Consider the following 85504-nt stretch of genomic DNA (forward strand, 5'->3'; position numbering starts at 1 on the left):
GCCCGTCCAGTGGTCCGGCGAGATGCACGACGAAGAACTCGCCCTGGTCTATTACAACTACCGCTATTACAACCCCAAAGACGGCAGGTGGATCAACCGTGACCCCATCGCTGAAGAAGGGGGGTGGAATTTATATGCGTTCCTCGGTAACAGCCCTCAAGATAAGTTTGATGCTTTGGGGTTAATAGGAATATTTGGATTATTAGGAGGAGCTTTAATAGATTATGGATTTCAAGTTACTGCAAACTATATTCAAGGCAAAGAAGATCCTTGGACAGATATAGATTGGGGTTCAGTTACAACTTCTGCAGCTTTAGGGGCTGCAGGAATACCTGGAAATGTAAAAATAGGAAAAAATATATATAAAAATGTTAAGGAGGCTGTTAAGATGCGCAAACGTATTAAAAACAGTCAGAAAATTCACATATGTAAAGAAAAATTACCAACAGCTCATCAAAAAAAACTTTTGAAAAGAAAACAGAAAAGAGAAAATATTTATTCTGAATATAAAAATGAAATAAAGAATAATTTTTTAATTGGAATTATTCGAGGATTAGCTAAAAATATAGGTTCTGAGGTTTATGAAAATTACAAAAATACGTTAGGAAACAAGTACGAAAAATGCTGTCAAGACATCATCATAATAATTATAGTAGAAATAGAAGTAGAAATAAAAATAGATTCTTTTCAACAATATGAGAACAATAACATTCTTGAGGAAAATCCAAATTATATACCACCTACAAGACCATTTTATCCTTTAAGATAAATATAAAATAATGAATTACTTATATATATTTTCTTTTGTATTAGCTATTGGCTTATCTTTTTATGTGTATGGATTAAAAAAAGGAGCATGGTATTTTTTTATAACATTTTTTATTATCTTATTAGGGATCATAGCTGACGATTTATTATTCCCTTATACAACTATAATTGCAATATTAATATTATCAATTTCATTCTATTTTTATAGAAAATTCTTTCATTTAAGAAAAGAAATAAAAAATAATAAAATCAATAAAAAAAATATTAATCCTAAAAAAGTGAAAAGAAAAAAACGGTTTCGAAATAAACAAAAAAACTACTAAACATAAATAACGACGATAGAATTTCGTATATTTAATATATCGGACTGTGTTCCGAATATTGTTGTAGGATCTTCTGGAACCGAGGGCCACCCGCCCCCTGGCCCTCGTGCAGGGTGCTTCCCTTCACTGCTACGGCATGGACTTCAACAAGAATGTGACGGAGGTCTTCGACGCACAGGGAACGATCGCGGCGGCTTACGATTACTCCCCCTATGGAACAGCCACCCGCACCGGAAGACTCGTCCAGCCCGTCCAGTGGTCCCCAGAGACGGAAGGTGGATCAACCGTGACCCCATCGCTGAAGAAGGGGGGGTGGAATCTTTATGCGTTCGTAGGGAATAGTTTGAATATTGAAATAGATTTATTAGGGACAGCTTGGTCGTCACTGCAAACAGAGGCGGGGGCCGCATTGGCTGCACGGCAAGCGGCAGAAGCTGCGGCAAAGGCAGCAGCCAGAGCAGCAGGAACAGCAATCGCTGCTGAAAGAAGTAAAAGGAATAAAAGATGTGCAGAATTATATCGCGAAAAATCCGAGGCAAAAAAAGAGGCTAGAGGTAGTTCCTGTAGGGATATGATAATTCCTGAATGTCCTACTCAAAGCGAGTGTAATGCTTTTAATGATCGATACGAAAAAATGAAAAGGTTTGCCGAGGCTCGTAAAGCTTATGATGACGAATGTCATCAAGGAGGTGACAAAGGACATCAGGAACAAAGTAAAGGTTGGAATGAAGGAGCACAGAATTGCAAAAATAAGTATGATGAATGTATTACTAAACTAAATAAATTAATTTAATTGTAAATATGCAAGCAAATTTTTATAAAGAAAAGATTGAAGAATTATACGATTTATTTCCTATTTCTTCTCCACCCTTTCCCAGCAATAATCCGCATGATCTACTTATTAATTATGTTGATTCTGAAGAAGAAATGCATGATTATGCTCGATCTTTATTGGGACTCACTTGGACAGAGATCGATTGTAAATTTTGGTATGATTGTGGAGACTATTTATTTTTTGCGACACCCAAGGGATTTTCTTATTTTCTTCCTTCTTTAATAAAATGTCGTTATGAATGGTTTTTAGACCATGAAATTACTGTTGGAACAGCCATAGATTTTGTCTTTTATTGCATAGTAGGTAATTTTGACAATGACGCAGAGTTTGAATATGCATTAACTCAAGACGACAAAGGATATTTGCTAAACAGAATCTATGAGGTTTTTTTGTCCTATAATATTGATCAAATTCTTGCAGTGAAACAATGGATCACACAGGAAGAAGCATCCGATATGAGATTAAGTAAAGGTGCATTTAATGCGACTACATATCGCCGTATTTATTATCTAATTAATAATGTGTTGAAAGTAAGATGACCAGTTCTCCGAAAATAGATTCACAAAGAAAGTTAGGTTTATTAACCTAACAAAAAACAATGAAAAAATACAGTATGGAGAAAATCCTAAAAATTCTCAGTGAAAAAACAGACGGACAAACGATACGAGAGGATCTGCCGGGAACTCAACATCACGGAGTAAACCTACTACCGATAGCGTAGCAAATACGAAAGAATGGAGTTGAAGAAAGCCTTGATAATGAAACAGCCTGAAGAAGAAAACTAATGTTTGAAGTAAAGCATAACCAACAACCCTGGATATCTCAATACTGAAAGAAGTGAACTCAAAAAATGGTAAGCCCCTCCCGGTGTCTGCCCCTGAAGTAGAACGCCTCTCTTTACTACTACGGCGTGGACTTCAACAAGAATGTGACGGAGGTCTTCGACGCACAGGGAACGATCGCGGCGGCTTACGATTACTCCCCTATGGACAGGTGGCTTCCACGGGCAGCCTCGTCCAGCCCGTCCAGTGGTCCGGCGAGATGCACGACGAAGAACCCGCCCTGGCCTATTACAATTACCGCTTTTACAACCCCAAAGACGGCAGGCGGATCAACCGCGACCCCATCGCTGAACAGGGAGGATGGAATTCGTATTCGTTCGTAGGGAATAACCCTATTGATAGTTTTGATATTAATGGTCAAAATGCTATGGCAAGAGCTGTTCCTTTTGCCGCAGGAGCTGCAGCCGTAGATGGGCTTCTTCCAATTGGTGATGTAATAGGAGCAATTGTAATAGTTTCTGCAGGTGCTTATGATTTATCACAGCCAGGTCCAGGAACTGGAAATTGTACCCGTTTATTTCATGGGATGTTACAAAGTGCTGTTAATGCAGCCAAAATAGAGACAGCATTACTGGGTAAATGTAAGGACACAGATTGTTGTTGGCTGTTGAAAATCAAGGCTGCAACTTGGCTAAAAAATGCAATTGCTCGAGATACTATTAACTCCAAATGTTACCAAGGAGGAGATTCAGGACACCGGAAAGCATCTGAACAAGCTTGGACAAACGTAATCAATTGTCAAAGAAAAATAAAAATAAAGTGTAATGGATGATTTTTTTAAAGAAGTAAAAGCCGCATTTCCTATATACCCTATTCCTTCCTTTGATTTGGTATATGGTTATAAAATATCTAGCGAAGAATCATATGAAGAACTTATTCTGTTGGAAGGTAAGGAATGGACGTTAATAGAATCGAATTATCTACAAAATCATTACACATTTCCTTTCTGGCTTTCCATATCCGGATTACATTATTATCTACCGGCTATCATGATTTTTTCCTGGAATGAATATATGAATAAAAAAGATATTGTTTTAGTTGCTGATTCGGCTGCATTGGCTCTAGAAAAATTTAATGATTATAGCATATATACAAACCCACAGCTGAATATACTAATAAAATGGGCCGGCACTTTAAATTTTGAAATTTAATTGCAAAAAAAAACACAAAAAATCAAGAATTTTATTTAGCTATTTTATTAAAATAAATTTATAAAATTGCCGTGTTAGTAATAAAATTTGTATTAGGTTTCTTTGAGATGAGGAGAAAATGATACTAATACCTAATCTCTGAATTTATTGAATCTTATTTTACCAACACTTTCTTTTGAAAAATAATCGGTATTATTTACTTTAGTCTTGTTTCGTTGATTTTTTCGATTTTTTATCGAAGCAATTTGCTAAATATCAATATTTAAAATATTCTGAAAATCTTGCGACAAGACTATTCTGCATAATTCCGAAAAAAATTAAACAATAACGTAGATTGATTTGCATCAAGAAGAATTTGTATATGATGAAATTGCTTCTCCGCGAGAAATCATGCTGGCCTCCCGCAACGTAAGCTATGATGACCAGAATTGCCGTCCCTCCTACGGTTACAGCTACGACAATATCGGTAACCGCAAGACGGCGCAGGAACCGGCCCAAGAACTCGCCTACTCGCCCTATGGACAGGCGGCTTCCACGGGAGACCTCGTCCAGCCCGTCCAGTGGTCCGCCGAGATGCACGACGATGATCTCGCCCAGGTTTATTATAATTACCGCTATTACAACCCCAAAGACGGCAGGTGGATCAATCGCGACCCCATTGCTGAACAGGGAGGATGGAATTTGTACGGGTTTGTTAGAAATTCTCCATATATTTTTAATGACTTAAATGGAAATGACAGATACATTTCGCAGATTTTACCTGACCAATTATCTGACATGACATTTACCTTGCATATAGGTGTAGCTGTTGATCTTTGGGAGAAGAACAAAGACGGGAAATGGTGTAAAGTAGGAGTTAAGACGTTTGATTATGGTTTGAATCCAGCAGACAGGGAAACAGCGAAATTAGCCGTGGAGTGGTCAAAAACAGGAAATGAACTAATTCTTCTTTTATTAGTTGGATTATATATAGTCAATACAATACGTGGAACAATTATTCTTGGTAGAGGTTATATAGAATTTTCAGATGGCCTCAATTTAACTAATCCAGAAACCATACCCTCTTCCCCTATTGAAGATATAAATATGCTTAGAGGAATTCAACAAGATATAAAATCACCGCCTCCATATAATATATTAAAAAACAATTGTGCAGATTGGTCTTATAGAGCTATTTGGTATGGAAGAGATAAAACAGTACATTAATTTACAAATGAGAAAAATGTTAGAAATTTTTGAAAAAATAATAAAATTTGATATATTTTTTCAAGAAAAAGAATTCAAAAAAAGCAAATCGATATTCAGTTATATTGTTTTTATATTCCTGAGTGTGGGATCTTATATATCCATTTTTCCAGAAAGATTAGTTATAAATACAAATTTATTATCAAATCCAAAGACAATATTATTTATACTACTAATTTATATTTCATATATTACATCGTTTTTCAATTGGTTTTACTGCATCAAAAAATCAATATCATTATTCATCATAATCTATTTTATACCGACATATGTGATATTTTTTATATATTGGTATATTTATCAAAAATCCATCCACAATTTGGCCACAAGCATGATGTTTCCATAATAATTATGATGTAAAATACGAAAACAAATCGGCATTATTTACTTTAGTCTTGTTTCGTTGATCTTTCCGATTTTTTATCGGAGAAATTTGCTAAATATCAATATCTAAGATATTCTGAAAATCTTGCGCCAAGACTATTCTACATAATTCCGAAAATAATTAACATTAAACAAATGACATCATGAATTATATGCTATATTTCTTAATTAGTATTATATGTATAAATTATTCTTTAGGAAATATTCAAGAAATAAAAAATATTCCTGAAGTCCAAGTAAAATATAGCGATCTAAAATTTTATCAAAATACATCAGAAATTACAATAGATATTACAGATTCAGAAAAGAGTCGAAAAATGTTTAGTCTTGGAAAAGAAATCATACTTTTCAACCACCAAGAGCAAGTTCCATGTAATGCTATTGGTTCATTTTCTTTTCTATTTTCTGAAGATGGCAGTATAGGTCGAGTGAAGTTATTTTTTAAAACAGAATTGGAAAAAGCATTAAATGGAACTTTAACTGTATTAACATCACAAAAAACAGTTCCATTAAAAGAAAAAATAATAAAAATTAAAAAAGATGAAGAATTTAATTTAGATGGAACTTTAGTAAAAATAACATCAGTAAAAAAATCAAAAGATGGCTACAACATTTCTTTTTCTTTTAAAGATTCAATTGGAATTGCTAAATTTGAATTTAAATCACTAGATGGCGTGCAACTCAAATCAGAACAAGAACGTTTGATAAGTTTTGGGTTAGATGGAACACAAGTATCTTCATATTATGTATTTACTACAAAAGAAAGCAAACAATTAGAATTAATTATTACGCCTTATAAATGGATTGAAATAAAATGCCTCCATATTCCTTTATTCATTAATCTACCCATTTTAAATAAATAAAAGATACTGTTGTGGGATCCTCTGGAACCGGTGGCCACCCGCCCCCTGGCCCTCGTGCAGGGCGCTTCCCTGTACTGCTACGGCGTGGACTTCAACAAGAATGTGCTTACGATTACTCCCCCTATGGGGCCGTGACCGGTACGGGCAGCCTCGGCCAGCCCGTCCAGTGGTCCGGCGAGATGCACGACGAAGAACCCGTCCTGGCCTATTACAATTACCGCTTTTACAACCCCAAAGACGGCAGATGGATCAACCGCGACCCCATCGCTGAACAGGGGGGGTTAAATTTATACTGCTTTTTAATCAATTATCCTCCATCAATAGATTATTTGGGAAAAATTGCAATCGTTCTCGTTATTCCTTTAACAATCACTGCTGCGGAAGCTACAGCGTATGCTGCAATTGCAGCAGCTGCAATTTGTTTATCAAACAGTTACTGTAGCAAACTTGCAACAGCAGCTTTTGTTGCTCCTATTCTTGCTGCTGTCGCTGCAGCTAAAGCCATTTCTTCTACAATATGTAGTATAAGATGTCGATTTGGAAATCATGGAGCTCATCATAGTTTTCGAGCCAATAGGATAGGCATACCTTCATCAATAAGATGTTGGAAGCGTCATTTGCAATCAAATTGTTGGATTTCAGGTGCATCAGGATCAAATTTCGGAACTATTAGAATACCTTATGGAGATTGTTATAAAAATAGAAATGGCAATCCTCCGGGAAGATGGTCTAGAGTTATAATAACGTACCCTTTTTGATCAATGAATATTAATTATAAATTTAAAAAGCATTATATATATATTAAGAGAATATAAAAGAAAAACATATAATGAATTATTAAAACATGAATACCCAATAACTGATCTCGTAACTATTGAAAAAGATACATTAAGTATAGAAATAATTCTTCTTGAAAAATATAGAGATCATCTCCTATTAGGGTTAGACGTTACTTTGCTTGGATCGAAAAAAATATGTTGTAAAAATTCAATTAGAAGAACTTTTACTGTATATAATAAATAGGTCCAATACAATTTAAAAAGGAAATTTCTGAAGAAAAAAAAATAATAAATAGCATTGTTCAAGAGCCAGGAACTGGTTAATAAAGGTAGTCTGCTTCTGTACCTCCTTCATATTTTGGTCTCTTGCTTGCAGTGTGTAAGAGGCTCTTCAAAATTACCCTATTTACCCTGTGCGATATCATTCAACTCACACAAATTCAATGTATTGAATGACACAAAGTAAAAAATGCGCACCCTGTCTTGCCCTGTATCCCACCACGTAGCGGTCCATTTTATCACCACAAAATAAACTGATTAAGAATATTTCCGCACTCTGTTCTACCCTGTCACGGAATGGGCAATGGTGTACACGTTCCTCCGTCCGCCTCCTTCCTTTCGTACCTGCACGCGATCCGGACACATCTCTGCCAGTTTGGATAACTTTCCGCCCAGTTTAGCCGCGTTCCTGGCCAGAAGATTGAATGCTCTCATTTTGTCAGCAGGAAGATTAGCTCTTACACGGTCATAAATACCCGTGGAAGTGGCGTCCTTCCTGTAGATCTGTTTGGCATCTTCCGGAGTTCCGCAGCGTGCGGCCTGGTCAATCAGTTCCAGTAACTGCATTTCCGGGCTGATGCCCAGAACAGCCGTGGCTAGTGTCTTGTTCATGTATGCTCTGCATCGGTGACGTCCCGTAGGTTCCTGCAAATGCTCCGGCGCCCGGTAATGGTCAATGAACCACGCCAGAGCGGGCAACTCCCTTGCCAGGGCCTCATCCACGGCATCCTTTTCATCTTCCGTCCCATTCGGAGGCGCCTCATGATAACCGCTCAGCCAGAAAGCCGCATATTTTATCTGTATCGCCTCCCTCCATCGGAAAAGCCGTCAGGCTCTCTCCGGATCCGTGTTGAGCAACTGCACCACCGCCCAGGACAACGCCATCGGGAAGGCATCCTTCCCTTTGCCTTAAATGGAGACCACTCCGGCATACAGGATATTCTTGCTCCGGCTCATGACGTTCCACCGCTCCGCCTCCTTCACGTTCTTCATGATATCATCCAGAAGAATCACCGGGTAATGTTCCATGCCGCCGTTAAACCCTTCACTTCCCGGTTTTGTGAAATACTTTTCCCCGGCCATGACCAGATGATGAACCCTGGTGCGGGCCGTGCGCCTTTTCAGGCACGCCTGAATACGCTGTCTTGCCCCCTGCATCCAAGCTATAAAGGAAGGAAATTGGTCAAGGTCCTCCGGGTCATCCAGCAAACCACGCAAGAAGGCCAGGGCTGTCGAGCAATCCCCTTCCTTTCCCTCTACCCACGGCCCGGACGGCTCGGAAATCGCCGTCTGAAATAACGGGGAAGCCCGCTTTAATAATATCCACGCCCAGCGTTTCCAGCTGCATGGCCACCTGTATTTTCTGCTCCACGTTCATCGCCGCGCCGGGGCACTGTTCCCCGTCTCTCAGCGTCGTATCAAAAATATGTATTTGTTCTTTCATTTACAGTAAAAATGTTAAGAGGTCGTTCCTTCGGGAACTGCGCACGGAAAACGTTCCTGTTACGGAATCATTCCTTTGGTGCAAATCAAGACAGCCGTTTACTTCCCTCGCGCCGGAACGGCTCACCGGCGCATATCAAGATATCTTCACGGACTTACCGTCCGAGAAGCAGCAATAGACGACCTTGCAGAAACAGGGTATTCATCTTGCTTGTTTTTACTATAAATCCACCCTGAATGGGGAACGGGACAGACAATGCTCTTTAAAACCTGCTCTGTCAAGACACCTCAAATACATATGACATTGTTAGAGTTGTCTCATCCATTGAAATTTTGAAAGAGAGTGCCTTCCTTCACAAAAAAACTGCCTGTTAAACAAGGTTATAATGTACGAATAAACATAGAATTCCAATAACTGGAACTCATTCCTGAAATCAGTTCCAGATGAGAAAATTATGTAACCCCAAACTGGATAATACGCCTAATAACAATCTATTAAGATTACCATAGGATAAGGTTTGACACATTATTCACAACTCAACGGCCTATTGCTATTCACAGCAATAGGCCGTTTTCTACATTTCCCGGTGGGAACGTATTTCCTGAATGGAAATGGACAGGGAGGCGCGGCCGCGGTACACGTTGCGGTCAATCGTAAAAGCGATATCCCAAGGGGGATTGGGAAGTTCCCGTTGCGCTCCGTTAAAGAAAATAGCGTCGCGCTCCACGATGCCCTGACGCATGAAAAGCTTCAGATGATTGGTTCCCACGCGCTTGGGCGGTTCCGTGGGAAAAACGTCGGAACTCATGAATAGAGGCTGGGGATTGGAGTTGCCGAAGGGTTCCAGTTTTTCATAGCTGTCCAGCAAATCCAGCGTCAGAGCCTGGAAGGACACTTCCATGTCAATGTTGAGTACGGGGCAGCGCTGTTCCTCCGTCGTGGTTTCGGACACATAACGGTTGAAAGCCCGGCGGAAGTCGTCCATGCGGGATTCTTCAATCACCAGCCCCGCCGCCATATCATGGCCGCCGCCGGAAACCAGCGTATCCGCGCAGTGGTGGATGGCCTGCACCAGGGACACGCCGGGAATGGAACGGCCGGAGCCCTTCCCCACGCCGCTTTCATCAAAGGCGATGACGAAAGTCGGCTTGTGGTACCGCCTCATCAGCTGGGAGGCCACAATGCCCACCACGCCGGGATGCCACGCGCGGGAACCCAGCACAATAACGTTGTCCCTCTCCGGGTCAAAGGAGTTGTGAAGCATTTCCACCGCATCCGTCCGGATGGCCTCCTCTTCCTCCTGCCGCTTGCGGTTGTGGGAATCCAGCATTTGGGCAAGCTGCACGGCCCTCCTGGCGTCCATGGTCAGCAGGAGTTCCAACGCATCCATAGGGGAATCCATGCGCCCGGCGGCATTAATGCGCGGGCCTATCCTGAACCCCACGTGGGCGGCGTTCAGGAAGCCCGCGTGGTTAACGGAGTCGGAAGGGCGGATGCCCGCTATTTCCGTCAGGGTTTTGAGCCCCGTATGGCGGCTGTGAGCCAGCCTTCCCAGGCCGTGGCGAACCAGAATCCTGTTTTCCGCCACCAGGGGAACAATGTCCGCCACGGTTGCCACGGCCACCAGGTCCAGATAAAGTTTCAGGTCAAAGGTTTTCAGTTTCCTCTCCTTCAGGAGGGCATGCGCCAGCTTGAAGACTACGCCCGCGCTGCACAGGTAAGTATATGGGCTGTTTTCCTCAATTTTGGCATTGACCACCGCCGCTGCATCCGGACGCCCCAAAGGGCCCGCCTCATGGTGGTCCAGAATGATGACGTCTATCCCCAGGCTGTTAAGCATGTCCACCTCCTTCACGGAGGAAGTGCCGCAGTCCACCGTAATAAGCAGACTGGGAGGGTCCGCACATTCGCAAAGGCAGCGCTTGATGCCGGCCTCGCTGAGTCCGTAGCCTTCCCGGGAACGGACGGGAATAAAATACTGGGGATCCAGGTCATAAGCCATCAAAATGGCCCGGAGAAGCGCCACGGAGGTGACACCGTCCACATCATAGTCCCCATAAATACACACGGTTTCCCCTTCATCCACGGCCCGGAAAATGCGGTCCACGGCAGCCCTCATTTCCCCCATCAGGAAAGGGTCGCTCAGGTGGGAAAGCCTGGGGTCCAGAAAGAGTTCCGTTTCCATTCCCCCGGTGAAGCCGCGCTGCAGCAGGAGCTGCTTGACCAGCAGGGGCAGTTCCGCAGGAAACGCTTTCAAGACCGGATCATCCTCCTTCACGGAAGGGCGTAGAGTCCAATGAAAACCCGGCGTCATGGCAGTATTTTAGCCCCGCATCCAACAGGGTCAAGGTTGTTTCCGCAACAGACGGCCAAAGCGGAGAAAAGAAGCGTCCGCTTCCGTTTCCGGAAACAGTCCGCACGCCGCGCGCCCGGCCCTTTCAAAAAAAACTCCGCCCGGTTCGTTCCGGACGGAGTTCGGCGTAAGGCGCCAGCGCCTGAGACGGTTATTTCCGGGAGGAAAAAATGACTTCATTAATGATCGCCTCCGGCTGGGGAGCCTTATAGGTCAGGCGCACGGCAGAAGTTCCGGCAGGGATGGCAAATTCAGAGACACCGGGGCCGGCGTTCCGTTTGCCGACCGGCGTCCAAGCGCCTTCTCCGCGGCGGGCCTGGATGGCGAAGGCGGCGGATCCCACCACGATTACTTTGGTAGCCTTGGGATTGTCCAGATTGGGAACGACTATGTCCAGCGGCTTGTCGGCACGGTAAACCGTTTTCAGGTTTCTGTCGCTCAGGGAAACCAGGCTGGTGCCGGGGTCCGCGGGAGGAACGTCAAATTTGAACATGTTCAGAACAATATCCTGCTCCCTGCCGCTTTTATTAACCAGCTTCATCCCCTTGATTCCCTTGGGAAGCTGGTTGCCCCTGGCAATGAAGTTTTTGCCCTGTTTGTCCAGCTTCTGGACTACGGGCTTGGAAGAACCTTCCACGTCCAGCACCACTTCCGCCCAGGAGTTGACGTCATCCCGTTCCAGGTTGACTTCCAGCCAGGTAGCGTCCGTGGGGCCATCCAGCTGCAGGGAAATAAATTCCCCGGGTTTCATCTTATGCGTTTCCATCACGCGGTTGATCCGCACGATTTTGTCGGATTTCTGCACGGAAACGCCCTCCAGCCCCGACACATTGGAGGAAGCCATAGCGGAAGGAGGCGTGTTGACGGCTATTTCCCGCACGGCAGTCCAGACAGACCGGCCGTTGCCTGTTTTTTTCGGTTCAATGACGCGGTAGCGTACGGCACGGAGCAAAACCGGCTTGGGAGCCTTCCAGACCACCTGCATGCCGGAAGTTTCCGGCCCCAGCGGTTTCCAGGTTTCGAGGTCGCGGGAGCCTTCCAGCTGCCCTTTTTCTACATAGTCGCCGTCCTTGTCATTGCGGCCCATCAGCACTTCCACGCTCCGCACGGGGATGGGCATTCCGTAGTCCACGCCATACCAGTCGCCCGGTTGGCCGTAGGCGCCGGAGTGCCAGAAGGAGCCGCGATCCCCGTCACAGAAGAGTTCCGCCTTATCCATGCTGCCCCCCTTGACCAGGGGCTTGGGAGAAAGGGCCGGCGCGCCGGCAATGGCCGGAAAAACTTTTTTGGAGACAATATCCGCCAGTTCATTCACGGCGGGGGCCATCACACGGGAACCGGTCTTTACCGCAGAACGGTACAACTGTCCTTCCTGGTTGTGGCGGCGGGAAATTCCATCCATGGCCGCCAGAGCCTGCGTAGCCTGCACCAGCCGGGTCGCGGCTTCTCTGGCGTTGTTTTCCTCCAGCGCCGCTACAGCGTGCTGACCGGCATGCCCCAGTTGCTCAAAGGCATCCACCCACGCGCCTATTTCCTTCATCAGCCGCGGATTGTTCGCCCTGGCACGGATGACGGGCGCAGCGGCGGCCATACGGGCAAATTCCTTTTTGAGCAGGGCCGTATCCTTCTTCTCAATCTTGCCTTCCCGGGCGGCTTCCAGCACGCGCTTGACTACGGGCTCTATTTCCACGGATTCCTCACGCCGGTAGCCGTGACCGTTAGGGCCCTGGTCGGAGTTGTGGTTCACAAAAACCTGCATGGCTTCCGCCGCTTTCGGGAACAGGCGCCTGACTCCTTCCTTCCAGGCCTCATCAGACTTGAACCCGTTGATGTTCCAGGAGTAGTCCGCAAGGCCGAAGAGGGAGACCTTGGAGGCCTCCGGCTTATCCATGGGGTTGGAGACGAAACCGCCCATGGATTCCTTCGCTCCCGGTTCCGAGGCAAGGCCATACACGCGGCCCATGCAGAGGTTGGAACGGCAGTAGTCCGTGACGGGGAAGTTCCACCAGACGTAGGAAGGGCGCTTGATTCTCCTGTTCACCCATTGCTGGCCTTCCAGCGTAATGTCATGGCAAACGGAGTTCCCCGTCCACATGACGTGGATGGAGGGGTCCAGACGGTCCCCCAGAATGTCCAGATAGGTTCCCGGCTTGGGATCGGCCCAGCCGCGGTTGTACTCCGTGGGGCACATGACCAGGGGGGTGACGTCTTTCTTCACCTTGACAAATTCGTCATTGATTTTGTTCAGCAGAAGGGCCTGCATGTCCCCCCGCTTGCCCTCTCCGAAGATGTCGTCAAAAAACACGGCAAAGGAACGGACGCCCAGCTTGTACATCATCTCAAACTTTTTGATGACGTTGTTCATGTCTTCTTCCGTCCACTTAATGTCTTTGCCGGGGTGGATGGCCCAGACAAAGTCCACATGGTTTTCCTTCGCCACCTTCACCAGTTCCCTGATCTGGGCGGCCTGGTCCGCGGGATAGGGATCCCGCCAGTGGGGGGAGGAATGGTAGGGATCGTCCTTCGGCCCGTAGATGTATGTGTTCATTTTGTTCTGCCCGTAAAAGCGCAGCTGGCTCAGACGGGCTTCATGGCTCCAGGGAGTGCCGTAAAAACCTTCCACCGTTCCGCGGAATTCAATGTCCGGCCAATCCGTAATTTCCCCAACGGGCAAGATCACGCCTTCTCCGCCGGTCTTCGTTCCCAGCTGCCGCAGCGTCTGCATGGCGTAAAATGCCCCACGTTCGTCATGGGCTCCTATGCCCACCTTTCCCTGCGGAGAAATCACCAGCTTGTAGGCTCCGGATTTTTCCGGAACCCCGTCCAGCAGCTTGCTCCCGCCCGCCTTGGCGGAACGTATTGTCACGGAAGGCTTCCCGGAGAAAGCAACCGTCTGGGAGGTGAATTTGGACTGCTGGGGGGACGGATATACGGCAGGAGTCGCCGCCAGAGCGGAACCGGCCAGAAAGGCCGCCACGCTCAAGCCACATTGGAGAAGTTGAAAACCATTCATGATGATGCGCGATAATGGAACCAGAAAAAACTTTCCACCTCAAGAAAAAACCGTTCTCCTCCATCAGGCTGTCGCCACCAGGGGAAAAACACGGGAAAAGACTTCAAAAAGAAACTTCCCCGCCTTCTCTTCCCTCTTCAGGAAGATCTCCCCGCTCCTCATGGAATATTCGGGAACTGTCATCACTCCATCACCCGGCTCATCCGGAGACCGCCCGGCGCAGCCGCCCCCCTGCAGGAAGCGGCATGTTGATGGAATTTCCTGTGAAGGGCAATCGTCCCGCACGGAAATCCTGGCGGGGCTGGATGCCAGGGGCGCCGCCTTCTCCCTTCTTGACCAAAAATTCACCGTAACGCTGAAAAACAAAAAAGGGCCGTGCAGAATCCCTGAAAAGTCAGCGTCATCCCATTTCAGAAGACAAATTTGACCATTGCATCACTTGAAGGGAAGGTTCATCATGCGTAACATGCTCCGGCGCATTTTGATTCCTTTTCTGTGTCTTCTGGGCCTGTTCTGCTCTCTTCAGGCCCAGGATGCCCCAGTATTGAAAATCGCGGCTCTGCACCCCGTCCTGGGAGACATGGCCCGCGCCATCGGCGGCAGCCGCGTGCAGGTGGCGGACCTGCTGCGCCCCAACGGCAACCTGCACAGCTTTGAACCCTCGCCGCAGGACATTGCCGCCGCAGGACGGGCGCGCCTGGTGCTGGCCTCCGGCAAAAACCTGGAGCCGTACCTTCCCAAATTAAAGGACGCCCTGGGAGGCAGCGCGCAAATTCTGGATCTCGGAGCCTCCGTCCCGGATGTTCCCGTGGAGGAAGACACCGCAGACCATGACCACGAACACGACGGAGACTGCTGCGCCCACGGTCCCAACGACCCCCACTGGTGGCACACCCCGGCCAATATGAAACGCGCCGCCCGCACCCTGGCCGCAACGCTCACGCGGCTGGACCCGGCCCATGAACAGGACTATAAAGCCGGCCTGTCCCGGTGGAACAGAAAGATGGACCAGCTTTCCTCCTGGGCCAGAAAGGAACTTGCGGACATTCCGGAAACGGACCGCGTCCTGGTTACGGGGCATGCGGCCATGAACCATTTCTGCAGGGAATTCGGCTTCCGCAGCATCAGCATCCAGGGGATAAGCCGTGAAGATGAAGGCAACTCCTCCCAGCTGGCCTCCACGCTGAAAAAGCTGAGGTCAGCCGGGGTAAAAGCCCTATTCCCGGAATATTCCTCCAACCCCAAGAGCCTTACGGAAATCGCCAAATCCCTGAACATCCCCGTTGCCAGACCAATCAATACCGACGGGCTGGCACCTGAGGGCCACACGTTCGAATCCATGTTCAGACAAAACACAGGCATCATCAAGGAAGCCCTTTCCCCGTCCCCCAGGCCATGACCAGCACACCCCTGCGGCAGTTTTTTCCCACTCTGGGAGTCGTCATCCTGCTGGGATTCTTCCTCTACAACATGACGGCACCCACCACCGGATCACAGGAAGCGGAGCATTCCGCCCCCACGGCGCAAACCGCGGATGTTCCCACGGTCATCACGGTCAGATGCGCCCACCGTCCGGAAGCCCTTTCCATCTCCTGCGGCGGCCGTCTTCTCTGGCAGCCCGAAACGCCCGGGCTGCATGAAGAAACGGAATGCGGCCTGCCGTTGAAAAACGGTTCCGTAACGCTTACCGTTTCCGCCCGCTGGCCGGAAAACACGCCGGACACCCCCGTCATGCTGGAACTGGAACCGGAGGGGAAAACCACCGTCTCCGCCACCCGCTGGTCCTTCGGCCCCTCCCTGAACGACAGCTACTCCTTCTCATGGAAATGAACAGCCCAGCCCCTCCCTGCACCCAGGACCACATCTGCTGGGGCGCGCACGCCAGCCACCCGGACCGCCACCGACTGGAAGTGGACAGCCTCAGCGTTTATTATGGAAGCCTTCTCGCGCTCAACGGCATCAGCTTTTCCATCACCTGCGGCCACACGCTGGCTCTGATGGGTCCCAACGGTGCAGGAAAATCCACGCTGATCAAGGCTCTGGCCGGGCTGATCCGCCCCGATTCCGGAAAAATCCTGTGGAACGGATGCCCCCTGCACGACACGCCGGGAGAAATAGCCTACCTGCCCCAGCGTTCCGACGTGGACTGGTCTTTCCCCATCACCGTCCACGCGCTGGTGGAAATGGGCCGTTATCCGTCCCTGGGCCTGTGGAAAAAATTCGGGAGGCATGACCGGGATATTGTGGAAAAATCCCTTCACGTTCTTGGTATGGAATCCCTGGCGGACCGCCAGATTTCAGAACTCTCCGGCGGCCAGCAGCAGCGGGCCTTTCTGGCTCGGGCCCTGGCGCAGGAGGCCCATGTCCTCCTGCTGGACGAACCCTTCACGGGCCTGGACGCTCCTGCCAGCCAATCCCTGGGGAAGCTTCTGGATTCCCTGGCGGCGGAAGGACGGCTGGTCATCGCCTCCCACCACGATTTGAACACGGCGGCGGACATCTTCGACACCATCCTGCTGATGAACAGGGAGCTGGCCGCCTTCGGCCCCCCGAAGGAAGTGCTTACCCCCGCACGCATCCGGGAGACATACGGAATGGAACCTCAACCGGAACCCCAAGCTTCATGATGGACGATTTTCTCCAATTCCTCCGCGAACCCATCGCGCAGCGGTCCCTGCTGGCCTGCGTCATGATCGGCTTCGCCAACGGCTTCGTCAGCGGGCTGGTAATCCTGAAAAAATCCGCCCTCCAAATCGGTACGCTTTCCTGCGCCCTGCTGCCGGGCATTGCGGTGGCGGTGCTCCTCTTCGGCCTTACCCGCTGGAGCCTGCTGACGGGGGCTGTGGTGGCCGCCCTGCTGGTGGGTCTGGGTTCCCTCTTCGTTTCCCGAACATCCCGGCTGAACCAGGACACCGCCCTCTCCATCCTGCATACCACGGCTTTCGCTGCGGGCTTCATCGTGCTGGTCAGGCTGGGCCTGCAACAGAAAATTGACGACTGGCTGTTTGGCTCCATCATGAGCCTGTCCGACTCCGACCTGTGGATCGCCTTCGCCATCAGCTCCGTCAGCGTCCTGATCCTGCTGCTCTTCCGCCGCCCCATCCTGATCTGTCTCTTTGACCCGGACATCGCCACCACGCTGGGAATCCCCTCCCGCCTCATCAGCTACGGCATCTTCACCCTGATCATTCTGGTGCTCGTTTCCTCCCTGCAGGCCGTGGGAGCGTTCCTGACACTGGGGCTGCTTGTCGGCCCCGCCGCCACGGTGTACCTGCTTACCAACAAGCCGGCCCATCTCTTCTGGGGGGGAGGAATCATCGGAGGGCTGGGTTCCCTGCTGGCTTTTTACCTGTCCTTCCCTCTGGGCTGGCATCTGGGCGCCACCATCATTCTGGTGCTGGGCGTCATTTTTTGCACAGCCTATTTGTATTCATCACGGTGCGGGCTTTTGAAACAACGCGGAAAGAATTCTTCTTAAGTACAATAACAAGGCCCGTTTTCATGACAATCCATGACACGCAGACTACTAGTCCGCCACAGGGAGCGCCATTATAATGCGGGTTGTGAAAAAATGTGAGATATGCTCTGCACCGGCAACGGTGTTCCTGACACAGATCATCAACGGGAAGTCCACCAAATTCTGCCTTTGCGCCAAATGCGCCCAGGAGCGGGGTCTGCTGGATCCGGATGCCTTTGATCTGGCGGAGAAACTGTTCCCGAACCTTCAGGGCCAATTCGGCAAGGAAGGAGCAGCGGGTTCTGCCGCTCCCATTCCGGCCTTGCAATCCCTGCCCCTCACAAGCTGTCCGATCTGCTCCTTCACCCTTCAGGATTACAAAAACGTAGGACGCCTGGGCTGCAGTGAATGCTACAACGTCTTTGAAGAAGAAATCCTCCCGCTTCTTACCCAGATCCAGCCTGATTCCCACCATCACGGAAAAACGCCGGAACGGGCCGAAAAACGCGAAACGGAAACCCATACCATCAGCGATCTGGAACAACAGCTTTCCCTGGCAGTGGCAAGAGAGGATTATGAACGCGCCGCCAAACTCCGCGATCAAATCAAACAATTGCGCACGCCGACCAATTAACATACATGCTCTTTGACGACTTACTCAACAACCCCGCCAAATGGATGGTGGAATCAAGGGATGAGCACGACATCGTCCTCACCTCCCGCATCCGCCTGGCGCGCAACCTGACCGCCACCCCCTTTCCCGGCTGGGCCACACGCCAGCAGAGGGAAGAAACGCTGAAGCTCACTTCCGGAGAAGCGCGCCAAATCCCCGTCATGAAGGGAGGCTATTATGCGGAGCTCTCCGGTCTTACCCAGCAACAGAAACAGTTGCTGGTGGAACGCCACCTCATTTCCCGGGAACTGGCGGCGCGTTCGGAAGGCTGCGCCGTCCTCATCTCCCGCAGCCAGAATGCCAGCATCCTCTTTAATGAGGAGGACCATCTGCGCCTGCAGTATATCCTGCCCGGCATCCAGCTTAAAAAAGCATGGGGGGCTATCTCCAAAATAGACTCTGAACTGGAAGCCAGGCTTCCGTACGCCTACAATACGCGGCTGGGCTACATTACCGCCTGTCCCACCAACCTGGGCACGGGCATGAGGGCCTCCGTGATGATGCATCTGCCGGGCCTCGTCATCTCTGAACAGATGCAGCAGGTCGTTCAGGCGGCCGCACAGCTTAACATTACCGTCCGCGGCCTTTACGGGGAAGGGACGGAAGCCACCGGCAACCTTTTCCAGATATCCAACCAGTCCACGCTGGGGGACAGTGAAGACCGGATTGTGGAACGCATGACCCGCTTCACCTCCGACCTGGCCCATCAGGAATGGAACGCGCGCAGGCGGCTGCTCCAGTCATCTTCCCTGCAGGTGAAGGACCGCGTTTCCCGCGCCTACGGCCTTCTGACCAACGCCACTCTGCTTTCCACGCAGGAGGCGCTGGCGCTGCTCTCCTTCCTCCGGATGGGAGCGTCTCTGGACATCTTTTCCCACCAGGCATTAAAAAACGTCAATAAAACCATCATGAACATCCAGCCGGCCCATCTGGCCCGCCTGTCCACCACGGACCAAACCACTTCGGAACACAGGGACCAGATCCGCGCTGATATGATCCGGAAGGAACTTTCCGGCAACTAATGCAACCATACCAATTTTTTGACCATCCATGAATAATTTTACGCCTAGGGCGCAACAAGTGCTGGCGCATGCGCGCCGGGAAGCGGACCGCTTCAATCATCATTACATAGGAACCGAACACCTTCTGCTCGGCCTGCTCAAGCTGGGCAAGGGCGTGGCCGTCACCATCCTGGAAAATCTGGGCGTGGAGCTTACCGCCGTGCGCAAACAGGTGGAGGAACAAATAGGCCGGGGCACGGAACCCCAGGCGGAGGGCAACATCCCGTACACCCCCAGGGTGCGCAAAGTCCTGGCAATGGCAAACAGGGAAGCCCAGGAACTCAACCACACGTATGTGGGCACGGAACACCTGCTCCTGGGCCTCATCCGTGACGGAGACGGCGTGGCCGGACAGATTCTGCGCCACTTCGGCGTGGATTTGGAACAGGCGCGGCGCGAACTGCTGGACGTGCTGACCCCCAAATACCAGATGGATGCGGATGAAGACAACATCATCCCGGACGACGATGACGACGAGGAGGAAAATGAATCCTCCGCCATCCCGACGGACGAGCCTTCCTCCCCCTCCTACTCCAGGCAACAGAAATCCAAGACCCCAGCACTCCAGGCCTTCGGCCGGGACATGACCCAGCTGGCCCGGGACGGCAAGCTGGATCCCGTCATCGGCCGCGCCTCGGAAATTGAGCGCGTCATCCAGATTCTGTGCCGGAGGAACAAGAACAACCCCGTCCTGCTCGGTGAAGCAGGGGTGGGCAAAACCGCCATCGTGGAAGGGCTGGCCCAGGAAATAGCCCAGGGCCATGTTCCGGAGCTCCTGCGCAGCAAGAGGGTCATCTCCCTGGATCTGGCGCTGATGGTGGCCGGCACCAAATACCGCGGCCAGTTTGAAGAACGGCTCAAGGCCGTGATGGATGAAATACGCCGGGAAGGCAACGTCATCCTTTTCATTGACGAACTGCACACCATCGTGGGCGCCGGCTCCGCGGAAGGCTCCATGGACGCCTCCAACATCATCAAGCCCGCCCTCTCCCGGGGTGAGCTCCAGGCCATAGGCGCCACCACGCTCAACGAATACAGGAAACACATTGAGAAGGATGCCGCCCTGGAACGCCGCTTCCAGCAGGTGCAGGTAGGGGAACCCTCCGTGGAGGACACCATTCAGATTCTTGCCGGCATCCAGCCCAAGTATGAGGAACATCACAAGGTGCATTATACGAAGGAAGCCGTTGAAGCCGCAGCCAGGCTCTCCCACCGCTATCTGACGGGCCGGTTCCTGCCGGACAAGGCCATCGACATCCTGGATGAAGCAGGGGCGCGCAAGCGCGTCTCCCAGATGACCCGCCCGGACCACATCAGCGACATGGAAACCCGCATTGCGGAAATCAAGGAACGCAAGGACAAGGCTGTGGAAACCCAGCTTTTTGAGGAAGCAGCCTGCCTGCGCGACGAGGAAAAACAAGCCAGGGCGGAACTTCAGAACATGCTGGAAACCTGGCGCAATTCCTATGAGACCAATTACGTTCCCGTGACGGATGAAGACGTGATGAGCGTGCTCGCCAAATGGACGGGCATCCCGCTGGCCCGGATGGAGGAAAAGGAAACCGCCAAACTTCTGCGGATGGAAGAAGAGTTAAAAAGCAAAGTCATCGGCCAGGACGAGGCGGCCTCCGCCATCGCCCGCGCCCTGCGGCGCAGCCGCGCGGACATCAAGGACCCTCGCCGCCCGATCGGCTCATTCCTCTTCCTGGGCCCCACCGGCGTGGGTAAAACCTATCTGGCCCGCAATCTGGCGGAAATCATGTTCGGCACCGCGGACGCCCTGATTCAGGTGGACATGAGCGAGTACATGGAAAAACACACCACGTCCCGTCTCATCGGTTCTCCTCCCGGCTACGTAGGCCATGACGAAGGCGGCCAGCTCACGGAAGCCGTCCGGCGCAGGCCCTACTCCGTCATCCTCTTTGATGAAGTGGAAAAGGCCCATCCGGACGTCATGAACCTGCTTCTCCAGATTCTGGAAGAAGGAAGCGTGACGGACTCCCTGGGACGCAAGATCAACTTCCGCAACACCATCATCATCCTGACCTCCAACGTGGGGGCCGCCTCCGCCAAGCGGCAGAGCGCCATGGGCTTCGGGGCCATGGCCGCCGACAACGCGGACTACGCCGCCATGAAGGGAAAGATTCTGGAAGAAGCGCGCAGGCAATTCCGCCCGGAATTCCTGAACCGCTTTGATGACATTTCCGTCTTCCGCATGCTGGAACGGGATGACCTGGAACGCATCGTGCATCTGGAAGCGGACAAGCTCATCTCCCGTCTCAAGACCAAGAATATCACGCTGGCCCTGAGCCCGGAAGCCCTGAGCCTGATCATCAAGAACGGCTACGACCCGCAGTACGGCGCACGCCCGATGCGCCGCACCATCGAACGCCTGCTGGAAGACCCGCTGGCGGAATCCCTGCTGAGGGGAGACGTGAAACCCGGCGATAAAATTGAAGCCGTGGAAACGGACGGAACGGAGACGCTCACCTTCCTGCACATCAAGGATAAAACCCCGGCAAAGCCCAAAACGCCGCGCAAAAGGGCTCCACGGAAGCCCAAGGCGGAATAAAAGCTTTCCGGTTTTTCAACCGAGGCCCCTGCATGCTGGCATGCAGGGGCTTTTTCTTTGACGGATTACGCAAATATCCGTTTTTCGCTGAAAGAACCATTTACCAGTCTGTGATATATTATAAATATGACCTTTTACTTCTCAAAAATTCTATTCCTTTTCATGCTGACAAATCTGTTTGTCTTCGCAGAAGATATACAGAAAAACAGGGAGCGGGAAGCAGCGCGTTCAGTAATCATGCGGACCGTTCCGTCCCTGGCTAAAGCCCCGGAAAAACTGCAACTGGAAATTATTGAAAAAGAAGACGGGCACGATGTTTTTGAAACGAAAGCTTCCGGCGGAATACTGAATATCCGGGGAAGCAGCGGCACAGCCCTCTGCCGGGGATTCTATGATTTTCTGAAGACAAACCGTCTGGGAATGGTCTCCTGGGATAATAAAGATATCCGCTGGCCGGCGCAACTGCCGGATGCCGCGCCGCGCCGCATCGTTTCCCCTTTCCGCAACCACTATTACTTCAATGTGGTCACCTATGGCTATACGATGCCTTACTGGACCTGGGAACGCTGGGAAAAAGAAATAGATTGGATGGCTCTGCACGGCATAGATATGCCTCTGGCCCTGGTTGCCACGGAGGGAATCGCCGTCCGGGTATGGAAACAGCTGGGACTGACGGAGAAAGAAATAGAAGAATTTTATACGGGACCGGCACACCTTCCCTGGCAGCGGATGGGGAACATCGTCAATCATGACGGCCCCCTGCCCGCCAGCTGGCACAAGGACCAAATCGCCCTGCAGCACCGCATCCTGCACAGGATGAAATCCCTGGGCATGACCCCCATTTGTCCCGCTTTTTCCGGTTTCGTTCCCCGGGGAATCCTCCGCCTTTATCCGGAAGCGAAGCTTCACCGGCTGGGGTGGGGAGGTTGGCCTCAAAAAAACCACGCCCATTTTCTTTCTCCGGAAGAGCCCCTTTTCCTTAAAATAGGACGCCTGTACATGCAGGAATGGCAGAAGGAATTCGGGAAAAACACCCATTTTCTTGCGGACTCTTTCAATGAAATGGAACTTCCCGAAAACAAAGGAGGCGCCGAAGCCCGCAACAATATGCTCAGCTCCCTCGGAGAACAAATCTACCGCTCCATTTCCTCCACCAACCCGAATGCGGTATGGGTCATGCAGGGATGGATGTTCGGATACCAGCGCAATATCTGGAACGCAGATACTCTGAAGGCTTTGCTCAGCAAGGTTCCGGACGATAAGATGCTCCTTCTGGACCTGGCGGCGGATTACAACAAGACTTTCTGGCGCAACGGCATGAACTGGGACGTCTTCAAGGGTTTTTTCAATAAACCGTGGGTTTACAGCGTGGTTCCCAACATGGGCGGCAAATGCGCCATGACTGGGGTAATGGATTTTTACGCCAACGGCCATCTGGAAGCCTTGAACTCTTCATCCAGGGGGCGCCTCTCCGGAATGGGCATGGCCCCGGAAGGGATAGAAAACAATGACGTTATCTACGAACTGGTTACGGACGCCGCATGGAGGGACCGCCAGGAGGACGTGGAACAATATCTGGAAAATTATTGCCGTGCCCGATACGGAAATTATCCGGACAGCATGAAGGAAGCCTGGAATCTGTTCCGCCGCACAGCCTATTCCAACTTAAAGGACCATCCCCGTTTCAACTGGCAAATGAAACCCGGCACCCGCGGCTGTTCCGTAAACACAAGCGAAGATTTTCTGAAAGGCCTCTCCCTGTTCGTCAACACTCGCGGCATGGAACAGTCCCCCCTGTTCCGCCAGGATGCCGTTGAGATGACCGCCCATTACCTTGGCATACGCATGAATGAAGCCATCCTGGCCGCTCTGGAAGCCCTGGATGAACAAGACATGGAGAATACGAAAAAATGCATGGAATATTTCCGCAAATACGCCCTTCGGGCGGATTCCCTTCTGGAAGGACACCCCACCTGGAGGCTGTCGCGCTGGTTATCATTTGCCCGGTCTCACGGAACTTCTCCGGAGGGAAAAAACAAGTATGAACAAAACGCCAGAAGGCTGGTGACCAGATGGGGGCCTCCCGTAGACGACTACGCCGCCAAAATATGGAGCGGCCTTATCAGGGACTACTATCTGCCGCGCTGGGAACACTTTATTCAGAGCCGTCTTTCCGATAAAAATCCGGATATGGGAGCATGGGAGGAAAAATGGGTCCGTTCCACTGGCGTAAGCGCGGCGCACGCGCCCGGAGATCTGGTCAACGCCTGCCGCCAGGCTATCCGGGAGGCGCCCCCCCTGCCTTCTTCCCTGAAAAGAAAAGCAGCCGGATCAATTATAGGAAACTGGACCTCCGCGACGGTATCCACGGAATGGAGTTATCTGGACTGGCCCGTTTCTTCCGCTGATCTTGAAAAACTCCGGGGGGTGCGCTTCGTCTTCACTTCCGGCAGCCATGCCCTGGAAATAGACGGCGTCGAACTCCTGGAAAACGGCAAAGTAATCGCCCGCGACCAGCACGCCGGATTGGCAGGCAAGCCTTCCCGCGGGAATTTCTACAAACTTTCCCTTCCCAAGGGAATCCATGCCAACAACGGATGCTCCCTCAGAGCCAGGGTCCGCTCCGTAGGCGGAAAATCCTCCAATGGGAAACTGGAATTGATTAAAGAATGAACGGCTTGAATTTCATTCGCTTTCCGGAAGGAGCCTCATGAATCCGTACCCGTGCCGTTTCCTGACCGAACCAGGAAACGGCACGCCCGGCGTCCCTCGGAAGCCCCGCACAGAACAATCGGACGGAAAGTTACATTTCGAACCGGTGCAGGTTTTCCACATGGGAATATCCCATCTTCCTGAGCGTTTCCAGCGCCTTGTCCGCCCTCTTGCCCGTACGGCAATACAGCAGAATCACGGCGTTTTTATCCGGAAGAAGCTGCGGAGCCCGTTGTTCCACCTCATCTGCCGGAATATTCAAGGCTCCCTCCTTATGTCCCGTGCGGTACTCATCCGGAGTTCGGACATCCACCAGCACAATAGGGCGCGCCATGCCGCTTTCCGGAGACACCACCATGGCGGCGGGAACAGGGGCGCGTTCCGCATTCCTGCCTTTCAGCCAGACGAAGAGGGCTGTCAGCCCGGTCACCATGACCACGTACAAAACCACGTTTTTCACGCGGCCACTTCACTAAACCGCGGCGAAGTAATCAAGAGAAAATACCGCCCAGCCCCCGCACGCAGGCGTCATCTGCCCTCCGGCCCGCTCCGGCGGCCCCGTTCCACGGGAAACCAACGCTCCGGATACAGAAACAATACGCAGAAGCGGTAAGAGAAAAAACTTTCCCTTACCCTCCATATTCAGAAGAGCCGGAGAATTGTCCCCCTACCCCTCATCATCAATCACCACAGCCTGGGAAGCGAATCCAAAAGCGGGGCTTCCCCATTCCACTACATCCCCGGGTTTCAAATATACCGGAGGCTTCATCCCCATCCCCACGCCTCCCGGAGTTCCGGTGGAAACCACATCTCCGGGCCATAAGGTCATGAACCGGGAAACATAGGCAATCAGGCGCGGAACAGGCCAGATCAAGCCGTCCGTATTGCCGCTTTGGCGCACTTCCCCGTTCACCTTCAATTCCAGGGGAATGCCGGCTCCGTCCCCAAGTTCATCAGCGGAAATGAACGTGGGGCCCATTGGGGCAAAGCTGTCATAACTCTTTCCCTTGGTCCACTGTCCGCCATGTTCCAGCTGGTTGGCCCTTTCCGAATAGTCGCACATCAGCGTATAGCCGCTGATAGCCCGCGCGGCCTCCTCCGGGGAAGCGTTTTTCAGCACCTCCTTAATCACTACGGCCAATTCAATCTCATAATCCAGCTTGTCGCAGCCGGGCGGATACAAAACGACATCGCTGCAGGAAGTAATGGCGGAAGGCGATTTCAGGAAAACAGCCGGCTCCTGTACGGAATCCCCGTCAAACTCCTTCGCATGGTCTGCATAGCTCTTTCCCAGGCACACCAGCTTGGAAGGGGAACAGGGCAGCGCGGTATCAATCGTCCATTCAGGGTCAACAGCTTTGGCGGCGGTATTATCCAGAAACGCGGCAATGCGCTTTATTTCCTCCCCGCAGGATCCCGTTTCCCCGCAAATGCAGGCATCCACCTCGGCAAGCACGGAGTCCGCCGCCAGGTATTCTCCGCGGCTTTCGCTCCACAGAGCCATGACGCGCTCCGCCCGGTCATTCAGGTAAAATCTGATCTTCACCCTTCCATCCTACAAAGCTCCTCCTTTTAGGCAAAGGGAGGTTCCGTCATTCTTTGCTCCGGCGGTTCTCTTCCGCCGCCCGGACGCTCTGTGAAAGCATGCAGCGCGTAGGGCTTGCGTTACCGGAGCAAAACATTATCATGCCACCGCTTAACATCATTAACCTATGTCCGATCAAATCTATTTTTTTGACACTACCCTGCGCGATGGAGAACAATGCCCCGGAGCATCCATGAACCTACGCGAAAAGCTGGAAGTGGCGCGGCAAATGGAACGGCTGGGCATGGACGTGATTGAAGCCGGCTTTCCCTGCATCTCCGATGGCGACTTTGAAGCCGTGCACACCATCGCCCGCGAAATCAAAAAATGCCGCATCGCAGGGCTGGCCCGCTGCGTGAAGGCGGATATTGAAGCGGCGGCCAGGGCCCTGGAACCCGCCGGGGAACGCGCCCGCATCCACATCTTCCTGGCAACCAGCAAGCTGCACATGCAGTTCAAATTGAAAAAAGCGGAATCCGAAATTCTGCGCATGGCGGCGGAAGGCGTATCCTATGCCAAGCAATTCGTGCAGGATGTGGAATTTTCCCCGGAGGACGCTTCCCGCACAGACCTGGATTTTCTGACCAAAGTCGTGGAAACAGTCATCGACGCCGGCGCCACGACCGTCAACATTCCGGATACTGTGGGCTACACTACTCCGGACGAATTCTACCGCATCATCCGCCACCTGAAAGAAAATGTGCCGAACATCGGCAAAGCCGTCATCTCCGTGCATTGCCACAATGACCTTGGGCTGGCCGTAGCCAACTCCCTGGCAGCCGTCCGCGCCGGAGCCCGCCAGGTGGAAGGAACCATTAACGGCATCGGCGAACGCGCCGGAAACGTGGCTCTGGAAGAAGTCATCATGGCCCTGCGCACCCGCGCCGGGCAATTCGGAGACGTCACGGACAACATCAACACGAAGGAAATCGTCCGCACTTCCCGCATCGTGGCCCGCATGAGCGGCATGCAGGTGCAGCGGTCCAAAGCCATCGTGGGGGAAAACGCTTTCGCCCACTCTTCAGGCATCCACCAGCACGGCATCCTCAACTGCCGGGAAACCTATGAAGTCATGGACCCGCAGGCGGTCGGCTGGGGCGCCACGGAACTCCCGCTCACCAAGCATTCCGGGCGCGCTGCCGTCAAATCCAGGCTGGAACAGCTGGGCCATGTCCTCACGGAAGAGGAAGTCAACACCGTCTTTGAACGCTTCAAGAAAGTGGGCGACTCCAAAAAATTCGTTTATGATGATGATCTTTCCGCCATTGTGGACGACTCCCTGCATGCCTCCACCGGCCTATGGGAACTGGACTTCCTGCAATTCGTGGCGGGCAGCCACGCGCGTCCCACGGCTACGGTGGGACTGCTCAAGGAAGGCAAGAAATTTGAAGACAGCTCTACAGGCAACGGCGCCGTGGATGCCGTCATCAAGGCTATTGAACGCATCACTAAGCGCAAAGGCACGCTGAAAGGCTACAGCGTCAACGCCGCTTCCGAAGGGAAGGACGCTCTGGGAGAAGTCACGGTTCATGTGGACTTCGGGCAGCCCAAGCCCATTGTGGGCAAGGGAGCCTCCACAGACGTCATTGAGGCCTCCGCCCGCGCCTACCTGAACGCGGTCAACCGCTCTATCCGCATGGAAAACATGCCCCGGCCCAACAATCTGGATTCTGGAACCATCTAACACGGAAAGCGCCCCGTTCGCCCGAACGGGGCGCGACTCTGCCCGGCAGCCTATCATCCTCTACAGGGCTTGCATTTCCATTGCTCCCATGTCATAAGGATCAAGACTCTTATACCGCACCACCCCATGAAAGCGACACCACTCCTTCTCTGCCTGGCGTGCAGCGCGCTGGCCGCACCGCCGGCAAAAAAACAGCCGGAACCCGCCGAACCGCTGCCCGCCCTGGAAAAAAACACCATTGCCATTGACGGACATCCGGAAAGCGTGGCGGCGGATGCCGAGGGCAATATCTATTTCACCTGCATCGGCTCCAGGCTCACGCCTACGGAAAAAGACAAGGACGGCTATCTGGGCGTCATTCCGCACGGTTCCACAGAGCCGAAAAAAATCACGGACGTAGATACCCTGGACGCGCCGAAGGGGTTACTGTATCAGGACGGCTTTCTTTACTGCACAGACGTGGACATGGTCTTCAAGATAAACGCCAAGACCGGCGCTATTGAAGGATACGTGGACTTGTCCCCGTCCCGCATGAAATTCCTCAATGACCTGGCGTTCATCAATGGCAGGCTCATGGTTTCCTCCACGGATACCAACCAGATTTTCTATGTGGACACGAATACCAGCTCTTATGGAGAACTGGTGACCAAACAGCCCATCTACAAGCCGAACGGCCTGGCCTGGGATCCGGAAAGAAAGGTCATTTACCTCTGCGAATACGCAACGGATGAAAAGGGCAAACCCAGCGGACGCCTGCTCTCCATCAACCCCGTTTCCCGGGAGGTCACGGAACTTTCCAAGGAACGGGGACAGTACGATGGGCTGGTGTACCGTGACAACGCCCTATACTACAGCGACTGGTCCAAAGATAAAAAACCGGAAGCTGTCCGCAGGCTGGATCTGAAGACGGGGCGTTCCGCCCCGGTAGCTACCGGCCCAGTTGAAGGAGCGGCGGACTTTATCCTGTATGACTCCATGATGGTGGTTCCGGGCATGACGGAAAAGAAAATCCACATCATGCCCATTGGCGGAAAAAAATAAACCCGGCTGTTCCGCTTTTATTCCCCTTATCCGGGCCGCCGCGGTATTTCCTGCGCTGGCGGTCTTTTTCAATTTACGGCTTGAAGTACATCTGGAGATGCGCTTAGTTAATGGAAATATGAACAAGATTTCCGACCAAATCATGGAGGGGATGAAAACCGCCATGAAAGCAAAAGACACCGTTACCCTCAATACCCTGCGCGCCCTCAAGACGGCCCTCACGAACACGGCCATCGCCAAGGGAGGTCTGGGAACCCTGCTGGAAGAAGCGGAAGAACTGGCCGTAGTCCGCAAGCAAATCAAGCAGCGTGAGGACTCTGCGGAGCAATTCCGCTCCGCCGGACGCCCGGAACTGGCGGAAAAGGAAGAAGCTGAAATCGCCGTCCTCAAACAGTTCATGCCCGCGGAACTCACAGCAGAAGAAACGGCAGCCATTCTGGAAACCGTGATGAAGGAAACGGGAGCCTCTACCAAAAAAGACATGGGGCAGGTCATGAAACTCATGCAGGAACGCACGGCCGGCAGAGTCAACGGCAAGGAGCTGGCCCGCATGGTGTCAGCCAGACTGTCATGAAATGCTGCGCCGCCATCATCGTTGCGGCCGGGTCCTCCCGGCGCGCCGGATTTGACAAGCTGCTGGCCCCCCTGCACGGAGTCAAGGTGCTGGAACGCAGCATCCGCGCCTTTGCCAGCTGCCGGGAAATCACGGAAATCGTAGTCGTCTGCCCGGAAGAACGTTTTCATGCCATTAACGGCGCAGACCTGGAAACGGAAATACCCGTTACCCGTGTGGACGGAGGGGCGGAACGACATGAATCCGTGCAGAACGGACTGGCAGCCCTGCTTTATACCCCGGAATTCGTGGCCGTGCACGATGGAGCCCGCCCGCTCATTACGGTGGAGCAAATTTCCCGTTGCATTCAAACCGCCAGGGAATATGGGGCGGCCGCTTCCGCACATCCCGTAACGGATACCCTGAAGCGTGCGGATAAAAAACGCTTTACGATTCCGGAACAGGTGGAACGGGACGGCCTGTGGTGCATGGAAACCCCGCAGGTCTTCCAATACCCTCTTCTGCTGGACGCTTATGTGGAAGTCACGGAACGGAATATCCAGGTAACGGATGAAGTCACCGCCCTGCAGCTCATCGGCCACCCTACGCGCCTGGTGCATAATCATGAGCCCAATCCCAAAATCACATGGCCGGAAGACATTTCCCGCGCTGAAATGCTAATGGAACTCAAGCACCTCCGCAATGACTCATGACCGGCCTTCTGTGTAAGAATCCCCGCATCGTTCTCATTCTGGGAACAGGGTATCTGGGAAAAGCCCTGGCGGAAAGCCTGCGGAAAGCGGGACATACGGCCCTGACGGCGGATATTGACCCGCAAAAAGCCATTTACGAAGCCGACGTTGCAGACCGGGCCTCCATGCAGGGGCTGGCCGCCCGCATCCCCTCCCCCCAGATCATCGTCATGTGCGCCAGCACGAGGGGAGGCGGAGAGGAAGCCTACCGCAACCTTTACGCCAATGGGACGCGAAACACGCTGGAAGCCTTTCCCGGAACGCCGGTCATCTTCTGTTCCAGTACCGCCGTCTATGGAATCACGGACGGACGCTGGATTACGGAGGAACACAATGTCTATCCCTCCTCCGGAAAAAACGGGCTTCTTATTCAGGCGGAACAGACGGTCCTGGCAGCGGGAGGCACGGTCGTCCGGCTGGGAGCCCTGTACGGGCCGGGCCGCTGTGTTCTCGTCTCCCAGTACGTCACGAAGGGGACGGCCCTCCCCGGAGCCATGGACAGATGGCTCAATTACATCCACCGGGACGATGCCGCAGCCGCCCTGCACCTGCTCTGCACCCTGCGGGAACCGCCTGCCGGCATTTACAACCTGACGGACCGCACCCCCATGCAAATGGGAGAAATATACTCCTACCTTTCCAATTTGCTGGGGAAACCCGCTCCGCAGCCTGAACCGCTCCCGGCGGAAGCGCGCCGGGGCTTCTCCAACCAGAGGATTTCCTGCTCCCGCCTTCTGGCCCTGGGCTGGGAACCGCTCTACCCAAGCTTTGCGGACGGTGTGCATAACGTACTGGAGGCGCTGGAAGAGTAATTTTACCCCCATCCTTTTCCACGCTGACCGGCCCTTTCCGGACATTCCATAAATAAGAAGAGGCATCCCTTCTGAACGCATCTCGTGAGGCAGGCACATGCCGGAAAAAAATCCAGCCGACGGCCCCTCCTGTCTTTGACTCTCCCCTTTCTTGACTTGCCGGGCGCGAACAGGCAAAATCCCGCGCGCAATGCGTATCATCACAGGTCTTCAACCCAGCGGCAAGCTGCATGTCGGCAACTACTTCGGAGCCATGGAACCGGCCGTCCGCATGCAGGAAAGCGGAGAATCTTTCTACTTCCTGGCGGACTACCACGCCATGAGCACCGTTCACGACGCGAACACGCTGAGGGAAAACTGCAGCAACCTCGCTACGGACTTTCTGGCCGTGGGCCTGGATCCCGAAAAATGCGTCTTTTTCCGCCAGTCCGCCGTGCCGGAAGTCAATGAACTGGCCTGGATACTCAGCACCGTCTGTCCGATGGGCCTGCTGGAACGCTGCCATTCCTACAAAGATAAAATTGCCAAGGGATTCTCCCCCAGCAACGCCCTGTTCACCTACCCCGTGCTGATGGCGGCCGACATCCTGATGTATGACTCCGACCTGGTGCCCGTAGGCAAGGACCAGAAACAGCATCTGGAAGTCACACGCGACCTGGCGGGCAAAATGAACGAACAATTCGGAGAAGGCACCTGCAAACTTCCGGATGCGCTTATTGCGGAAAGCACAGCCATTGTTCCGGGGCTGGACGGGCAGAAAATGAGTAAAAGCTATAATAACACGCTTCCTATTTTCGGAGAGGAAAAAGCTGTCCGCAAACTCATCATGAGAATCCCTACGGATTCCACCCCCGTGGAAGATCCCAAGCCGACGGAAGGTTCCGTCATCCTGCAACTTTACAAACTCTTTGCCTCCGCGCAGGGTTATGAAAACATGGTGCGCGATTTCCAGAACGGGGGATGCGGCTATGGAGACTTCAAAAAGCGCCTCTTTGACGCTTACTGGGAATACTTCCGGCCCGCTCGCGAACGCAGGGCGGAACTGGAAGCCAATCAGGACTATGTGCGCCGGACGCTGGAAGAAGGCGCCCGCAAGGCGCGCGAGACGGCCTCTGTAGTGCTGGACAGGGTGCGCCGCGCCGTGGGGCTGGCCTAAAACGGAACACCCGGGAAAGCCGGGGCAGCACACGTTTTTTTGTGGCATGGAAAAGTACGGAATGTTATACAGAAAGATATGAAGAATATTCTGGTAGCTATTGATTTCTCCAACGCCACGGACGCCGTCATCCACCAAATCGGCAAACTGGCCTGCCCCAACGACAGCATCATCCATTTGCTCCACATTGTGGAACCCAGCATTTGCTATGAAGTTTCCGGCGTTCTGCCGGATGAAGTGCCCGTTCCCGTGATGGACCAGACGGAAGAAAACGAAGTTATTTCCATCGCCAAAAACCATTTGAAACAAACGGCGGAAAAACTCTCCCGGCTGACGGACGCCACGATCATCCAGGCGGTGGAAGATGAATTTGAAATCAGCGAAGCAGTCATTAATTATGCTGAAAAACACCACATCGACATGATCGTGGTGGGCAAGCATAACCACGGCTTCCTCTCCACCGTCTTTCTGGGCAGCGTCGCAAGCTCCGTGATGCGGAAATCCCCCGTGCCCGTTCTGGTAGTGCCCGTCACCAGGGAAGAACAGTAAAAACCGCCATCTGCGCCAGCTCCGTCCCAATCATGATTACCATACTCTTTATAGGCGATGTGGTCGGCGAACCCGGACGCACCGCCGTGAAGCACATGTTGCCGGAACTCAAACGGGAACACGGGGCGGACTTCATCATCGTCAACGGGGAAAACGCGGCTGCCGGGAGAGGCATCACGCCCCGTCTGGCACAGGAACTGCTGCACGCCGGAGTGGATGTCATCACAACGGGAGACCATGTCTGGGACCAGGCGGAGCTGGCCCCGTGGATGGAATCCGAACCGCGGGTGCTGCGTCCCGTCAACTATCCGCAGGGAACACCGGGGCACGGGAGCGTAGTCGTGGAAACTCCCAAGGGGAAAATAGCCGTCATGCAGGTTCAGGGGCGCTCATTCATTCAGCCGCCGCTGGAAAACCCCTTCCTCATCTCGGAAGCGGAAGCCAAAAGACTCAGGGAAGAAAAAGGCGTGCGGGTTATCTTTGTGGACATGCACGCGGAAACGACCAGTGAAAAAATCTCCACCGGCTACAATCTGGACGGCCTGGTTTCTGCCGTCGTCGGGACACATACCCATGTGCAGACGGCGGATGAAACCATTCTGGAGCGCGGCACGGCCTACCTGACGGACGCCGGCATGTGCGGCCCCGCCGTCGGGGTGCTGGGACGGGAACGGGAACCTATTCTCCAGCGTTTCCGCACCTCCATGCCGGCCAAATTCCCCGTAGCGAACTGGCCCGTGCGCCTCTGCGGAGCCGTCGTGCAAATAGATGAAGCCACAGGCAGGGCGCTCAGCATCGCCCGCATCAGCAAAATCGTGGAAAAACCGGCCTCCTGATATGCATGCTTCAGCAGCATTCCTCTTCCCGTGCCCGGTGGCGGTGCTCTGCGGATGTTCCGGACATGGCGGAAACCCCGTGAAGCGCGGCCAGGATGCGGATTATAAGAAAAACCTGTTTCAACGGACGCCCTCCATCACACTTGCGGAAGGAAAAAGCTGCCGGCGTCCCGCCCCCCCTTCCCGGAATAACGGGAAGCTGGCTGTGGCGTCCGGAATCCAAGGATTTCCCGCGTCTCCATATTTTCAGGATGAAGCAACGGACAGAAACCCGGGCGCCCTTATTCTCCTTAATCTCCCATACTCTGGAACAGACACGTGGTCATGAACTATGAAGCCAGATTCGGCGGTATAGGCCGCCTGTACGGAAACAGCGGACTATCTCTTCTCAGAAGCGCCCGCATAGCCGTCGTCGGCATTGGGGGTGTAGGTTCCTGGGCGGCGGAAGCCCTGGCTCGGTCAGGCGTAGGCACTATCATTCTGATGGATATGGACGACCTCTGCATTACCAACACCAACCGGCAAATACATGCGTTGGCGTCCACAATCGGGCAATCCAAAACGGAAACCATGGCCACACGCATCCGGGAAATCAACCCGGAAGCGGAAGTCATTCCCATCAGCAATTTCTACACGGCCTCCAACGCGGAAAAACTGCTGTCGGCGGAACCGGACGTCATCATTGACGCCATCGACTCCCTGATACCCAAGGCCCACCTCATCGCCTCCTGTTACCGCAGCAAGCAACCGCTGGTAACCTGCGGCGGCGCGGGAGGGCGCATCAATCCCGCCCGGATAGAAATAGACGACCTCTCCCGCACCAGGGGGGATCCCCTGCTCTCCAGCTTACGCTACAGGCTGAAAAAAGATTATGCCCTTCCGCTTGGAGAAAAAGCCCGGAAACTGAAAATCCCCTGCGTTTTCTCCCAAGAAACGCCCGTATATCCTACCTGCGACGGAACAACCTCCTGCACACGTGATCCGGAATTCCAGGGGAAAATGGGTTGTGACGCCGGATTCGGCTCCGTCACCCATATCACGGGAACCTTTGGCTTCTTTGCGGCTTCCGCCGCCATTCAAATGCTCTTAAATAAGAAAAAAACACCATCGTCATCATGAACAAACTCCTGCTTTCCCTGCTGGGGGCCGCCCTCCTTCCCGCCTTGACCCAGTGCAACACCCTGGAAAAAGACATTGCCGGCATCAACGCCCGCAATGCGGAAATAGCCCGCGAACCCAGGGGAAACTACTTCGTCGGCCGCCGCTACCATGTACCGGCAACGCGCTTCTGGGGATACCTGCGCCAGCCAGGCCAGACTTGGAGAACGGCCCAACTCGTCATCATGGATGAAAGCGCCTGCCGCACCCCGGACCGCCTGCCGGAATACACCGGAAATCCGCGCTACGCCTACGACAACAACTATGAATACAGGGTATACGGCAAATACACGGGCAAATACGGTTACGAACCCAATTCCAATCTGAGGCTGCCCATCTTCAAACCGACCAGGTTTGAGGTGGCCAACACCACCCCCGGCTGGCTCTTCAAACCCTCGGAAAAATATGATACCGGAGCCGTTACTCTGCGCCCTGCTATCATGCCCTCGACAACCTCCCTCCCGGTCCGGTAAGAAAAACCTGTCCGCAAAAACGGGCCCGGAAAGATAAAAAAGAAGAAAAAGCTTGATATTTTCATTTCTCTGCGCTAAAAACTCCCCGCCTTAAGGCCTCCATGCTCAGGTGGCGGAATTGGTAGACGCGCTAGACTAAGGATCTAGTGGTGATAAACCGTAGGGGTTCGAGTCCCCTCCCGAGCACCAATTGATAAACCTCTTAATTTGAAAGAATTAAGAGGTTTTCCTTTACCCGGATTGCAAGGTCTCCAATTTATAGCCATTATCAAAATCAGGCACGAATTCGCAAAATTCGGAACACGTTTGGTAGCCATTGGTAGCCGAAATCGCTCTTCCAAAGCCACATTTACAGTCGCATGTACAACCTTGAATGTTACAGGAGCATTTTTGAGGAGACATTTTACATGACCCCCGTCATTTTTCCGTTTTTGAAGACTTCTTCCGGGAGTGACGGAATTCAAGGCATGACCCTGTCGTGGAAATGTGCTACAAAGAGGCAATGCCCAAACCTTTCGTCATACGATGCGTTCTTGATGAACAACGCAAGGCTCAAAACAGGAAAGCGGTCTACCGTGTTTCCATACCGGCGGAGTTGTCGGAAACAGGCAAGAGGCAGAATCGTTATTTTACGACACAACGGGAAGGAAACGCTTTTGCCGCTCAGTTGCGAACGAGAAGGAATGCGGAAGGAAGCAGCGTGTTCCAGGTTTCTGCGGCAGAGGCTCAGTTGTTCCGGGAGGCGCAGGACATTCTGGAGCCTTATGGCATGGATGTGTTCGGTTTTGTGAAAGGAATGGCCCCGGTGCTGGAACTGGTGCAGGAAGTTTCGGAAATCGGACGGCTTGTCCGGATGGGGCTGGAGCAGGAAAAGAGAGACAGCAAATCCATCCCTTTTTGTGACGCAGTATCAAGGCTGCTGGAAGTAAAACAAGAAGTTCAGAAGCGTCGGGAAAGTACGCTTGCACAGATCCGCTACATAACCGGACGCATCGGCAAATGCTGTCCGGATTTCGCTGTGACATTGCTCTCTCAGCTCACGACGGAAGATTGCCGGCAGATGATCTCCCAAACCTTCAAACCTGATAAGCAGAAGAATGATGCACGGAAAATCCTCAGCAGTATCTTCAATTTTGGTATCAAGAGGAAATGGTGCCGTGACAATCCGGCTCAAGCCCTTGACATTATTTCCATTCAGGAACATGAAATCCATCCCTTGATTCCGGAAGAAATACAGGCCTTATTTATGGCGTGCCGTCCACCATCGCCGGAAGAGAAGGCTCAGCCCAAAACGAGAAAGAAAACCGTAGAAGGTGCAAGATTGGATTTGGCCTGTTGCCTGGCTCCGCTCGCGATCATGACGTTTGCCGGAATTCGCCCGCAGGAAGTAACCCGGCTGACCTGGAATGACATCTTTTTGGACACTCCGTCAAAAGTCATCAAAGTACGCAGTATGGCCTCAAAAACGGGAGGGACACGTCAAGTAAGTATATGTGCGGCATTAGAGGCTTGGTTGCGCATAGCGCCTCATCAGGAGGATAACTCCATATGCCCGCCCCAGTGGCCCGTCCGATGGGCAGGGCTTCGTTATAGAGCGGGATGGGATGCCAATGGGAAACGATGGCCTAACGACGCCTTGCGCCACACCTTCGCCAGCTACCATGTCCTTACTCATCGAGACATTCCCCGGCTTCAATTGGAAATGGGACACTCCAGCTCTACCCAGATCATGCACCGTTACATGAATCTGTCTGGGGTGGATCAAGAGATGGCGGAGCGTTTTTGGAACATCGTTCCCGAAGAAGATTTCTACGCTGACCGGAATGCATAACACTTCCTACCGATTCATAAGTCCTGGGATATCTTCTTCTCTTCTCACTTATTTTTAGTTTGTTTGTGAGAGGGAAGAGAAATAGACACCATGAAAGCGTCAAATTCAGCGGCATGATACTTCTGAACTCCCCCATGGGGACGGATCATCCTGACATGATTTGAACTCACGGCTTCTGTCAGTAACTTGCAATGGTCGATTTACTCGTATCGTAACGCTTGGCAAGAGTAGCCTGGCTTGCCCAGATGACAAAACCAGATTCGGCAGCCTGCCGGGCAAGAAGAACCTCCAGACATTCCCAAATGCCCCTTAGTTCTTCAATAATGTCTCAGCAGAGACAAATGCACCTTCTATGATTTTCATGTTACTTTTAGGATAAATCTATTATGACTCGGATTTTTGTTGGACTTTGTCCAACAAACAGGTAGCTTAAGGATATTATGAGGTTATGTTGTACTGGATCGATGTTGAGTTAGGGTAAGATTTTGTTGACTATCAACGCCTTATTATACAAAAGGTGCGTCAACGCTTTTTGCCTCAAAATCTTACATTTGAGACTCTTGCTTAGTAATATCAATTACAGAATGGTGGTTCGTATTTACCCCCTTTTCCATTACATCTGCTATTTTTGAAATATATTTTTTGATTTTATATCATACATTTTTAATTTTTATCAAAAAAATATGATATAATTATGAATGTGTGGTATTTTTATTATTTTCTTCCTCTGCTCTCTCATCTCTTTTCCCCACCCACTCACGGGTAAAGATGACAAAAACCCGTCAACGCTTTGTTTTATTTTAACACAGCAATCTTGGTACTGGAAAGCCGGCGTTATTAAATGGTGTTGTCTTTCATGATAGGAGATCCACCTCTTCAGTCATTGTCGGGCTAGTATTCATTATTCCTGTTTTTCTTACGGATCTATGAAATTGCTATCTGTGACCGTATAAGATCATTTTCAGGAACATGCTGATATTCATAGATATCCCGATCTGCTCGGTTTGCAAAGCAATGCCAGACAATGGCGACGGTCATTAAAAGGATGAACAAAAGAAAGAAGGCAAGCGCCTTGCTCCTTCTCGAAAGGACGGGCTTATCATGAACATGGGGAATTGATGGGCCGCACTCCTGCTCGATGCACCTGATAAGTTCATCATGATAGTGTGCGGCAGTTTCTCCGAGACAAATGTCCGGCACTTCCTTGTTTTTATGATCCTCCTCTTTAGTAATGGATGGTCTGTTTTTCATTGTTGTTTTCCTTGTTGGTGAAATGCGTTCCCCCGGCAGGAACATACGGCATGGCGTAAAGGTTATCAGAGACAGCACCTGCCCATGAATGATGAGCTTGATCAGCCATTGCCCCCTTTTGGGGAAGGAACTTGAAAGATGGATAATGACTGTTGCTCAATTGCCACACTTGAAGAATATCCTCGCTACAGGAATACAGCATCCCCGGCCTGTTGGCAAAAACAGCGCCGGCGCATAACGAGGACACAGTATATCGGCACATGATACTAAAGGTCTATTTTATGTTCCCTGGCTTGCCTGACCTGGATTAATCCTGCATTGAGGAGTAAAAAGACCATACTCCAGCAAATGACGGCACATATCCCCCATTTTGCATAACGCAATAATTCCGACTTATCCAACAAAGGACTGTTACAAAACATGTGAAGCCCTATCGGGATAACGGCAATTCGCCAAAAAGAGGGTTGAAGAATGGAGGGAATGTTATTCTGCCGTTGTTTCTTCATCGCAAGCCAGAACGCTCCGGCCATGATTGCCGACCAGGGAACATGAGCAAAGGGAGCAAGGATTCCTCCTCTCAGTACCGCCGTGTTTAATGCGGAACCATATTCAGCATACATAATAATATAACCTGCTGTTTCAAAACCAGCGAAACCGGCGCCTACAGCGGCTCCACACAACATGCCGTTTAAAATTTGCCCATTCAGAAAGAATTTTCGGGCAAAGAAAATGGCAACAACAAGTTTTGCGGCTTCTTCAATGGGACCGGCCCAGTAAGCATCTCTGGGATTCCCGGAAAGCTCGTTCAAAATCATTGTAACAATCAAAGACAACATCCCTCCACCTAACACCAGGACGATAATCGAATACCACGAGATATTCCTTCTGACATTAAATTCCGCAAACAGGACAAGAATGGAAAAGGGCACAGCAAAACTTATGGAAAACAACCCACCTAATTTAGCGGTACCAGAAACTACAGGAGCGTTATTAAATGCCTCAAACATGAGTTCCCACCCGATGCACATCAACAGGGAAAGCGCGAGAATGCGGGTGAAGAGCCATGGCGAAGGCCAATCCGTAGATATTTCTTCCAGCGCCGGGGTAGATTTCGACCCGCCTGACGTAAAAAAATCTATCCTTTCCTGCGCCGTCCTGCGGCGGAATACCCCTTTGAATATGCTTTTCAAACTGAATCTTTCTACGGGAGAAAGGCCGGTCAGAGATGATAGCATTCCAAAAACCCCCACCCAGAAGGAGCTTTCCTCCTGATAGCCGCTGATAAATTCCCCTACTCTTACCCACTCGGCCATTCCCTCTTTCCACAGGAACGCCTCAGGAGAAAGCTGTCCGGTCGCGTACCAGTTGCTTATTTCCTTGAATGTATAGGGTCCCTTGCGGCTTTCTCCGCCCGATGAAAGAAAATAAGACGCTTCCTCCTTCCCCGGTCTGGAAGCGTCTGATATACCCGCCTGTTGTGAATGCGGTTCGTCCTTCTTTTTTTGAACTTCGCGAAGAGGAAGCCATGCCGGCATTCCTTCCGTCCATACCAGATCATCTCCGCTGATTCTTCGGGAAGCATATAGTTTATCTATCTTCTCCCATGGAAACGGCCCCATTTGAGTTCCGTCCGGCAGTTTGATCAAATAAGATTTCATCTTGCCTCTTCTTGTTGTGAATATTTCTTTTTCCTTTCTTGAGGACGTGGAAATGCCTGAATAATTCTTTCCGTGTACCAGAACACCGCGATCGGCCATGGGATCCAAAGCCAGGAAAGAAGATCAGAAAATGGTCTAAATTCAGGGAGGGCTCCAGTAATGATACTGCCTCCAAAGGTGAGTTGTGAAAACAGCACGAAGGCAAACATCGGCCATGCTTTCAGCCGGAGGCTGGTTTGCCGGGAGGCCCGGGCAAGCCAGGAGGCGTTGTCGGCTAATCCGACAAAGCAGACATACATCCAGTATAAATTAAATACGGGAACGAACAACAGCCCCACAGCCTGCCCCGCTGAGGGGACGCGACGACCATACCGGGCAATGGGCTGTATGCATTTCCACGCCCTCCATGTATTGATCAGCAATGCAATCTGAGTATACAAAAAGAATAATATTCCTATACCTATAACCGTTAGGCTAACCCGGGCATTACCTGCATAGGTTGCTGATGCCACTATAATCAGCAACGGGGACAAAAGATACAGCATGGCCATTGTCCAGAACGCTCTCATGTCATACCTCTGCCCAGAGGGAGTACCTCTTTCATCCTGCAACGGAAGATTGCCGTATGAAGCGGTTTCTTCTAATGGAGGCGATGTTTTGGGCACAGGAGGCATTTCCGGCATTAAATGAGAATTCTTGTCATCTTCGCTTGAGCAAGAAGAACGGGAGCCTTCCCTCCTTCCTCCTGTGATTTCAGGAGAAGCAGTCTGTTGAACATTTTCCCCGATTAACGTTTCAAGCGCTTCCCATGAGGATGCGCCCGTCTTGCAGCAAAGAAGGGATCCGGCCAAACGACCGTTGCGATACAGGGCTTTCATTTGTTCTTTGGTGTAAGGGCCTTCAGTGTCTCCATCCGGCAGCGCAATCAGATAGGAGGATTCATCAGCCTCCTTCCGGGGATTGCCCTCCAAAACTTTTGCCGCAATGTCTGAATATGTGCCCCATTCAGAAGACTGGGTTTCACGAATACGGGTATCAGACCGTATGGAACCCTCTTCATGGAGAACTTGAAGCACATGCTCGGAATAGGGGCCTTGCAGATTCCCGGAATCGTCGCAAATAAAATATTTTTTCATCTTTGATTTGAAAATTGAGTTCTAATATCCGTGATGCTGTTACAATTTTCTGCACAACCTGCAAAAAACTCCTAAAGGAATGACAATCAGGAGCCCCAGAAAAATCAACGGGAGAGCCATCCCGGAAAGCGGGCTACAATTCGTGTCCTCTGAAACAGGATCCGTATCTTCTGAAATGCCAAGTCTCCGATAAATATCTTCCGGGCGATCCATGGAACCACCCATAATGCGGCTTCTCGCTTCGATAATGTCCCTGGCTCGTTGCCTGCATGCCAGAGACAAATTAGGGTCATAGGTTTCTTGTGAAGTGCCTATCATTTTATCAACCTCTTCCGCCCATACCTCATCTCCCATTTCCATGACAGTAGGTAACGAAGGAAAGGCTCTGGACAAACTGGGGTGATAGGCTGTTCCCTGTCCTGTTTTATTCGAAAGAGCACGGTAGTGGGCCATGTTGGTCAGGTACTGACGCATGGCCGGGTCAATGGTTCCCTTGTCGGCGTAAGCTTTCTCGGCGGCCTTTGAGATCTCGACGGGGTCCGTGGACGTCTGAATGACGTTCCTGTTCTTCTCGTCAATTCCCTCCAAGGCTCGTGGGTCAGGAGAACCCAAGGTGCGATATATCATCCTGTTGGTGTCGGTATCGCTCATGTACTTGACGGGAGGTGTTGCAGGAGCCTCGGGCCTGTCCGGAACTGTTGGATGAGACAGTGTGGAAGGCGCTTTTACCGCATCCATGTTCTCTTCTGCTTCTTTTCGTATTTTGGGTAATGCTTTAATAGCAAGCTCATCACTTTGGGCTGCGGCTTTTTCCATCCAAAACAATGCCTGTTTTAAATCTTTTTGTGTTCCTTCTCCTTTGTAATAGAGAGAGGCTAATATAAATGAATCGCCTTGAACTCCTGCCGCCGCCGATCTTGAAAACCACTTGAAGGCTTTTTTATAGAAGACTGAATTACTTTCGGCAAGTCGATGATAAAACCAGGCTGTTCGTGATTTTAAAAAAGGATGCTCACACACGGCGCGGGATGGTTTGTATTCACGATTATCCGACATGAATTGATCCACGACGGATTTCCAAGAATTTTCATTTATTTTACCTTTACCGCGTTCATTCACCAATCTGTTTATTTCCGGATCAAATGCTTGGCGTAACCTATTGATTTCTTCCATTTTTTCATTAAACTTTCCATCTTTGACAGCCTTTAAGATAGGCAAAAAATCTTTCTTTTCCACCAGGCATCCATTCTCCAAAAGGATTTCAACTATGTCCGGCTTTTCAAACATGACGGCACATTGCAATAATGAAAGGTGATCCCTTTCCGGATATTTATAATTGATGTCTCCTTTCCCGGAATGAACAATCTTGTCAAACAAATCAACATCATCCCTCAAAATGCAATTCAGCATGAGTTCATAATAATCTCCTTTGGACAGATCTTCCACTCTAGCGGCCAGGACTTCCGCGTCCGCCGAACTGTTTTTCAACATGGCGACTAACTGTCTTTCCCGTTCTTCCTCCTGTTCACGGGCGATATGCTCTTTTCTCAGACGCTGTTCTTTTCTCGCTCTTGCTTGCTGAAATTTTTCTTCCTTGTTCTTCTCACGAGCTAACTGTTGTTCCCTTTCTTCCTGTTCACGGGCAATTTCTTCCTGCCGTCTGTCCTCTTTATCCCTGACTTCCTCAAACCGGCTTCTGAAATCTATCTCTCCATGATAGGACTCGGCTATCGCCGCAACGGCAAGAGCCAGACTCTCCGCGTCCTGAGGAATGGTCTTATACAAGGTGCAGGCCAGAGTATCGCTTTGCTTCAACGCCTGGAGAAGTTCCCTCTTTCCACTAATAAGAGCATGTTCCGCGTTCAGGATAATCTCTCTTGCCTGCTTACGGGCACGATTGGCCATATAGGAGTTAGGCTCTCCCGTCAATGGATTCGGCCTCATGTTATTCTCCGCCTGGCGTTCATATTGTTCCGCTTTGGCCTTGGCTCCAGCTTGCTGCTGCAAGGCCTTTTTGTAAGCAGACTGCGCGGTAAAAAGCCGTTTGATGGATTGAATGACCTGCTCCGCCTGATTCCGCCCTGCGGGATCCAAGGACTTTTTACTCTGCTCCAATCTTTTGACGACTGTCCTGGCCCCCTCGACACTCCCTCCGCTTATTTCCTTCAAGGAACCGTCCGCGTACGGTATCCGGGTTTTTTCTTCTCTTCCGGCAGACCTGGAATCCGTCCCAACAGTATTTTTATCTGCCTCTTTTCTCTTCTGTTCTTCTTGCAAGCATCGTTGGTTCCTCTTCTCCCTCTGTGCGGCCTGCTGTTGCTCATAGGTTAATTTTTCCATCCAGACGCCATTGACAAAACGCTTTCCGGAATCATAGTTGTCCTGGTATTCCTGCAATCGCTTCAGCCATGGATCGAGAATAGCTGAAGACTTCGGAAAGCGTTTCCGAAAAACGCCCATCTCATATTTCTGCTTGAGGAGCATCTCATATTGAACCGAATCAGAGAGTTCTGAAGGAAGGCCATTGGGAATATCAATGTACCAATAGAGATTCTCAGGCAGGTAAATATCTTTTCCCTTTACGTTGAATATCCCTTTGTTTCCACTCAGCTTTCTCCTGCTGTACGTTGCTATTTTGGCCATGGAGTCCTCATGGAAAGCTTGATCCTTCCAGGCGACGATACCGGCGCCTTCACATAATAAGGTCGAAAAAACTGATAATCCGATGATGTAAGAAAAAATGCATTTCATGATGTTGGTGGACGGAAGCTATGGAAGAAAATTCTTCATTTTTTACGTAAATTTTTCCTAAACAAAAACTCCTGTCTATTTTAGTTAGGATTACATTTTTTCTCCACACTTTGAATTTTGGAAGCCGGATGTTTTTCTAGAAGTTTATTCAATAAGTATTTTGCTTCCCCGTTTCCCAAATTGGCCGCTTTATTGTACCACTCAGCCGCCTTATCAAGGTTCTTGGCAACTCCATCACCCATTTCATAACAGTAGCCAAGATTAACTTGTGCTCTGGTAAATCCTTGCTCGGCTGCTTTCATGAGCCAGGTCACGGCGGATTTACGATCGCCGATACTTTGAAAAGTGTTCGCTATTTCAAATTGAGCTTCCGGATCTCCCAGGTTCGCAGCCCTGGCAAGATATTCCATGTATTTTTTATCGTCTGATTTGAGCCTGTAAATTGTAGCAAGGTAAAAATGCGCACGAACATGACCTTGAACCGCTGCTTTTTCGTACCACTCGGCAGCTTTGTCGTAATCTCTGGGGACGATACCGTAAGGCCTGTCAAATACGCGTTTGGGATCGGTTGAACCATCTCCTACTTCATAAAAATACCCCAAATTGACCATGGCACTGGAATTACCTTGCTCTGCCGATTTAAGCGTCCACTGAAAGGCAAGCTTCGGGTCTTTGGGAAAACCGTGAAGACCGAGCGTATAAAAATGACCGAGCGCATTTTGAGCAATGGCGTCTCCACCTTCTGCCGCTTTACGGTATAACTGAAGAAACATCTCCTCATTTCTGGGCTTATGGATGCCTTCTTCGTAAATTTGAGCCAAAATACATAGTGAGGCAGGGTTATTTTGAGAGGCTGCCTTTTCCCACCAGGAGATCGCCTTTTCCATATCCTTTTTCATGCCAAATGTTCCCTGAGCACAAAAAAGCCCCATGTAATGTTGTGCAGCCACTTCTCCTTGCTGCGCCGACAATTCAATCAATTTGATTCCTCTTTCCGGATCCTTTCCGATTCCATTTCCATCAATAAGGCATAAACCTAAACTGAATTGGGCTCTTTTCTCTCCCTGAGCGACGGCTTTTTCCCACCAGGATACGGCTTTTTTCATATTTTTTTCAACTCCCATGCCCGTGAAATACATACTACCGGCGCGTGACTGAGCTTCAGGAACCCTTTGACGAGCCGCCCGGAGTGTCCATTGTGCCCCCAGTTGCAGATCCTGGGGAATATTTCCTAACCCATATAAATATCCCATCCCGAGCAAGTTTTGGGCATACGCATCCTCTTGTTCCGCTGTTTTTGTAAGCCAGGAAATGGCAAGTTGAGGATTTTTCGGAATTCCTCCTTTCCCGTTAAGATAGTAAAGTGCCAAGGCATTCATGGCTTGGATATGACCCAATTCCGCCGCTTTCCGGTACAACTCGAAAGCCTGCCGTTCATTTTGTTCCACCATATTCCCCTGTTCATAACATTGGGCCAGAATATACAAGGCCTTGGGATGATTGAGATCGGCCGCTTTCTTCCACTGTGAAAAGGCTTTCTTCATATCATCATTCAAGGCGTAGGAATCACCCAGCCATAACAAGGCTTCCGTATCATTTTGTTCCGCCGCCTTTGAAATCCATTTCATGGCTTCATCGTGGTCTTTCCGGCATCCTTCTCCGGAAGAATAGAAGAAACCGGTCATAAACTGTGCACGAGGCAATCCCTGTTCGGCCGCTTTCAGGAACCATCCGAAGGCTTGTTCCATATTTCTTGTTCCTGAAGTTCCTTTAGCTTCCAGTAGCCCCATGTTGAATTGGGCGTTTGCAAATCCCTGCTGAGCCGATTTAAGGAACCATTTGCGAGCTTCGGCATCATCATGATCAACGCCAAGGGCTGTCGTATATGCTACTCCCAAATTGTATTGAGCCTTGGCATGCCCTTGTTCCGCCGCTTTTCGAAACCAGAGAGCAGCTTGCTTACCATTTTTGTCCGTTCCTGTACCGAAGGCATAGCATCTGCCCAATTGAAACTGGGATTCCATGTCTCCCTCTTCAGCCTGTTTCTTTAATACGTTAAAATCGGGTAACGGCTCCGTGTCGGATAACGCCGAAATGGGTAAGGTAAATGCAACAAGAATGTAGATAAAGATATGTGTCCAGTTCATTATTTTCATGTTGTGAAAGGTGAGTAACTATGATTATTATAGAGATAATGATTGCGGGGAGATTATTTACTCTTACCCCACAGCCATGCCAGAAAACCACCAATGGGTATAATACTCAAAAAACCGGGGCCTCCCGATGAGATTCCAACACACCCCCATACTAGGAGCGCTAAACATGTAACTCCTTTCCTGAAGGCTATTAAATCTCTATTTTTCCCAGCGGTTGACTCGTTCACTTGCTGATTCGAGATAAAATCTTCTTTTTTATAATAAGGTAAACATTCCTCTTCATCGTAGGTTTTTTTAATCCTTACGACTACATCAGTTCTTCCCTTGTAGAGCTTGGAAAGGACCTGTTCGCCTACGTCAGAGAGGAATACACTGTATCTTTCTCCAATCACATACAAAGGAAAGGGCTTATGATCCATTAGGTAGGAATAATGAAGGTTATGAAGGCATTCATTTGAAATTCTGTTTTCGTAGTCATGTTGCTCCTGTCCCTCGTTTTCAATTGCGGTTCTTCTCTGACTACGAGGAGAAATTAGAATCGGGTGAGATGGCTTACATCCTCTGCCCGTTTGTACGGACGATACCCTTGCCGCCGCAGTGGATGCAGGTGGTGTTGCCGAACTTGCCGCTGCCGTTGCAAGCGGGGCAAACTTTGACTCCATCTCTTTGTCGGCATGCGGTGTAGTCGTTGGCAGACGGGGAAGCATCCGGGGATGACAGACTTGCATGGGCTGCCGGAACACAGAGGAAAGCGGCTATCAAAGCCATGAGGGAGATGCAAAATGTTTTCATTGGTGGAGGGCTTTTGGGTGAGAGGTTAAATGAGGAATGAAACAGGCGGAACATGCGGTTTCTTGTTCTTTCGAGCCGGACGCAGCCTCTCTGCTTATCCCGATGACAAGCTCCAGGAGAACTTGCCGGAGAGAAAGGTTACGGGAGGCCATTCGTTTCAGAAGATACAATCTGGCTTCATCGCTTAGCTTCTCGATTAGCTCGGTGATATCGCACTGCATATTCGCCATACGGATATTTTTTATATCTATCCACCCCATTTTGTCAAATAGTATTATAGCTATTATGGAAAAATAGATATTTTTCAGAGAGCTTTGTTATCACTCATTCACCTTCTTCTAACGATGGTTTTTCCGGCATTCGCCTCTTGGGAATTGACGCGCAATAGCGGAAAAGCTAGTATCACGAATATGAGTTCAGATTCCAAACCGCAGATGGAGTTGAAAGCCGACGTCAAGCGTTGGCTCAAGGCCCGTGGGCTGGACTACAAGTGGTTGGCTGAGCAATGCTTCGTCAGTGAAGTGACCGTCTACAACTGGATGGCCAAGAAAAAGATTCCGGAGGTCAAGGAACACATCATCCGTTCCCTGATGACGGAGATGCCCGTGACTCTTCCGTCCGTGAAGGTGGAAACGGAGTCCCGCGTGATCCTTCAACTGCCGCCGGATGTCCAGGCGGCTCTGGAGTGCAAGGCCCTCGACAGCAAGATGACGCTGACCGATTTTCTGTCGACAAAAATCAATGAGATTGTTCGCGAAGGGACTCCCGCCTCTCCTTCCCTGGTCGATGAAATCGAACGCGAGGAATTTTCGAAAGACAAGGATTGATTTTTTCCGTACTGCCGGGGCATGATCGAATCATTCATCCGCCATGCATGAAGCCCCCGTTTTCCTTCCTCCCGGTCAAAAAGTTGGTCCTTACGCCATTGAGCGCGTCCTCGGCCACGGGGCGAACGGTATCGCATATCTGGCCCATGACAGAACGCTGGACAGAAAGGTCGTCCTCAAGGAACATTATCCCCAGGGGCTTTGTCGCAGAGATTCAGAGACTCACCTTCTGGTTCCGCTGAACGAAGAAGTAGCTCATACCTTTACCGATTCTGTTGACCAGTTCATCAGAGAAGCCCGCTTGATCGCTTCTCTGGAGCACCCCTCCATCATCAGGATTCATCGGGTATTCAGCCTTTCGCCCACCACCTGTTTTTATGTGATGCCTCTTCTTGAGGGCGGAACCCTGCGGGAGGTCATCCACTCAGGCAAACGCATTCCTCCACGCACCCTCCTCTCATGGCTTCAGACTCTGGTTTCGGCCCTCGATTGTCTGAATCAACATCACATCGTCCATCTGGATATCAAGCCGGGCAATATCCTCTTTACCGGGGAAGGCCAACCCGTTCTGGCCGATTTCGGCACCGCTTCTCTGCGCCCTCCTCATGGCACAGTCAATATCCTGGCTCATTCCGCATACTCGGCTCCGGAATTGTTCACGGAAGACGCCGCACCCGACATCCGGGCGGATCAATACTCCCTGGCAGCGTGCTTTTATGAACTGATGACCTCCTATCCCTGGAACACCATGTCCGGAAAGGTCTGTGAAGCACATGCGGGAGAGTTATTGGTATCACTGGCCCAAAAAGAGAAATCCCTGAGATGCGTAAGCTGTCTTCTTGTTCAAAACCTCTCCCTGAAGAGGGAGGAACGGTCTCTTTCTCCAGAAGCGTGGCTGACCGGGATGAATCATGCCCTTCGCAGTGATCGGAGGCGAAGACTCCGGAGCAGAATTGTGACAATAGCCGCCGTGATGCTCGTCACAGGGGGAACGCTTACCTGGGGACTTTATGAGACAGGCGTTTTGACGCAAGAGATCAGGAAAACTCCTGAAGATCTTCTTGTCGAAGAACTGCTTCAAAATCCGGAAATCGCGGCATTCAACCGGGAATCCCGGGAATTTCATGATTATTATAGCTGCATGTTCCTCAATCTGGCCAACAAGAAGGAAACTTCCGTCCGGAAGATGCTGGAAACCATCAACGCCGCCAGAAACGCTGAAGATCTGGAACAAATCAGACAGGTATGGCGCAAGCAGCAACAGTTTGACAACATGACCCTGCTGGCGGCGGAACGCGTGTATGCCATCAAGGGAAAAGGTCTTGCCCAGCAATATAAACATCTGACTTCACCCGCATGGTTCCGGAGCTGGAAGCAGAATCATCCCGGTTCCTGTTCCGACGATGTCCTCCCGCCGTCATCCCCTCAGCTCCTGCCAAGGATATTCCCCCATCCCCTCCACAATCCTTCCTACATCAGTGAAAGCCGCCTCCGCATCAACGCCGCTTCCAACAACGTCACTCACGCTCTGGAGAAAAAGGCACAGGAATTCGGTATTTACAAAACCTCTTATCCGGACGGAACTCCCCGCAATCCGAAAATTTCAGATAAGACGGATTTGGGATCTCCGGTTCAGAACAATGAATCTTTCAAATTAACGAGGTAAAAAGACAAAAAGCTTCCAATCTTCATTCAACGGGCATTCTGGAAAAGGCTCCATTTATTTGGTCATCCCCTCCCAAACCTCTTCGTCCAGCGGAGCCTGGTTTAAGACATCCTTCAAATGTTCCCACGTGGGCATGTGAGCTGCCAGAAGAGCCTTGAATCGGGGGGTGTGGTTCTCTTCAAAGAAATGAATCAGTTCGTGCAAAACGACGTATTCGATGCATAAAGACGGCTTTTTGATCAGGTCCATATTGAGCTGGATGCGATGAGCATCCGGAGCACAGGAACCCCACTTCGTCTTCATTTTGCGAATCGTGAATACTGGTACCGTCAATTCGAGGCGTTTGCACCATTTGGCAAGCAAGGGAGTTACCATTTCCCGCAGCTGACGACGATACCACGCATGCAGGAGTTCTTCCCGATTGCCGGCGGGTGTATCGGCATAAACGTTCATCATAAGGGATTTTCCCTTCCGCTCCATACTGTAGGGGCTCCCCGGACGGATATAAACTACTTTCAATCGATAGCGGCGGCCCAGAAAATAATGCGTTTCCCCCGATTCATACGTGCGCCGGCTCTGACGCTCCTGATCCTCGAATTCCCTGCGCCGGTCATGAATCCAGCTCAATCTCTGTACCGCAGCCAGCCGCACAGCTTCCTCATCCATGGCCAAAGGGGCGGTGATCACGACTTCACCGGCTGGCGGGCAGACCGCCAGCCTAAGGTGCTTGACCCCCTTTCTCACGATACGCATGTTGACGTTCCCTACCTTCATGGTTTGCCCTAATACTGCTTCGCCAGATTGAAAATCTTTTCAATCGCTTCGTCATTGATATCGAGACCGAATTCGTCCGCCAGCTCTTCCAGGCCTTCCTGAATCAGAAATCTGGCTTCCCGATAACGTAATGAAAGAGGGTCTTGAAATCCCGCCTGCATCTCGGCACACTTTCTGTCCATTACCAGAGCGAATTGCTCCGGGAACCGTTCCGCATGTCTGCGTGGAACAGGAGCATTGTCGTATAAGGCCTTGAGTCGTGGTGTATTGATCGATTGCGCGCGAGGTTTTTCTCCGTACTTTATCTTTTTTGCAAGATCCACCACCTTCTCCAGAAAATCCTTGTATTCGACAATTCCTTTTTTGTGGTCTTCCAACAGCCTGACCAGCAGTGTTCCCATGCTGTCGTAGAATCTGGGGTTGAGCGATCGTTTTTCCGTAATTTCCTTTTTCAGGTTATTGCTGATGCTTTCCGCTGCGTGTTTGCCCGTTTTCCGCTCGGTGTCGCGGATGATTTCTTCCGTCCGGTTGACCAGCAGTTCCACCATTCCCATATCCTCCAGCGTGGAAACACTCTCCGCATCCGATGCATGGACGTAGGTATCGATCAGATTGCGCATTTCCGCCTCATACATTTTCATATCGATGTAGTCTCCGCTTGCCAGTTTGACGGCGTCCCTGGCATTGGCAAAGAGCTCAACCTCCTTCCGGATCAGGACAATCTGCTCTTTGCTGTACCCGGCCAAATCAAGTTCATCGCAAACTTTGGCATAGGCTCGCATCAAAGCCGCTGTTCCCCTATAGAGTTCGACGCGCTGCCGCTGATGTTTCTCCAGGTTTTCACCCATACAGAAATAATCCAGATATTCATCCAGGCCCTTCGGCTCCTCGACGGGTTCGCAAAGAGCGCGCAGACGGTCGAGCCGCTGCGCCAGCAGTTTGTTGGCTTCTGTGAGCCGATCCTTGAGCAATCCCTGCACATCAGCGGATTCATAATTCTCGAAGGCTTCCCCCGTGAAGGACTTGACAGCTTTTCCCAGGCTTAAAAAGAGATCCTTGTAGTCGACGATATAACCGAACTCCTTGCTCTCGCCGTCAAGCCGATTGACACGGCAGATCGCCTGAAAGAGACCGTGATCCTGCATTTTTTTGTCGATATACAAATAAGTGGCTGGAGGAGCGTCAAACCCCGTCAGCAACTTGTCGACCACGATCAGCAGTTTCATGCGCCCCGGCTCCCTGATGAACATCTCCTTCACCTTGCTCTCAAACTTCTCGCAGGAGGCAACACTTGCCGATTGAAAGCCGAAATCCTGCAACATTCGTCGACAGGTCTCATATTTGAACATCTCCTCGGACTGCTGCGCCGCTCCCATTCCGGCTGTTCTTGCAGCTTCGTTGGAAGCGATATACGAGCTGACCACGGCACACTTGCCTCTTAACTCCGTCCATTGAAAAACCTCGTAAAACCGGAACGCTTGATTCTAATGCAAAAAAATAGAGTCAAAATAGAGATTACCTATGTAACACTATGGGAAATGCATCCTGATGCGTAAAGACGTTTGGAGGAGGAGGATGGCTGTGAGTCGAGTCATGAGAGAGCAATCAGATATGCAAATATGACGAATTCGCGATTTTTAGTTACGATCACCGTTGTGGTGTTGGACAGACAGTCGGATCACAGCTTCGAGGCGCGTCCTAGCGCCGGCGGCTAGACGTCGGATTCCAAAGGTTCTTGCAAGCTCAAGAGGAACATCCTGCACCGGGGTAGACGGCAGTGCGGCTTTAAGCTCTTCGAATGCAATTTCCTCAATCTTTCTGGTGCTTTCCTCTGATGTCGGAATTCTGAATTTGACCCAACGATCAGGCAAGCCGTCGTCGCGCCAGACGAAGGAGCCGCCGACCTGATCCGGCTTGATGTGAAAATACCGCTTTGCGATTTCAAGAACGCGCTTATGAATCACGTTTCCACTTCGTTGGAATCCATGTGCTCGTGCAATTCGATTAACCAGTAAGCTGTCGAGAATAGGACCTTCCTTCTCGACGATGTGCCCGATCAACTCCATGAGTATGGGGTCGTAGTCCGAATCATAAAATCTTAGAGGTGACATCTTTGACAAAAATGACGTGAGATCTGTCACTTCGTAGAAGGAAGATTTCGGCGCTTCAGATGGTGTAACGGTTGGTCTGTGGTCGGATGTTTCAGAGCTGATGGGATCTTCACGAACCGTTAGCGTAGAAGATGAATTTCCGGCAACAAATCTCGGCGTCTCTTCGTCGGCAAGTTCAAGTTCTCTGGCATTTTCGGCTGCTGAGATGGCAGTAAGCAGCTTTTCCATTTCCGAATTTGCGTTGTGCCACCAGTCGGTGGACCAAATCCGGTGGAGCGTCCAACCCAGCCCCTCCAAAACCGCCTGTCGCAGTTTATCTCGATCCCTTGCCGTTGCAGCGCGGTGATAGGTGGCACCATCACACTCCACACCCAGCAGATATCTACCCGGTGATTTTGAATCCACGACGGCAAGGTCGATCCGATAGCCGGAACATCCGACTTGGTGATGGACATCGTAACCCGCAGACCGAATCCTATCCGCCACCATGCGTTCAAATTCCGAATCGGCCTCGGCGTTGGTGGGGATACTGGTTGCGGCAATCAGGGCACGAGGTCCGCGTTCGGCATATTCAAGAAAGTATTTCAAATCTTTGGAACCTCGTGCACGCGTCCGGGTAAGATCGATTTGATCTCCTCGCAATCCGCTGAAAACAAACATCTCATGCTTGGCTCGGGTTACTGCCACATTTAGGCGGCGCTCGCCACCATCACGGTTTAACGGACCGAAATTCATTGAGAGTTTACCGGCTTCGTCCAAACCGTAGCAGATTGAGAAAAAGATCACGTCGCGTTCGTCGCCTTGAACGTTTTCCAGATTTTTCACAAACACCGGCTCGCCTTCCACTGGCGGTTCATCGCCAAAATGAGGCTCAATCTCAGGATACTTGCGACGCTCTTCATCCAGAAGGTTCTGAATCAACACTTGCTGAGCCTGACTGAAGGTGATGACTCCATATGAGCGGGGCGGTAGGGAAGGATTCCGGAGGCGTGAAACCAACTCCTGCACCAATGCCTCCGCCTCCTGCCGGTTCGTGCGAGATTTACCCTTGTCGTACCGGGCATTCGGAAGGTGCCGGAAATGTACGCCCTCGTTCTCGATCTCAGGAGAGGGGAACGTCAGGAGGTCATTTTCATAATATTGCCGGTTGCTAAAGGTAATGAGCCCCTCGTGCCGGCTGCGGTAGTGCCATTGCAAACGCTTATGGCGCAGTCCGTGGGTCATTAGTTCATCGAGGATGCTTTCAAGATCCTTGTGCTCCTCGGGAGTCAAATCATCCTCGTCATCCATATTGGTGGAGAAGAAGTTCGTCGGCGGGAGTTGCTTGGGATCACCAACAACAATTAGCTGCTTGCCTCGGGCAATGGCTCCGACTGCATCCCAGACTGGAATTTGTGATGCTTCGTCGAAAATCACGACATCGAAGGGCTCGTGGGATGCTTCGAGATATTGAGCCACAGAAAGCGGACTCATCAGTACACAGGGTTTCAAGCGGGGCAGCAAGGTAGGAATGTGCCCAATCAACTGCCGCACGGGGATATGGCGCATGCGTTTACCGATTTCCTTTCTCAACAAACCAATTTCCGCCTTGGGAATGTCGTCCATTCCATCCTCCCTTGGAATGCCGGCTGCAAGCCGAGCCCGGATCAAATCCTTGGAAAGATTGGCGAGATGTTCGTCCAGTTCCCGGAAACATTCGATTCGTTTGTTGTGTTCATTACCAAAAAACTCCCGGAGAGCGGATTCCTTCTCGATGATTGCGAAAAGTAGTCCGCGCCGGAAGCTCCGTTCGAATAATCCTAAGACCTCGACGTCTGTTCCTTCCGCAGATTCCAGCTTCTCAACCAAGGGCGTTAATCCGAGGCGAATCGCTTCTTGACGGACTTTTTGCCACAAACACCATTCCCGTATTTTCGGCCATCCGCTGGCAACGCGCTCAGTTAGGGCAAATGTAGCAGCCAGGTAATCGGAAGCCTGATTGAGTTCTTCCCGCCTAAGATGAAGTTCTTGACCGTATCGGTTCAAGTTCTCATTGAAGGCTGACCATTGCTCCCGGAAGCGCGCCATACGCACGCCTATGGCCGTGTCTGCCGCATAGAATGTCGGGCCTTCCGAGAAGAGGCGAGCAAGAAGCTGCCGAAAGGAATTGAGCCAGTCGAAATTCTCACCTGCAAATGCGACCATTCGGGCATGAAGGGTTTTACCCCAAACTTGTGCCTTGGTGACCGCCTGTGCATCTGGTTCCCCCTTCTTCCAAAGCACACCGAGGCACTCCTGAGCGGTGGATGCTGCCTGAGAAAACGCTGAATTAATTTCGCGAAGTCGGGGCGCAGCTTGTAGGAATGTTTGCAACATCGTGGATACTGCCGGCAAATAATCAGGTGCCTCCTCAAGCGGGACTCGATTCCATGCGCCCGCTGTCGCAAATGATTCGAATGTAATATCAAATGCTTTGAATGCATCCTGCATGGCAGTCAACAGGTTGCCGGTCGGCATTCCTGCGGCAAATGCCAAGGGGCCGGATTGGAAATGTTCAACCAGTAGGTTTTGTATTGAAGAGCTCCAGGCGGCATCGGCCCCGGTCAATTTGCTCATACGCTGATGCAAGGTTTCTCCCCATGACCGTATTCGCTCCATTTGTTCGATATCTGGCTCGCCTCCTCTCCAGCTTTTTCCTAACATCGCTTCAGCAATTGTGTAGATGGAGGCAAGTTCCTCATTGATATCGTGCAGGCGAATCGCAGAAAGAATCACATTGCCTATTTCCGATTTATCGAGTTCGATCTTGCCGGACAAGGCTTTTCTGAGATTGCTGCGGACTAAAGCGGTATTCAGCACTTTCGGGAGGAACCATGTTGACTGTGCCTTTTGCCATTTCTGTTGGAGCCGGTTTAGATCAAGAGCCAAGAGTTTTGTTTCCTCGTAACCGTCAAGTTTAGCCCGAATACCAGATCGTTCGCGCACCAGGGAAATCCAGTGGTCGAGCGAGGGCGACCAAGTCTCCCAGGAAATCTTTGCAAAGTCAGTGCCGACTTCATATGTATCCAGCAGGCTTTCGGCCCATGCGACCAGATTAATTAGTTGTTCACGCGTGATTTGCATCGCTGGGGCTTGAAGCCATCTAAGCATGTTGTCTGTCGCATTTGCCGCCGATTTCAGCAAGTCTTCAAGTTCCCGTCCCTTTTGGAAAAGCTTCTCTGCTGCCTCCTGAGTGTCTCCTTCACACTGAACTGTCACGGTTCCGGCAGGACGGGCAATATACAGTGGAGCCAAAGTTGCACGGAGTTCACTCCGTTCCTTCGCCAATGCGATCCAATAGTTCAGATCTGCCGAAAGTCGAGACCATGGGCTTGTTGCGAATGCTGGCCCCACGGGTTCGGGCGAGAGCAACGATTCCAACAGTGAATCGAGGCGGCACAGACCATCCTGCGACAGAACACAGTCAAACTGCATCCATTCCAGCAAGTCTCGGGATGCTAGGGAAACCTCTTGGCACCTTCCGGCGAACTCTGTGTTTAGATCCAATGTCCTTTCTGCCCATCCAGGCGCCCACTCTTCGCATGCAAGTGGTGCAAGAGTATGATTCGCCAGCGGCATTAGCGGACGCGAGCGATCCTGCATGAGCTTCGCCACTTCCCGGGCACGTCCAAGCATTTCGGGCGTAGTTTCGAGAATGGCCTCCCAGCCATCCATTTTCACGACAGGCTCGTCCTTGCGCACCAGCAGATAATCAAGACATTGGTGAGCACTGAGGCCACAAGGAGTGCGTCGGTGGAGGGCGCGGGTGTAAGAATTCAATGCAGTTCGCACTCGTTCGAGATCCGAGGCTTGATGCTCCCAGTCCGTGGTCTCAAGGTCTTCGGCGAATTTCAAGCTGCGGTTGAACTGGGCAAGCACGTCCGCCTTCCCGGTCTTGTTGGAATGTAACTCAAGACAGAACGGTTCGAGTCCGTCTTCGCGCAGGCGTCGATGTACCACATCGAGCGCGGCCCGCTTCTCCGCGACGAAGAGTACGCGTTTTCCGACCGCGAGGCAGTGCGCAATGATGTTGGTAATGGTCTGTGACTTGCCAGTGCCGGGTGGGCCTTCGAGTACGAAATCGTGCCCGTCCGCCGCAGCCATTACCGCTGCGAGCTGGGACGAATCCGCGCTACGGGGGCAGAACACGTCGCGTGGATGGAACCGGTCGTCCAACTCGTGGGCACGGATGTCCACCGAGGGATTCGGAATCGGCGTGCCTGCCTGGTGGATAAGGTGGTTGACTATCCTGTTCTTGGTGAGGTCTTCCAGGCGGTCGGAGAGGTCTTTCCAAAGCAGGAATTTGGTGAAGGAGAATTGGCTCAGCCAGACTTCCGGCTTCACTTCCCAGCCAGCAAGATCGCGCACGGAATCACGGAAGAGCCGAAGAACGTGATTCACATTCACTCCGCACTCATCCTCTGGCAATGGATCAAGTCCGGGAACTTCCTTTTGAAAGTTTTGCCGAAGCATCTCCATTAGCGTGACATTGATTCGTGTCTCCTCATCAATCCGGCGAAGGGTGAAGCCTTCGAGGACAGATTTGCGTTTCAGTTCCACCGGCACCAACAACAGGGGGGCTCGATGGATGCGATCACTGTGCTGTGTCTCACGCCACTCCAAGATGCCAACTGCGGCGAAAAGGGTGTTCGCCCCTTTCTCGTCCAGCGCATTCCGAGCCGAACGGAAGAGTTCCGTTAGACGCTGGGCGTGTTCGCTTTCATCCATATGCGTGTGCAAACGCCCCTGGCGAAGCTCATCCTGCAAATAATCCTTCACGGCATCGGCGCGTTGCTCCTTGGTGAAGGTTGCTGCATTGCGCGGATCCTCCTCGCTCATCACCTTCGGCTTCGGCCGCAGGGACAACTCGCGCTCCGCAGCGAGCGCGTCCTCCACATACTCAGGTTCGGAAAGAATGCGGATGGTCGATTTCGTTTCTCGGAAATTCAGAAGGCGGTTGCGTAAGCTGAGGTCTAGCAGACGGCTTTTCCAAAGGTCAATCCTATTGACGGGCTTCGCAGGGCCACCGTCAGGGATGGGGATATCGTCGGGAAATTCACGTGAACCAAGTCCGCTCGAAGCTCCACTCGTGGGTGACGCACCTGGTGTACCCGGAATGGTGAGTACCTGACCTGGCATCAGAAGCGGCAAAATCCTCGCGGACCGCGATGCATGGACATCGAGAGCAAGTCGGAATGGCTTCTCGGTTATGAGATGCGGCTTGGCGAGCCGCTCGGCATCTTCGAGTGTGCCCGGTTGGTCGTTGGTCACGGTGGTCGTCTCGAAGACAGCGATCAAGTCGTCCGCCTCGAATTTTCTGACCTGTTGCAAATCATCACCTGCAGGTTCCGGAAGACTCCGTGCCTCAAGCCAACAACCGGCATAGGCGTGACCATCGTGAATGAACACGAAAGGTCTCAATCCAGACTGCTCGCAACAGGCGGCAAAGAGCAGAGCCAGATCAAGGCAAGTGCCAAAGCGCTGGCTGACGATTTCCGATGGAAAACGAACCTTCTGCCCGCTGGTTTCAAAGCTTGCAGGAGGATTGATGTAACGGATGCCTAGCTCACCAATGGCTTTGTATATCGAGGCAACCTGTTCCCATGCTCTCTTGCGGCTCTTATCCTGATACCCATTTAGCCCGGAACGGCCCGTGGCTTCCTTTAACACATCGGATGCCCGGCTTAGAATAGTCATCACCACCGGGTCGTTTGGTAGCACGAAGGCAGCCAGAATTTCCGGCAAAGCTACCAGCCCACACCACTCATTTCGGGCAAGAAGTGTAATTGGCTCCGTGATCGACTGAACGACCTCATGGCCGTCCAGCATCTCCACCTTCAACCATCCGGCAACCTTTTCGTTCAGTTCGGCGAGGAAATCGTGACTCAATTTCAGATTCAGATTCGGCGGCGAGACCCTGAATTCACCGGCAGGTTCGATGGATTGAAGTCGAATTTCGGCGGACGGCGCGAAGGCGGGTTCGGTCGTCAACCGCAACACCAGGTTCTTCCTCGCCACGCCGTTGTTCTGCAAGCGCAACTCCTTCACCACCGGAATCGCGTTCTGTTGGAACGCGTAGTTGATCGAATGGTCGTAGATGAGAGTGAGATGGGGTTGAGGTAGGACGAGTGAAACAGTCGAGGACCACTCCGCCAACGTTTCTGCACCCTTCTTCAATTTTAGGAGAATTGTACCATCGCGTTGCTCGGGAAGCTTGAGAAAAAATTCCGTTTTCAGATCCACTACAATTTCTCCAAGCGACTGTGTGGAATGCGCCGGTAGCGATAAAATTGGCAAAGTCCTCGTTGCAAAGAATGTGGGCTCGCACGAAACATCCAACACAAGTTCCTCATGCAACTGCTCCCCTTTATTCACCACGCTCAGCGCGCCGCAGAGCCGGAAAGATGTTTGATTAATGGTAAACTCGCATATTGTGGAGAGGGGATCGTCGAATTGGAAGCTTATAGCTGGATGATTGGGCATACGTCATTAAAAAAGCAAACTGTTCTTATTGCTTGGCCTTTCGTGCTGCACTGCCCACATTCAGTGAGCAAGAGCTTCGATGGACGATCTGAAGCCAAGACATTTCCACAATCTGGAATTAAGGAGTTGACAAATAGTGTTCAATTTGATCTTTTAAATCAAGGCGAATTCGGTCTTCTTGAAAAGAAATCTTCTGACAAACACTATACATTGCTTGATGTTGCCCTCGTCGCGACTCCTGTAAGGCCTTGCGAAGAAGGAGCAGATGGCAAAGTATTGATTACTTTGCTGGTGTCCGGGGTTCTGTTTGCCATCGTCATAAGTGATTGTTTTGAGTAGCCCTGGAGTTGTAAGGGAGACCATGATTTAACGAATGTCCAGCCCATCTCCAGTGCCCCGCAACGCTTCATTTTGATAAGTCGTAGAAAGCGTATTCTCCTGTCAATGCTGGCACAGATGCAGTATAACCGTACATCGTATTGTTACTCCAAATCAAAGCATGGAAAAATTCAATCTCCCGAGTGTTGAGCCGTACGCTGCCGCTGGGAATAGAGGTGAGTACTCCCTCAAACAACACTTCAATTCATCATAAAATACTTTCAATAAATGTATTGCGTATTTTTTGTACAATACAGTTGTTATACGATTACAATTTTCCCAATAATTTCGGATATTTCTTCCGCATCTCTTCGTGATATCCTCTGTCAATGATCCTCGCAGGGAGACTTTTAATGGCTTTCTCCCTCTGCTCGTTATCGGGATTCACCTCCAGATAGCATTCCAGATCGTTGCTGAGACGACGGACATCCTGAAGGATTGTCGTATTGTAATAGGTCAGAGGTTCCGTCACTTCCTCAAAAACAAAATCAGCCTGTCCCAGAAGGTGCGTCTCTTCAAAAGGAAAAGCCGACATCAACAGTTCTGAATTATTCACTTGGAACCCCAAGGGGCCGGGTTCCTTGAAATTCTGTGTATAATGAAGAGAAGAAAGGGGAGAGTGGCTCCACCGAATATCTGCATTATTCATGAAATTGATTATTTGCTGAATACCAATGTCCCGTGGTTTTGTCACATAATGGCGTTTGACAACTTTTCCGCGCTTGTGATTTTTCTTCAAAACGGCCAACAAAGAATCTGCGTCCCGTAGGCCAATGATGCGTCCTCTGCGGTAGATAATAGAGTCTTCTTCCTTGGTTTTGAGAGCCTTATTCACTTGTGATAATGAAATCTGTCCGGATTTCTTCAGGATGGAATTGTATATGTGCTTCTGACTGGGAAAGAAATTGCAGTTCAGCAATGTCTCTGCGACCTGAATCGCCACGCCCGTATAGGGATTCTTCATGGCAACAGGTAATAGCTTGTACTGATTTCTGAATTCGTTTCTCATCATGAAAAATCCTTTCCATAAAAGAACTCCGTTTCCACAAAAGTCGACGCCACATAAATTGTGTTGCTCCAGGGTTTCCAAATTTTGTGTCGAAAGATAGGGAGTAATGAGTAGTGGAGGGGAGAAAAAAGGCATCCTCCAAACTGCTGGATGAACGACAATTCTTTTGTTTGAGCTCTTTCAGTACCTTCAGAAATTTCTTGGCTGTCAGTCGTTCTACTTCAACAATAATGAAATTGCGTGTTGTGCCAAGAGCAGAAGGATTTTTGCCGGAAAATTCGAATCTATCCTGATCGGAATCGGGATCAATCTCATTATCAAAAAGAGGGGACTGAGTTTTAAAAACCATACGTCCCTCCAAAAAGGAACGGTGTGATTGAAGAAATGTTAACTTACACTTCATGGCAGCAATTATAAAACATGCTGCAGTAAGAACAATACCTCAAATAAACGTAATTCTTTTGTAATCAATCATGAAATTTACTTTCGCAAGATTATCTTCGTGATGAAATACATCCCTTTTCTTTTCACTCGTCATCCCACCTATTTTTCCTTATTCCTCAAGGCAAAGGAATAGGATAGGCATAAGAGGTGAGCAGTACTCCCTATGGTGGAGATGGAGGCGTTGATGTGCGAGGCATTATGACGGTACATGATGTCATTCATATCAAGTTGGCGGTATAAGCCAAACGATGGAAAGCCAATGTTCAGTCTCCTGTCGTTCAACAACTTCACGGCAGTCTGGGAACAGATGAACGAGGCTTGATTGTGACGACTTCCAATTTTTCCAGAGGAGCCAGGGATGAAGCGAGGCGTACCACCTCCCATACCCCCATCGATTTGATTGACGGCGACCAATTGGTTTCTCTTCTCGTAGAATACAATCTGGGAGTCAGGAAGAATCGTTATCAGCTTCTGGAACTGACTCCTTCCTTCTTCTCTGATGAGGAAGAAATACAGATCTGACAGCTAAAAAAGAGGAGTCGATTGGACAACCTCTTGAGCGCCTTCCTCAGACGACATATCGTCCTGGAAGGCATATCTCATCGTCGGGCGATGAGAGTGTAGATGGCCTGCAGCAGCTGGGCGAGGATCATGGAATCAGCGGGGTGGATGTTGAGACCAGAGATCTTCCTCCTCTTCCTCCTCTTCCTCATCAAAGGAAGGAGGACGAGAGCCGTTCCTCTGCTTGTTCCGGATGAACTCGCCAACCTTGTCCGAAGCATAGCCCAGCAGGATGCGGGTGAGCTCGAACAGGATGATTTTAATCATGGGCATGGCGTTTGTGAGTGGGTGACGGCGTCGATGAGGATTTGCTCCAAAGCCTGGACAATGGCCTCAGCGCCTTTTTTGTACACAACGACGGCGAGCAGTTTCCCATTGTGATGGAGAACCGCCCAGTAGCGCGTGCTCTTGTATTTGACGATGTGGTACATGGTTCCGGTATCTGGATGGATGTTTCTTCAACAAAGGTAGAACCACAGAAGCAGCCCTGCCATTATCAAGCCGAAGGCCAGCACGATTCCCCATTTGAGGAGTGCGAACAGCCACGGGAACAGGAACCAGCCTGCCACAGTCACGAGAAGAAAGGTCAGCATACGGATGATGGGTGATGATGATCTTCCTGTTCGATGACTGTCCGGGAACCGGTTGATGCCCGAGTATTCCTGCCGGCCAGCCGGATGTTGCCCAGGTAGGCGGCCCACTTCAACAGGGCTATTCTCCCGTCCCAGGTGGGATGCCAGGTGCGGGGGAAGACGAAGGGATCGTCTTCCTCCGTTTGGCGGATGAGCAGTCCACGGTGTTCCAGCAGGCGAATGATTTGCCTGACCCGTCCCCGTTCTTCCGGGTGGAAGGAGGCGATCAGCTCATCGCTCGTTTGTCCGGATACGGATTGCGTGAGGATCAGGACGGCGGCTTGCGCTCCCGTCAATGAGCAGGATGGATTCATGAGATGTTTCCTTTCCTGTTATCTTTTTTATTACACTCAGGCGATCAGGCCGCAGACGGAATCGCACAGGCCGTGCAGAGCCTGGCTCCGTTTGGCAGCCACATGCGGGTTGACGGCCTTGAACTGCTCCGTGAAGGCGTTGAACAGGCTCCAGACGGTGCGGGGCCGGAATTCCTCATGAAGCGGCTCTCGCCAGTACCTGATGACTTCCGGCAGAACGGTCGGCGTGATGGCCCGGCAGTCGACCGCCCGGATCAGAAGATCATGAGTCGCCTTGTCGGTCAGTCTCTGTCTTTTGTAGGCGGCGATCCGTTCGTCTTCGCGGTGGAATTGCTCTCCCAGCCTTCCGACGGCGCGGGAGGTCATGAAGCGCAGATCCCGCACGGCGAACCTCGTATGCTTCCGGGAGAGTTTCACTTCTCCGGTGAAGGCAAGGTTGTCGCAGACGAAGACGCGCGTTCCCATGACCAGGGAGGCCGGGAAGGTCTTGTCATGGGAATTGCGTATGCCGACAATCCACGAGTAGTCGTCGGGGCCATCGTCAGGACGCAGGATTTGGAGAACTCCGAAATACCGCTTTCCTTCATGGCTGAGGGCATGGGTGGTTTCCCCGATCCCGAAGCCGTGGGCGGTGAGCTGGGATTCCACTTCCTTCAGAAGGAAGTCGTGGGGAATCGGGAACCACGATTCCGTACAGGACGGGGTTTCCACACGGGACAGAGTTCTCCTGTCGATGACTTCAGCCCCGCAATGGAGGAGAAGCCCCTTACGGAATACAGTCGGAGGAACTACTGGAGCCGTTGCCGGTTCCGGCATGATGTTTCTCCGCTGGAGGTGAGCTGCCTGTCTGGTATCTTCCAAAGGCAGGATGTGCCGGGCTGTCGCCGGACAATGAGGCAATGCGATGATAGGATACATATTGATGATGAAATATGGGTTGAAACGAAAACACCCGCTCCCCTGCGAATGGGAAACGGGTGTTGAGGGATGAAGACAGAAGCTAAATGCCTGTCTTCAAGTCTATATAACGGGCAGCCGGCAAGAATTGCTGCCTACCGCCAATCGTCTGAGTGAATGGAAAGATGTCGGGACTGTTCTCCTGAACTTGTCCGATACTTGTATTGAGCTTGTTCGGAACTTACTCGGTACGGAATTGCTTTCAAACCTTTCCCTGCAATCTGTTCTCTACAAGTTTCATTTCATGATAGGGGGCAAGGAAATGGCAGGTAAATTTCATCGAAGGGTATTGTAGCGCGTTCTGTAGGAGAGCATGTAGGCTCGTTTGGCCGGGGGAGAGAGGAATGAGCACTTCACTAGGGTCTCTACTTCTTCTCTGGATTTCATCAAATGGTCGATGACTGTCCTAATGCGTTTGTCCTGCATCCCCAGTTGCCGTCCGAACTCTTCAAACAGGTTGCGATTCGTGTGCGTCGATGCGCCTCGAAACAAGCCGCCGGACAGGGCGAAATCGCTGTCCTGAATGTGCAGGCTTGTGTTGAGCAGATCGTACGCGGGGGACAAGGTCATATCTCCCTGAGGAGTTTCCAGTACGGAAAAATTCTTCAAATGCGCGTCGCCGTTCGAAAACAGATAATTGAACAACACCAGACGGAAGAAGCGTTCCATTTCAATTTTCCACGCGGGGACGTAACGCTGGATGAGCTCTCCCATTTCCAGGTAGGAGTAATCATATTTGAAGTTGGAACCGCCCTGGGCGGATGTTTTCCCGGCCAGTGAGGCGAAGTCTTCCTTGCGTAGTTTACTGCCCTTCTGAGTAATGTCAAATCGCCGGGTGATATAGGCTGGTTCTCCGGTCTGAAAAAAGCATAGTCCGTTGGGAGCCGTTGAAATTCCGAATAGCTGAGCGGCAATTTGCATGGTCACGTGTTCGTTGGCCGGCATGTCGGAAGCCCGGGCGAGGCGTGATGAGATTGGCTTCAGAAGATGCGTTCCCTGTTCTCCCGACTTGGTCAGACGGATTGTTCCCTGGTCAACAAGAACAGAGAGTTTTTCCTGAACCCCTGAGATGGAAATATGCTCGCGGTTTTTCAGAAACTCTTCCGGCTCTCCATGAATATCGGGGGCGTCATAAGGAAGAATCGGAGACACTTTTTTACCGTCGAACAGTTTCCGCAATCCGGCCGGGCTGTAGGAGGTGAATCCGGGAACCAGCGTCGAGGGGCAACGGTCAATGTTCATCGTTGGTATAAGGCTGTACTGTTAATGCTCCAATCGTATCATCATGACCTGTTGCAAGGAGCAGCCCGAAATGATCCTTTTCATCCAGATGGAAATGACGGCACTGAATTTCCTTGTTGACGCCTTCCGAGAGCATGTTGAAGAAAACGGGAAATAGATGGGGGGAACGGTACTCTTCGGAGGTTTTAGGCATTGTCAGGCTGATGGGAGGAAGCTCTTCTCTCATCAGGTAGGAATCCAGATACCGGAATACATAGCTGGAAGGGGATTCTTCTGTCAACGTTCCGGCAGGGATATTCCGCAACAATACAAGGGCGTTTCTCATGATTCAGGCCCTTTCATCACATCGGTTCTTTTGGGGCTCAACGACATTTCCAGTCCCAGTACATCGAATAGTTCCATCAGGATTCTGAATGTCGGGTTGGCCTGCCCAAGTTCGATTTTATTGAGCGTATTGATCCCTATGCCGGAAAGTTCGGACAAATCCTTCAGGGTAATGCCCAGTATCCGGCGTCGTTCTCGAATGTATGTTCCGATATCACTCAAATTCACAATACAATGTGAAATATCATGTTTTGAATGTTCTGTCTACTCTGTTTTCTGGTAAAATCACAATATGATGTGATTTTTGGGAACCGAAGATATCTACTACTGAACAAGAACTTGCTTTGAAAAGAAGTGTTTTGGTGATTAGAGCCGGAAAACTTCCCGGCTCAGGAATTTCTGGATACGGCAGATAAAACAAGACTCCGTTGCCGGAGCCCTCCATGGAAAGGCTCCGGCAACAGGGATATGCAGATGTTTACCGCATTTCAGGTGCAGCAACCTCCTGAAGTCGAGCACAGCTTCCGAAGGAAGGAGCCTTGCGGGATGTTCCTCCTGATTTTTCTATCAGTTCGTTGATCAGGGAAGATGCCTCCAGCTTGTTCAACTGTGAGGCTCCCTTGCCAAAGCAGAGTACGGCCAGATCATGAAGTTCGGAATTGTTGATCCCGTTTTTACGTGCCAGCGATAGGATAACCTGCCTCTGTTTTTCCGAACAGCTCCACGCCGGTTCTTCGGGGTGAGATGTCTGAGGATTCGAAGACGGCGGCTCAGGCAGCCGTGAAACCTGACGCATGGCAGGAAGCGGAGCGCCGGATATGTTTCCCGATCCATAGGAGGCATCAGGGACAAATCCGACCCGCCGGATCTGGGTATCTACAGCGGACTGGAGCGAGCTGTAGAGACGTTCTGCGGCAAAATCGAGTTCTGACGTATTTCCGATCTCCGTTTCGATGGAGACTTCAAACTGATGGGAGGAATACCCCGGCAGGCCGAGGCGCTTGCTGTAGTTGGCGATGAGTTTGATAGCCATGATGAATTGATATTATTGATAGTTAATGATAAAGGCCTCTGCACGCAATGCATGTAGAGGTCGGGAAATGGCGGATACTTGTCCCGCTCATCTTCATATAACACCATCGTCACCTTAATTGAGGGAGGAAGGGGGCTGATGATTCCGATCAAATACCTCATTTATAGCAGAAGCCAGGCTTCCGATGTAATCTTGCGGGGGGCGGCTCCGCCCCCGCTCGCTGGTTCTCTTTTTTCTTTTTCGCTTTCTCTCAAAGAAAAAAGAATCCGCTCGACGACGCAAGATTTAACACGGAAGCTCCCCTTCCGCCTCACCTTGAGCACACCCGTTAAAGGCGTGCCCAAGGTGGCCCTCCCTTCAATTTAAGGGAGCATGATTTGAATTCGTTTTTACCAAGGCATGATATCTTCCGGCATGTCTTTTCACGTATCCTTTTCTCTCCATTCTTCGCATGAAATTGACCGTTTCCACACCAAGGTTTCGGATGGGCCATCCCTCCGGCATAATGAGAGCTTTCAAGGCTTCCTCCTTGATTCGGCTTGCTCTCAGCAGGAGTTCACTATCCAGAGCTTCAGACCATAATCGCAGCTTACGATCCATATTAAGGACGGAAAACCACCATAGGGCTATGGAATCGGCAGAAGGCAATGGTTTGCTTAAACTATTCACCAAGTCCTCTATTCGTCCCCGTGAATGCTTAATGACATGATCAATGAGGCGGCACAAGTCATCCAGGCTGCTACACATTCGTCTTTTGCATGCGCCTTCAGGAAAATCCGCAACAAGTGCGCCTCTATTACATCTGAGCTCAAATTTGAAGATGTCAGCTGTCTTGGCGTAGCAAACAAGTTCCATGCCATTACGCGGATATCCATGGCAGGACACGAGGCTTTCCTGATCGTCCTTTCCGCAATCAATGGCGCCTGCCCGCTCTCCGTGTATTCTAAATCGATTCTTTTTGAAATGCTTCTCAAAAAATGGCTTCATCTGATTGACGATGAATGGAGCATTCCCTGCGGAAAGATAATGGTAGCAGACTTCCATACCTGCAAGAGTAACGCTTACCCCGTTGTCCCAAATGCTGCCCACAGGATATTTTTCTTGTTGGGTTTGGAAGTAAGCTCGCTTGATGTCCTCCCATTCCATATCAATCACAGCATTCAGCATCTTTTTGAGGTTAGCAGTGCGTTGTGCAGCAGTAATGGGTTCTGCTAACCAGTTAGCAGATTTCTGATCGGCAATAGCGGGATTACTAAAATAAATTCGAGAGAACTGCTCTTGAGCCGTCTGTTGATCGGCGGTTCCATCTATCATCCAGAGATGATTTCTTAGTGTTCTCAGAAGGTTTACTGAGATATACATGGTTATGAGGATACTTTCCTCTTTCTGGCTGACGACAAGCTCCACATGGGAAAGAGGTGGGGGGACCTCCCTTAACGAAGGAAATGGCCAGAAGGGTGCGAATTGTCCAGGCAATGAACAATGGTTGACAGGAGTATTCCGAGGCCTAGGCCCTCCTTGATAAGGGGACGGTAAATAGAGGGTGAGCTTCCTGGTCGACAATTTCAGTTCATTCTCCCGGGATGTTTTTTGGTGAACGTTGTGCAACAGGCTCTTCCCCAAAGCATGATTTGAAGGATTGCCCTCCAGATGTTTGATGAACCCATGTAGATCGGTTATGCCATGCAGAGCTGTCTTGACGGTTAGAACGATTTTGTCAGGCAGGGCTTTTTCTTGAGAAGGAAGTGGACATCCCCAAAAGAAGGTATCCCAAGTGCATGGGGTGTGAGAAGGGACTGCTTGGAATGGTTGCTCAGTTTGGTATGTATTTTCTAGTTCACAGAGAGCCTTTGTCTTGGGCTTCCGGATGGATCTGCATCTCCGAACCATACCGAAGAGGGATGGATGACCTCGCTGTTTCAAACGCTGTTCCGTTGCGTGAACGTCTACAAAGCGACTTTTCCCGATACTCAGGACACATAGAAGCCCCTTTTTCTCCAAGTTGTAGACTGTTCTGCGGCACGGGATGGCAGAAGGAGGGAACAAGGAAGGAAAAAGGGACAATTTGACAAGGGTTGTTTTCCCTAATTCATATTGGAAGCCCTTCTGCAGGGCCTGCGCTTCCAAGCATGTCTTCAATGCCGACAGATGTATAACCCTTTCTTCATTTATTCTTTTGCAGGGAAGAATTCCTTCTTTGATCCATGAATAAATGAGTACCCGGGAGGGTGTAGAGCCTAATGAAAAAATCTCGTTATTATCTACGAATTCTTTGATTCGACAGCATTGAGATTCCGATATGGAGGATGCCTGTGCTGACCGCATCCTTTCGGAATCTACTCAGACTGCGGGTAATTTAATCAACTATCGGACATGGAATTTCCTCTCCTGACTTTCAGTCACAAGCAACTTACAATGAATATGCCAAATATCGAGCACGTCCCATATCCGTAGTACATGAGAAACGGATACAGAGAGGACATGGTTCCTGCATGCCGACTTTTAAAAACTCAATGGTTCATTTTCCGAAAAATGAAATCCATTTTTTACGAAGTCGGAAACCAGCCGAATCCCCAACGAGTCAAAAGCTGTGCCAACTTGGTATTGGATGAACATTTGGCTCCTCCTTCCTGCAACCCGGAAGAAATGGACAGGATTGAAAAAGAGTCTTTCTTGCAGGAGTTGGGAGGCGCAAACAATTGAAGCCATTTTTCACGTACATCCCAGCGAGTGAAATTCTTAAATCCTTTTTCCGCACACAGTGCGATGAAAACAAGTTTGAGGGCACGCCAGCTATTGACTCCATCGTGTTTTTCTGCCGGCAGGATCGTATCCATGGCAAGAATTCTGTCTGCTTCTTTGGCTATTTCGGCGGAGGTGATATCCAACGTCCAACCCAATGTGTCTCTGGCGTCCAATGGAGATTCATTTTCAAAATCTTCAACGGGCGTTTCCAGGAACTTTGCGGCCTTTTTCAAAGGCAATGCCCTTAACATGCCAGCAGCTCTACGGAGTTTCAGTATCAACTGTTCGCATTCCCGGGGTGTTTTAACGATGGATTGCGCATATACAGCTTCGCTTCTCAATACCTTCTCATCATCAAGAGAACAGTTTGAGTCGAACAGAGGGTGTGATTCGAGTCTAATACTTTCATCGAAGTACAATTCCCAAGGCAAGGAGTAGTAAAGGTTCAGATACTCTTCCGAAAAACGTCCGTATTCATCTACTACACCAGCATCCTTGATTTTTGAGGTCAGGAGCTGCCTGGGGAAAAGAGCCTGCCTGTATTGAAAGGAAGATGTGTGGATCTCCATGCGAATGGGGGCATTTGGGGAATACCTCCACGCACGCAGATATCCTCCTTTTTCTCTGAGGTCCTTTTTAATTTCTTTAAGAAGCGTTTCTTCTCTGTGATTTTTTCTCACAGATACCCCCGGATTTGTTTTTGAGTTTGCCAGGATTTCTCTCCAGCTCCTTATAAGACGATCTCTGGCGGAAGATACCCGCTTTTGTTTTCCCTGTGGCGTTTCGATAGAGACAGTCTCCGAGTACTCCCAATATTCGGATTGGAGGGAAGGTAAATGAGCTCGACCTTGAGTAGTCATGATTATAGGTGGTTTAGATTAAGATGAGGCCTTCCTCAGGCAAGAAGCAAAATGGAAGCTTAATATTTGATTATTATTTATCAACGTATTACGAATAAAATTCGATCTATTCCTCGGTAGTTCGATAGTTGTCAGGAAGTTCGGCTATATGGGTAAATTCCAGAGGGATGCATTCAAAACAAGCATCTCCCATACAAGTACCTCAATACTGCCGTATCGGTCAATTCATGACCAGCTCCGGAATTTTCTTTCCGGGCTCATCACCCTCCTGGGGAACTATCCATGCCTGGATTGAAGACAGATGCCTTCCTGTAAAACGGATAGGTAAGACGAACTACATAGATATGAAAGCTCTGTCTCAACGATTGGCACGGCAAGCCCTCGGCAACGGGTTCCGATACGTCATGGAAGAAACCGAGCTTGTCAAATTGTCTCTTTTCCCGAAAGGAACCGATTTGTTCGACAGTTCCTCCTGCCCCTGTCGCAGAACCGTCTACAACTGGGAAAAGAACGGCATGCTTTGCATCCTGTGCCTTGGAAGCAGCCGGTTTGTCGACCTCAGGGCAACGAGGGAGCGCTTGCAAAGGGAACATTCATCCTCTCATTGACATAGTTGCCGTTGCCCCCTTTTTAATCATTCACTCAAAAACTTTAGAGCTCGAATTTACTCTATAGGTAGAATTTACTGACGCAGTGAATTTTGAATATAGAGTAAATTTATGTTGTGCATACAAAGCAGATCAAGTAGAAAAGTCCTATGGAGTCAAGGCAGGAAGCATCCCTTATTTCTACAGAAAATGAATTGCGTGAGGCATTCGCAAAGCTTCACGATACATGGGACTTTCCGCGACTGTCCATTGAGCCAACCAGAGTGGTTCTTGATTTTGAGGAATATGATGATGCCGGGAGGCCGCAGGAATACATTGAACTGCCGACGGTTTACAGGCTGATGCCGCCTCGAAATCTGGATTCCTTTAGGGATCAATTACTCGTTCTTCCCTGTATTCCAGCGGGGCCGTTCGTTAAAAAAGCCTTGGAAGCTCATGTTGCCGTTGCTGATCCCAATGGAGCGTTTTATTACAAAAAAGGGAAAGTTTATTTTGGCAATACTGGAAGCCCCTTGAAACGATTTCGATTCAACAAAGGCGCCAAAGACCTGTTCTCCGGTAAAAGCGAACGCATTGTCCGGGCTCTTCTTTTCAATGTTTCCAAAAAATGGAGCCAAAAGGATTTGGCCGAATCAACAAGAACAAGTACAGCCTTGGTGAATAAAGTCATCAAGGGGCTGGAAGATAGGCAATTTATTGATCGTCATCCTTATCGGCAAGTTTCTCTTCTTCATGAACGGGAGTTGTTGGACATATGGCATGAAAAGCGCGCTCATCAGAGAGTTGTCCGGTATTCCATTGTAGGAATCGGTATTGCCGAACTGGCTGATATGTTGCTCCAGTGGGCGGAGAAGAACGGAGCCAGGGTAGGATTTACACAATGGGTTGGAGCCTGGCAACGCGCCTCTTTTACGGAACCAGTCATTTGTAGTGCCTATGTGTCTCGTATTCCGGATTTGTCTGAATTGTCTCCGGGGTTGGTGGGAAGAAGAGTGGAACAAGGGGGAAATCTGCTCTTGTTCTATTCTGAAGATCAGGATGTCCTGCGTCAACTCCAACGTTCCCGTCATGTCCCGCTGGTTTCGGATGCGCAAATTTATATCGATTTGAAGGGACAGGGGCTGAGGAGTGAAGAAGCCCTGGAGGCCCTTGAACAATGTCCGGATTTTTGCAGGAATCATGAAATTTAATCATTATACCAGCTACAGCGAAGTTATTACGAATCATGCGGGAAAGGTACTTGCCTCCCTGTGGGGAGCCTTGGAAAACTATCGTCATGGCATGGTTTTAATAGGGGGCCTGGTGCCCAGGTTCATCTGTTCCGGCAATATGAATACCACTCTCTTGAGGCCGGTGACTCTTGATGTGGATTTGGGAATCAGTGTTGCTGTAGACGGGGACATGTCACCTATCGATTGGAAATTGAGAGCATTGGGGTACCGGGAAGATCAGAAGGAAGGAGGACGTTTTATAGCAGATATAGATGGCATTCGTATCCCTATTGACTTTCTCACAGAACACGTCCACCCCACCAGTTCGATAGAAATAGCCGGAATCAGAGCCAGTAATTTGCTGGGCGTTAAACGGGCTATCGAGTCCTCCCGCAAAATCATGTTTGAAGTTCCGGATGAAGAGGGGGAAGCCATACAGGTTCCTCTGCGTGTTTGTGAAGCAGGAGCTTTCCTGATGCTTAAGTTGCGGGCGTTTCTTCATCGCCGCCAACCCAAGGATGCCTACGACCTGTACTACGTCATGCGTTACTACGATGGGAAACATCAGGATGGCTGGAATATTTTCCAACAGTTTGCATTCGAGAAGAAATCGGGCAATACGGCAACACAGGACGCACTTCAATGTCTGGAAACCTATTTTAGCAGGGAAGAAGACGAAGGTCCCTCCAAAGCCGCCGATTTTGTGGGGACACACGTTTCTTCTGAAATGGCTCTGGAAATTCGTCAAACTCTCGTGACTGCGGCAGAGGCTTTGTTGCGTTGTTAATGAAGCAATCTTCAGTAAAAGAGGTATCGGAAAGAGTTCTTGCGAGCACTGTCTGGGAATATCTGGTTTGTCAACCTCAGTACGACGAGGGAGCGATTACAAGGGGAGCATTTATCCTCTCATTGACAGAGTTACCGTTGAATATTCTTCACGTTCGTCATCAATTTTAGCGATTTTTGCACACTTGTTTCATTTTGAGCTGATTTTTCCTGCAATTCTCGCTAACTTTTCTCTATTCGATCACATGGCTTCTTTTCCGTCCAAATAGTTTGAGACTGTCCCTGTCAATACACATGCCCTTAAGTCTGCGCTTAAGGAGTACAAGGTTCCCATGGTCAAAATATCCCTCCTGCAGAGAGAAGGCGTCATTCTCAATCTTCGCCGGGAGATTTACCTGTGTCTTCCTGAAGAAGGGGAGGGCACTTATTCTCGTGAACTTGTCGCGAACCATCTTCTTCATTCCTCCTATGTTTCTTATGAAACGGTATTATCCAGGGCAGGAGTGATACCGGAACGGGTGGCTCTTCTCAAGTCCTCCTGCATGAAGCGGAGCAAGGTGTTTGACAATGCGACAGGTCGTTACGAGTACACATTCAGGCGCCCGAGGCTTATTTTCCGATTGGCCTGACCCGGCAAAAGACGGAAGAAGGGTATTTCTACCTGACAGCGACTCCCGAAAAAGCTTTGTGCGATTTGATTGTCTCTTCATCCAATCTCCACATTCAGTCGATGAAGACCATGCGGTCTTATTTGAATGAGTACCTGAGAGCTGACTGGGACATGATCACCGGGATGGATATCTCCATTATCCGGGCATGTGCCGAAAAGACGAACAAGAAAAAGAACGAATTGAATTTTCTGGAAAGGACGATGTCATGCCTTTCATCAAAGATCAGAACACGCTTAATATCTGGTCGACAGAGTACTTCCTGCAATTAGCGGACATGGTGAAGTTGTCCTAGGAAAATACTCAACCTCATTCGACCAACAAAACCCTTCTTGCATTCGCTTGATTTACTCCATATTCGGAAATTTACTAATGCAGTGAATTCTGAATATAGAGTAAATTTCCAATCTCTTAAAAAGACATAAGAGGGCAGATTTTACACCTGCGAAAAGGCATTCAAAAAGGGCTTGCTTCTGCACGTTTGGTAGCCTATTGGTAGCCGAGAGGAGTTAAAAAACATTTATTATTGATAATCAATAGTAATGCATAGGACTAAGGATCTAGTGGTGATAAACCGTAGGGGTTCGAGTCCCCTCCCGAGCACCATCCTCTTTCATACCGCAAGTTGCTGGTTTTCAGCTCTTGCGGTTTTCGTTTGCCGGCGGCGGGAAAATAAGCCGCAACACATTTTTTATCAACAGGGGAGGGCATGCGCTATAAAAAGAAAGGCATTTCCCCACTTCCGGCCCCCCCGAACTCTTACTTGCCGGAAACAATCCGGACGTAATCAGTAAAGGATTGGCCCTTACGGCATCCGTTAAAAACCCTCCGCCATCAGGGCCACGGCTTCTTCACGGCTCGGCATGGAACGGATGGCTCCCTTGCGTGTCGTCACAATGGAAGCGGCGGCATTGGCGAATAAAAGCATGTCCGCCAACTGGCCTTCCGTCAGGTTTTCCAGCCCGGTTTCCAAAATCCGGTCCAGGCAGCATCCCAAAAAGGCGTCTCCGGCTCCTGTTGTGTCAATAGTCTTGACATTCAAGTACGTAGGCTGGTGAATAAGTTTGCTTTCATAGGCAGCCCAGCTTCCTTTTCTACCCCCCGTCACCAGAATAAGGCGCAAATTGTCGAACTCCCTCTGCAAAATCCTCAATCCTTCTTCCATGGTGGCGCAGCCGGTGAGAAAGAAAAGTTCCTCCATTTCTATTTTCATGATGCCGCATGCGCCGCATCCGTAGAGCATTTGTTCCCGGGCCAGTTTCATATCAGGCCACAGGGGCGGACGGAGATTGGGGTCAAAAGAGATGAGTTCTCCTTTTTTCCGCGCATGGCTGACGGCATGCCGGGTAGCCCTCCGAACATCATCATGCGTCATGGAAATCGTCCCGAAATGGAAGACGCGCGCGTGCTCCACCAATTCAAGGTCCACTTCTCCCGCAGTCAGCTTCATATCGGCGCCGGGATTACGGTAAAAGGAAAATTCACGGTCTCCGTGTTCGTCAATCTGAACGAAAGCCAACGTCGTATTGACTTCCCGGGATGCGACGAGACCTGAATCTCCGATGCCTTCTTCCTGAAGCGTGCGGCGAAGCATTTTCCCGAACATGTCGTGGCCCACCTTGCCAATAAAGGAGGTTTTGCGCCCGAGCCTGGACAGCATGGACAGGACGTTGCAGGGCGCTCCGCCCGGATTGGCCTGATAAACGGGCAGTTCCCGGTCATTTATTCCGCAGGGAGTGAAGTCTATCAGCAATTCTCCGAGAGCTACGACGTCATACATGCTTTTGCAAATGTTGAAAGTAAACCTTCCGGCGAAATATAAACCGGGAGAGATAAAGAAGCATAGAACGCGACGGCCTTGCGGGAAAAGGAAAAAGAGATTCATTCCAGTCATGGCGGAAAAGGAATTTCCCTTTTTATCCCGCCCTGCAGAAACCTCGAAGGTTGATGGAGCATCCGAATGTGAACAAGTATGGCATATATCCCTAACGCCCTCCACTCAGGAAATGCCCCCTTACGGGCATTTATGGGCGCGACTTCTTCTGCTCCCTCCCATTCCTCCGCAACAAACACGCATTTTCAAGGCATTTCAAGCTTCTTTAAGAGAATTCAACCCTTTTCAAGCATGTGTGATGGTCACAGTATTCCGCATTTTTCTTCATGATTCCCTTCCCATCCTGTAATATGCGCCCATGCAAGAAAAAAGCAGCGGCTTTCAATGGCCCGCACAGTGGACCCCCGATATTCTCGCCACGTTAATGTTCGTGGTGCAGAAAGGAAGGATTCTCCTGATACGCAAAAAGAGGGGAATCGGCGCGGGCAAGGTGAACGGCCCCGGCGGAAAGTTTGAACCGGGGGAAACGGCCCTGCAATGCGTTTTGCGGGAAGTTCGGGAAGAGCTTCACATTGATATTGAGGATGCCCGGGAAATGGGCGTGCTGAATTTTTCCTTTGCCTGCGGCACCATTCCGGAAATCCGCTGCCATGTGTTTATGGCGACGTCTTTTACAGGCACCCCCACGGAAACCCCCGAGGCGGAGCCCTTCTGGTGTCCGGTGGACGGGATTCCCTATGACCTCATGTGGCAGGATGACCGGTTCTGGCTGCCCGCCATGCTGGACGGGAAACGGTTTGAGGCGTTTTTCACGTTCGAGGGGGACCGGATGATGGAATTTTCCCTGAAAACCGGGGATTGAACCGCCAAGAAACCCCAGGTTGCGGCCTCCTCCCTTTAAGCCGGATGGGGAACGCTGAACTTTTTTTATTCCGTCCTTCCCCACGGAGGCAACAGATTCAGAAGGAGGGGGAAACAGTACTGCCCGGCGCTCCAGAAAAGATTCCCTGAAATTCACCTGAAGGTGGGGGGCAAAGAGGGGGCATTTGCCCCTGAAGACCATTCTGAACAGCAGCTAACGTTGAAGGGCCGGCTTCCGAAAAAAATGGACCTTTCCCCTTGTACCGGGATACATCATATTCATCTCCTTCCCTCCAGGTATCCTGAAACGGATCATAGGAATTGCTCCGGACGCCAGCATCGCAGAGATTTCCCCATGGCGTCCAGAAAAAGGAAAGTTCTCCCTGCCGGAAACCGGTTCCGGCTTGAGGTTCATGCGAAGGGCTGGAATTCAGCCAAATCCGCGGCTTCGTAAGAAAACGGGGGGGATGGTTGCATAACCGGACCGGTAATGGAGGTTTAAGGGAGCAAATCAGCTCCGGCCTTTATTTTTTCCAAGCGCATCCGAATATCCACTGGTGCATCAAATCCCTTTTCCGTAAACGGGCGTGGGCTTTTCTTTTTGCCCGGTATCCGGGAAATGCTGATTTTTCCGATGTTTTGCCTTCTTTTTCAGGTAATGCGCGGATGCCTGCGCCCTTGCCGCTTTTTTACTTTGCACGGGGAAAGGACGGCTCCCGCCTCCGGGCATCAAGCCGTATTCTTTAAGCTTTTCCTCCCGCTTCCGTTGTGATAATGATGCGGGAGCAACCGTGTGATCCTTGATCGTTCACTTGCTGACTATTTCAATTCATATTCCATTATTCAACATGTATACCCCCGAATTCAAAAACATCCTCACTTCCACCCTGGACGGACTGCGTGCGGAAGGACTTTACAAGGAAGAACGCTTTATCGCCTCCCAGCAGTACTCCCAGGTGACGCTGAAGGACGGACGCTCCGTCATCAACATGTGCGCCAATAATTATCTGGGCCTTGCTAATAATCCGGAAGTGATGGAAGCCGCCAAGAAAGCCATCGACCAGTGGGGTTTCGGCATGGCGTCCGTGCGTTTTATCTGCGGCACGCAGACCCTTCACCGTCAATTGGAAGAACGTCTTACCCAATTTCTCGGCACGGAAGACACGATTCTGTTTCCCTCCTGCTTTGACGCCAACGGCGGGCTGTTTGAAGGCCTCCTGACTGCAGACGACGCTATTATTTCCGATTCCCTGAACCACGCTTCCATTATTGACGGCGTGCGCCTCTGCAAAGCCAAGCGCTTCCGTTATGCCAACAACGACATGGCAGACCTGGAAGCCAAGCTCCAGGAAGCGGACGCCGCCGGAGCGCGCGTGAAGTTGATTTCCACGGACGGCGTCTTTTCCATGGACGGCATCATTGCTCAGCTGGACAAGATTCACGAGCTGGCAGCCAAGTACAATGCCATTGTCCACTTTGACGACTGCCACGCCACGGGCTTCCTGGGCGAAAAGGGCCGCGGCACGCATGAATACCGTGGACTGTTCGGCCATATAGACATCACCACCGGTACCCTGGGCAAGGCACTGGGAGGCGCTTCCGGCGGCTACGTCTCCGGCCCGAAGGAAGTAGTGGATGTCCTGCGCCAGAAGGCGCGCCCGTACCTGTTCTCCAACAGCGTGGCCCCGGCTATCGTAGCCGCTTCCATCAAAGTGCTGGACCTGTTGGAACAGTCCACGGAAGCGCGCGACCGCGTAGAAGCCAATACCAAGTATTTCCGTGACGCCATGACGGGAGCCGGATTCACCATCGGCGGCAAGGACCACCCCATTTCCCCGGTCATGTTGGGGGATGCCGTCCTGTCCCAGAAATTCTCCGCCCAGCTTTTGGACGAAGGAGTGTACGCCGTCGGCTTCTTCTATCCCGTCGTTCCCAAGGGACAGGCCCGCATCCGCACGCAGATTTCTGCGGCCCATACCCGCGAACAGCTGGACAAGGCGATTGAGGCCTTCTGCAAGGTAGGTAAAAACCTGGGCGTTATTTCCTGATTCCCGCGCTTTCCATGGCTTCGGACGCATCACCCATGCCCGGCGGCAACCTGCCGACGCTGCCTGTCAAGCGGGTGGTGCGTCCCACTCCCTCCATTCCGGACCATGAAGTTGTGCGCCAGATAGGGAGCGGCGCGTACGGAGAAGTATGGCTGGCAAAATCCCTGACCGGGGCGTGGCGCGCCGTCAAAATCGTATGGAGGGAGGATTTTGAAGACGAGCGTTCTTTCAACCGGGAATTTGAGGGCATTCTCCAGTATGAACCCATCGCCCGCAACCATCCGGGGCTGGTCCATATCCTGCATGTAGGGAGGCATGACCAGGATTCCCCGTTTTATTATTACGTCATGGAACTGGGCGACGACGCCCGCACCGGGGTTCATATTACACCGGACGAATATATTCCGCGCACGCTCCAGACGGACAAGAAGTTTTCCGGCAACAAGCCTCTTCCCCTGGATTACTGCCTGGAGGTAGGCAGCCAGCTGGCCCACGCCCTGCTGTACCTGCACAGCAAGAACCTGACGCACCGGGACATCAAGCCGGCGAACGTCATCTTTGTCAACGGACGCCCCAAACTGGCGGACATAGGCTTGGTGGCCCATCTGGACCAGCGCAGCTTTGTAGGGACGGAGGGATTCATCCCCCCCGACGGCCCCGGCACCCGGAGGGCGGACGTTTACGCGCTGGCCAAGGTTCTGTATGAAATCAGCACGGGAAAGGACCGCATGGATTTTCCCGAACTCCCGGATGACTTGCCGGAAGGCACCGTGCGCAAGAAATGGCAGGCCTTCAACACCATCATTTGCCAGGCGGCGGAACCCCGCATTGAGGAATGCTCCATTGATTCCGCAGAGGAGCTGGCGGAAAAAATAGACGCCCTCCGGGGGTATGAAGTTCCTTCCCGTTTTCGTCTTCAGAAGAAAAAGAAACGCCGCAAACTCAGACGGGCTCTTCAGCTTCTGGCTGCAGCCGTCGCCGGAGCCCTGACTGCCTACTGGGGGGCTTTATGGCTCAACAACAGCCAGCATCCGCCGGAGGAACCTGCCTCGGATGTTCATCCGGATATCCAATCATCCGCTCCGGAAGAAGAATCCCGGACCGGATACGTGCTGGTGACCAGCTCCCCGGCGGGAGCGTCCGTGTATGATGCGGACGGCAACTATCTGGATGAAACGCCCTACGGCCCCATTGAACTGCCTTCCGGCTCCCCGGTAGCCTATACCATCAAGAAATCGGGGTTTGCGGACAAGGAAGAAGCGGGAACCGTCAAAGGAGGGTCCACGCTGGCCCTGGGCGGTGTGCTGAAGGAGTACCATCCCCCTACGGACAGCCAGCCCTGGAAGGATACGGAGGGTGTTACGTACCTGCCCGCAGAAACACGCCATGTGGCGCAAGGCCCCCTTACCGCCGCCCTGTTCAACAAATTTCTGAGGGAAGACCGCCAGAAAGGGAATTTCCAGATGAAAAGGGAACAGACGGAACCGGGGCATCCGGAGAAGGATGTGGCCCTGCTCACGCAGGACGGCATCACGGCCTACCTGGCATGGCTGAACAAGAAATGCGAACGGGAGGGGCTGCTGGGCAAGGAATTTTCCATCAATGCGGATCCGCTTCCGCAGGCTTCCGGCAGCACGGAAAATCACAATGCCTACGTCCTGAACGTCACCCGCGTGTTCCAGGTGCCCATTACCGTCACCACCAATCCGCCGGGAGCCAGCGTCTTTTTCAATAACAGGCTCATCGGGCGCACCCCCATTGAAGAATACGTCAACCAGGTTCCCTACGTCATTGAAATCAAACTGCCGGGGCACGCCACCATGCGCCGCAGGGGGCTGGATCCGCAGGATTTATACCTTTCCCTGCAGTTGGAGCCGGACAAGTCCGTCGTCTTTGGCTCGCCTTGGACTAACAGCCTGGGCATCAAATTGGTTCCTGTGGGAGGAAATGCTCTGGTCATGACCCACGAAGTGCGCGTAAAGGACTTTCAGGAATTCCTGAAAGCTACCGGAAGGAAAGCTCCGGCCCGGCCCGGCTTTCCCCAGGGAGAAGACCACCCGGTGGTGAACGTCAGCAGGCAGGATGCGCGCGCCTTCGCCAGATGGCTTACCAGCAAGGAGCGGGCACTGGGCTTGATTGATCAGCACGACTCCTACCGTCTTCCCAAGGATGAGGAATGGAGTTCCTGGGTGCGTCTGACGGATGAACAGGGAGCCTCCCCCTATGAAAAGACGCTGCCTCATGAAAACTCCCGGGAAGCCTTCCCGTGGGGGTATTCATGGCCGCCGCCTGATAAAACGGGAAATTTTGCGGATCAGTCCGCCCTGATTTACTTGCCGTCCTCCCGCGTTATCGTAGGATATAACGACGGGCAGCCATACACGGCTCCCGTAAAAACCTTTCCGCCCAACCACCTGGGCCTGTACGACCTGGAAGGAAACGTCATGGAATGGGTAGACGATTCCTATGGGGGGCCGGAATCTCTCCCCATCCGCAACTACGGCGTCGCCCGCGGAGGCAGCTACCTGTCCTTCCGCCCCAAACAGCTCACCACTTCCATCCGCACTCCCCTGCCGGAAAATACGAGGGATAACGCGCTGGGCTTCCGTCTTATCCTGTCTTCCGAACGCCCCGCCATTCCAACAGCTCCCTGACGCCGTATCTGCGGCAGCGTTTCTCCCCCGCTCTTCCCCTCCCTGAAACACACCGCCCCCCAAGGGAGAAAGCCCTGAGGCTTGAGAGAGCTTCCGGCTCTCCGGGAAAATGATTGAAAGGACCTCCCGTTATGCTACCATTTTTCCGCATCCTTTTCCTGAATGAAAATCATCGCCATCGCCAACCAGAAGGGGGGAGTGGGAAAAACCACTACGGCCATCAACATGGCTGCCGCCCTGGCTCAGCTGAAAAAGAAAATCCTTGTCATTGACCTGGACCCGCAGGCCAATGCCACCAGCGGCATGGGCATTGACGGAAAAGACATGCCCAGCCTGTATCCGGCCCTGCTCGGCCAGCTTCCGGCGGAAGAGTGCATCCTGCCTTCCGGCAGGAAACGGCTGGATATCATCCCCTCCACCATGGACCTGGCCGGCGTGGAAATAGAATTGGCCCGTTCCGGCAACCATCTGACCCGCCTCCGGGAAACGCTCGCTCCCCTGCGGGAGTCAGACACCTATGATTACTGCATCATGGACACGCCACCTTCCCTGGGCGTTTTAATGACCTCCGCCCTGGCCGCCTGCGACGAAGTGCTGACTCCCCTCCAATGCGAATGGTTCGGTTTGGAAGGGCTGGCCAAGATTCTGCACGTGACGGCGCAAATCTGCGCCAGCGGCGCCAATCCCCGCATTCGGCATGAAGGAGTACTGATGACCATGTATGACGGCCGCACCAATCTTTCCCGCCAGGTCATCGACCAGGTGGAACGGCATCTGCCCCAGATGCTGTACAAAACGGTCATCCCCCGCTCCATCCGGCTGGGGGAGGCCCCCAGTTTCGGCCACACCATTTTTGAACACGATCCTTCCGGAGCTGCGGCGGACGCCTACCTGAAAGCAGCCCGGGAATTCATCAAACGCCATAAACCCTGAACATTTGAAGAAACAAGCTTCCCGGAATGCCGCAAACCTCTGCGAGAGGAACAGGCAGAAAGGGCACCGCAGAAAACTTCCTCCTTCATTTTGCCTTCCGGGTTTGTTGCGTCCATTTAACGTCAGGAAAACATCTTCCATACCGCCCCCCCCGGAGACGGAGGAAAACAGGCATTCCCCTTGACTTGACTTCCGCGGCATATAAGAATGCTCCAGCTCCGTTTCAGGAACTTTCCCCTCATGCCAGCAGAAGAAGGCCAGCCAGACGACCAGCCCCGGGTGACAGGGCAAGTCCCGCCTCCCGCTCCGACGACAGGCCTGGAACAGATTCTGCCCGGACGTCCGCCCCTGCCCCATGCGGAAGAAAAAGGGGCCTTTTTCGTTTACCAGCGGGAGCTGGCTCCCGGCACGCGCCTGGAACAATATGAAATCATCCGCGTCCTGGGTAGCGGAGGTTTTGGCATCACATACCTGGCGAAGGATCTGTTCCTGAACCGCAACGTGGTTATCAAGGAAAACTTCCCTTCAAGATACTCCTACCGGGACCCTCTGACCGGGCATATCCGGCCCAATAATGAACACGATCTGGAAAATTACACCTGGGCTCTGAAAAGCTTTCTGAGCGAGGCTCAGACGCTGGCGGAGCTCAACAACCCCGGCATCGTCAGAATCCTTTCCGTCTTTGAAGCCAACGGCACGGCCTACTTCGCCATGGAGCATATTACCGGCCTTTCCCTGGATTATCTGGGGGAAAAACTTCACAGCACCGGGCACCGGTATACGGAAGACGAACTCAAGGGGCTGCTGACGCGCCTGCTCCGGATTCTGGACTATCTCCATTCCCGGCACATTTACCACCGGGATATCAAACCCGGCAACATCCTGCTGACGGAGGAAGGCACGCCCGTGCTGATCGACTTCGGAGCGGCACGGCATGCCCTGAAACTTCATGCCGCCACCGTCCTGACCACCCAGGGGTATTCCTCCCCGGAACAGGCGCTGGGCAAAACGAATATCGGCCCGTGGAGCGATCTCTATTCCGTAGGGGCCACTTTTTACGCCCTGCTTACAGGAAATCCTCCGGACCGCGCGGAAGCGCGCCTGGCGGAAGATGAAATGCAGCCGCTGCACAGCGATCCCGTGCTCACCCGCTATTATTCAAGGCAGTTCCTGCTTTCCCTGGACAAGGCGCTGGCCCCCCAGATCAATTGCCGTTACCAGACTGCCGGCGAATGGATTCACGACATTTGCGCCATTTCCGGGGAAGAATCCTCCGCCACTATTCAAGTCCTCCCGGCAGACCTCCGCCATGCCCATCCGGAAGGAATGCCAACTCCCGGCGCCGGGAAAAACATCGGCAGCAGAAAGGCCGCCACCGGAACGGACGGTCTTCATTCCGCCTCACGCAGGCAGTCCGCACGCGCTCTTCGCCGCAACCGCCACATGATGTCCCTGCTGGTAGGAAGCGCATGCACCATCCTGCTGGGAGCGGGAGCATTTTATCTGCTGGATTACATGAAAAAAGCCCCTATGGGCACTACCATCAATACCATCAAGGAAGCCATCCAGCAGCCCGCGGCAAGCTCCAACGTGGGAGAACCGGAACCGCCGCCACGGGATCTGGCATCCATCCGCATTCCGGAACTCAAAATAACGGAAGACGCGGCGCTGGAACCGCGGTCGCTGACGGAGTTCCGTTTGCGCCTTGACGACACCATCCTGACCCGTTCCGGGCTTCCTCCCATCCTGCCGGAAAAACTGCGCATCTCCTGCATTTATCTCCAAATCATTCCCCCGGCAGCAAACGGGGAAAAACTGTACCTCACCATCCGGGACTCCAACGGCGTCCTGGTAGACCGCTCCATCAATGCCGTCCCCTCCTTCACGGTGCCGGGGCAATCCACCTCCACCTTCTTCTTTCCCGCACTTCCGGAACTGTCCACGGACCGCACCTACACGTACTCCTTTGAAAATGCCGCCCACCAGGCCGTTCCCATGCAAATGGCATGTTTCAAAAACGAGACGAAACGCACGGAGGAAGCCTTCCCGAAAATCCGTTTCATCGCTGCTCCCCCCGTACCGGAACCGGCCCTGCTCCATGACCCGGCCTACAAAAATCTTGTGGCGGCAATCGCCGCGCCCTCCCCGGAGAACAAAAATATTCTCGACCAGGCAAATTCCATGCCGGGTATGCTGCCGGCCCTGGAGCAACTTTCCAAAGCCGGCTACCCGATAGCCCAGCAGGCACTGGGGAAAACCCTCATATCTCCGGACTGTCCCGACGGTTCCAGGCCGGAAGAAGGCGTGGAATGGCTTTACCGTTCCGCCACAGGAGGGTGCTATGAAGCCATGAAGGAGCTGGGCATTCTGCTCATGGACATCCCCTCCTACTTTCCCCGCCTTCCCCAGCAGCCTCCCCTTGCCTCCCGGGATTACGCCCAGGCAGCGCGTTTCCTGAGAATGGCGGTCCAATACCGGGACCAGGAGGCCCTGTACCTGCTTTCCCTCATGTACTCCCAGGGCTGGGGCGTACCCGCCTCCCCGGAACTTTCCAGCCTGATGATGGAACGCCTCAATGGATCCTCCTACTCCACGGACAGCCTGAATCCCAACGCGCCTATCGCGGCGTACTGGCTTCCCCTTGCCGGAGAAAAAAACACCATTCTGCGCTTCACTATTCCAGGGCCGTTCGCCCCGTCCCAGCTCAAGGGCGTTACTCTGCACAATACAAGCCTGAAGGATGCCTTCTCCATCAGTAAAATCAATATTCTCCAACATGGGCGCCTCATTCTGGACATCATTTCCCCCCAGGAAGTGCTGCCCGGTAAAAGCTCCGCTCCCATAGGCATATCCATCCCGGAAGGGCTGCTGGCGGATACGACCCTGCCTCTGGAAGTGGAAATTTTGCTGACCCCCGGAAACAGCTGCGGCGTGGTGGAAATGCCCCCTCCGGTGGAAAAGAAAAACTCCGGAATTGAAATCAATTAAGCTTCACCGCTTTTCAACGCGAAACAACAACAGGGGAAACGGAAAACACCCTTGATTCCCGCCTGGGGCATGCTACAAAGGATAAATGAATGCCCCTGTTTTCCTGCGGCGCATGCTCCCTATGCTGGCCGCGTTCCTGATGGTCTCCTGCGGTGATCCTACCGTCTCCTACTGGAAAAAGGCGGCGGACATCAATACGGAATACTCGGAAAAAAGCGACGTACTGGTGCAACGCCTCCTGAAACTGAAAAAGAACCCTACCCTTCCGGGCCTGGAAGAAAGCAGCAGGGATGCGGCTGACCTGTTGCGGGAAAGGGACGAAGAACTGGCGGACCTGAGCACGAAAAACGTGGATCCCGCCGTGACGGCCTATGTGGAAGAAGACCGCAAGCTTTTTGCCAGAGGAAGGGAATTGGCGGAACGCTACCAGCAATACTTTGAAAAATATCTTAAGGGAGGACCGGATTTTACTCCGGATCCTTCCCGGGCCGTCGCCCATATAGGCCGGGGCCGGCAGGAAATACGCAAAATTCTGGCAGAAGCCCGAAAACTGGAAGAACGGGCTGAAATGCTGAGAAAAGAAAAATCAGCTGAGCTTGAGCAAGAACTTCCTCCGCTGCACTTTCGCCTTCCGGAGTTGAAACAACTTCTATCCAGCCGTTAGAAAACGCGTACGAACCATTTGCATCAATGCGGAGTCACCGCCAGTCTGACAGCGGCCTTTACACTGCACGGGCGGACACAACCGGCTCCTGAAACTTTCCCCGTCCATGTTACGGAAATATCCCTTCCCTGGATTTACAGGAAAAACGAGTCCCCCTGCTGTCCATCGTCGTTTATTTCAGCATTCAAATTTCATTCCCTGAATACCCCTTAGCACAGGCTTCATAGTTTAAAATTCCAAAGAAGGGGTTTGCCTCCCCTCCACAAAAAAGCCCCGTTCATATTTCATGAACGGGGCTATATTAATTTTTCAAATTCACCTGGGAGTTTGATCAATGACGATAAAATCCTTTTTCCCCACATACTCCCTCCGGGCATCCGGATCTCCATATCCGTCCCGGAAACGTACTTCCAATTCGTATATTTTCCCGCTGGCCAGAGGTTGTAAACAGGTCAGCAGCAGGTATGCATCCTTGACAGGCACTTCATGTTTCTCTCCGGGGTTTAGAGTAATAAAGCGCATAAGATTCGCGACACGCTCCATTTGATAGGAGGGAAGATACCATGCCGTTGGCCTTTTTCCCTTCTTTCCGTTTCCCTGACTCCATATCTTGATGATCATATTCGGCCCGCGTTCCTTGAGAGGATAGAAGTCGTCGAAAAGACGCACAGCCTTTTCTCCCTTATTGGCAAACACCAGCTTGAAGTCCGGAAAAACGGCTCTTGGATCGAACGAAGCCTTTTCCATCACCACGGAACATTCAACCCCGTTATCGGCCATATCCCCCCATGCAGGAGCATGGAAGAACAGGCTGGCCAAAAGCCCTAAAATTTGGAAGATTTTCTCATTGCAGCGCGAGCTTTTGGGAGAAGGCGAGAATTCGCGCTTCATCGTCGAGTTCCCTTCGTACTTCCCTTCCTGGATAGGTTCCCTGTCCATCGTG

Annotated in this window: 71 protein-coding genes, 1 tRNA gene and 2 pseudogenes; 43 read left to right on the forward strand and 31 right to left on the reverse strand. The window is 51.4% G+C overall.

Annotated features, from left to right (window positions below):
• The 10 genes from BHW66_RS06045 to BHW66_RS06090 form a co-directional block, all read left to right on the forward strand.
• Positions 1-769 (forward strand): RHS repeat-associated core domain-containing protein (locus BHW66_RS06045; protein WP_286688956.1); only part of this gene is annotated, 769 nt, incomplete at its 5' end.
• A 10-nt stretch (positions 770-779) separates the two neighbouring features.
• Positions 780-1091 carry a hypothetical protein gene (locus BHW66_RS06050; RefSeq protein WP_131072314.1) on the forward strand — a complete coding sequence of 104 codons (312 nt, stop codon included), beginning with the start codon at positions 780-782 and terminating at the stop codon, positions 1089-1091.
• A gap of 343 nt (positions 1092-1434) precedes the next feature.
• Positions 1435-1884 (forward strand): hypothetical protein, encoded by a 450-nt coding sequence (locus BHW66_RS06055; RefSeq protein WP_215833565.1) that lies wholly within the window; start codon positions 1435-1437, stop codon positions 1882-1884.
• An 8-nt stretch (positions 1885-1892) separates the two neighbouring features.
• A complete protein-coding gene (locus BHW66_RS06060) occupies positions 1893-2465 on the forward strand; it encodes a hypothetical protein (protein ID WP_146020789.1) in 573 nt (190 codons plus the stop codon).
• 502 nt (positions 2466-2967) lie between these two features.
• Complete coding sequence (locus tag BHW66_RS06065) at positions 2968-3540, forward strand: RHS repeat-associated core domain-containing protein (protein WP_146023960.1); 573 nt, start codon at positions 2968-2970, stop codon at positions 3538-3540.
• On the forward strand, positions 3533-3919 hold the full coding sequence (locus tag BHW66_RS06070; RefSeq protein WP_022196925.1) for a DUF6714 family protein: 387 nt from the start codon (positions 3533-3535) through the stop codon (positions 3917-3919). Before BHW66_RS06065 ends, BHW66_RS06070 begins: the two co-directional genes overlap by 8 nt.
• A 339-nt stretch (positions 3920-4258) precedes the next feature.
• Positions 4259-5125, forward strand: coding sequence for an RHS repeat-associated core domain-containing protein (locus tag BHW66_RS06075; protein ID WP_237970293.1), 867 nt, complete (start codon positions 4259-4261; stop codon positions 5123-5125).
• Between the two features lie 566 nt (positions 5126-5691).
• A complete protein-coding gene (locus tag BHW66_RS06080; protein ID WP_046436116.1) occupies positions 5692-6411 on the forward strand; it encodes a hypothetical protein in 720 nt (239 codons plus the stop codon).
• Between the two features lie 9 nt (positions 6412-6420).
• Positions 6421-6546 carry a hypothetical protein gene (locus tag BHW66_RS06085; protein ID WP_286688957.1) on the forward strand — a complete coding sequence of 42 codons (126 nt, stop codon included), beginning with the start codon at positions 6421-6423 and terminating at the stop codon, positions 6544-6546.
• Entirely contained in the window at positions 6543-7169 is a 627-nt protein-coding gene (locus BHW66_RS06090; protein ID WP_237970304.1) for an RHS repeat-associated core domain-containing protein, read from the forward strand. The genes BHW66_RS06085 and BHW66_RS06090 overlap by 4 nt, the downstream gene beginning before the upstream one ends.
• Before the next feature lie 582 nt (positions 7170-7751).
• Here BHW66_RS06090 and BHW66_RS06095 read toward each other — a convergent pair.
• The 5 genes and pseudogenes from BHW66_RS06095 to BHW66_RS06115 all read right to left on the reverse strand — a co-directional run bounded on the left by BHW66_RS06095 (position 7752) and on the right by BHW66_RS06115 (position 14279).
• On the reverse strand, positions 7752-8081 hold the full coding sequence (locus BHW66_RS06095) for a hypothetical protein (protein WP_102741756.1): 330 nt from the start codon (positions 8079-8081) through the stop codon (positions 7752-7754).
• 297 nt (positions 8082-8378) lie between these two features.
• Positions 8379-8627 carry a hypothetical protein gene (locus BHW66_RS06100; RefSeq protein WP_128804652.1) on the reverse strand — a complete coding sequence of 83 codons (249 nt, stop codon included), beginning with the start codon at positions 8625-8627 and terminating at the stop codon, positions 8379-8381.
• Between the two features lie 97 nt (positions 8628-8724).
• Positions 8725-8913: pseudogene (locus tag BHW66_RS06105) on the reverse strand (2-isopropylmalate synthase); the annotation flags it as partial.
• A gap of 574 nt (positions 8914-9487) precedes the next feature.
• Positions 9488-11170 carry a single-stranded-DNA-specific exonuclease RecJ gene (gene recJ / locus BHW66_RS06110; protein ID WP_286688958.1) on the reverse strand — a complete coding sequence of 561 codons (1683 nt, stop codon included), beginning with the start codon at positions 11168-11170 and terminating at the stop codon, positions 9488-9490.
• A 247-nt stretch (positions 11171-11417) separates the two neighbouring features.
• A complete protein-coding gene (locus BHW66_RS06115) occupies positions 11418-14279 on the reverse strand; it encodes a beta-N-acetylglucosaminidase domain-containing protein (RefSeq protein WP_286688959.1) in 2862 nt (953 codons plus the stop codon).
• Positions 14280-14736: 457 nt separating this feature from the next.
• On the opposite strand from BHW66_RS06115, the gene BHW66_RS06120 reads away from it, so the two are divergent.
• The 8 genes from BHW66_RS06120 to BHW66_RS06155 all read left to right on the forward strand — a co-directional run bounded on the left by BHW66_RS06120 (position 14737) and on the right by BHW66_RS06155 (position 24715).
• Entirely contained in the window at positions 14737-15678 is a 942-nt protein-coding gene (locus BHW66_RS06120; RefSeq protein ID WP_146021600.1) for a metal ABC transporter substrate-binding protein, read from the forward strand.
• Complete coding sequence (locus tag BHW66_RS06125) at positions 15675-16109, forward strand: hypothetical protein (protein ID WP_046436103.1); 435 nt, start codon at positions 15675-15677, stop codon at positions 16107-16109. The genes BHW66_RS06120 and BHW66_RS06125 overlap by 4 nt, the downstream gene beginning before the upstream one ends.
• Positions 16106-16906, forward strand: a complete 801-nt coding sequence (locus BHW66_RS06130; RefSeq protein ID WP_046436190.1) for a metal ABC transporter ATP-binding protein — start codon at positions 16106-16108, stop codon at positions 16904-16906. Before BHW66_RS06125 ends, BHW66_RS06130 begins: the two co-directional genes overlap by 4 nt.
• The gene (locus tag BHW66_RS06135) at positions 16903-17757 is read left to right on the forward strand and encodes a metal ABC transporter permease (RefSeq protein ID WP_022198614.1); all 855 of its coding nucleotides are present in this window, start codon (positions 16903-16905) and stop codon (positions 17755-17757) included. Before BHW66_RS06130 ends, BHW66_RS06135 begins: the two co-directional genes overlap by 4 nt.
• 121 nt (positions 17758-17878) lie before the next feature.
• Entirely contained in the window at positions 17879-18370 is a 492-nt protein-coding gene (locus BHW66_RS06140; RefSeq protein WP_180971939.1) for a UvrB/UvrC motif-containing protein, read from the forward strand.
• Between the two features lie 5 nt (positions 18371-18375).
• Entirely contained in the window at positions 18376-19431 is a 1056-nt protein-coding gene (locus BHW66_RS06145) for a protein arginine kinase (RefSeq protein WP_046436100.1), read from the forward strand.
• A 28-nt stretch (positions 19432-19459) separates the two neighbouring features.
• Complete coding sequence (locus BHW66_RS06150; RefSeq protein WP_046436098.1) at positions 19460-22042, forward strand: ATP-dependent Clp protease ATP-binding subunit; 2583 nt, start codon at positions 19460-19462, stop codon at positions 22040-22042.
• Positions 22043-22204: 162 nt separating this feature from the next.
• Positions 22205-24715 carry an alpha-N-acetylglucosaminidase gene (locus tag BHW66_RS06155; RefSeq protein WP_046436189.1) on the forward strand — a complete coding sequence of 837 codons (2511 nt, stop codon included), beginning with the start codon at positions 22205-22207 and terminating at the stop codon, positions 24713-24715.
• Between the two features lie 130 nt (positions 24716-24845).
• Here the strand turns inward: BHW66_RS06155 and BHW66_RS06160 are convergent, their stop codons facing one another.
• Together BHW66_RS06160 and BHW66_RS06165 are read right to left on the reverse strand one after the other, a co-directional pair.
• The gene (locus BHW66_RS06160; protein ID WP_205596323.1) at positions 24846-25214 is read right to left on the reverse strand and encodes a rhodanese-like domain-containing protein; all 369 of its coding nucleotides are present in this window, start codon (positions 25212-25214) and stop codon (positions 24846-24848) included.
• 207 nt (positions 25215-25421) lie between these two features.
• On the reverse strand, positions 25422-26300 hold the full coding sequence (locus BHW66_RS06165; RefSeq protein ID WP_102728002.1) for a fumarylacetoacetate hydrolase family protein: 879 nt from the start codon (positions 26298-26300) through the stop codon (positions 25422-25424).
• A 166-nt stretch (positions 26301-26466) separates the two neighbouring features.
• Here BHW66_RS06165 and BHW66_RS06170 point away from each other — a divergent pair, with 166 nt between their 5' ends.
• The 12 genes from BHW66_RS06170 (at position 26467) to BHW66_RS06225 (ending at position 37184) form a co-directional block, all read left to right on the forward strand.
• Positions 26467-28023: a 2-isopropylmalate synthase gene (locus BHW66_RS06170; RefSeq protein ID WP_046436096.1), complete on the forward strand. Its 1557-nt coding sequence runs from the start codon at positions 26467-26469 to the stop codon at positions 28021-28023.
• 126 nt (positions 28024-28149) lie between these two features.
• On the forward strand, positions 28150-29064 hold the full coding sequence (locus BHW66_RS06175) for a hypothetical protein (protein WP_046436094.1): 915 nt from the start codon (positions 28150-28152) through the stop codon (positions 29062-29064).
• Positions 29065-29182: 118 nt separating this feature from the next.
• Positions 29183-29638 carry a GatB/YqeY domain-containing protein gene (locus BHW66_RS06180; protein ID WP_022198625.1) on the forward strand — a complete coding sequence of 152 codons (456 nt, stop codon included), beginning with the start codon at positions 29183-29185 and terminating at the stop codon, positions 29636-29638.
• Positions 29635-30330, forward strand: coding sequence for a 2-C-methyl-D-erythritol 4-phosphate cytidylyltransferase (gene ispD, locus BHW66_RS06185; RefSeq protein ID WP_046436092.1), 696 nt, complete (start codon positions 29635-29637; stop codon positions 30328-30330). The genes BHW66_RS06180 and ispD overlap by 4 nt, the downstream gene beginning before the upstream one ends.
• Positions 30327-31181 (forward strand): NAD-dependent epimerase/dehydratase family protein, encoded by an 855-nt coding sequence (locus tag BHW66_RS06190; RefSeq protein WP_102758813.1) that lies wholly within the window; start codon positions 30327-30329, stop codon positions 31179-31181. The genes ispD and BHW66_RS06190 overlap by 4 nt, the downstream gene beginning before the upstream one ends.
• A 190-nt stretch (positions 31182-31371) precedes the next feature.
• Entirely contained in the window at positions 31372-32337 is a 966-nt protein-coding gene (gene trpS, locus BHW66_RS06195; RefSeq protein WP_046436091.1) for a tryptophan--tRNA ligase, read from the forward strand.
• A 78-nt stretch (positions 32338-32415) separates the two neighbouring features.
• Positions 32416-32886: a universal stress protein gene (locus tag BHW66_RS06200; RefSeq protein ID WP_012419131.1), complete on the forward strand. Its 471-nt coding sequence runs from the start codon at positions 32416-32418 to the stop codon at positions 32884-32886.
• 32 nt (positions 32887-32918) lie between these two features.
• Positions 32919-33722: a TIGR00282 family metallophosphoesterase gene (locus BHW66_RS06205; protein WP_031929972.1), complete on the forward strand. Its 804-nt coding sequence runs from the start codon at positions 32919-32921 to the stop codon at positions 33720-33722.
• Between the two features lie 324 nt (positions 33723-34046).
• Complete coding sequence (gene tcdA / locus BHW66_RS06210; RefSeq protein ID WP_102733850.1) at positions 34047-34841, forward strand: tRNA cyclic N6-threonylcarbamoyladenosine(37) synthase TcdA; 795 nt, start codon at positions 34047-34049, stop codon at positions 34839-34841.
• On the forward strand, positions 34838-35353 hold the full coding sequence (locus BHW66_RS06215) for a hypothetical protein (RefSeq protein WP_046436086.1): 516 nt from the start codon (positions 34838-34840) through the stop codon (positions 35351-35353). Before tcdA ends, BHW66_RS06215 begins: the two co-directional genes overlap by 4 nt.
• A 103-nt stretch (positions 35354-35456) precedes the next feature.
• Positions 35457-35542, forward strand: a tRNA-Leu gene (locus BHW66_RS06220).
• A 580-nt stretch (positions 35543-36122) separates the two neighbouring features.
• On the forward strand, positions 36123-37184 hold the full coding sequence (locus tag BHW66_RS06225) for a site-specific integrase (RefSeq protein WP_164907777.1): 1062 nt from the start codon (positions 36123-36125) through the stop codon (positions 37182-37184).
• A gap of 924 nt (positions 37185-38108) precedes the next feature.
• On the opposite strand, the gene BHW66_RS06230 is transcribed toward BHW66_RS06225, so the two are convergent.
• The 6 genes from BHW66_RS06230 to BHW66_RS06255 form a co-directional block, all read right to left on the reverse strand.
• Entirely contained in the window at positions 38109-38435 is a 327-nt protein-coding gene (locus tag BHW66_RS06230; protein WP_102732786.1) for a hypothetical protein, read from the reverse strand.
• 266 nt (positions 38436-38701) lie between these two features.
• Positions 38702-40093: a GYF domain-containing protein gene (locus BHW66_RS06235; RefSeq protein WP_286688960.1), complete on the reverse strand. Its 1392-nt coding sequence runs from the start codon at positions 40091-40093 to the stop codon at positions 38702-38704.
• Positions 40090-41229 carry a GYF domain-containing protein gene (locus BHW66_RS06240; RefSeq protein ID WP_286688961.1) on the reverse strand — a complete coding sequence of 380 codons (1140 nt, stop codon included), beginning with the start codon at positions 41227-41229 and terminating at the stop codon, positions 40090-40092. The genes BHW66_RS06235 and BHW66_RS06240 overlap by 4 nt, the downstream gene beginning before the upstream one ends.
• Before the next feature lie 39 nt (positions 41230-41268).
• Positions 41269-43980, reverse strand: a complete 2712-nt coding sequence (locus BHW66_RS06245; RefSeq protein WP_237970295.1) for a hypothetical protein — start codon at positions 43978-43980, stop codon at positions 41269-41271.
• 80 nt (positions 43981-44060) lie between these two features.
• On the reverse strand, positions 44061-46127 hold the full coding sequence (locus tag BHW66_RS06250) for a tetratricopeptide repeat protein (RefSeq protein ID WP_286688962.1): 2067 nt from the start codon (positions 46125-46127) through the stop codon (positions 44061-44063).
• A gap of 62 nt (positions 46128-46189) precedes the next feature.
• Entirely contained in the window at positions 46190-46798 is a 609-nt protein-coding gene (locus tag BHW66_RS06255; protein WP_128154216.1) for a hypothetical protein, read from the reverse strand.
• Between the two features lie 540 nt (positions 46799-47338).
• Here BHW66_RS06255 and BHW66_RS06260 point away from each other — a divergent pair.
• Together BHW66_RS06260 and BHW66_RS06265 are read left to right on the forward strand one after the other, a co-directional pair.
• Complete coding sequence (locus BHW66_RS06260; RefSeq protein ID WP_102732793.1) at positions 47339-47755, forward strand: hypothetical protein; 417 nt, start codon at positions 47339-47341, stop codon at positions 47753-47755.
• Positions 47756-47798: 43 nt separating this feature from the next.
• Entirely contained in the window at positions 47799-49421 is a 1623-nt protein-coding gene (locus BHW66_RS06265) for a serine/threonine-protein kinase (protein WP_102732794.1), read from the forward strand.
• A 54-nt stretch (positions 49422-49475) separates the two neighbouring features.
• On the opposite strand, the gene BHW66_RS06270 is transcribed toward BHW66_RS06265, so the two are convergent.
• The 3 genes from BHW66_RS06270 to BHW66_RS06280 all read right to left on the reverse strand — a co-directional run bounded on the left by BHW66_RS06270 (position 49476) and on the right by BHW66_RS06280 (position 58702).
• Positions 49476-50174, reverse strand: coding sequence for a SprT family zinc-dependent metalloprotease (locus tag BHW66_RS06270; protein WP_286688963.1), 699 nt, complete (start codon positions 50172-50174; stop codon positions 49476-49478).
• Between the two features lie 29 nt (positions 50175-50203).
• Complete coding sequence (locus tag BHW66_RS06275) at positions 50204-51619, reverse strand: hypothetical protein (protein ID WP_286688964.1); 1416 nt, start codon at positions 51617-51619, stop codon at positions 50204-50206.
• A 213-nt stretch (positions 51620-51832) separates the two neighbouring features.
• Positions 51833-58702, reverse strand: coding sequence for a DUF3320 domain-containing protein (locus BHW66_RS06280; protein ID WP_161994294.1), 6870 nt, complete (start codon positions 58700-58702; stop codon positions 51833-51835).
• On the opposite strand from BHW66_RS06280, the gene BHW66_RS06285 reads away from it, so the two are divergent.
• Positions 58676-59146: a hypothetical protein gene (locus BHW66_RS06285; protein ID WP_161994128.1), complete on the forward strand. Its 471-nt coding sequence runs from the start codon at positions 58676-58678 to the stop codon at positions 59144-59146. The two genes, BHW66_RS06280 and BHW66_RS06285, sit on opposite strands and share 27 nt — an antisense overlap.
• A gap of 307 nt (positions 59147-59453) precedes the next feature.
• On the opposite strand, the gene BHW66_RS06290 is transcribed toward BHW66_RS06285, so the two are convergent.
• Both BHW66_RS06290 and BHW66_RS06295 read right to left on the reverse strand, forming a co-directional pair.
• Positions 59454-60020: a hypothetical protein gene (locus BHW66_RS06290; protein WP_217730334.1), complete on the reverse strand. Its 567-nt coding sequence runs from the start codon at positions 60018-60020 to the stop codon at positions 59454-59456.
• The gene (locus BHW66_RS06295) at positions 60013-60597 is read right to left on the reverse strand and encodes a hypothetical protein (RefSeq protein ID WP_128153685.1); all 585 of its coding nucleotides are present in this window, start codon (positions 60595-60597) and stop codon (positions 60013-60015) included. Before BHW66_RS06295 ends, BHW66_RS06290 begins: the two co-directional genes overlap by 8 nt.
• Before the next feature lie 293 nt (positions 60598-60890).
• On the opposite strand from BHW66_RS06295, the pseudogene BHW66_RS06300 reads away from it, so the two are divergent.
• Positions 60891-61160, forward strand: a pseudogene (locus tag BHW66_RS06300) (restriction endonuclease); the annotation flags it as partial.
• Positions 61161-61295: 135 nt separating this feature from the next.
• Here the strand turns inward: BHW66_RS06300 and BHW66_RS06305 are convergent.
• From BHW66_RS06305 to BHW66_RS06355, 11 genes are all read right to left on the reverse strand, one after another.
• Positions 61296-61466 (reverse strand): hypothetical protein, encoded by a 171-nt coding sequence (locus BHW66_RS06305; RefSeq protein ID WP_237970298.1) that lies wholly within the window; start codon positions 61464-61466, stop codon positions 61296-61298.
• Complete coding sequence (locus BHW66_RS06310; RefSeq protein ID WP_153816449.1) at positions 61463-61630, reverse strand: hypothetical protein; 168 nt, start codon at positions 61628-61630, stop codon at positions 61463-61465. The genes BHW66_RS06305 and BHW66_RS06310 overlap by 4 nt, the downstream gene beginning before the upstream one ends.
• A 27-nt stretch (positions 61631-61657) precedes the next feature.
• Positions 61658-61792: a hypothetical protein gene (locus BHW66_RS06315; RefSeq protein WP_257227976.1), complete on the reverse strand. Its 135-nt coding sequence runs from the start codon at positions 61790-61792 to the stop codon at positions 61658-61660.
• A complete protein-coding gene (locus tag BHW66_RS06320) occupies positions 61786-62145 on the reverse strand; it encodes a hypothetical protein (protein WP_128153687.1) in 360 nt (119 codons plus the stop codon). The genes BHW66_RS06315 and BHW66_RS06320 overlap by 7 nt, the downstream gene beginning before the upstream one ends.
• A 36-nt stretch (positions 62146-62181) precedes the next feature.
• The gene (locus tag BHW66_RS06325; RefSeq protein WP_237970299.1) at positions 62182-62961 is read right to left on the reverse strand and encodes a DUF932 domain-containing protein; all 780 of its coding nucleotides are present in this window, start codon (positions 62959-62961) and stop codon (positions 62182-62184) included.
• Between the two features lie 417 nt (positions 62962-63378).
• A complete protein-coding gene (locus tag BHW66_RS06330; protein ID WP_102734756.1) occupies positions 63379-64344 on the reverse strand; it encodes a HipA domain-containing protein in 966 nt (321 codons plus the stop codon).
• Entirely contained in the window at positions 64334-64669 is a 336-nt protein-coding gene (locus BHW66_RS06335; protein ID WP_046436046.1) for a HipA N-terminal domain-containing protein, read from the reverse strand. Before BHW66_RS06335 ends, BHW66_RS06330 begins: the two co-directional genes overlap by 11 nt.
• On the reverse strand, positions 64666-64896 hold the full coding sequence (locus BHW66_RS06340; RefSeq protein WP_094139776.1) for a helix-turn-helix transcriptional regulator: 231 nt from the start codon (positions 64894-64896) through the stop codon (positions 64666-64668). The genes BHW66_RS06335 and BHW66_RS06340 overlap by 4 nt, the downstream gene beginning before the upstream one ends.
• Positions 64897-65146: 250 nt before the next feature.
• The gene (locus BHW66_RS06345) at positions 65147-65701 is read right to left on the reverse strand and encodes a hypothetical protein (protein WP_102734757.1); all 555 of its coding nucleotides are present in this window, start codon (positions 65699-65701) and stop codon (positions 65147-65149) included.
• Positions 65702-66058: 357 nt separating this feature from the next.
• Positions 66059-67063, reverse strand: a complete 1005-nt coding sequence (locus BHW66_RS06350) for a hypothetical protein (protein ID WP_215711836.1) — start codon at positions 67061-67063, stop codon at positions 66059-66061.
• A gap of 1184 nt (positions 67064-68247) precedes the next feature.
• Entirely contained in the window at positions 68248-69306 is a 1059-nt protein-coding gene (locus tag BHW66_RS06355; RefSeq protein ID WP_128153689.1) for a hypothetical protein, read from the reverse strand.
• Positions 69307-70063: 757 nt separating this feature from the next.
• Between BHW66_RS06355 and BHW66_RS06360 the strand changes: the two genes are divergently transcribed.
• The 3 genes from BHW66_RS06360 to BHW66_RS06370 all read left to right on the forward strand — a co-directional run bounded on the left by BHW66_RS06360 (position 70064) and on the right by BHW66_RS06370 (position 72540).
• A complete protein-coding gene (locus BHW66_RS06360; protein WP_102734759.1) occupies positions 70064-71104 on the forward strand; it encodes a hypothetical protein in 1041 nt (346 codons plus the stop codon).
• Positions 71094-71912, forward strand: coding sequence for a nucleotidyl transferase AbiEii/AbiGii toxin family protein (locus tag BHW66_RS06365; protein WP_046436036.1), 819 nt, complete (start codon positions 71094-71096; stop codon positions 71910-71912). Before BHW66_RS06360 ends, BHW66_RS06365 begins: the two co-directional genes overlap by 11 nt.
• A gap of 331 nt (positions 71913-72243) precedes the next feature.
• Positions 72244-72540, forward strand: coding sequence for a hypothetical protein (locus BHW66_RS06370; protein ID WP_128153382.1), 297 nt, complete (start codon positions 72244-72246; stop codon positions 72538-72540).
• A gap of 856 nt (positions 72541-73396) precedes the next feature.
• Here the strand turns inward: BHW66_RS06370 and BHW66_RS06375 are convergent.
• Positions 73397-74359, reverse strand: a complete 963-nt coding sequence (locus BHW66_RS06375; RefSeq protein WP_046436172.1) for a carbohydrate kinase — start codon at positions 74357-74359, stop codon at positions 73397-73399.
• Between the two features lie 412 nt (positions 74360-74771).
• Here BHW66_RS06375 and BHW66_RS06380 point away from each other — a divergent pair, with 412 nt between their 5' ends.
• The 6 genes from BHW66_RS06380 (at position 74772) to BHW66_RS06405 (ending at position 84561) form a co-directional block, all read left to right on the forward strand.
• A complete protein-coding gene (locus BHW66_RS06380; RefSeq protein WP_046436031.1) occupies positions 74772-75275 on the forward strand; it encodes an 8-oxo-dGTP diphosphatase in 504 nt (167 codons plus the stop codon).
• 847 nt (positions 75276-76122) lie between these two features.
• On the forward strand, positions 76123-77322 hold the full coding sequence (kbl, locus tag BHW66_RS06385; RefSeq protein WP_012419137.1) for a glycine C-acetyltransferase: 1200 nt from the start codon (positions 76123-76125) through the stop codon (positions 77320-77322).
• A 14-nt stretch (positions 77323-77336) separates the two neighbouring features.
• Positions 77337-79976 carry an SUMF1/EgtB/PvdO family nonheme iron enzyme gene (locus BHW66_RS06390; protein ID WP_046436025.1) on the forward strand — a complete coding sequence of 880 codons (2640 nt, stop codon included), beginning with the start codon at positions 77337-77339 and terminating at the stop codon, positions 79974-79976.
• A 162-nt stretch (positions 79977-80138) separates the two neighbouring features.
• Positions 80139-80909 (forward strand): AAA family ATPase, encoded by a 771-nt coding sequence (locus BHW66_RS06395; protein WP_012419139.1) that lies wholly within the window; start codon positions 80139-80141, stop codon positions 80907-80909.
• Positions 80910-81149: 240 nt separating this feature from the next.
• Complete coding sequence (locus BHW66_RS06400) at positions 81150-83897, forward strand: protein kinase (RefSeq protein WP_180975852.1); 2748 nt, start codon at positions 81150-81152, stop codon at positions 83895-83897.
• An 85-nt stretch (positions 83898-83982) separates the two neighbouring features.
• The gene (locus BHW66_RS06405; protein WP_046436023.1) at positions 83983-84561 is read left to right on the forward strand and encodes a hypothetical protein; all 579 of its coding nucleotides are present in this window, start codon (positions 83983-83985) and stop codon (positions 84559-84561) included.
• A gap of 315 nt (positions 84562-84876) precedes the next feature.
• Here BHW66_RS06405 and BHW66_RS06410 read toward each other — a convergent pair.
• Positions 84877-85504 (reverse strand): hypothetical protein (locus BHW66_RS06410; protein ID WP_286688965.1); only part of this gene is annotated, 628 nt, incomplete at its 5' end.

The sequence above is a fragment of the Akkermansia sp. 54_46 genome (assembly GCF_001917295.1).
In the GTDB taxonomy this organism is placed as follows: domain Bacteria; phylum Verrucomicrobiota; class Verrucomicrobiia; order Verrucomicrobiales; family Akkermansiaceae; genus Akkermansia; species Akkermansia muciniphila.

What these genes read in the sequence shown, in the direction of transcription:
- BHW66_RS06050 (WP_131072314.1), top strand. Translation starts at nt 780, where the DNA reads ATGAATTACTTATATATATTTTCTTTTGTATTAGCTATTGGCTTATCT.
- BHW66_RS06060 (WP_146020789.1), top strand. Translation starts at nt 1,893, where the DNA reads ATGCAAGCAAATTTTTATAAAGAAAAGATTGAAGAATTATACGATTTA.
- BHW66_RS06065 (WP_146023960.1), top strand. Translation starts at nt 2,968, where the DNA reads ATGCACGACGAAGAACCCGCCCTGGCCTATTACAATTACCGCTTTTAC.
- BHW66_RS06070 (WP_022196925.1), top strand. Translation starts at nt 3,533, where the DNA reads ATGGATGATTTTTTTAAAGAAGTAAAAGCCGCATTTCCTATATACCCT.
- BHW66_RS06080 (WP_046436116.1), top strand. Translation starts at nt 5,692, where the DNA reads ATGAATTATATGCTATATTTCTTAATTAGTATTATATGTATAAATTAT.
- BHW66_RS06095 (WP_102741756.1), bottom strand. Translation starts at nt 8,081, where the DNA reads ATGAACAAGACACTAGCCACGGCTGTTCTGGGCATCAGCCCGGAAATG.
- BHW66_RS06100 (WP_128804652.1), bottom strand. Translation starts at nt 8,627, where the DNA reads ATGCAGGGGGCAAGACAGCGTATTCAGGCGTGCCTGAAAAGGCGCACG.
- BHW66_RS06115 (WP_286688959.1), bottom strand. Translation starts at nt 14,279, where the DNA reads ATGAATGGTTTTCAACTTCTCCAATGTGGCTTGAGCGTGGCGGCCTTT.
- BHW66_RS06120 (WP_146021600.1), top strand. Translation starts at nt 14,737, where the DNA reads ATGCGTAACATGCTCCGGCGCATTTTGATTCCTTTTCTGTGTCTTCTG.
- BHW66_RS06125 (WP_046436103.1), top strand. Translation starts at nt 15,675, where the DNA reads ATGACCAGCACACCCCTGCGGCAGTTTTTTCCCACTCTGGGAGTCGTC.
- BHW66_RS06130 (WP_046436190.1), top strand. Translation starts at nt 16,106, where the DNA reads ATGAACAGCCCAGCCCCTCCCTGCACCCAGGACCACATCTGCTGGGGC.
- BHW66_RS06135 (WP_022198614.1), top strand. Translation starts at nt 16,903, where the DNA reads ATGATGGACGATTTTCTCCAATTCCTCCGCGAACCCATCGCGCAGCGG.
- BHW66_RS06145 (WP_046436100.1), top strand. Translation starts at nt 18,376, where the DNA reads ATGCTCTTTGACGACTTACTCAACAACCCCGCCAAATGGATGGTGGAA.
- BHW66_RS06150 (WP_046436098.1), top strand. Translation starts at nt 19,460, where the DNA reads ATGAATAATTTTACGCCTAGGGCGCAACAAGTGCTGGCGCATGCGCGC.
- BHW66_RS06155 (WP_046436189.1), top strand. Translation starts at nt 22,205, where the DNA reads ATGCTGACAAATCTGTTTGTCTTCGCAGAAGATATACAGAAAAACAGG.
- BHW66_RS06170 (WP_046436096.1), top strand. Translation starts at nt 26,467, where the DNA reads ATGTCCGATCAAATCTATTTTTTTGACACTACCCTGCGCGATGGAGAA.
- BHW66_RS06175 (WP_046436094.1), top strand. Translation starts at nt 28,150, where the DNA reads ATGAAAGCGACACCACTCCTTCTCTGCCTGGCGTGCAGCGCGCTGGCC.
- BHW66_RS06180 (WP_022198625.1), top strand. Translation starts at nt 29,183, where the DNA reads ATGAACAAGATTTCCGACCAAATCATGGAGGGGATGAAAACCGCCATG.
- ispD (WP_046436092.1), top strand. Translation starts at nt 29,635, where the DNA reads ATGAAATGCTGCGCCGCCATCATCGTTGCGGCCGGGTCCTCCCGGCGC.
- BHW66_RS06190 (WP_102758813.1), top strand. Translation starts at nt 30,327, where the DNA reads ATGACCGGCCTTCTGTGTAAGAATCCCCGCATCGTTCTCATTCTGGGA.
- trpS (WP_046436091.1), top strand. Translation starts at nt 31,372, where the DNA reads ATGCGTATCATCACAGGTCTTCAACCCAGCGGCAAGCTGCATGTCGGC.
- BHW66_RS06200 (WP_012419131.1), top strand. Translation starts at nt 32,416, where the DNA reads ATGAAGAATATTCTGGTAGCTATTGATTTCTCCAACGCCACGGACGCC.
- BHW66_RS06205 (WP_031929972.1), top strand. Translation starts at nt 32,919, where the DNA reads ATGATTACCATACTCTTTATAGGCGATGTGGTCGGCGAACCCGGACGC.
- tcdA (WP_102733850.1), top strand. Translation starts at nt 34,047, where the DNA reads ATGAACTATGAAGCCAGATTCGGCGGTATAGGCCGCCTGTACGGAAAC.
- BHW66_RS06215 (WP_046436086.1), top strand. Translation starts at nt 34,838, where the DNA reads ATGAACAAACTCCTGCTTTCCCTGCTGGGGGCCGCCCTCCTTCCCGCC.
- BHW66_RS06225 (WP_164907777.1), top strand. Translation starts at nt 36,123, where the DNA reads ATGGATGTGTTCGGTTTTGTGAAAGGAATGGCCCCGGTGCTGGAACTG.
- BHW66_RS06230 (WP_102732786.1), bottom strand. Translation starts at nt 38,435, where the DNA reads ATGAAAAACAGACCATCCATTACTAAAGAGGAGGATCATAAAAACAAG.
- BHW66_RS06235 (WP_286688960.1), bottom strand. Translation starts at nt 40,093, where the DNA reads ATGAAATCTTATTTGATCAAACTGCCGGACGGAACTCAAATGGGGCCG.
- BHW66_RS06240 (WP_286688961.1), bottom strand. Translation starts at nt 41,229, where the DNA reads ATGAAAAAATATTTTATTTGCGACGATTCCGGGAATCTGCAAGGCCCC.
- BHW66_RS06245 (WP_237970295.1), bottom strand. Translation starts at nt 43,980, where the DNA reads ATGAAATGCATTTTTTCTTACATCATCGGATTATCAGTTTTTTCGACC.
- BHW66_RS06250 (WP_286688962.1), bottom strand. Translation starts at nt 46,127, where the DNA reads ATGAACTGGACACATATCTTTATCTACATTCTTGTTGCATTTACCTTA.
- BHW66_RS06255 (WP_128154216.1), bottom strand. Translation starts at nt 46,798, where the DNA reads ATGGAGTCAAAGTTTGCCCCGCTTGCAACGGCAGCGGCAAGTTCGGCA.
- BHW66_RS06260 (WP_102732793.1), top strand. Translation starts at nt 47,339, where the DNA reads ATGAGTTCAGATTCCAAACCGCAGATGGAGTTGAAAGCCGACGTCAAG.
- BHW66_RS06265 (WP_102732794.1), top strand. Translation starts at nt 47,799, where the DNA reads ATGCATGAAGCCCCCGTTTTCCTTCCTCCCGGTCAAAAAGTTGGTCCT.
- BHW66_RS06270 (WP_286688963.1), bottom strand. Translation starts at nt 50,174, where the DNA reads ATGCGTATCGTGAGAAAGGGGGTCAAGCACCTTAGGCTGGCGGTCTGC.
- BHW66_RS06285 (WP_161994128.1), top strand. Translation starts at nt 58,676, where the DNA reads ATGCAACTGCTCCCCTTTATTCACCACGCTCAGCGCGCCGCAGAGCCG.
- BHW66_RS06295 (WP_128153685.1), bottom strand. Translation starts at nt 60,597, where the DNA reads ATGAAGTGTAAGTTAACATTTCTTCAATCACACCGTTCCTTTTTGGAG.
- BHW66_RS06305 (WP_237970298.1), bottom strand. Translation starts at nt 61,466, where the DNA reads ATGATTAAAATCATCCTGTTCGAGCTCACCCGCATCCTGCTGGGCTAT.
- BHW66_RS06310 (WP_153816449.1), bottom strand. Translation starts at nt 61,630, where the DNA reads ATGTACCACATCGTCAAATACAAGAGCACGCGCTACTGGGCGGTTCTC.
- BHW66_RS06315 (WP_257227976.1), bottom strand. Translation starts at nt 61,792, where the DNA reads ATGCTGACCTTTCTTCTCGTGACTGTGGCAGGCTGGTTCCTGTTCCCG.
- BHW66_RS06320 (WP_128153687.1), bottom strand. Translation starts at nt 62,145, where the DNA reads ATGAATCCATCCTGCTCATTGACGGGAGCGCAAGCCGCCGTCCTGATC.
- BHW66_RS06325 (WP_237970299.1), bottom strand. Translation starts at nt 62,961, where the DNA reads ATGCCGGAACCGGCAACGGCTCCAGTAGTTCCTCCGACTGTATTCCGT.
- BHW66_RS06330 (WP_102734756.1), bottom strand. Translation starts at nt 64,344, where the DNA reads ATGAACATTGACCGTTGCCCCTCGACGCTGGTTCCCGGATTCACCTCC.
- BHW66_RS06335 (WP_046436046.1), bottom strand. Translation starts at nt 64,669, where the DNA reads ATGAGAAACGCCCTTGTATTGTTGCGGAATATCCCTGCCGGAACGTTG.
- BHW66_RS06345 (WP_102734757.1), bottom strand. Translation starts at nt 65,701, where the DNA reads ATGGCTATCAAACTCATCGCCAACTACAGCAAGCGCCTCGGCCTGCCG.
- BHW66_RS06350 (WP_215711836.1), bottom strand. Translation starts at nt 67,063, where the DNA reads ATGTATATCTCAGTAAACCTTCTGAGAACACTAAGAAATCATCTCTGG.
- BHW66_RS06355 (WP_128153689.1), bottom strand. Translation starts at nt 69,306, where the DNA reads ATGACTACTCAAGGTCGAGCTCATTTACCTTCCCTCCAATCCGAATAT.
- BHW66_RS06360 (WP_102734759.1), top strand. Translation starts at nt 70,064, where the DNA reads ATGGAGTCAAGGCAGGAAGCATCCCTTATTTCTACAGAAAATGAATTG.
- BHW66_RS06365 (WP_046436036.1), top strand. Translation starts at nt 71,094, where the DNA reads ATGAAATTTAATCATTATACCAGCTACAGCGAAGTTATTACGAATCAT.
- BHW66_RS06370 (WP_128153382.1), top strand. Translation starts at nt 72,244, where the DNA reads ATGGTCAAAATATCCCTCCTGCAGAGAGAAGGCGTCATTCTCAATCTT.
- BHW66_RS06375 (WP_046436172.1), bottom strand. Translation starts at nt 74,359, where the DNA reads ATGTATGACGTCGTAGCTCTCGGAGAATTGCTGATAGACTTCACTCCC.
- BHW66_RS06380 (WP_046436031.1), top strand. Translation starts at nt 74,772, where the DNA reads ATGCAAGAAAAAAGCAGCGGCTTTCAATGGCCCGCACAGTGGACCCCC.
- kbl (WP_012419137.1), top strand. Translation starts at nt 76,123, where the DNA reads ATGTATACCCCCGAATTCAAAAACATCCTCACTTCCACCCTGGACGGA.
- BHW66_RS06390 (WP_046436025.1), top strand. Translation starts at nt 77,337, where the DNA reads ATGGCTTCGGACGCATCACCCATGCCCGGCGGCAACCTGCCGACGCTG.
- BHW66_RS06395 (WP_012419139.1), top strand. Translation starts at nt 80,139, where the DNA reads ATGAAAATCATCGCCATCGCCAACCAGAAGGGGGGAGTGGGAAAAACC.
- BHW66_RS06400 (WP_180975852.1), top strand. Translation starts at nt 81,150, where the DNA reads ATGCCAGCAGAAGAAGGCCAGCCAGACGACCAGCCCCGGGTGACAGGG.
- BHW66_RS06405 (WP_046436023.1), top strand. Translation starts at nt 83,983, where the DNA reads ATGAATGCCCCTGTTTTCCTGCGGCGCATGCTCCCTATGCTGGCCGCG.